The following is a 112203-nucleotide window of genomic DNA, read 5'->3' on the forward strand; positions in this document are numbered from 1 at the left end:
GAGTCGAGGGTTTTGATCAGGCGATAAGTTTTGCGAATGACACTTCATTCGGGCTGTCTGCCTATCTCTTTACGGCATCGCACCGCCGATTGATGGAGGCCCCGAGCCGATTGAAGTTCGGCGAATTGTACCTGAACCGCTCGAATGGCGAAGCCGTGCAGGGATTTCACACCGGTTGGGGGCTGTCCGGTGTTGGGGGTGAAGACGGCGCTTATGGCTTCGATGGCTATCTGAGGAAACAGACGACTTACATGAATTGGGCATGACCTGAAAACTTGCGGTCAAAACGGAGGCGACCGCACCAATGGAGGAGGAATAACCATGAAACGCAGAACTCTTTTGATCTCGACTGTTGTCGCGGGTGCGCTCTTGGGCACTACGGCGATGGCACAGGATCTACCACCGCTTGAGCAGAAGGATCGCTACAAGGTCGGCTTTGCGCAGATGGAGTCGAACAACCCGTGGCGCATTGCTGAGACGAAATCGTTCCATGACACGGCCGAGGCCTGTGGCTGGGATCTGATCGCGACGGATGCGGCTGGATCTGCTGCCAAGCAGGTTGCGGATGTGGACAGCATGATCGCGCAAGGTATCGACGTTCTGTTCCTGCCCCCGCGGGAAGAAAAGCCGCTGATCCCTGCCGTTATGAAGGCCCGTGCTGCGGGAATCCCAACCTTTCTGGTGGACCGCTCGGTTGATCCGGCCGTTGCCAAGCCGGGCGAGCATTTCGTGGCATTCCTTGGGTCCGACTTCATTGATCAGGGCAGCCGGGCCGCACAATGGCTGATGGAGAATTTCGACGGCGACAAAGGCATCATTGTACAGTTGGAAGGCACGACAGGGTCTTCACCTGCAAATGACCGCAAAAAAGGTTTCGACGACGCGATTGCAGCGGATGACCGTTTTGAGATCGTGGCCTCTCAGACCGGTGATTTTGCACGCGACCTGGGTCGACAAGTGATGGAAACCCTGCTTCAGGCGCATCCAGACGTGAACGTGGTTTACGCCCATAATGACGAGATGGCGATCGGCGCGATTCAGGCTTTGGAACTGGCTGGCCGCAAGCCCGGCGAGGACGTGACCATCGTTTCGATCGACGGGACACGCGACGCGCTTCAGGCCATTATCGATGGCAAGATGGGGGTAACGGTGGAAAGCTCTCCCTTCTTTGGCCCATTGGCCTGTGAAGTCATGAAGAAATACGCGGCTGGTGAGACGATCCCGGAATGGGTGAAGGTCGAAGATCGCATCTTTACCAAGGACAATGCGGCCGATCACATCGACGAAGCCTATTGATTCTCCCTGGTGGGTGGTGCTGGCCTGTGGTCGGCGCCGCCTGCAAGCAATCGGAGGAAGACATCTCATGAATGCGCTCGTCTCGATGTCGGGAATTGAAAAGTCCTTTGCCGGTGTACCGGCACTCAGCCAGGCCAGCCTTGAGATCGCACCCGGCGAGGTTCATGCGCTGATCGGCCAGAACGGTGCCGGCAAGTCGACGATGATCAAGGTCCTGACCGGAGTTTACGACCGGGATGCCGGAGACGTCCATCTGGCGGGTGTGCCAAGTCGCATTTCCACCCCGCGCGAAGCACAGGAATCCGGAATTGCCACGATCTATCAAGAGCTCAACCTTGTGCCTCTGCGGTCGGTGACCGAGAACATCATCATGGGGTACGAGCCAAAACGTCTCGGCTTTCTGGTCGACTGGCGCGAGGGCAACAGGCGCGCACGCGAGGTTCTTGCGCGCTTTAGCATAAATATCGACGTGACCGAGCCGCTGGGAAGTTTCTCGACAGCGATCCAGCAGTTGGTTGCGATTGCACGGGCCGTTTCGCTGGACGCGAAACTGGTCATCATGGACGAACCAACGTCTTCACTGGATGCCAGCGAAGTCGAAGTTCTGTTCGGTGTGGTACGCGAGTTAAAGAAACAGGGCGTTTCCGTCCTGTATGTCTCGCATTTCCTCGATGAGCTGTTCCAGATCTGCGATCGGGTCACAACGATGCGAGACGGGCGTACCGTCAGCACGCGCAACGTCCGGGACACGACCAAACTGGAAATGATCGCGGACATGCTGGGCCGCAACAAAGACGAGATCGCGGCAGACGGTCTGACGGATTTCGCGGGCGCAAAGGCCAAGAAAGGCGAAATCGTCTTGCGGGCCGACTCTGTTTCGACAGGCCCGCGGCTGACGCATTTTGACCTCACGCTCCACCGCGGAGAAATCGTTGGGCTGGGCGGGCTTCTGGGCTCGGGTCGGACCGAGGCGGCGCGCGCTTTGTTCGGTGTAGACGGGGCACGCAGCGGCGTAATCGAGCTGCACGGTGCGGTCGGGCAACCGTCCGGTCCGGGTGACGCAATCGCAAACGGGGTTGGCTTTCTGACCGAAGATCGCAAGGCCGAAGGGATCATTCCAGACATGTCCGTGCGCGAGAACATGACGCTGGCCCTGCTGCCGAAACTGGCCAGCCGTGGTCAGATCGACTTTGCCCGCGAGCGCGAGATCGTTCAGGCGTTCATCGACAATCTGGGCATCAAGGCAGCGCATATGGACCAGCCCATTCGCGAGTTGTCCGGCGGCAACCAGCAAAAGGTGCTGCTTGCCCGCTGGCTGGCGACGCAGCCCGACATCCTGATACTGGACGAGCCGACCCGAGGCGTGGATGTCGGCGCCAAGCGAGAGATCCAGTCGTTCATTCGGTCTTATGTCGAAAAGGGCTTCGGCGTTGTCCTCATCAGTTCGGAGTTCGAAGAACTGGTGGAAGGCGCCGACCGCATCGTTGTCATGCACGAGGGGCGTTCGGTCAAGGAACTGACCAACCCCGGGATTACCGAGAACATACTGGTGCGCGCGCTTGCGCATCATGAAGAAGGAACTGGTTCATGGACCGCGCAATGAAGTTGCCGCAACGGGTCGCATCGATGCCCTTCCGCTTTCACGGCGGCATCGCCGCGTTGGTCGCCCTGCTGGTGTTCAACGCGTTTTTCACCCCCAATTTCCTGCAACTGCAAACTTTGTTCGTAAATATCAGCCAGGTTGCCACGATCGCCATCGTGGCCATGGGTATGACGCTGGTCATCGCCACGGGTGGGATTGATCTGTCGGTTGGCGCGGTCATGGCTCTGGCGGGGGCGCTGGCCCCGCTGATATTTCTGTCGGATCTGGGAGCCGCTAATCCAATGCTCGGCGTCACTTTGGCCATTTTCCTGCCGCTGTTCATCGCAGGGTTATGCGGGGTGTTCAACGGAGTGATGGTTGCCATATTGAACGTTCAGCCCATTGTAGCAACGCTCATTCTCTTCATCTCTGGTCGCGGTATTGCCCAGGTTTTGACGAACGGGAACCTACAGACATTTTCAAACCCTTCATTCAGTTATCTTGGAACCGGAAAAGTGCTTGGCTTGCCGTTTCAAGGCTGGTTGGCGCTGGCCATTGCCTGTGTGCTGTTCTGGGTGATCACCAGAACCACATGGGGCCGTTACCTGCTGGCGATAGGCGGCAATGAACGCGCGGCATATCTGTCGGGCGGTCCCGTCCGGCGCGTCAAGATCGGGGCCTATGTCATCTGCGCGGTGCTTGCGGGCCTGGCCGGTCTGATCGTGGTTGCGATCAACTCGGCCTCGGACGCTGCGCGCAACGGCAATCTGATGGAGCTTGATGCCATCGCGGCCGCGGTTGTGGGCGGGGCGCTTTTACAAGGCGGGCGGGCGCCGATCTTTGGCGCCATTCTGGGAGCCGTGATCATCCAGTTGGTCAAATATACGTTGCTGGCCAACGGGGTAGAGGACGAAGTTGCACTGATCGCCAAGGCTGTCATCATTATCCTGGCCGTTTGGGTCCAGCAGTTTCGGAGGGCTTGATCGATGTTGGATGAAACGGCTTTTGACCTGCGAAAGTACCTTCGGCGCAATTCTGCTTCGGTGACAGTGTGGATCGCACTGCTGGCTTTGATCCTGTTTGGGGTGATGCGCTATGACAACTTTGGCAGCGCCTACAATTTCTCGTCTTTCCTGAATTACAACGCGATGTTCATCGCGATTGCGCTGGGCATGTGTTTTGTGATCATGACCGGCGGAATTGATCTGTCGGTTGGATCCGTGGCGGCCTTTACCTCGGTTGTTGCGGCCTATCTCAGCCCATACGGGATTCAGGTTGCGCTGCCGGGGGCCGTGCTTGCCGGGGTGGGCTTCGGAGCGATCAACGCCTTTTGTATTATCATCCTTCGCATCCCGCCCTTCATTGCCACTTTGGCGACGATGCTTGCCGCAAAAGGCGGCGCATTGGTGATTTCGGGCGCCCAGACAATTTCGGTTGATTGGGGGTCGAATTTCACCAAGCTTGGCATGGGGCAGGCGTTCGGCTTGTTTCCATGGGCAATCGTCATCGTGGCCGGACTGGCGCTGGCACTTTGGCTGGTGCTGGAAAGAACAACCATCGGGCGGACCGTCTTGGCGATCGGTGGCAGCGAAGATGCCTCGAACCTCATGGGGCTGAAGGTGAATCGCGCCAAGGCTTTCGTCTACCTGCTTTCGGGCGGCTGCGCAGGGCTGGCTGGCGTCTTTCTGGCCTCGGGCTTTGGAGCCGGACAACCCCTTGAGGGTATTGGCTGGGAATTGTCGGCCATCGCGTCCGTCGTTGTGGGCGGCACCTTGTTGACAGGTGGGATGGGGTCGATCCCTGCGACCGTGGCCGGAGCGCTTTTGCTGGGTCTGGTGTTCAACGTTCTGAACTTTGAAAACGGTCAGGGGACCATCAGTTTCAGCGCCTATTGGCAGATGGTCATACGTGGAGGCTTTCTTTTTGCGGTCATCCTTTTACAGTCTCGGGTTATTGCCAGGCAGCAGAAGGTCTTGGGTTCGTGAATCGCATAGAAAGTGTTTCAGCGCGGCTGTTCAACGTCCCGCTCGCCGAAGTCCTGGTCGATGCCAAACATGGGGATCACACGTTCTTTCAATTGATCACCGTCACCATTCAAACGTCGGATGGGGTCGAGGGGGTTGGGTATACCTATACGGGCGGCAAGGGCGGTCATGCCATCTTGGCGATGATCCAGCATGACCTAGCGCCGTTCCTGGTTGGACAAGACGCCGAACAGATCGAAAGCCTGTACGATGCCATGCAGTGGCATGTGCACTACGTTGCACGGGGCGGGATCGCCTCGTTTGCTATTTCGGCCGTGGATATTGCCCTTTGGGACATTCGCGGCAGAACGCAGAATGCACCGCTGTGGCAAATGGCCGGCGGAGCGTCCAAACAGTGCAAGGCCTATGCTGGCGGGATCGACCTGAATTTCTCGTTGGAGAAACTGCTGCGCCAGACCGAAGGCTACCTTGCGCGTGGGTTCAACGCGGTCAAGATCAAGGTCGGTCAACCGGATCTGGCCGATGATCTGGCGCGCGCCCGGGCGGTGCGCGAGATGCTGGGACCGGACCGGTTCTTCATGGTCGATGCGAATTACTCCATGAGCGTCGAACAGGCCATCGAGGCCGCCCGAGGGTTCGCCGACTGCGATATCCTGTGGTTCGAGGAACCGACTATTCCAGATGATTACAAAGGCTATGGCCGAATTGCCGAAGCCACGGGCGTTCCCCTTGCCATGGGTGAAAACCTGCACACGATTCACGAATTCGAGTACGCCTTTGATGATGCGAAGCTGAGTTTCATCCAGCCCGATGCCTCAAATTGCGGCGGGATCACCGGCTGGTTGCGCGTGGCCGCGCTGAGCGCTCAGCATGGCATTCCGGTTTGCAGCCATGGCATGCAGGAATTGCACGTCAGCCTCGTTTCGGCGCAACCCAACGCGGGGTGGCTGGAAGTACACTCATTCCCGATAGACCAGTACACGACCCGTCCGCTGGTTGTGGAAAACTGCCTGGCCGTGGCCCCGGATACGCCGGGAACCGGAGTGGAATTCGACTGGGACAAACTGAATGAGGAACACAAGGAGATGCATACATGACGACCCAGACGATCTCTGCGGCGTATTATCGGGGCAATAAGAGCTTTGCCGTAGAACAGGCCGCGGCGACAGTTCCGGGCCCCGGCGAGGTCTCCATTCGCGTTGCCTATTGCGGGATTTGCGGGACGGATATGCACGTCTACCACGGCAACATGGATGCCCGCGTCGGCCTGAACCGGGTGATTGGGCATGAGATGTCAGGTGTCGTCGAAGCGGTGGGCGAGGGCGTCGATACGATAACGCCCGGCCAGAAGGTCGTTGTCCGACCGCTTGATCACTGCGGAGAATGCCCAGCTTGCAAGCGGGGGCATCAGCATATCTGTCAGAATCTCAAGTTTCTCGGCCTCGACACCGATGGCGCGATGCAAGAGATCTGGACTGTTCCGGCCCACACGTTGCACGTTCTGCCGGATGACTTGCGCATGGATCACGCGGCGCTGATCGAGCCGGTCGCCGTTGCCTGCCACGATGTGCGGCTGTCTGGCCTGCAACTTGGCGAGGACGTTGTCGTCATCGGCGGCGGCCCGATCGGTATACTGGTTGCCATGGTCGCGCGGGACGCGGGTGGCAATGTCGTGATCTCCGAAGTGAATCCGAACCGTCTGGCGATTGCCGAAAAGCTTGGTTTTGACACGATCAACCCAATCGAAACCGATCTGGTGACGACGATCAACGCGCGCACGGGCGACAAAGGGGCGGATGTGGTTTTCGAGGTATCGGGAACGCAGCCCGGTGTTGATGCGATGACCGCCGTTGCCGCGACGCGGGCCCGGATCGTGATGGTCGCGATCCATGCCCAAAAGCCCCAGATCGACCTGTTCCAATTCTTCTGGCGAGAACTGCAACTGATCGGTGCTCGGGTCTATGAGCCGGAGGATTACGAGAAAGCCATCGCAGTTGTTGCCTCGGGCGGAGTGGACGCGGATGTTGTGATTACCGACGTAAGCCCTCTGGCAGACATTCAGGCAGCGTTCGAAGCACTGGATCGCAGCCCAACCGCAATGAAAAGCCTGATCGAAGTAGGACCGCGTTCATGAGTGTTTTGCAAAGTTTCGACCTGACGGGAAAAACGGCCCTTGTGACCGGGTGCAAGCGCGGCATCGGGCGCGGCATGGCCGAGGCATTGGCATCGGCCGGAGCTGATATCATCGGAGTGTCGGCCTCGCTCGAGCTGTCCGGGTCTGATGTCGAAAAAGCCGTTACGGCGATGGGACGCAATTTCCGGGCTTACCAATGCGACTTCTCGGATCGCGCTGCGCTGCATGCGTTTATTGATCAGTTGAGGGCAGACGGACAAACTATTGATATCCTTGTCAACAATGCCGGCACAATCAAACGCAAACCCGTCGCCGAACACCCGGACGACTGGTGGGACGAAGTGATCGAGGTGAACCTGTCCTCGCAGTTCGTTCTGTCTCGCGAGATCGGCAAGGACATGCTGGCACGCGGCTCGGGGAAGATTATCTTCACTGCATCGCTGCTGACATTTCAGGGGGGAATCACTGTGCCGGGCTACGCGGCCTCGAAAGGCGGGATTGGACAGCTTACCAAAGCTTTGGCCAACGAATGGGCCGGGCAGGGCGTGAACGTGAATGCGATCGCCCCTGGTTACATCGCGACCGACAATACCCAAGCCCTGCAGGACGATCCGGTCCGGTCGAAGTCGATCCTGGAACGAACACCTCAGGGCCGCTGGGGTACGCCTGGTGATTTTGCCGGACCGGTGGTCTTTCTGGCTTCTGCCGCGTCGGACTACGTCAACGGTGAAATCCTTGTCGTCGACGGGGGCTGGATGGGGCGGTAGCACCGTCAACCCTCCATGGGACCCAAGGCATCAATCCCCGATATAGTGCACCTTCAGCCGGCGGGTTTTAGGTGCCTCGCGATGTTCGAACAGGTACAGGCTTTGCACGCGGCCCAGCGGAAGCTGCCCCTGTTCGACCGGGATCGATACCTGAGTTTGCGTCAACAGCGCCCGCAGATGCGACGGGGCGTTGTCGTCTTCGGTCGGGCGGTGGCGATACTTGCCTGGTGACTTGGGTACGAGTTTCTCGAAGAACGTCTCGATATCCTTGACCACTTCGGGATCGGCATTGGCCTGTACCAACAGCGCGGCACCTGTGTGGACGCACCAAAGGGTCAGCAGACCCGAGCCAAATCTATGTTCGGACACCGCACGCTGAACAATCCCGCTGATGTCGGTGAGGGATTTGCCGGGCGTTTCAATGGACAGCTCAAAAAACTCTTGCTTCATCCATCAGACCCTTTCCTTGATCTTGCGCGAATGCGCCCAGCTTTCCGCACCCCATACGGCATTCAACTTTGAGGCTTAAGTATCTGATTAATAACACTCTATAGCTTTCTTTCATGCAAACAGGCTTTTGAACCTGTCTATGCACAGACGAAACCCATCTTCGAATTTTCCGTTGCCGGGATGATAAACGCTTTCGAATGAAATCACGCCATCATAGCCGTCGGATCGGAGAGCGTCGGCGATGGGTTGGAACAGAGGCGCAAGCTGACCTTCCCCCATGCGGCGCACTTCCAGTGTTGCCCGTGGCGTGTCGACCTTCACGTCCTTGATGTGAATGTGCCCCAGATAGCCGCCGCGCAGTTCTTCGTAACCGTCCGGGTATGCCAGTTCATGGCACCAGCAGTTGTTTCCGGGGTCCCAAAGAACTTTCAACGCATCCTTCGCATCCAACTCGTCAATCAGCTTGCGGGCTGTATAGTTGGAGTTGACCAGGGTGCCGTTTCCGGTTTCTACGACTAACGTCACGCCCTCGGCCCTTGCCAGCTCAACCGCTGGCGCGATTAACGGAGGCATCGAGTCCCATACCCCATGTGCTACGTTCCACTTTTCGGCGCCGTTTTTTCCCCAGAGTATCTGCTCTTTTCGTTGGGTCATGATCCGAACCAGCGGAGACCCAACAACATGCGCCATGTCGATTACGCGTTTCAAGGCGTCCATGTGCCCGGTGTGCAGGTCGTCACCGGGCCTGTTTGCAGCTGTCATCCCGGCAAAGATATGGCGCGACAGACAGGACACAGGCTTGCCCCGGTCACGCAAGAGCGCGTCGATCTCGGCAATTTGCTGCGGGGAATGGTCCCCAACCTCCGTATCACCAACGAACTGAAGCTCTGCATAGTCCAGACCGAATTCGTCCATCACGTCAACGGCATGCCGCAAATCGCGGGAAATGCCGTCGCAAATCACACCTAGTTTCATGTTCAGCCCCCTCAGCGATGCAATTCTGCGCCAACGATCTCTTCGATGACGCGGGTACACACCCAATTGTCGCCGTTCGGGTATTTGGTTTTTCCGGCGTGAAAGATCTGCATTGCGGACGAGGCTGTATGCATCGGAACGCCCAACGTACCGGCCAGTGCCAGAGAGATCGTCAGGTCCTTGTGCATGGTTGCGATGTGGCTGCCGGTAGCTTCGAACTTGCGATCAATGATGTTTTCAAGGGCGGTATTCACCACACCGCACCCCGCGCTAGAGGATGAGAACACGTCAAGCAATGCCTGACCGCTGACACCGGCTTTGGCCGCCAGGGCCGCAGCCTCGAATGTGGCGGAAAAGATCGATCCGATAAGGGATTGCAGGCAGGCTTTCACGGTTTGGCCGTCGCCGGCGTTTTCTCCGACCCGATGAATGGTTGCTGACACTGCCTGCATGACTTCGGCGTTTCGGTCCAGCACATCCGCTGCGGCGGCAGCCATCATCGTCAATGTGCCGTTTTGCGCGCCGGGAAACCCACCCGAGACCGGCGTGTCGATCAGATGAATGCCCGAGCCCTCCATGTCTTGCCCGATAGCGTGGGCTTCGGCGGGGGTAATGGTCGCCGACAGGATGACCGTTCCGCCTTTGGCCATATTCGCAACCAGCCCGTCTTCACCCAGAATGACATCGCGGGCCTGATCTCCGTTCATCACCATGACAAATACGCTGTCGGCGTGACGACCAACCTGTCCAACGCTGTTCTTGGGCAGGCCGCCCATGTCGGCAAATGCCGTCATGCGTGTCTCGCTCAGGTCGAAACCTGATGTTTCAAAGCCATTCTTGATCAGGTTCTTGGCAAGGCCGCTGCCCATGTCGCCAAGACCGATTACGCCTGCAGTTTTCATTTGGACTCCTCCCGTTTTTCCGCCATTTCCGTATGGCAGACGTTTCGAAAAATGATGCCCAATCGCATCGGTTTTCGCGGGAGTTTCACGCGTCTTGAACAGACGCCGGGCGAGTCCGGAAGACACCCCGCTGCCCGTTTACGTGCCGTAAGTAAACGAAGAATGCGGCGTTCAGGCAAGCAAAGAAGTGTTCCGGGCGGGAAGAAACCGCCTGACCGGACGCGTCATGAGAACGCCGCCATTATGCCGCGCAGTTCCGCCAGCCCGCGCATGCGCCCGATCAGCGGATAGCCCGGAGTGCTGTGTCCGCCCAGATCGCTCAGCAGTTCTTGTCCGTGGTCAGGCCGCATCGGAATTTGCCAGTCGCTGCGTCCTTGGGATTTGCGGCGGCGCTGTTCGTTCATCAACTCGCGAATGGTTCCGACCATGTCGGTGTCGCCCTCCAGATGCGGGGCCTCGTAGAAATCCGGCTTCTGTCTGTCCGACCCTGCGATGCGTCGGGTATTTCGCAAGTGAACAAAGTGAATCCGGCCGCCATGCCGGCGCACGAAATCCGGCCCATCGAATTCAGGGGAAACACCCAGGGATCCGGTACACAACGTTGCACCATTCGACGGTATATCAACGGCATCCAAAACGGCGCCGTAGTCATCGGACCTGGACATGATCCGCGGCAGGCCAAGCAACGAGAATGGCGGGTCATCAGGATGGCAGCACAAGCGCAGCCCCAGTTCTTGGGCCACTGGAGCGACCTCGGACAGGAAATCGACAAGGTTTGCGCGCAGCCGGTCACGGTCGATATGCGCATATGTCTGCAACAAAGCGCGCACGTCCTGCACGCTCCACTGATCGTTGGCGCCGGGCAATCCCGCAGTGACATTGTGCTGTAACTGGGCTTTGGATTCATCCAACATGTGCAAGAAGCGATTCTTGGCCGTTTGCTGGACGGCGCTGGAATAGTCTTCGGGCGCGCCCGGACGTTCGAGAATATGTATGTCAAATACAGCAAAGTCGGTCAGGTCGAACAGCATGGCCGTTCCGCCATGCGGCTGCGGGGCGCGAAGGGCGGTGCGCGTCCAATCCAGGATCGGCATGAAGTTGTAGCAAACGACTTTGACGCCACGGGCGGACAGGGCCCGGAGGCTGGATTTGTACGCCTTCAGATGCTCGGCCATGTCCGCCGACTGCGTCTTGATCGCCTCGGAGACGGGCAGGCTTTCGACAACGTCCCAACTGTACCCGGCCGCGGCCAGAACGGCCTGCCGGTCGGCGATGCTCTGTTCATCCCAGGGCTGTCCCGGAGGGATGTGATGCAGCGCGGTGACGATGCCCTGAACCCCGACCTGATGGAGATCGGCCAGGGCGATCGGATCCTCGGGTCCGAACCAACGCCAACATTGTTTCATGGCAGCCATCCTTCATACAGCGGGTGATCGGGCCTGACAGGAAGAGCAACGCGCTGCCCGGTACGCGCCGCGTGATAAATCGCCGTCACAAGGCCGATGGACGCAGCGCCATCCTTCAACGTAACGGCCGAATTTGCCTCGGACCGCAGCGCCTTGCCGATTTCAGTAAAGAACCCTTCGAACCCCGTTGGTTCGGCAGCGGCAGCGGCAAGAGCCGCGTCGATAGCGGCTTGATCCGCCGGATCCCGTGCGACGAATGACCAGGGCGTTTGACCCGGAGCGTAAGGTTCGGTGCCAGAAGTGGCAGTCACCTTTTCAAAGACGAACCGCAGGCGGGTTTCGTCCTTGGCTGCGCCCAAGGTGATATTGCTTGTGCACAAGGCTCCGGAAGTCATGCCGAAGCAGATCGCGGCGCAGTCTTCGGTCTCGATCGGGTTGACCCGCGTTGTGGTCATCGCAGACACCCAGGCGATATCACCCGCAATATGAGTCAGCAGATCATGGTTGTGGATGGCATGGCCCAGAACCGCGCCGCCGCGTTCACCCGCCCATGTTCCGCGCCACGGCACCGCGTAATAGTCTGCCCCTCGGGACCAATGGGTTTCAAGCGCGGCAGTTTGGACCGCTCCGGTCAGGCCTGCGCGTTGTAGGTGGCGCAGTTGGGCCAGTGACGGGCCCCACCGGTATTGAAAGACCGGGAACACCTGCTTGCCCGCGCTGCGTGCGGCTGCCGTGATCCGATCCACATCCTGCATCGAGGTCGCAAGAGGCTTTTCGCAGACAACGTGTTTTCCAGCAGCCAGTGCCGCAAGCGTGATTGGTACATGCAGATGGGGCGGCAGGCAGATGTCGATGACATCAATCGCGGGATCATCCAGAGCATCCTGAATGTTGGTCAATGCTTGAAAACCCGAGTTCTGCCGTATCTGTTCGATCCGGTCCGTGTTCTGGTCGACCACGGCGGCTACGCAAAAGGTGCGGTCAAGCCGTTCCAGAGCGTCCAGATGTTGCGCACCGATACCTGCGCCGAGGATCGCAACGTTGATCATCTGCGTTCCGCCATTTCCTGCGCGCGCAGTGCCAGTTCCATGACCGTAAAGCAGTGGGTCTGCGACATCGCGGTTTCGGTCCGGTTGCGGATGTCATCGGCCAATCGCGCGAAGTAGGGAAGGCCGGCGTCGGAGGCGTCAATCTTTTGGCAGGTTTCACCATTGACGAGGATCAGATGATCTGTCCCTACGGCTCCGCCCACATCGACGTATTTCCGCAACTCGATATATCCTTCGGTGCCCAGGATCGTCAGACGACCATCCCCCCAGTTCGGCAAGGCCTCCGGCGTGAACCAGTCAACCCGGATGTATCCGGTGCCATTCTCGCTGCGCAGATTGACCTCGCCGAAATCCTGCAGTCCGGGATCTTGAGGGTTTGCATAGTTCGCCACATAGGCGTTCGTGATTTCTGCGGTTTTCGAACCCGTGTAGTGCAGGAACTGATCAATCTGATGAGAGGCGATGTCGGTCAGAATGCCGCCATATCGGTCACGCTGAAAAAACCATTCTGGCCGGGTCGCCCGGTTCAATCGGTGTGGGCCAAGTCCGACCGTCTGGACCACGCGCCCGATGGCACCGGCCTCGACCAGCTCGGTGGCCCGGGTGCTGACGGGCGTTTCGAACCGCTCCGAGAAGTTCACCGACCAGATCCGACCGGTGTCCGCGACCGTTTGCTTGATTTGCTCGAGTTGTTCGAACGTCGTGCAGCCCGGCTTGTCGCTCATGACATCCATGCCATTCTGCATGGCGCGGATCGTCAACGCGGCCCTATCTGCCGGTATTGCCGAAATCAGCGCCAGATCCGCGCCGCAGGTCAGGGCGTCTTCCAGTCGGGCCAGCCGCGGAATATCGGGAAACCTTTTGACGTAGCCCGCCAGCGTTTCCGGATCGCCTTGTGTCCAATAGCCAACGCAGTCCACGCCGATTTTGCGCATGTTTTCTGTCATGCCATAGATATGGCGGTGGTCCAGGCCAAGGGCGACGCAGGTCAGGCTCATGAGATGACCCGTGTTTTCTGGCCGGTTTGATTGGCGATCTGCATCGCGTCTATGACGGCGTGTGTCAAAAGGGCACTGTGTCCGGTGGCCATGGGCAGCGTTCCACTGGAAACGGCCTTGGCAAAATCCTCGATGACCGCCTGGTGCCAGGCATGTGTGAACGCCATGGGATCGGCCCCTCCGCCTGTGGCGGCGGTCTCGCCGACCGTGGATTCCCGGCCGTCGAAAGTGGTCACGGTCAGGGCACCTGACTCCAGATGCGCTTTGGCTAGGGTGCCCTGGATCGTGATGGACTCAGCAGACCCGGGAAATTCGGCGGTGGTTGCCATCAACGTGCCCACCGCGCCGCTGTCCATTTCAAAGACTGCACCTGCCCAATCCTCGGCCTCGAGATCGTGTAGTGGAGTTTTCCTCATCACGGCCTGAATGTTCGAGATCGGCCCCAGCATCCACATCGCTAAGTCAAGCGTGTGGATTGCCTGCGAGATCATGACGCCGCCACCGTCGCGTGCATAAGTGCCGCGACCCGGTTCGTCATAGTAGCTTTGATCGCGCCACCAGGGGACACGGATCTCGACCGTGGCGATCGCGCCCAACTCGTCCTGTTCGATGGCTGATTTCAGCGCCTGCGAGGCGGCGCGGGCGCGGTGCTGAAAGACGATGCCCAGCGGCACGCCAGACATCTGGCACTGCTCGACAATGGCTGTCGCGGCGTCCAGCGTTCTTTCGATGGGTTTTTCCATAAGGATCGGTTTCGAAGCGGTCGAAAGAACCCGCACCAACTCTGTGCGCTGATCGGGCGGGGTTGCGATAATCGCAAAGTCAACGTTTGGGTCGTTTGCAATTTCCTCAACCGAGCCGAATGCGCGGGTATCGTTTCGCCGCGCGAACTCAGCTGTTTTTTCAGGATTGCGCCCGAGGACGCCGGCAAGACTGAGGCCTTGTTCCGATGCCCGAATGGCGGCGACATGCGTGCCAGAAACCATCCCCAAACCAATCAACGCTATATTCATTCAATCCCCCGGATCACCCGGTCAGTCTGCGGGTTCGAACGGGAAAGATGCAACCATTAAAAACTGTGTTAACAATTGCGGGCGGCAGTATCGGAGGCAGAATTGACTGGCAATTTGAATGGGATGGCAGAAGACCTGTATCTGTGCATCAAGGACCTGCCGATCGTGTCTCCGCATGGTCACTGCGATCCGGGGTGGTTTGCAACCGATGCGCCGTTTCCCAACCCGGCAGAGCTGTTGGTGGTTCCCGACCACTACGTGTTCCGTATGCTCTATTCGCAGGGCGTTCCCTTGTCAGAACTCGGCGTTGGGGAAGAGGGGCGAAAGAAGGATCCTCGCGCCGTTTTTCGCACCTTTTCCGAACACTGGCATCTGTTTCTGGGAACGCCATCCCGGATCTGGATGAACTACGTTCTGCATGAAACGCTGGGCGTGTCTGACGAGTTGTCTTCGCGCACGGCAGACCTGATCTATGAAAAGATCTCAGAAAAGCTCGCGCAACCCGAATTTCGCCCGAGGGCTTTGTTCGACAGGTTCGGGATCGAGGTTCTGGCCACCACGGATTCCGCTCTCGACGGCCTCGTGGAGCATCAGGAGATCCGTGCAAGCGGTTGGGGCGGGCGGGTTGTTCCGACGTTCCGCCCAGACGGGGTTTTGGATGGGGCGGATCCGGAGTTCGTACAGAACCTGAACAAGTTGGCTGAACTGACAGGTTGCGATCTGGGCAGCTATGATGGCTATCTCGATGCGCTGCGGATGCGGCGGGCTTATTTCATCCAGCTGGGCTGTACAGCCACCGACCACGGTATCGAACGCGTGCAGACCGAGTGGCTGGAAGATCCGGATGCGATGTACCAGCGGCTGAGACGGAGGGAAGGGACCGAACAGGATGCTCGCCGGTTCTATGGGCATATGCTGATCGAAATGGCACAGATGTCTGTCGATGATGGTCTTACCATGCAGATACATGCTGGGAGCAAGCGCAACACGAACCCCGCTGTAATGCGGGACTTCGGACGGGATAAGGGGGCCGACATTCCAATAGCGATGGACTGGGTCACGGGCCTTGAGGCACTGTTGAACCGGGTCGGAAACACGGCGGAACTGCGCATCATTCTGTTTACACTGGACGAAAGCTCCTATGCCCGTGAACTGGCCCCGATGGCGGGACATTGGCCATGCCTTCGGATAGGGCCGCCTTGGTGGTTCCATGACAGCCCAGCCGGGATTGCGCGGTATTTCGATCAGGTTGTTGAAACGGCCGGATATTTCAATTTGGCCGGATTCAATGACGACACGCGAGCCTTTCTGTCCATTCCTGCACGACACGACCTTTGGCGGCGGGGAGTGGCGATTCATCTGGCCGAGCAGGTTGCGCGCGGTTACTTCGGTCGGGACAGTGCCGAGCATCTTGCGCGGTTGCTGGCGGTTGATCTGGCGAAACAGGTTTACGGGTTGCAAAGCTAAATGGGTACAATTCTTCATTTCGGCCTTGGAAACTTTGCCCGGGCGCATTTGCTGGACTACACCGATCAAGCGGGCGGATGGGACGTTGTCGGCGTCAGCCTGCGTTCATCCTCGGTTCGGGATGGATTGGCCCGTCAGGGTTTCGAGTACGACCTGTGCGTACAGGGGCAGGGCGTCCGGCGCATCAAGGCTCTGCGGGACGTTCTGGTCGCGCCCGAGGATCGTGCAGCGGTTTTAGACGCGATGGCGGATGCCGAGATTATCTCGGCGACCGTGACCGAGAAAGGTTATCATTTGGATGCCGCGGGCAAGCTGAACCTTCAGGACTCGGCGATTGCCGCCGATCTGGCGGGGCAAGGGCCTGCGACGCTGATCGGGTTTCTGGCTTTTGGCCTTGCGGAACGGCGAAAGCCAGTGACGGTGCTGAGTTGCGACAACCGCATGGAAAACGGAAAAACGCTCGAGATGGCCGTTTCCGATTTTGCGAATGCAGCCGGTCTGGACGTCAATTGGGATGCCGTTTGCTTTCCCAACGCGATGGTCGACCGGATTACCCCGGCCACTACGGACGCCGTTCGCGCAATCAGCGGCGACCCAATGGCCGTTCCGACCGAAGCGTTCTCGGAGTGGGTGGTCGAAGACAATTTTGCCGGTCCGCATCCGGATTGGCCTGGCGTGCAACTGGTCGATGATGTGGCCCCGCACGAGATGCGAAAGCTGCGCATGTTGAACGGTGCCCATTCCCTGTTGGCTTATGCAGGTTTGGAGCGGGGCCTGACCTACGTTCACGAAGCGGTTCGAGACCCGGTTTTGCGCCCGCTGGTTTCCGGGTTGATGAAGGATGCGGGCGCAACGCTGCCCGCTGCGCTGCAAGCGCAGGTCATGGACTATGCCGAGGCTCTCTTGCGCCGGTTTGAAAACCCCGAGCTGGCGCACCGTTTGGACCAAATAGCGATGGATGGCAGCCAAAAGCTGTCCTATCGGTTTATTCCCACACTCCGTGAAACCGGGTCTCAGGCGGTGATCGCGGGGGTGCGGGCCTGGATTTCCTATTGCACGTCCGAGACCGCCAAGGGCAGGGCGCTGAATGATCCTTGCGCGTCGGAGATTGACGCAGCGGTAAAGCAGCAAAATCCGCTAGTGCCGCTTTTGCGTCTTGTCGGCGCCGAAGACCTCGCGCCACTTATCCGGGAATGATGGCGCCGCGGAACTGAACAACGGTGGATGCCAGATTGTGTCCAGCCATCAGGGCCTCGGCCTGTGATTTCCCGGTCAGCAAGGCCGCGAGGTACCCACCGTTGAAACTGTCGCCCGCTGCTGTGGTATCCAGTACGCTCTTGGCAGGTTCATAGGTTTGTTCAATGTTCTGACCGATGGACAGAGGGCCATTCTCTCCGCGTTTCAACGCACCGATGCCGTGATGGACGGCAAAGCGTGCTGCCACCTGATCCGCGCTTTCCCCGAACAGTGCCATCTCGTCGTCGATGGATGGCAGGGCAATGTCAGCACGCCGCCAAAGCCGCTGGTTGATCTGCCGGGCGTGTTCAACGCTGTCCCAAAGACGCGGACGAAAGTTGCTGTCATAGACCAACCGGACGGAAGAACCTTCGAGCCAGTCCAGAAGTGCAAGCCGAACCGCATGCGGAAGAATGGCCACGGAAATACCTGACAAGTAGAGCACGTCGTAACCATTTAGCGGGCTGAAATTGTGATCGGCAAAAAGCTGGCGGGCGGCCGCCTCACTGCGCCAATAGGTAAAGCTGCGTTCACCGTCCGCGGATGTCGTGATTGCGTATAATCCAGGAGAGGCGTTCGGAATGATACGGATGCCGGATGTCCCGATGCGATGGCTGTCGATGAAGTCCGCGATGCGCCCCGAAAACGGGTCGTCACCCAAACATGTCACATACTCCACCTGCAGGTCAGGCGCTGCGCGGCGCATGTAGATGGCTGTGTTCAGCGTATCCCCCGCGACGCCGACCTTTGCGCCGGTTTCCAGCATGGACAATTCAATCATTGCTTCGCCGATGCAGGCAATTCGCGTCATTTCTTTTCTCTTTTCCAGATGATGAGACCGGCAGCCATGATAAGCGCAGCCCCTGCCAACGTGAATGCGTCGGGTACCGTGTCAAAGAACAGATAACCCCAGATCGCAACATAGACTAGGAACGAATAGGTAAATGGCATCAACTGGTTGGCCGTTCCGAACCGATGCGCGTTCGTCAGCAGTTGATGCCCGCCCCAGCCAAAGACGCCAAGGCCGATCAGGACAATCAGGCTCCAGGTGTTTTCCGGCTGGACCCAGAACCAGAGGGCGAAGGGCAACAGAACCACAGTCCCGGTAAGCCCGAGGTAGAATTGCATGGTGTCCACGGCAACAACTCCGGACAGCCTGCGCGTCATGATCGAGTACAGGGCCAACGCCGTGGCGTTGTAGACGATCAGCAACATGGTTGGATGAAAGGCCGAACCAAACGGCCGCACGACAACCAACACCCCCAGAAATCCCAGGATGATGGCCGCCCAACGCCATGGGCCCACGCTTTCTTTCAACACGAAGACGGACAGGAAGCACACGATGACCGGGCTGGAAAACATGATTGCCGATACGACGGTCAGAGGCAAAAACCGCAGGGCATAGAAATTGAAAACGGTCGCCGAGATCAGCAACAAGGCCCGGCTTATGACTTGCCATGGATGGTCCGTTTTGAACCGGCCGGCCTCAATCCCACCTTTGGCGATCACAACCACCGAGATCACGAAGTGCCCCGCATAGCGCATGAACGCCAACTGAAATGCCGGCACGCCGGCCAACGCCAACCACTTGGCCCCAAGGTCCACCAGCGAAAAGATCAGCCACGCCATCAGCATCAGCACGATGCCAAGGCGCGGCAGGTCCGCAGTGGGGTTGGCGGTGACGCCCATCGATCAGGTGTTGAAACGCTTGACGTAGTAGTCAACCATCTGGCTGACCATGTCATCCGCCTGACCGTGGTCGCGCGCGTCCTTCAGCGCCGAAAGCGCCCCCTGCGACATCACGCTTGAAACGCCTGCCTCGCGCGCCATTCGATCATAGTACCCAAGGTCTTTTGCAGCGTTCTTGATGGCAAAGGCCAGCTGGTTTGGATCATTCTCGACACCGTAGGCCTTCACGAAATCCATCATTCCGGAATGCAGCGGCCCTGCGGCCATCACGTCGTACAGCTGCTTGCGGTCAACGCCGGTGATGTCGGCCATGGCAAAGGCCTCGGCCATCGCGTTCGCAACGGTCATTCCGAAGAAGTTGTTGATCAGTTTGATGGTGTGTCCCGATCCGACCGGGCCAAGGTAAAAGACGTTCTCGCCCAGGTCCTTTAGTGTCGGCTCGGCCTTGTCAAAGGCCGCCTTGTCGCCGGAAGTCATGATGTTGAGCTTGCCTTCCAGCGCGTGCGAGGGCGTCCGGCCAAGCGGCGCATCAAGATAGCTTCCGCCGGCTGCGGCAACCTCCTTGGCCAGGGCGCGCGTGCTGCCCGGAAGTGAGGTGCCAAAGTCGATGACGATCGCCCCGGGTTTCAATCCCGCGATCACTCCATCAGCGCCGCGCATACGGCCCTCGACCTGTTCAGAGGTTCCCATGCACAGCATCACGAAGTCGCTGGCCTGAGCCAGTTCCCGGGCGTTTTGCGCCTCGCGAGCGCCCCGGTCAATGGCGGCGTCCAGATGTGTGCGGTCTCGGTTTCCCAACACGGTGACCGAGTATCCCTGGTCCAACAGCCGGCTCACCATGGCTCCGCCCATGAGACCCAGGCCGATAAACCCGATTGATGGTTTGCTCATTGGTTTCCCTTTCCGTGAATGTGTGTGGTTTTCATTCTTGTGTCTGGCGTGTGCGGTTTCGCGGTTTGGATGCTAATTCGCCCGGAGGACAATCGCTGGTTCTTGAGTGGCAGGTATATTGCCGGACCGCATGTACATCAGGCCGGCGCCCGCACTCGAGCTGATCGCGCCTTAAGCCCCATTTCGATCCTTGATGTGACTTCGAGCGTCCGGGCCGCATCCTCGACGTCGATCAGTGGAGACGCGCCGTCGATCACGTCAAGAAAGTGATCCAGTTGCGCCTCCAGCGGTGCGCGTTGCTGTTCCGGTCGTGTAAGTTGGTTTTTTTGGGCCGGAGTGCTCCAATCATTTCCGCGCCACAGGGTCATGGAGGGAAAACTGACAGCGCCGCTGGTTCCCGTGATCCACATCATGTCCTGGTGGGTCGTGCCGATGTTCGGATTTTCGCCGGTTCCGGCTTCAAACCCCCAAGGACTGGGCGCGGTGTCAGCAAAGCTGATGGCGCCCGTCGCGCCGTTTTCGAACGCAATCGCGACCGCGCCGCTTTCTATCCGATCCGATCCGCGGATCGACGCACCGGGCAGGGCGACGACATCCGAGATTTCTCCGATCACAAAGCGCAGGACATCGATATCATGCACCAGGTTGATCATGACCGGGCTGCCATCCGAAGTCCGCCAGTTCTGTTCAAAATAGCTTTCGGGCTTGCGCATGGCCCACAACAACGAGACGTTGATGACTTGTCCGATCGTACCTTTCTCGATCACTTTTTTCAGGTGCTGCAAGGTGCTGTGATACCGCCGGTGGTGCCCCACCAGACTGCGGACTTCGGCTTGACGAACGGCCCTCTTCAGGCGCAGGGCATCATCGACCGACGCGGCAACCGGCTTTTCGATCAGCATGTGCCAACCGCGGGATGCGGCCAGAATGCCATGTTCGGCATGCAGGCGGGTCGGCGTTGCAATGATGACGCCATCCACCGGGTCCCACACCTCGTCCATACTGGCAAAACGCGGCGCGTCGATCTGGATCGAGCCGTCTGGATCGGCCAACCCGACCAACGTGCAGCCGGGATGCTCAATCACGGCGCGCACGTGGCGGATACCTATCAACCCGCCGCCGGCTACAAGGATCCGTTTCACATCACCGCTCCGATCTGCCAGGGAACGAATTCGTAATCACCCAAGCCCTGCGCCTCGGACTTGGTTCGCGCGCCCGAGGCGACTTGGAGCAGTCGTCGGTATATTTCCTGTCCTTTTTCTTCGACGCTGACGCCTTTGGTCAGGATGTCGCCCGCATCAACGTCCATGTCTTCAGGCATGCGCGCTGCCAATTCCGAATTGGTGGCGATTTTGAGCGTGGGCGCCGGTTTCGATCCAAATGCAGAGCCGCGCCCCGTGGTGAAGCACACAAGGTTGCATCCGGCCGCGATCTGCCCTGTCACCGAGGCTGGGTCATATCCGGGGCTGTCCATAAAGGTGAAGCCCTTGGCGGTGATGGGTTCGGCGTATTTGAACACACCGGTCAAAGGGCTGGTTCCGCCCTTCGCCGCCGCCCCCAGCGATTTCTCAAGGATGGTCGTCAGACCCCCTTGTTTGTTGCCGGGGCTTGGGTTGTTGTCCATCGAACCGTGATTGCGGGCGGTGTAGTCCTGCCACCAATCGATCAGTCCGATCAGCCTTTCCCCGGTTGCGCGATCAAGGGCACGGCGGGTCAAAAGGTGTTCGGCTCCGTAAATCTCCGGCGTCTCCGCCAAGACACCCGTGCCGCCTTGGGCGACCAACAGATCGCAGGCGCGTCCAAGCGCCGGGTTCGCGGTCACTCCGGACCAGGCGTCCGATCCACCGCATTGTAGCGCAACCATCAATTCGGACGCAGGGGCTTCGCTGCGCCGCGCCTCATTGGCAATGGGAAGCATCTGATTAATCTTGGTGATGCCCATTTCCACGGTCCGGCGCAGTCCGGCGATGTTCTGGATGTTCATCGTCTGGAAAGTGGGGTTCTGCTTCAGCCCATACGCGTCCAGCAGCCAGTCGATCTGGTTCATCTCGCAGCCCAGACCGACCATCAGAACGGCAGCGTGATTGGGATGTTTGGCAAACCCCCACATGACCCGTTGAAGAGCTTCGAAACCGTCGCCTGAATCGGCCATTCCGCAGCCTGTTCCGTGGACAAAAGCCACCACGCCGTCGACATTTGGATACTCGGCCAGCTTGTCCGGCGTGAAGTGATTGGCGATCATGCGAGCCGCCGTCGCCGAACAGTTCACGGTGGTCAGAACCGCGATGTAATTGCGCGTACCGACCCGACCGTTGTCCCGGTGGTAGCCCATGAACGTATCAACCGAAGCGGCGGGTCTCATAGGCCTGTGATCCGTCGCAAACTCATAGTCCACGCTGGTGTTGCGGAACTCGACATTGTGGGTATGCACATGATCGCCGGGGTGGATCATTTGGGTCGCGTAACCGATGATCTGGGCATATTTTCTTACCGGATCGCCCGGTACAATCATCTGCGTGGCGACCTTGTGGCCCGAGGGGATGCGCGCATTGGTCGTGACATCCTCGACCAAACTGCCGGCCTCCAGAGGCCGAGTTGCAACCACCACGCTATCCGTTCGATCTAAACGTACAAAAGTCATAATCAGCTTTCCTGGTAGCCGGATCTAAGCGCAAAAGGGCGAGTCCGATGTCCACCGGTGAATATCTATGTGCGGTTGCCCGGACAGCCTTGCCCGCGCCGCCTCCCAATTTGACTTGCAGACACGCCAATCCCGCAGCTCGGTTTCGGGGCGCGATCTGGACCTCGCGATGAAGCTTGGGAAATGGTCTCGACCGGTGGGTTGGTCTGCTGCACTGAAGCGGATGTCGAACGACCAGCGGAACCGATCCGTTTCATTGACCAGTGACGCATGTGGTGTCAGAGGGTGAAACAGGATGATCCCGCCCGCCTTGACAGGCAGGGGCAGGGCGCGGTCTTCGTCAATGAACCCGTCGGCAATGCCTGTCTGCGTCCGCGCACAATGCGGCAGGATGGATTGGTCCTGTGCCTTTGGCAGCACTTGCAGGCAGCCGTTTTCGACCGTTGCATCGTTGACGGCGATCCAAACCGTGACCATGTCGGTCTGGTCCGCATCCTCCAACGCAACTGCCCGGTCCTGATGCCAGTCCGTTGCGGTGATATGCGCCCGCACCTCGTCCTTGGACAGCTTGAGGGCAGGGGGCTTCAGCCGAACATGCTGGATCGGATTGCTGACCAACTCTGGCCCGATCAACTGCTCGACGATGTCCAGCATGGGTTGGGCCGTCAGCAAGTCGAACACGGCGGGCCCAATATGGAAAGGTGTGTCCGCCATGATCCGGTCGCCGGGCAATGAGATGTCCAGCGGCTGGAAATAGTCGCAACCGGCCTGATAGGCGGACAGGAGTTTGTCCCAGAAAGACATTCCGGACGGCTCGTCCTTGACCAGCCCTTTTTCGTACCAACCGTCATAGAGCCGGTTCAGGACATCCGAGTATTCGGACTGCACCCGATCCAGGACATCACCGGGAATTACATCCTTGACCACGAGGTATCCATCGGTCTGGAACTTGCCAATCTGTTTCTGTGTCAGCATGTGTGCAACCTCACAAAAGCAGCGCGATGATGCCCGGCCAGATCAGAAGAACGGAAAGTGCCAGCAACTGGATCCCGATGAATGGCAGGAAGCCGCGGAAGATATCCGTCAGGCTGATATGCGGCGGAGCCACAGATTTCAGATAGAACGCAGCCGGGCCGAACGGGGGCGACAGGAAGCTGACCTGCATGTTCATACAGAACACGACGCCAAACCAGATCGCGACATGACTCGGTTGCAACTCGCCAATGAGACCGATTTCCTCGATAGGAAGGCGCAGGACGATCGGCAGAAAGACCGGAATGATTAACAGCACGATGCCGACCCAATCCATGAACGCGCCCATGAACAGCAGGATCAGCATCATTACCAGAATGACCAGCATGGTCGGCAGGTCTTGCCCGACGATCAGGTCGGCCACGTATTGAGGTCCGCCGGCAATGGTGTAGGCACCCGCCAGCGCGGCGGCCCCGATGGTTACCCATATGATGGTGCCTGTGGATTTGAGCGTCCGCATCAAGCTGTCCCAAACCAGCTCGAATGATCCTTCGCCCCGCAGAATGGCGATGATCAGAACAGCGAAGGCACCCATGCCTGCAGCCTCGGTGATGCCCGTGATCCCGCCATAGATCGAGCCGAGCACGACGCCGATGACGACCAGCGGCGCGACGAGACCTTTGCCCATTTCCCAGCCGATTTTTGCGCGCTGTCTCCCAAAGACAAAGAAGATCAGCAGTAGGGCGACGATGGTGATGCTGGCAAACCAAGGCAGGTAGTCAGCCGTACCCAGCCGTGCGGGCTCGCCCTGGCTGGCAGCGTTCGAGCCGGAAAGCTCGAAGAACGCAGCCCGGATAAAAAGAACAGTAGAAAAGCCAGCGACGACGATGCTCATGAAGGCCGCAAACAGTTTGCGCTTTTCGGCCGGTTCGGGGTCGCTCGGGTCCGGTTTCGGCAGCGGCGCGTGGTGAGGATTCAGCCGCGTGCGAATGATGATGTACAGGATGATCATCGAGGCCAGCATGAAGCCGGGAATGAAAGATGCGGTGAACAGCGACTTGATCGAGGTTTCGGTGATCAGCCCATAGATGATCAGAACGATCGAAGGCGGGATCATTGTACCCAGCGACCCCGAGGCGCAGATGACGCCGATCGCGAGGTTCTGATCATAACCGAGGCGCAGCATCTGGGGCAGGGCGATCAGGCCCAGCAGGACAACCTCACCGCCGATGATGCCGGACATGGCCGCCATGATCACTGCCATGATCGAGGTCACGATCGCGATACCGCCACGCGTTCTGGACAGCCATACATTCAGCGACGAATACATGTCGCGCGCGATCCCGGACCGCTCTAGCAGCGACGCCATGAAGATGAACAAAGGCACGGAAATAAGCACGTAGTCCGTTAAGAGCCCGTATATCTTTTGCGCCAGGATATAGAGCGGCCCAGTGCCTGGCCGCCCGGTGAGAATCCCGTCGCCGAATGAAAACGGGTTCAAAAGAAGTGTCGGTTCGAACTTCAGGACAAGAACCAGAACCGCAAGCGAAGCCGAGGCCAGACCCAGGGGCATCCCGATCGCCAGGAGAATGATCAGGGCGACCATCAGGATGAGTGAGATTGTTCCAATATCCATCAGTCTTGTCCCACCGCCCTTTTGATCATTTCAATTTCGTCTTCGTCCGGTTCATCTGTGTGGATTTCCGGTTCTTTGTTCCAATCCGCGACCAAGTTCAAAATTGCCTGCATTGCGACGAGCGTAATCACGATCAGTACCATCGGCTGCAACGTCGCCGGGATCGGAGGATTGAAGGCGGAGCCGTAAAGCTCCCATTTATAGAGCTTGTTGACGAACACCTGTTTGTAACTGCCGTAGACCAGAAAGAAGGCAAACAGGACGATCAGTATTGTTGAAACCGTGTCAAAAACGCGCTGAAGCCAACGTGGAACTGCGTCGTAAAGCAGGAATATTCGTATGTGACTGCGTTGCTGCATGGCATAGTAGCCAGACATCAAAAACACAAAGCTGGCGAACCACAGTGTCATTTCGTTGGCCCACTCGGTCGGCTTCTCAAGGATATAGCGCATGAAGACTTCGTAGAGCATGACGACAGTCATGATTGCGATCATCATCATCGTAACTCGGCCGATGAACAGGGCGAAACGATCCATAACCGTCGAGCCTTCGAACTCCATCGTCGCCGGGCGCACGGTCTTTGTACCAATCACTGCAAGAAACGGCAGAAGGACGAGCGCAGCCACGTCGATGATGTCGACAAACCCCCCGAACACACCAGGCAATTCGGGCGTGACGTCGCTGCGTAGATATATTTCCGTTACCTGACTTTTGAGGGATTCAGAGGTGTAAGGCAGCCAATCCAACAGGAATGCTGGAAGATGCCAAACAAGCCAACTGGCAGTCGCGACGAAGGCCAACGGTATGAGCCATTCAATTGGTCCGCCTGAATTCTTGTGCATCGCGTAACCCTCGTCCCTATCCTTCGATCCTGTAATGATCGATAAAGTCTCGATCCGGCTCGACACCCAGTCCGGGGCCAGTCGGGATCATGACACGGCCATTATTGGCCTTGACCTGATTTTGAATTTCCAGCGGTACGGTCAGCAGATCGTCCCGAAACTTGTTGTCCGTTGTGTCGAACTCCAGCATCGGCTCCCAAGGATGCAAACCGCCTGGAATTGCTGGCATGGCCGCCAGTAGGTGCAGATTAGTTGCGACGGCGATGGCGCTGCCCCAGACGTGATTTACGACCGGAGTGAAATGTGCGTGGCATAGGGCCAGTACCCTGAGATACTCTGAAACACCGCCCAAAGCGCATACTTCTGGCTGCGCTATGTCTATACCTCGATTTTCAAGAAGACTGCGCCAGGCCCAGCGATTGAATACCGCCTCTCCGCCCGAGATGTTGACTTTAAGCGAAGCGCGCAATTCTCGGTATCCTTCCATGTCTTCTGGCGCGACGGGTTCTTCGAACCAATATGCGTCCAGTTCTTCCAGCGCCCGACCGACAAAAAACGCGTCCGAAGTCGTATAGGCATGGTTCGCATCGACCATAAAAGGAAAGTCGTCACCAACTCCGCGTCGAACTGCTTCGCACAGTTTCACATCAGGCTTCGGGCCAAAGCCCGTTTTCATTTTGGTGGCGGTAAATCCCATTGCCTTGATCTTAGCGGCTTCATCCTCAAAACGGCTGGCCAGATGAGAAATCGGTTCATCCCGGAGCATCATTCCGTAGCCGTAGCAAGGAACGCTTTTGCGATGCGCGCCCCCGACAAGTTTATGGAGGGGGAGGCCAGAGATTTTTCCGGTGATGTCCCAAAGTGCGATGTCCACCCCGGACAAAGCCTGTATTGGCATTCCGCCTTGGCCATGGTCTCGCAAAAGGTTGTACACCTTGTGCCAGATCACGTCTTTGTCCAAGGGGTCCAAGCCGAGGACCATTGGTTGGATTACCTTTTCGACGATGGACTTGTTGGCTATGGCTACGTTTCCGGGACCAAAGCTCTCGCCCCAACCGGTTACCCCTTCATCTGTCTGAATCTCGACCAGATGGGTTGTGCGCCTGTCATAATACTGTTGCGAGTAGCCCAGAACTTCCGGCATGTCGTACTGCAGTACATGACTTATAATTCTGGTAATTTTCATGAAGTTCTGAACCCTGGCGCAGATGCGGAGAGGCCGCTGATGCGGCCTTTCCGAGTGTCCTAATGCGGTCGAAGCCTGATTACTGCATTGCGCCCAGGTCACGCAGGAAGTTGATGTGGCTTTCCAAAAGCGCCTGTGCCTCAGGAGTCGTTGCGAACTCAGTCCAACCAACCTGAACGGCCGCGCGATACGCTGCCAGGTCTTCAGGCGACCATTCGTACAACTGAACACCTTTTGCCTTCAGGTCTTTTGCAGTCTGAGCGTTCTGCACTTCATTGATTGTCGCATTGTGCAATGCCAGGCTATCCATTGCGACTTCCATGATCTTCTTGTGGTGCGCAGGCATCGCTTCCCAGACGTCTTTGCGACAGGCTAGGTGATCTGCGGGCATCGAGTGGAAACCGGGATAGTTTGTATGACCTGCGATCTCGTACAGACCGAGGCCCACGTTGTTAGTCAGGTTCGCAGCATCCGCACCATCAATGATGCCGGTTTCCAAAGCCGTAAAGATTTCGTTGAAGTCCATCACGATCGGAGAAGCACCAAGTTCCGCGAACACTTTGGTTGCAAGGCCCGGAGGCGAGCGGAATTTCCAATCCTTGAAGTCTTCCACTTTTGCAATCGGCTTGGTCGAAGAAAGCGACTCCGGCCCGGGAATCCACCATCCGATGAACTCCATGTCGTAGCCGTTGTATAGATCGTTTACAGCTTCTCTTCCGCCGCCATGAAGAAGCCAAGCCATTTGCTGGTATGGGTTCTGATATCCGCCGAGCAGGTCACCCGCAAACTGGAAGGCCGGGTTTTTCCCGGTCTGATAGCCGCCGCCCGTCATGTCGCAATCCAGAATTCCCGTAGCTGCGGCATCGAAGGTTTCAACTGATTTGACCACCGAAGAGGAATAGAACATTTCAACTTCGATTTCGCCGTTCGACATTTCCTGAATGTCTTCAACGAATTTTGCAGCCATCTGGCCAGACAGAGTTTCGGGCGAAAAATGCGTTTGAATTCTAAGCTTCGTTGTTTCGGCCATCGCGAAACCGGCTGCCATTGTCGTGGCTACGGCCGCCACGGCCGCTGTCTTGACTATTTTCATATTGTCCTCCCAGACGTTGTGCGTTGCGCGGTGTGGAAGATCTTGCCGCCTCCTTTGCTGTCACGCAGGTAAACGTTAAGCCGACGAATCGAATGCAACAAGAAAAAATTGAAATTTCTAAAAATTTCGAGATTCTTGCGATAATTCGAAAATAAGGTTAGGACGCTACTTGGACAAAACTTTAAGGTGCATGCTGGGATGAACGAAGAAATAGATATTTATCAAGACCTTAAGATGCGCCTGATCTCTAATGGATTCGAGCATGGAGCCAAGGTGCGGGCCGAAGAACTACGTAAAGTGTATGGCTGTTCCGCAAGTGCGGTTCGTGAAGTCCTTTTTCGTTTGGCCGCTGTTGGTTTGGTGGACTTTCAGGAACAAAAAGGTTTCCGCGTACCAAAGCGTTCACCGCAGAAGCTTATCGAATTGACGCACGTCCGTGTTCTGTTGGAGGCCGAAGGCACCGCAATGTCGATCCGAAATGGCGGGGTGGATTGGGAAGCAAGATTGACGGCTGCACATCACAAACTCAGCCATATCGAAAAACGCATTCACGCCACGGACGACCCAAGCGACCTTGTCGAGATCTGGTTTGCCTCGGAGAAGGAGTTTCACCAGACGCTTATTTCTGCCTGTGGCTCGGAAACCTTAAAACAATTGCATAGCCGGATTTACGCGCAATTCAGACAGCAGTTGATGGTGGCAGACCGGAACTTTGAGTTCATTTCTCAGAACATAAGACATCATGCAGATATACTTGAAGCGGCATTATCAGGGGATGAGCAGTTAACACGGGAGAAAATCCACAATCATCTGAAACGCCATCTAACCGGAAAGACGATGGGCGATTAAGGCCGAAAATCGTCTTCTAAATACACCTGAATGATATCATCAAAACTTGATTCCGCCTCAAACCCCAGCTTCAGAGCGCGATCTGTTTGAAAGTCGCGCGGCCAATTCTTGACTATTCCTTCAATTGCCTTGTCCGGTTTTCGCCTGATTAGGCCAACAGCGTCTTGACCGGCGACATTGCGCAGAGCTTCGATTTGTTCGGCGACGGTGCAACTGACACCTGGCATGTTCAAGGCGCGTCGGTCATTCAAAAGCTGCGTGTCCAATGTTGCGGCGTGGGTCAAAAAAGTCGCAGCGGCGCGGGGGCTAGCGTGCCAGTGTCGAACAGTTTCGGCAACTGGCAAGACAGCCTCATCCCCATTCAATGGCTCGCGGATTATTCCTGAAAAGAAGGACGAAGCGGCAGCGTTCGCCTTGCCCGGGCGGACACACAATGTGGGTAAGCGCAAGGAAACACCGTCGATATATCCTTTCCTGCTGAAATCCGTGATCATCAGTTCAGACGCCGCTTTCTGCGCTCCGTAACTGGTCAAAGGTGCCGAAAGGAACTCATCGCTTATCTTTTCAGGGAACGGTGACCCGAACACCGCTATGGATGAGGCAAAAACCAGGCGAGGAGTGTACTCCCTTCCTGATGCCTCGTGTTCATCCTTAAGTGCGTTCAGCAGTGCCCACGTCGCCATAAGGTTTACATCCCAGCCCAACGCAAAGTCTGTCTCGGCTTGGCCAGAAACGATCGCTGCAAGATGGAAAATGACATCCGGTCGCTGCGCAGCAAAAGACTTAGCCATGCCTGACGCGGTCAAGTCCCCTACAATCTGATTACCTGCCGCACTATCGGGTGGGAACGAGAGATCGAACAGTGAAACTTGGGCATCCGCTCCAAAAGTTTCATGGGGCGAAAGGCGATGGGCCAGTTTCTGACCCAGCATTCCTCCACCGCCTATGACAAGGATCCGCGTCATAGCAATCCGTTCCGTTTTTTGAGTTCCAGATACAAAGCTGAATGATCCAGTTCGGCCCCATCCATTTCGTCTATCAGATATTCGAAACGGTCGCGCACAGATTGGGTGCTAGGTAGCTCAACGCCAAGGCTTCGCGCTTCCTCCAGCGTGTTGTCCAAATCCTTTAACTGAAACTTGGACAAACCTCCGGGTACAAAATTTCCGTCAGACATGCGTTCGCCATGTTGTTGCAAGATAATGCTATCAGCAAATCCCCCCTTCAGTGCGGCCCTCAACGCGGCAGGGTGTGCCCCGCCTCGCTGAGCCAGTAAAGTCGCTTCGGCGACAGCCGATATAGTCACAGCGACAATCGTCTGGTTGGCCAATTTGCATAATTGACCAGAACCACTTGGGCCTACATGCACAGGGCGGCCCATTGCTGACAGAACCGGTCGGACGCGCTCCATAACGTCCTGATCACCACCGACCATGATCGCAAGCGTGGCAGCTTCGGCACCTTTGGTGCCGCCGGAAACCGGGGCATCCAGATGCTGCAACCCCATCGAAGACAATTGCGCGGATTGTTCTCGGGCGTGTTCGGGTTTGGCGCTGGACATATCAATCCAGATCATTCCGGGTTTGAGTTGTTTGCGGAAAGCCTCGTCAGAAAGTAGCGCGCCGGTCGCGTATCCGTCCGACAGCATCGTTACAATTACGTCTGCACCCGAAACCGCCAGCGGGGCAGTTTCCGCCAATGTCGCGCCTTCCGCCGTCAACGGTTTTGCCTTATCCAAGCTGCGGTTCCATACAGTTAGCGGAATTTCGGCGCGCAAAATATTCCTCGCCATAGGAGCGCCCATCAAGCCGGTTCCCAATAGAGCTACTTTGAACTGCTTGCTCATAATCCTCTGTCCTTCCGAAGGTGCGCCACGCATGGTTATGGCCAAACCAAAATCTCTGTCATACGCTAACGGCTCTGGGCCCACATGCCAGAAGTCGTTGCAAATCCACCAAGGTTTCTTTGCTTCTCGGTTGATCTGTGGGACGAAGAAACACGTGTCCAGTCGCCACTTCTAGGGTCGGAAAATATATATGTCAGAGAGACTTAAGGGAAAAAACGTGCTGGTTACAGCCGCCGCACAAGGGATCGGACTTGCAAGCGCAATTGCGATGGCAAGAGAGGGTGCGAAAGTCTATGCGACGGATATTAACCCTGAAAAACTAAATTTGATTCGCGATCGGAATCTCGAAAATCTCGAAATTTTCGAGATGGATGTGACAAATAATGACAGTATTCATGATGGGGTCGCGCGAGCGAAGCCGGATGTTTTGTTCAACTGCGCCGGGTTCGTGCATCACGGAACTATTCTGGATGCAACCGACGAAGAATGGGACTTCGCCATGGACCTGAATGTGCGCTCAATGGTGCGCACGACAAAGGCTGTATTGCCGGGGATGCTAGAGCGCGGAGGAGGTTCGATTATCAACATGTCTTCTGCACTGGGTTCCATAATCGGTGCGCCAAATCGTTTTGTATATGGAACGACTAAGGCTGCCGTTGTTGGGCTGACGAAATCGGTAGCCGTGGACTTCATAACACGAGGAATTCGGTGCAATTGCATTTGTCCGGGAACAGTCGACAGTCCCAGTTGGCGTGACCGCGTAGATGCGTTGGGCGAGCAACTGGGCAGCAGAGAAGAAGCCCTTGCACAATTTGTGGCGCGTCAGCCCATGGGGCGTGTAGCGAAGGCAGAAGAGATTGCTGCATTGGTCGTCTATTTGGCGAGCGATGAAAGTGCATTCACCACGGGACACACGCACATAATTGATGGGGGATGGTCAGGCCAATGACTAAAATATCAAAAAATGATCTGCGATCTCGCAAGTGGTTCATGAATTCTGAGAACCTTGAGATGACGGCATTGTATCTTGAGAGATACCTGAATTACGGATTGACCCGCGCAGAACTGCAATCGGGCAAGCCGATCATTGGGATTGCTCAGACCGGGAGTGATTTGAGCCCCTGCAACCGGCATCATATCGAGTTGTCCAAACGCGTTCGCGACGGGATCATCGCCGCCGGGGGAACGTGCATCGAAATACCGGTCCACCCGATACAAGAGACCGGTAAACGGCCAACGGCCTCTCTCGACCGCAATCTGGCTTATCTGTCCCTGGTTGAGAGTCTATTCGGGTATCCGATTGATGGCGTTGTTCTGAACATTGGTTGCGACAAGACCACGCCCGCACTTCTTATGGCCGCTGCGACCGTCAACATCCCAGCGATTGCCCTGTCGGTCGGCCCAATGCTCAACGGCTGGTGGAAAGGTGAGCGCGCCGGATCAGGAACGGTTATTTGGAAAGCGCGCGAAGACCTTGCGGCTGATGAAATCGACACCGATGAGTTCATGGAGATCGCAGCCGCCGCGGCACCTTCGGTGGGTTATTGCAATACGATGGGCACAGCAACGACCATGAATTCGCTTGCTGAAGCCTTGGGTATGCAATTGCCAGGATCAGCAGCCATACCAGCCCCGTACAGAGAGCGCGGTCAAATCAGTTATGAAACGGGTAAACGCATTGTGGACATGGTCTGGGAGGATTTACGCCCCAGTGATGTGATGACACGTCAGGCTTTTGAGAATGCGATTGTCATAAACTCGGCGATCGGTGGATCGACGAACGCGCCGATACACCTGAATGCGATCGCCCGGCATCTTGGTGTTCCATTGAACAACGATGATTGGCAGAAGCTTGGCCACGACGTTCCTCTGTTGGTTAACATGCAGCCTGCGGGTAAATATCTGGGCGAAGATTACCAGCAGGCCGGGGGTGTTCCCGCCGTTGTCGGAGAGCTTCTTGATGCTGGATTGCTGCCGCATCCCGATGCGATAACGGTGAACGGTAAGACGATAGGCAAAAATTGCTCGACGCGCCGGTCTCAGAATAGCGACGTAATCAAGCCTGTCAGTAGCCCGGTTAAGCCACAGGCGGGGTTCATCAATCTCTCGGGCAACTTGTTCGAGAGTGCGATTATGAAGACATCTGTGATTTCGCAGGCATTTCGAGAGACCTACTTGTCGAACCCGGATGATCCTAATGCATTTGAGGGCAGGGCGGTTGTGTTTGATGGGCCCGAGGATTTTCACCATCGGATCGATGATCCCGCCGAAAAAATTGATGCAAACTGTATTCTGATTATGCGCGGAGCAGGACCAAAAGGGTACCCGGGTGCCGCAGAAGTCGTGAACATGCGTCCGCCTGCATATTTGTTGAAACAAGGCATCGAAGCCCTTCCTTGCATCGGTGATGGCCGGCAATCCGGCACATCAGGAAGCCCGTCTATCCTGAATGCTTCACCAGAAGCTGCAGAGGGCGGTGGGTTGGCCTTGGTGCGAACTGGCGACCGACTGCGCATCGATCTTGGCAAAGGCACAGCAGATATGCTGGTTTCGCTTGAAGAACTGCATGAACGCGCCCGCGATCTGGAGGCAAAGGGTGGGTATACAATGCCGCCCAATCAATCCCCATGGCAGGAAATATTCCGCGAAAAAGTAGATCGGTTGGATCGCGGTATGACGCTCAAGGGTGCCGAAAACTACCGCGATATCGCGCGAGACTTCATGCCACGCGACAATCACTAAAAGGAACAGAAATGAAACTTGTTCGTTACGGAGCCGAGGGCTCGGAAAAGCCTGCTTTGGTCGATTCCCAGGGTCAATTGCGGGATTTGTCCGCCCACATCAATGATGTTACGGGCGATGTTCTGGATGACGGAACGCTTGATAATCTGCGCTCATTGGATCCGAATAACCTGCCAATTGTCGAGGGGGATCCTCGTATCGCACCGTGTGTCGGTGGCATCGGAAAATTTCTTTGCATCGGTTTGAATTACTCGGACCATGCCGCAGAAACCGGCGCAGATATTCCAGAGCATCCGATACTTTTTTTCAAGGCAAACTCAGCCGTCATTGGTGCCTATGATGATGTTGTCATGCCGCGCGGATCTACTCACACCGACTGGGAATGCGAACTGGGCGTCGTCATCGGCAAAACGGCCAAATACGTGTCCAAGGCTGATGCGCTCGAATACGTTGCCGGTTATTGCATCGTGAACGATGTGTCTGAAAGGCACTTTCAAACTCAATTGACCGGTCAATGGACCAAAGGCAAGTCTTGCGACACATTTGGCCCCACAGGTCCTTGGCTAGTGACCCGGGATGAGGTGCCGGATCCTCAATGTCTTGGTATGTCACTGGATGTAAACGGTCAGCGCATGCAAACCGGGAATACTTCTACGATGATCTTTTCCGTTGCCGAGATCATTGAACATCTAAGCCAACTTTTCACACTGCACCCCGGCGACGTCATTTCAACTGGAACACCGCCCGGTGTTGGAATGGGGATTAAACCGGAACCAGTTTACCTGAAAAAAGGCGACGTCATGGAGCTTCGCATCGATGGGCTTGGTGTTCAGCGGCAAACGGTCGGCCAAGATGACTGACTTATTGCAAATCGGCGGGATCACTGAACGGATGCGAGAACGCCTGTCCGCAGCGTTCGACATTCATCAATTGGACGATTTCAACGCGGATAGTATTACGCATATCGTAACGAACGGGCACGATGGTGTTCCGCATAATCTGATGATATCACTCAGCAATCTGAAGATGATCAGTGTCTATGGGGTCGGTTACGACGCCGTCGACGCTAGTGCTGCGGCTGAGCGCGGAATTGTTGTGACACACACACCTGATGTTTTGAACAAAGAAGTCGCAACCACCGCCGTTCTGCTATTGCTGTCATGTTACCGAGAGCTTTTACGTGACGACAATTACGTTCGGTCCGGACGGTGGGAGGTTGAAGGCAATGCCCCTTTGACCCGATCAGCAGACAATCAAAAGATAGGCATTCTTGGTCTTGGTCGCATTGGTCAGGCGATCGTTGATAAGTTAGAGCCGTGGGCCCCCGAAATCTCTTATCACACCCGCAATCAAAAGGATGTCCCGTACCGCTATTTCGACAATTTGGTTGAAATGGCAGAACATGTTGACGTCCTCATATGCATCACGCCCGGCGGTCCGTCGACCAATAGGCTGGTCAACGCTGAGGTGCTTCGCGCGTTGGGGGCGGGCGGCACTCTGATAAACGTTAGTCGAGGTTCGGTCGTCGACGAAACTGCCCTTATCAACGCATTGCAAAACGGCGAGCTTGGGTGGGCGGGGCTTGATGTTTTCGAGGACGAACCGCGTGTTCCAAAAGCATTGCGCGAGATGTCCAATGTCGTTCTGCTCCCTCACGCTGGTAGCGCGACTATTGAGACGCGTGCAGCTATGGGTGACCTAACCGTCGACAATCTTCTGCAACACCTTAAGGACGGATCGGTGATCACAGCTGTGCCAGAATGCAGAGATCTGTAAAAGGCCAATCTGAAGAGTGTTTGAGTTTGCTGTCGCGGTTTTCTTTCTGCTGATTACGCCGGGCCCAGGCGTTCTAACAACTGCGGGTATTGGATCAGCATTTGGTTTTCGAGCTGGACTTGCCTTTGTGGCTGGTTTGATGCTGGGCGGGTTCATCAACATGATGTTGGTTGTCTCTGGAGTCGCTGCGGTAGCTTTGGCTATACCGGCGCTCAGAACTTTGCTGCTATGCGCCTCACTCGGGTATTTGGTATTTCTGGCCTGGCGAATTGCCAGCGCTGGCTCAAAGGTCGGGTTTTCTCCAGCGGTTTCGCCACTTGGTTTTGCGAACGGGCTGACACTTCAGTTCATTAATCCCAAGGCTTACGTGGTCAGCACAGCATTGTTTTCAGGGTTTGCCTTTTTGCCCGATGCGCCCATTTGGGAGGTCGTCATAAAAATACTTGTTTTCAATATGATATGGGTGCCAGTGCACATGATCTGGCTGGGTGCTGGCGCAAAACTGGGCAGCCTTGATATAAGCCAAAGATCGCATCGAAGGATCAACTTTGCGATGGCGGCTTCCTTGATTGTTGTTGTGGTGATTGCTTTGGCGTCGGCGCTGTAAACGGTATCTACTGTCAGTCGCATTTAACAGAGGATTGAAAGCCACAAATCAAAGTGACGCCGTTATTCCACCATCGACATAGAGAGTATGTCCATTGACGAAACTGGATGCAGGGGACGCAAGGAATATGGCGGCACCGACAAGTTCTTCTACATTGCCCCAGCGACCGGCTGGAGTACGTTTCTCGAGCCATGCACTAAACGCTGGGTCAGCAACCAATGCGGCGTTCAAAGGTGTATCGAAATATCCAGGCGCAATGGCATTGCAGTTCAGACCATACTTGGCCCAATCAGTTGCCATGCCTTTTGTAAGGTTGGTCACGGCACCTTTTGTTGCCGTATAAGGCGCAATGCCCGGTCTTGCCAATGCGGATTGAACCGACGCAATGTTAATGATCTTGCCAGACTTTCTTTCAATCATGTGTCGTGCCACTGCCTGTCCGACGTGAAAGACGGACGCGACATTTGTCTGTAGTAGGCGCTCGAAGGCATCAGCGGGGAAATCCTGTAACTCCGTCCTGTGTTGCATTCCGGCGTTGTTTATCAGGATGTCTATCGGGCCAACCTTTTCTTCAAAGTCGTCCACAGCAGATCGGACGCCTTCATGATCGGTCGCATCGAACGCAAGTTCCCGTACCGAGGCGCCTGTTTCACTTAGTTCGGAGGCTGCTGCCGCCAGTTTTGTGGTGTCGCGCCCGTTCAAAACGACCTGCGCACCGGCAGCGGCCAAACCTCGCGCCAGTGCAAATCCAATTCCCTGACTGGAGCCTGTTATCAGCGCCCGAGTTCCACTTAGGCTGAACATTTCAAGCGTCATGCAAAAATCCCTTGGTTGTCGGCACCGACTATCCGTATCTTTTGGCGATGTGTATAGGGAGTCTGCGCAATGTCTTCGGCCAGTGTTGCTGTTGTTATCCATGCTGCGAAAGATCTGAGGTTGGAAAACCGGGATGTACGCGACCTGGGACAAGACGAAGTTTTAATTGCATTGCGCGTGGGGGGGATTTGCGGCTCTGACCTGCATTACTACAACCACGGTGGCTTCGGCGCGATCAAGTTGCTTCAACCGATGGTGCTTGGACACGAAGTCGCCGGCGAAATCGTAGAATTCGGGTCAAGTGTGCAGGGGCTGAACCTAGGTCAATTGGTTGCAGTTTCTCCATCCCGCCCCTGCCAAGCCTGCTACTATTGTCTGAACGGGCAGCAAAACCACTGTCTTGATATGAAGTTCTATGGCAGCGCAATGCCGTTCCCGCATATCCAAGGCGCTTTTCGGAGCAAACTCGTGGCGAAAGCCAGTCAATGTGTTCCGGCAGACGGGTTGAGCCCTGCACAGGCCGCTATGGCAGAACCGCTGGCGGTTTGTTTGCACGCGGTTAAACAAGCTGGAAGCCTGGTTGGTAAAACGGTGCTTATCACCGGATGCGGCCCGATCGGCTGCCTTACGACCTTGGTGGCACGTCGTTCTGGGGCGGCCAGAATAGTCGCGACAGATATCTCGGACCAGACCCTAGCCATAGCGCGTGAATGCGGGGCAGACGATGTCATCAACACCTACACTGATCCGCAAATGTTGGAACGGTTTGAAAAGGACAAGGGCCAGATTGACGTCCAACTGGAATGTTCCGGGGCTCAATCGGCCCTGGCTTCTGGCGTCGCATGCTTGCGCCCGCGTGGAACTTTGGTTCAGCTTGGCCTGGGCGGAGACATGACAGTGCCGATGCAGGCGTTGACTGCAAAAGAGATTGCACTTCGCGGATCTTTCCGTTTCCATTCCGAGTTCGCGGTCGCTGTCGAAATGATGCGAAGCGGACTACTAAACGTCGACCATCTGGTGACGCATTCCTTCGAAGTTGGGGAGGCTGTCACTGCTTTCGAGGTTGCGTCTGATCGAAGCCGATCAATGAAGGTGCAGTTAACATTTCCGGATAATAACAATGGTTAAACGAATTCCTGATATAGCGAAGACTTATGAAAGAGATGGTTTCGTGGCTCCGCTGGATATTCTGACAGTATCCGAGGTTCAAACGCTGCGCGATGATTTTGAGAAAGCAGAGCGCATCCTCAGAGATGACCCAGAGAAACTCAAGCTTCTATACTCGTATCCGGACAGGCTGATACCATCATTCGATGCACTTCTCCGCCATCCGAAGCTGACTGAGGCTGCTTCAACGGTGTTGGGGCCGGACCTCATGGTTTGGAGCGGTGCACTTTTCGTAAAAGAGGCGCGATCATCGAAAATCGTCTCGTGGCACCAGGACTTGACCTATTGGGGATTGGATGATGCAGAAGAGGTTACTTGTTGGGTTGCGATTTCAGAAGCGTCTGAGCAAAGCGGGTGTATGAAGTTTGTTCCAGGCAGCCATAAAAACCGTATCGTGCCTCACGTAGACACCTTCAGCAAAAACAATCTGTTATCACGCGGGCAGGAAATCGCAGTCGATGTGAACGAACAAGATGCAGTGGCTGCGGAATTGCGTGCAGGGCAGGCATCCATGCATCACGGGCATCTCTTTCACGCATCGGGACCCAATAACACAGACGACAGACGCATTGGCGCGGCGTTGCGTTTCATAAAACCCTCAATGAAACAGAAAAACGGCGTGAAAACTCTGGTTGCGCTTGTCGCGGGGCAAGATGATTTTGGGCATTTCTTAGTTGCGCCTTCCCCTCGGGGCTTTTTGCATGAGAACGATTTCGATTTGTGTCAAAGGGATGCAGACCGCAAGAAACAAATACTTTTCGCTGGAGTGCAGTGATTTCCTTCGCAAGCTCTGAACCATTATTACACCAACCCTAAAGCAGACCTGAATTGCGAAAACAGGTGAACATATAAAACAGTCTTGTCAGAAGAACTCGGATTGAAACGGGCAGGGGCTTTCGAAGCCTCCACCTATGACCAACTCAAGCCCATTCAAGGAATTCAAGGCCAACCCCAGGATCATTCGTCGGGCCGTGATAATGTACCTTCGGTTTCCTGTGCCTTTTACAATGTCGAAGACCTGATGAATGAGCGTAGGATAAACGAACACGCACAGTCGCTCTCGCCGGGCCGCGCGAACTTGGTGCGGCAAAAAGGGCAACTGTACTGGCTTAGCAGAGACTGCTTCCAATTTGTCGTACAGCACCGCCATTTGTATCCGTTTCGCATCATTTCCATTCGACGATCTGGATTCATGCTGCAATTTTCGCGAGTTGCATTGCGTGATTCCGAGCACAGGTTGGTCTGATCACGTCCGATGAATGCCAAAAGAATTCCGGAGACGTTTAAGTGTCTGATCAATTGGGCCACTTATTCCTGCGGGCATTTTCCTTTTTGGCCAGCAAAGAGGGTGCCGCCATCCAGCACTTCTACGTAAACCCCCATATCCATATGGCCCAGATGGGTTCGAAGTAAGAACGGAATGTTCAAGTCTCGTAGGGCCGTCTCAGGATTCACCTCGGTAGCGGCGCATCTTTTCGTCCGCGAGAGTATCCGCAGCCTGACATCGCCGAACACAAAGGTGGAACCGACAGAGCTCAGCTCGGAAAACGGTGGCAATCCGTCAATTTCGATATTCGCCCGAAATCTGGCCGGGTGAATGTCTGTGCGCAACTTTCTGCTTAACGCATCAACAGAGCTTAAGTTGAGTACCGATACCGCATTCATCATCTTCGGTGAAACGACTGAAACATCCGTGAAACGATGCGGGTGCGAAGACACGAATTTAGGCGGTTCAGGATCCTGTAGTTCCAGCGTATCGTAGAGGAGTCTGGCGGCATCCGTTTTTCCTTGGGGCTCGCTCATGCGGAAGCAGTGGGTGCGGCCGTCCACATCAATTTCCAACTGCTGAGTTGTTGCGTCGAAACGTGTCCTGAGACCCGCAAGCCCAGCTTCTTTCAGTAAAACAACAAAGCGGTCTTTAGGAAGTGGCTTAGGGTCAGTCGGGTCAAAGCCGGAATTGTAGCGAGCAAAGCCGAAAAGGCGATCACCAGGTACACCCTCACCCGCGCTCAGGTTGACTGTGTTCAGCGGCTCCGGACTCAGACCCTTGATAGGGTAACGCTTCATTCTGACAATGTTGAGTTCGCTCATGCGCTGGTTTCCGATCCGTTGTGAACAGCCGAATTTGGCTCGTCTTGCGTCTTCTGGTCCATCGATTTCCGCGCGTTCGGGCGGGGGGCGGAAAGCCGAAAATCCAGCAATGCAAGGCCTTTGAGAACTGGCTATCCAAAGCTGCCAGCAGGTCAGTTTCAAAGAACTGTTTTGAGACTAGCGGTTTTTCCAGTGGATTGTTGCAAAGTATGCAGAAGGAGATGACGCGCCGTAAATTTCGTAAAAACAAAGGAATAGGGGATAAATTTAAAGTCACATGGGGCACTTTGAGGTACGAACCTCAAAATTATCTAGACTTGAGGTGCGTACCTCAAATAGCCTTGGAACTATGCCGCGATTCGCACATCCTCGATTGACGGCGTTAAAAAGGGAGGAATGGATGACTTACTCAAAACTGGCGTCTGCCAGCGCAATAGTCCTTGCCGCTACTACTCTTTCTACTAAGGCAAATGCTGAAGACCTGACACTGTGTTGGGCGGCATGGGACCCGGCCAACGCGCTGGTTGAGCTATCCAAGGAATTCGAGGCCGAGTCTGGCCACACAATGAACTTCGAGTTTGTGCCCTGGCCGAACTTTGCGGACCGCATGCTGAATGAGCTGAATTCCGGAGGGAAGCTTTGTGACCTGCTGATCGGGGACAGCCAATGGATTGGCGGCGGAGCCGAGAACGGTCACTATGTAAAGCTGAATGACTTCTTTGATGCTGAAGGCATCAGTATGGATGATTTCGCGCCGGCAACTGTGTACGCTTATTCGACTTGGCCAAAGGGCACGCCAAATTACTATGCGCTGCCTGCAATGGGTGATGCGAACGGTTGGTTCTATCGCAAGGACTGGTTCGAAGATCCCGATATCCAAGCCGCCTATAAAGAAGCTACCGGTCAAGATTTGCGTGAACCGGAATCCCAGAAAGAGCTGTTGCAGATTGCGCAATTTTTCCAAGGTCGCGAGATCGATGGAAAAACCGTGTACGGCGCTGCGATCTTTACCGAGCGCGGTTCGGAAGGGATAACAATGGGTGTGACGAGTGCGCTTTACCCATGGGGGTTCAAGTATGAAAATACGCCGGGCTCGTATGACATGGAAGGCGCCGTGAATTCACCCGAAGCCGTCGAAGCGCTGGAATTCTACAAAGAGTTCTACAAAACAGCGACACCTCCGGGGTACACAAACTCTTACATGGGTGAAAGCCTGGACGCCTTTAAGTCAGGTCAGGTCGCCATGGCCATGAATTGGTTTGCTTTCTTCCCGGGACTCTATGCCGATCCCAATACCGGTGGCGACAAGATCGACTTCTTCGTGAACCCGCCGCAAAATCAGGCAGGTTCAACGTTGGGCGGGCAAGGGATTTCTGTCGTCAGCTATTCTGACAAACAGGATGCCGCGCTTGAGTACATCAAGTGGTTCGCGCAACCCGAAGTTCAGGCCAAATGGTGGGAACTGGGCGGTTATTCAGCACATAACTCCGTGCTGGAAGACCCCGGCTTCGTGGACAGCCAACCCTTTGCCGGTGACTTTCTGGAAGCCATGTCAGGTGTGCAGGACTTCTGGCAGGAGCCTGCTTATGCGGAATTGCTGTTGGCCATGCAGAAACGTATCCATGACTACGTTGTCGCCGATCAAGGCACCGCCCAGGAAGCGCTTGATCTTTTGATCGAGGATTGGACCGAAGTCTTCGAAGACGAAGGCAAGCTTTAATCCGGAAGCAGGGCAGGAGCGGGTTCAAGCCCGCTCCACCATGACCCGTGTGTCCCAAACCGACAAGAACTGGCAAAGAAATGTCTGACCGGACCATAGATCGCGTTGCGCAGGCAACGCCCACGCGAGTTGCGCGCAAAATCAGAGGGTTATCCGATCGAGCAATTGCTTGGATATTCATTTCCCCGACGATCTTCCTGCTGCTTGCAATCAACATTTTTCCGTTGATTTGGACAATCCAGCTTAGCTTTACCAACTACAAAGCCAATCGGATAGGGCGCGAGGTCAAGGATGTCGGGTTCAGGAATTACGAGCGTATCCTGACGGATTCCGACACCTGGTTGAATATGCAGGCGACGGCGCATTTTCTCTTCTGGACGATCTTTTTTCAGGTTCTGATCGGGTTCACCTTGGCGTGGCTAATCAACAAGAAGTTTAAGGGAAATGACCTTTGGACCACGATTATTGTCTTGCCAATGATGCTGTCCCCTGCTGTCGTCGGGAACTTTTGGAAGTTTCTCTATCAGCCTCAGATCGGCCTGTTCAACTATATCGTTTCGTGGTTCACCGGCAAAGACCCGTCAAGTTTTGAGATGCTGGGTTCTGTGACGTTGGCGCCCTGGGCCATCGTCATCGTCGACACTTGGATGTGGACGCCGTTTGTGATGCTGATCTGCCTGGCCGGGCTGCGCAGTATTCCCGATTACATCTACGAGGCGGCCGAGATCGACAGGGCCAGCAAGCTGCGGCAGTTCTTTACGATTACGATCCCGATGGTGCTGCCATTCCTGATGCTGGCAGTGCTGTTTCGAGGGATCGAGAACTTCAAAATGTTTGATCTGGTGGTGCAGTTGACCGGCGGTGGGCCGGGGTCCGTTACGGAACTCACTTCGATCAATCTCAAGCGGGAGGCTTTTGAAAAGTGGCGTACGGGCTACGCGTCAGCCTATGCGATCATCCTTTTCGTCACCGTGTTCGGCCTTGCGTCGATCTACGTCAAAGCCCTGAACAAGGTGAAACAGAGATGAGTAGCTTTTCCGTCACTGAACCTTCGAACCGGTCCAAATGGATCGCAGGAATCCTGGTCATCACTTATGCGCTGATCACGATGATCCCGCTGGTGTGGATTTTGCTGACCGGGTTCAAATCCCCCGCCGACGCGATCAGCTACCCGCCCAAAGTGGTCTTTGACCCAACGCTCGAAGGTTACGTCAATCTTTTCACCACGCGCACCAGGCAGACGCAGGAGTTTCTGGAAGCCAACCCGCCGCAGAACTGGGCCGATGAGATCGTCCGCCAATATGACATGGTGATCGTTGGGCCCTCCAAGTTCGGCGAGCGTTTCATGAATTCGGTCATCATCGGATTTGGCTCCACGTTCTTGAGTATTTTCCTCGGCACGCTGGCCGCCTATGCGTTCAGCAGGTTCAAGGTACCGCTCAAAGACGACCTTCTGTTCTTCATTCTTAGTACAAGGATGATGCCTCCGGTCGCTGTCGCCATCCCGATCTTCCTGATGTTCAGAAACCTTGGGTTGAGCGACACGCATCTGGGAATGATCCTCCTGTATACGGGCGTGAATATCTCCCTAGCGGTTTGGTTGCTGAAGGGTTTCATCGACGAAATTCCAAGAGAGTACGAGGAAGCCGCCCTCATAGATGGCTACACGAGGTTTCAGGCCTTTTACAAAGTGGTGCTGCCGCAAGCCGCCACAGGCATTGCGTCAACTGCGATCTTCTGCCTGATCTTCGCATGGAATGAATATGCTTTCGCCGTGCTGCTGACTTCGGCCAACGCGCAGACAGCGCCCCCGTTTATCCCCACCATCATCGGTATCGGCGGTCTGGATTGGCCAGCGGTTGCGGCTGGTGCGACGATCTTCCTGATCCCCGTTATGATTTTCACCATCCTGATGCGCAAACACCTGCTGCGCGGGATCACATTCGGAGCCGTACGCAAATGAGCGAGTTTCTTACCGGATTGATGCGGCTCCGCCGCGGCCCGTGGGAGATGGTCGCCACCATCCTGATCGCACTGGGTGTCTTCATGCTGATGCAGCCCTTTGTCCTTTGGGCGTTCACCTATTCCTTCATCGTCACGCTGATCGGAACCGTCATGTTCATCATCGTCAGCCATTTTCCGGAGTAGAAATGGCCCAGATCATAGTCAAAAACGTAAAGAAGATGTTCGGCGATTTCACTGCTGTACGCGAAAGCTCTTTTACAATTGAGGACGGTGAGTTTTTCATGCTGCTTGGTCCGTCGGGATGTGGAAAGACGACAACGCTCAGGATGATTGCGGGGCTGGAACTTCCGACTTCCGGCGAAATCTATCTGGATGGTGAGGAAATCAGCCAAAAGCCGCCTTCAGAACGTGACATAGCGTTCGTTTTCCAGATGTTCGCGCTGTATCCGCACATGAATGTTCGCAAGAACATCAGCTATCCACTGATTTCACAAGGCATGTCACGTGCGGCCGTCAAAGCCAAAGTCGAAGAAGTTGCCGGAATTCTGGGGATAACTGACATTCTGGAAAGCCCGGTGGGGGGGCTTTCGGGTGGCGACAGGCAGCGCGTGGCACTTGGGCGGGCGATCGTTCGCGAGCCCAAAGCGTTCATGATGGACGAACCTCTCGGCGCTTTGGACGCCGAATTTCGCGAGCATATGGCTGAAGAGTTGCGCGCGCTTCACGATCGCATGGGAGCGACAACGGTTTACGTCACACACGATCAGCTAGAGGCCATGCAGATGGGCGACAAGATTGTTGTCATGAATAACGCAGTGATCGAACAATTCGGAACGCCGCAAGAAATCTACGACAAACCTGCGACCATGTTTGTGGCGGATTTCATAGGATCTCCGTCAATGAACTTCTTGCTGTTTCAGGGAAAAGTGGCACCCGGCTCTGAAAGGGTCAGGCTGAACGGCCATGACGAAGCGGTCCCGAAGCTGATGGAGGGGGCGGAAGGGGAACTGGTCTTCGGTGTCCGGCCGGAACATGTGTTTTTGTCCGACGACAGCGACTATAGGGCCCAAGTTCTGGCAGCTGAATACCTGGGGACAACCCAGATCGTGACATTGCAAAGCCCGAACGGTGAGTTGAAGGCCCGCATCGGCGCAGGTGAAAAGGTTGCGCCGGGTGAAACCGTGGGATTGGATTTCCGTTCGACAACGGTGACTCTTTTTGAGCGCTCCACGGGCCGGGCGCTGAAATCCGCCCTGAACGAAGAGGTGCTGAGCAATGGCTGAAGTCATTTTGCAGAGCATCTCGAAGTCATTCGGAACTGTTCAAGCCGTCGACGGTATCTCGATGACAATTCCCGATGGTGCCTTCGTCGTGCTTTTGGGTCCGACAGGTGCGGGAAAAACGACAACGCTTCGATTGATTTCCGGACTCGAGAAGATGGATTCGGGATCGGTACGCATCGCCGGCCGAGATGTTGGCCTGGAAACGCCTGCCCAACGCGATGTGGCGATGGTTTTTCAGCAATATTCGCTGTACCCGCATATGACGGTACGCGAGAATCTGTCGTTTCCACTGCGTTCGCCGATCCTGAAAACCCCTGAGGATCAGATCAAGAAAAAGGTGAACGAAGTCGCGGAAATCCTGCAAATCCCGAACAAGCTGGACAACAAGGCCACGGAATTGTCCGGCGGAGAGATGCAGCGTGTTTCGATTGGCCGCGCATTGGTGCGGGATCCCCAAATTTTCTTGATGGACGAGCCGCTTAGTTCACTGGATGCCAAGCTGAGAGCGGATCTGCGCGTCGAGCTCAAGAGAATTCAGGCCGACCTTGGGTCTACGCTTTTGTATGTGACTCATGATCAGGTTGAGGCCATGACAATGGCAACGCATATCGGAGTTCTGGAAGAGGGCAGGCTGGTTCAGTACGGCACGCCAAGGGACATCTATGAAAACCCGTGCAGTGTTTATGTTGCCAGTCGATTGGGTCTGCCGCGGATAAATATCCTTCCGTCGGAGTTGTTCGGAGGAGATCACAAGGGCCTGCAGATTGGTCTTCGCCCGGAAAACATCATTGAAGGCGAAGGCAGTGACGCGCGCGTGATACGTGCCGAACACCTGGGTGACCAAACCCGACTTCATCTGGACTTGAATGGCCACCCGGTCGTGACGCTGATCGATGTCCATCAAGATTACCCCGCAGGTAAGACTATCAAAATTAGCCCACGAAACCCGTTGTATTTTGACGCGTCCGGCGCGCGCGTGAATTAAGGAGCAAAAGCATGGCCCAGTTCCTCAACACAAAAGAAACCCTCGTGACCGAGGCGATAGATGGTCTTCTTGCATCCTCAGGTGGGGCACTGACCAGATTGGATGGGTACCCTCATATCAAAGTTGTCTACAGATCGGATTGGGACAAATCGAAAGTCGCCCTGGTTTCGGGCGGAGGTTCCGGCCACGAACCTGCCCATGCCGGGTTTGTGGGCGCGGGAATGTTAACTGCGGCCGTATGCGGAGAGGTTTTCGCTTCCCCATCGGTAGAAGCTGTCCTGGCGGGCATTCTGGCCGTGACCGGTGAGGCGGGGTGTTTGCTGATCGTCAAGAATTATACTGGCGACCGGCTGAATTTTGGACTGGCGGCCGAGCGCGCCCGCGCATTGGGGCGCAAGGTGGAAATGGTGGTGGTCGATGATGACATCGCCCTTCCTGACCTTCCGCAACCGCGTGGCGTGGCAGGGACCTTGTTCGTGCACAAGATTGCCGGAGCATTGGCAGAACGTGGGGCTGATCTGGAAACTGTAACCAAGGCCGCTAAGAACGTAGTCGAGAAAGTAGTCAGTATCGGGATGAGTTTGGACACCTGCACCGTTCCGGGTTCCCCGAAAGAAGACAGGATTGCCCCCGGCAAAGCAGAGCTCGGGTTGGGTATTCACGGCGAGCCAGGTGTTGAGCAGGTGGAGTTCGCAAATGCCGTGACCGCAATGTCCACCGTCGTGGAAAAGTTGCAGCAGCGAGTGGGGGCGGGTGACTGCGTGGCGCTGGTAAACAATTTGGGGTCTACAACACCGCTTGAGATGTCTGTTTTGACGCACGCCTTGTCCGAAACCGGTATCGCGGGACATATTATCGGTCCGGCACCGCTGATGACTTCGCTGGACATGCATGGATTTTCTGTTTCGATTCTGCCGGTTGATCCGAGTGACTTGTTGGCGCTGGAAGAACCGGTCGAGTTGGTGGCATGGCCAGGGGTCAAAACGATAAAGCCGGTTCGAATTGCTCCTTTGCCAGATGGTTTGACCCCGATTGACCCCATCCCGTCGAACAACCCGGCGACCAAGGAAACAATAAATCGCTTGGCCGAACTGCTGATCCAAGCCGAGAAAGACCTGAACGAATTGGACGCGAAATCCGGAGATGGAGATACGGGCAGTACCTTGGCGACAGCAGCCAGATCTTTGCAGGGAAGCCTGGATCGAATGCCTCTTGCGGACCTGACGCAATTGTTTCCCGCGCTGGGCAATGAGCTGAGCCAGACCATGGGGGGATCTTCCGGTGTGATCCTGGCGATCTTTTTCAATGCCGCCGGAGACGCCTGTGCCAGTGGCGCTTCCATATCAAAGTCTTTGGTCGAAGGTCTGAACCGGGTCAGCCAAGTAGGTGGGGCCAAAGTTGGCGACAGGACAATGATTGATGCTCTGGCACCTGCGCTTGAGGCGCTACCTTCAGGGCTGGTGCAAGCCGCGAAAGCCGCGCGCGAAGGTGCTGACAAAACCGCAAATATTCATCGTGCCAAAGCAGGCCGTGCAGCCTATGTTCCCGAAGAAAACCTGATCGGACATAACGACCCGGGTGCAGAAGCTGTTGCATTGTTGTTCGAAGGCTTGGCACGGGAGATTGAGGGCTGAAAGACACGTGGAAGACCAAAAGCAAAAACTAGAATTGGTGAAAAAGCCAACCGTAAACGACATCGCGCGCGTTGCGGGTGTCAGTCTGGCGACTGTTGACCGGGTCTTGAACAGGCGTCCCGGTGTGCGGGCGGTGACCGTGCAGAAAGTGCAAAAGGCGATTGATGAACTTGGGTATGTGCGCGACACCGCTGCTGCCAACCTCGCGCGGAACCGTGTCTACAATTTCGTCTTTATTCTGCCGGATGCCGGTAATGAATTTGTCGAGGCAATATGCGATCAGATAGCTGAACAATCGCGCGATCAGTTCATCGAAAGAACACGGGTCACGATAAAAAAGGTCGCTCCGTTCGAGCCTCAGGACATAGTCAACATTCTGGATGGGGTCGACCGCCTGAACGTCGACGGAGTGGCCGTATTCGGGCCGGAAACGCCTTCGGTCCGCGACGCTGTGAAGAGGGTCAGGGACAAAGGCATTCCAGTGGTTGCATTGGTGTCCGACTTGCCAAGCTCGGACAGAGATCATTTTGTCGGGATCGATAACGTTTCGGCCGGGCGAACCGCAGCTCAGTTGATGGGGCGCTTTGTGCATCGTCCGGGTAAGGTTTTGGTTCTGACGGGCTCACGTTTGGCACGTGATCATCTGGAGCGGCGCCAGGGATTTGATCTTGTTGTCGCTGAAGAATTCCCTCATCTGGAAGTCGTGGCGTCTGTCGAGGGCAGGGATGACCCGGATCTGATCTACAAGATGATGCCTGGGATATTTGAAACCTACCCTGACCTGGTCGGAATATACTCTTCCGCCGCGGGCAATGCGGGTTTGGTTCAATTTCTGTCAGAGAGCAGGATCAGCAAGGATCTGGTCATTATCGCGCATGAACTCACGCCGCTTAGTCGTGATGCGCTTCGCCGTGGCACCTTTGACGCGCTGATCTCGCAGGACTCCGGGCATCTGGTGCGGTCCGCCGTGCGTCTGTTGCGTGCAACATCGGACAAAGTCCCTTTCAACAAATCACAGGAACGCATCCGCATCGACATCTATCTGAAGGAAAACTTGCCGCCATAGAGGCATTGGTTTCGGGGAGGAAACTGAATGAAGACGATCAAAGGGCCTGCATTATTTCTTGCACAATTTGCCGGTGACGAAGCGCCGTTCAATTCATGGGACGCCATAACCAAATGGGCGGCGGATTGCGGATACAGGGGCGTTCAAGTGCCCAGTTGGGACGGGCGGTTGTTCGACCTTGAAACGGCCGCGACAAGCAAAGACTATTGCGATGACTTCAAGGGCAAAGCCCAAGAGAACGGCGTTGAAGTCACGGAATTATCGACGCACCTGCAAGGCCAACTTGTCGCTGTTCACCCGGCCTATGATACGGCGTTTGATGGTTTTGCGGCCGAAAGCGTCAGGGGAGACCCCAAAGCCCGGCAGGAATGGGCCGTTGATCAGGTCAAGAAAGCGCTTTCAGCTTCTCGGAATTTGGGAATCTCGGCTCATGCAACATTCTCTGGCGCGCTGGCCTGGCCTTACGTGTATCCTTGGCCCCAACGTCCTGCTGGTCTGATTGAAACCGCATTTGATGAGCTTGCCCGTCGTTGGGTGCCGATTTTGGACCACGCCGAAGACTGTGGCGTTGATGTTTGCTATGAAATCCACCCCGGCGAGGATCTTCATGACGGGGTGACATACGAAATGTTCCTTGAACGAACAGGCAACCATGCGCGGGCGTGCATGCTGTACGACCCGTCGCATTATGTCCTGCAATGCCTCGATTACCTTGACAATATCGACATCTATAAAGACCGCATCCGGATGTTTCACGTAAAGGATGCCGAGTTCAATCCGACCGGAAGGCAAGGTGTCTATTCCGGCTATCAAAGCTGGGTCGATCGGGCAGGGCGGTTTAGGTCACTTGGCGATGGACAGGTGGATTTCGGGGCTGTCTTTTCCAAGATGGCGGCAAACGACTTTGATGGCTGGGCCGTGGTCGAATGGGAATGCTGCCTGAAACATCCCGAGGACGGCGCGCGTGAAGGTGCGCAGTTCGTTTCTGATCATATTATTCGCGTGACCGAGAAGGCCTTTGACGACTTTGCCGACGGCGGCACCGACGAAGCGGCCAATCGGAAAATGCTGGGGATAGGCTGATGGTAACAGGACGCAACGAAGAAAGAGCGGGGCGCATTCGCCTTGGTATGGTCGGCGGTGGAAACGATGCTTTTATCGGCGGTGTCCACCGCATAGCTGCGCGACTGGATGACAAGTTCGAGCTGGTTGCAGGCGCGTTGTCCTCGACGCCCGAAAAATCTCGGGAAAGCGGCGAGGCGCTGGGCCTCGAGCGGGTTTACGATGACTTCAAGCAGATGGCGATGCGAGAAGCGCGTTTGAAATCCGGGATCGAAGCGGTTTCGATCGTCACGCCAAATCACGTTCACTATGCTGCCGCGCGTGAGTTTCTGAAACGCGGCATTCACGTGATTTGCGATAAGCCGCTTACGTCGACCCTTGGTGATGCGAAGAAACTGGTCAAAACCGCTGAAAACTCAAACGCGCTGTTCATCCTTACCCACAACTACACGGGCTATCCAATGGTTCGGCAAGCGCGTGAGATGGTTGCCAACGGGGATATCGGAAAAATCCGCGTGGTTCAGGTTGAGTATCCCCAAGACTGGCTGACCGAGCCGCAGGATTTCAAGCAGGCCGAGTGGAGGACTGATCCGGAACGCTCCGGTGCCGGAGGATCAACCGGTGATATTGGAACTCATGCGTATAATATTGCCTGCTTTGTAACTGGAATGAGGGCAGAAAGCCTTGCGGCGGATTTGCAGGCTTTTGTGCCGGGTCGTCAGGTCGACGATAACGCGCATGTGTTGCTGAGGTTCCAAGGCGGAGCCCGTGGCATGCTGTGGTCTTCGCAGGTTGCGCCCGGTAACGAAAACGCTCTGCGATTGCGTGTGTACGGCGAAAAGGGCGGCATCGAGTGGGCTCAGGAAGACCCGAACTATCTTTGGTTTACTCCTTACGGAGAGTCAAAGCGTCTGATCACCCGAAATGGGGCTGCGGCAGGGGATGCGGCCAATCGGCTCAGCAGAGTGCCCCCGGGACACCCCGAAGGTTACTTGGAAGGGTTCGCCAATATCTATGGCGAAGCAGCCGAAGCCATACTGGCGTTCAGAAACGGAAGTTCACCTGACGCATCCGTTGTCTATCCAACGGTCCGGGATGGGCTTGAAGGCGTCAGGTTTGTGGCCGCATGCGTGCAAAGCTCTGCCAGAAATTCGGCCTGGGTAAAGCTGGAGTGAGGCTTTCTGCTTTGCGGGTTGAATTGCCGGCCTCGTATGAAAAACCGGGTTGAGGCGGGCAGGCGCCTCAACAATCGACGCGGCCATTTTGTATAAGCTAACTTAGGCCGTGTCACAAACAACGTGCTGCTAGCACTTCCACGGCGTCATCAAAGGTTTGGGCGCTATTCTCGGCCCGCGCCGTCAGATGAGCGCCTTCCAGCAAGGCCAATGCCGCGCGTGCTTCTGCTTTCGGATCTTCAACGCCAGTGATCGAATGATCGGTTTTGCCAAGCGCAAAGACATTCTCGATCCACCGGGTCATCATGCGCCGGAACTCGCGGATTTTGTCGGTGACCTCATTCGACAAGCTTTCCCGGCTGATGATCAGCGACACACATAAGCACAGGGTTTTTCCGTCGTTCAAAGCCGCGCGATACAGCGCGATCAGCGCACGCATACGCCCGCCCGCCGTGTCACAAGTTTCCTCGATCTCGTCGCAGCGTCCCGTAGACTCGGTATGGTAGCGTGTCATTAAAGCGGCTGACAGCGCGGCTTTGGTCGGGAAGTGATAGTGGATCGATGCCTTGCGGATGCCCACATCATTGGCGAGGTCGGCATAGCTGAAGCCGTCGAAGCCTTTGCTGCGTACGGCAAATTCGGCAGAATTCAGCAAAGCGGTTTTTGTATCTAGTTCCATACCACGTTCATCCTATTTGCGCTCAACAATGCCGCGGTGTTTTCTGCTGCTTCCAATGCACCTTCCAGATATCCCCCAAATTGCGCGGCTGTTTCGGTGCCACTGAAAATGATCCGGTCTTCCCAGATCCGTGTCATGGCCTTCGGCATGCCGTACTGCGGATGGGCATATACGGGCTGAAGGTCCAGGTCGGTCGCTGTGAAGCGATCAAACGCCCAGTCTTTTAGCAAAAGCGCGCCGGGGCTGGTCGCCTTGCGCCCGAACAATCGCCCCAGCTGAGCCAGAACCTGCTGCCGCAAATCCCCTTCATCCCGGCGAGCTTGCGCGGGGATGCCGATGAAACCGAACAGCGCGAAGGGACCACCGCTGGCAGGCGACGCGTCGTGGATTTCCACCATGGGACCGTGCCGGCTCATAGCATCCCCTGACAGTCCGTCTTCGCGCCAGAACGGAGTGTCATAGACCGCAACCGCTTTGGCCTGCCCGGCCATCCAGGTCGCGATGTGCCGCATGGCTGACAACGTGCCATCGGGCAGGGCGGGCTCATAGATCAACTCGGCCGCGATGCGTGGGGGCACGGCAAGTACCACACGGTTTGCCAAAATATGCTGCCCAGATTGCGTGGTGACCCGAACCCCACCTTCGGTGCAGGCCAAGGCGGTGATCTGCGTGGACAGGTGAATTGCCCCATCCGGCAACCGTGCCGACAGCGCATCTGTCAAAGCAGCGAGCCCCCCGACCAGACGATATGACCCTTCCATGGATGAAAACCCGCGGCCCCGCTCAACACGGCCCTGTTCATCTTCGAAACTCAGCGCGCCGGAACTGAATTGGTCAAACCGGTGCAGGCCCAGCCGGTCTGTCAGCGCTGCGATACGTGGCTGCCCGGGCCAGAACCAAGCCGGACCCATGTCCAGATGGGCGTTCCCCTGAACCTCGGTCAGAATGCGTCCGCCCAGACGGCTGCGCGCCTCAACAACCAGAACTTCCTGACCCTGATCCACAAGCTGTGTCGCCAGGCTGAGCCCAGAAAGCCCGCCGCCGATGATGAGCGTATCGGTGCGCATGGATCAGAACCCCTCAGTTGAAGGACGCAGGTCCAGCTCGTGGGTCCAAGTCGACCTGGGTTGTTGCGCCAGTTGCCAATATACCTCGGCAATATCTTCGGGCTTCATCATTTTGGCTGGGTCCAGACTGTGCCGGTCGCGTGACCGGGCCGTGTCGATTATGCCGTCCAGAATGAAATGCGTGATATGCACGCCCGCCGGTTGAAACTCTCGTGCAAGCGATTGTGTCAGCCCGCGCAGGGCAAACTTGGCCGAAGCAAATGCTGAAAACTGTGCACCACCGCGCAGAGAGGCGGTTGCATCCGACACGATCAAGGTTCCGCCACCGCCACGGACCATCGGCTGCATCACCGATTGCGCCAGCACGATCAGCGTTTGCACCATCGACGTCCAGCTTCGCTGGTAATCGTTGAGCGTTGTTTTCAGGAAGGGTGAGATCACCAGTTCTGCGGTGTTGTGCACCACGATCTTGGGCGGCCCGTAAGTGGCAATCAAATCGGCTATGACCGGTGCCGTTTCGTCGGGGTCGGACAGATCGACCTGATGAAAGGAACCGATTGGGTTGTCGGGTTGGGTTCGGCCCAGACCCACGGTCACCATGCCTTCGGCCTGGAAACGCGACACCAACTCCTGGCCAAGCCCAGCCCCCGCTCCGGCGACGAGCGCCAAGGGTTTTTGTTCAGACATCGGTCACACCGCCGGCGGTTGGGCGTAAGGCAGGTGGCCTGTTTTCATCCAGATCTTGGCCCCGTTCGCCCCCGCAACGGCCGTCAGGCTGTGGCCTTCAGGCAGGCGCAGCCAATCGTTTTTGACCAGTTCGCCCCCGCCTTCGGTGACCGACCCGTCGATTATCAGAACCTCGATCCCGCCAGGGGCGTCCGAGCGCAGCGTCGCGCCCGCGTCCAGATCGGAGTAGGTCACTATCTCGCGCGCATCCTCATGCAGGACTGCGGTGGCGATGCCGTTCGCGGGCGCGCGCAGCTCATCCACCATGTTTTTGCGAAACTGGGTTCGGTCGTTCATGTCGAATTGCCAGAGCTTGACGAAGATCGTGCATCCCGGTTCCGACCCCGGTGTGTGTTGCGAGGTTGGCGGATTGCGCACATAGGTGCCCGCCGGATAGTCACCGTGTTCATCCTGAAATACACCGTCAAGGACAATGAATTCCTCGCCGCCGGTATGGGTGTGTGCAGAGAAATGACTCCCCGGCGCATAACGCACGATAGTGGTGGCCCGTGCGACCTCGCCTCCGATCCTGTCCAACATCCTGCGATCCACACCCTTCATGGGAGAGGCCTGCCATTCCAGCTGGTCAGAGTGAACGACAACGCGGTCAGAGAAGTCCGAATTGATTTCCATGGGGTCAGGTCTCTTCCTTGGTTACGACGCATGATATTATCTACTAGTAGGTAGGTAAGCGCCAGCTGCAAAACTAGAATACTCAACACGTTTCACAGAGTGTTGAACGGTTTCTTGTCAGGGGGGGCTTGGTCGTACGGTCAGGTGGCGGAACCGCCACGGAGAGGTTTCACGCCTCGTTTTGAGGGTGGGGCGTGCGCGACACGCTTTATCAGGTGCAGCAATATCTGCTTGATATCAATTGCTTCCTGCAAAAGGAAAGCATCAAAAGCCGTTTTGAAACTGGCTGTGCCTTCCGCACGAGGCAATTCAGTGCCCAAGAAATCAGCGGGAATTTTCGGTTTCAGAGGTTTCGGAAGTACCGCATTGAATTGCAAGAAGCCGAAACAAACTTATGATAATATCGCATTCATGAGGTAGAAAGACGTAACCCTTGATGGGCAACGCATCCGCATGCTTCACTTTCGGGGCTATGTCAGCATTTGATTTTGCTGGCCCCAAAAAACCGAAAGGCACTACCTTTCCACACCAAAAACCTGAGCGCACCGCCGCCCGAGAGGGTGAGAAAAACAAGCGCGGAAGCTACCCAACACGGAGATATCAGATGAAAAAAATTGCAACGCTACTTGGAAGCGCGTCTTTCGCGATTGCCGGGCCGGCCATGGCCGCGGATATCGTGATCGGTGTGCCCAACTGGGCCTCGGTGAACGCCACGGCACATATTCTTGAGGTCGTGATCGAAGAAAACCTCGGCCTGGACGTGGAATTGCAAAACGGCACCAACCCGATTGTCTTCGAGGCGATGGACAGCGGTTCGATGCATGTCCATCCGGAAGTGTGGATGCCCAATCAGCAGAACCTGCACGATACCTATGTCAAGGAAAACGGCACCGTCGTCATGAACCAAAACCCGGTTCAGGCCGAACAGGGCATGTGCGTGCCGACCTATATCGCGGAACAATATGACATCAAATCGATCGATGACCTGAGCGACCCCGACAAGGTTGCGATCTTTGATACTGATGGCAACGGAACACCCGAGGTATGGATCGGTGCGCCGGGTTGGGCGTCGACCGTTGTCGAGAAGATCCGGGCCAAGTCCTATGGCTATGACCAGATCTTCGAGCTGACGGAATACGAAGAAACCATTGCCTATGCCAATCTGGCAAATGCAACCAAAGCGGGCGACCCGTGGATCGGGTTTTGCTACAGCCCCCACTATATCTTCGTGACACAGGATCTGACGGTTCTGGAAGAACCGCCTCATGATCCGGCCACCTGGACAATCGTTCAGCCCACGGATGATCCGGATTGGTTGTCCAAGTCCGAGGCGTCCTCGGCCTGGAACGGAGCAACGCTTCACTTGCACTACGCCAAGGAACTGGAAGAGAGCTATCCCGAAGTGGCCGCCCTGTTCAGCAACTACCAGATGACAGGCGACGATCTTAGCGCGATGGGTAAGGCGCTGGCCGTCGACAACATCGAAGCTGCGGATTTCGCCAAGGAATGGGTGGCTGCGAATGAAGACACCGTCATCGGCTGGCTGACCAACTAAATCACCACTCTTTGGGCCGTCGCGCAAAACCGCGGCGGCCTTTTTCTGTCGGGCAGGGCATCGCCCTGTGGGGGATAAATGGACGAACCTGTCGTAAAATTAGAAAACGTTTGGAAGATCTTCGGCTCGCGTGCGGAAGAGGCAATGGAAGCGGTCAGAAACGAAGGCATAGGCAAGCCGGAGGTTCTGGAGCGGTTCAACTGTGTTGTCGGCGTTCAGGGCGCCACGTTCGAAGTGCCGAGGGGTGAGATTTTCTGTATCATGGGGCTGTCCGGCTCGGGCAAGTCCACATTGGTGCGACATGTGAATCGATTGATCGAACCCACGGCGGGTCGGATCGAGATTCTGGGTCACGATGTTTCGAAACTGTCGGATTCCGAGTTGCGCCGCATTCGTGCCCAGCAAATCGGGATGGTCTTTCAGCACATGGCGCTGATGCCGCATCGTTCCGTGCGCGATAATGTGGCCTATCCGTTGGAGATCCGAAAGGTGTCCAAGTCAAAGCGCTGGGCCGTCTCGGATCACGCGCTGAGCCTGGTGAATCTGACAGGTTACGAGGACCGCCTGCCCAAAGAGCTTTCGGGCGGGATGCAGCAACGCGTGGGGATCGCGCGGGCGCTGGCCTCGGACCCGGAAATCCTGTTGATGGATGAACCGTTCTCTGCCCTTGATCCGCTGATCCGCCTGCAGTTGCAGGACCAGTTCAAAGCACTTGTGGCGCAGCTCAAAAAAACCACTCTGTTCATCACCCACGATCTGGACGAAGCCATTCGGATCGGCCACCGGATTGCGATCATGAAGGATGGCGTCATCGTACAGATCGGAACCCCCGAAGACATCGTCATGAACCCGTCCGACGATTACGTGCGCGAATTCGTTCAGGGCATCTCAAAACTCAAACTGGTCAAGGCGCATTCCATCATGGAGCCGGTGGACAGTTACTCAGGGCCACTTGACGGTGCGCCCCGAGCCGACGAGGGCGCGGATCTGGATCAATTGATCGACCTGGCCGTGAATTCTGATCTGCCGGTCGTCATCACGGATGCGGGTATCGATGTGGGTGTCGTGACCAAGCCGCGCCTGTTGCGCGGTATCCAGGGGGGCAAAAATGACTGATGCTGCAACAGAGATGAAAGTAACCGCCGCCTCTGATATCGAGGTCGATCGCGAGGCCTTGGACCTTTCCATCAAAGAGTTCGCGGGTCCGAACGGTGACTACTATGTCAATGCGTTCCACAAGATTCATGATGCGACCAGCGCGATTCCAAACACGTTCAACAAGTGGGCCGCGGTGCTGGGGCCATTCTGGTCTGCGTCACGCGCCATTTGGGGCATGTTCTGGACCTTTCTGATCCTTGAGATCATCGCGTGGGTCCAGATCGGCAGGGGCGCGTGGGGCAATCCCGGCGCGGATTTCGCCGAGCGCGCTGCGCGTCAGCAGGAACGTGCGGCCGAACTGTTGGCGCGCGCAGCGGATGCCACGGAACAGGCCGACATCGACCGTTTCACCAAACTGGCCGAGAACATACAAAAAGCAGCGGCCACAAGTCTGGAAAGGGCTGCCGCTGCGCAGTCTGAGGCGGCAGGAATCCTGATTACCGGGTTGTTGATGTTGCTGGTGTTCAAGTTGGTTCAAGGGTTCTATGCCGACCGCGTCTACGAAAAACAGTATTCGAACTGGCGCATCGATCCCGACAGCACTGAAAGTGGGCGTTCGACCCGTAACATCGTCATGGGCGCGATCCTTGTTGCGGCAATCGGACCATTGATTGTGTACAAGTTCACCGTGAACGCATCCCTTCCATTGTTGGACGCGTTCCCGGAACAGCAAGTGTCTGCGATGTTTCTTGGCGAGGGCAACGGCACGCTGTTCTCGAGCCTGGCAAACTGGATGGAGGCCAGGATTGATGCGGCCGCTGCGGCGGGCGGCGACATCTTTGACGGGATCGTGGCGGGCGTGCGCTCGGTGCTTGATGCGCTGACGATTGCACTGATTGGGTCGCCCTGGCCGGTGGTCATGCTGGTCATTTGTGTGACGGCCTGGCGTGCGGCGGGACCAAGGGTTGCCATCTTCACCGCGTCTTCCCTGGCCTATATCGCGTTGCTGGGGTATTGGGACGTGGCGATGGAAACGGTTGCTCTGGTCGGTGCGGCGGTGTTGCTGTGCGTCGTCTTCGGCATTCCGCTGGGTATCTGGTTCGGCAAATCGCAGCGCGCTTATCGCGCGGCGGAACCGGTTCTGGACCTGATGCAGACGCTTCCCGCCTTCGTCTACCTGATCCCGATCATCGCCTTCTTCGGCACCGGCAACCCGCCGGGGATTCTGGCCACCATCATCTTTGGCATGCCGCCTGTGATCCGCCTGACGGCACTGGGCATGCGCGGGGTTCCGGAAAGCATCAAAGAAGCTGCCGTCGCTTTTGGCGCGTCGAAATGGCAACTGTTGAAGGATGTTGAAATCCCGCTGGCGCTGCCATCGATCATGACCGGTGTGAACCAGACGATCCTGATGTGCCTGTCCATGGTCGTGATCATCTCACTGATTGGCGGGGGCGGTTTGGGCAAGGAAATCCTCGAGGCGCTGCAATACGCTGCCAAGGGGCCGGGCCTGCTGGGGGGCTTTGCGATCCTGTTCCTTGCCATGGTCATGGACCGGATCGTGCAGGGCGCGTTCCGACGAGAAGACGAAAAACTCTGAACGCAAACGCCCCCGGTTCTGATCGGGGGCGCTTTTCTTTGATCCGAGGAAATCATGACCGACCCGTACGAACAATCGATGATGGACAACCTGTATTGGTGGGGCGTGCCCACACTGTTCCGGTGTCCCAATGTCGGGCCCGAAGGGCAGGATATCGCACTGGCGGGCGTGCCGCATTCGACGGGCAACGGCACGACCGAAAGGGACCAGCACCTGGGACCACGCGCGTTGCGGCATGTCTCGGCCGTACAACGTAGGGTGCATTCGGTCTTTGAAATTGATCCTTGGCAGAGTGCGCGGATCGCCGATGTTGGTGATGTGCCTTTTCCAAAGGCCAACGACAACGAAGACTGCATCGAACGCATCACTGAATTCTACAAGACCATAGACGCGGCCGGAGCGCGCCCCGTTTCCGTCGGAGGCGACCATTCCATCACCGGTGGCATTGTTCAGGCCCTGGGTGGCGGCAAGCTTGCAGGCGGGCAGCCGGTCAGCTTTCTGCATCTGGACGCGCATACGGATGTCTTCACCAAGGTTGATCACTTTCTTGGTGCCAAGAAATCAGCGGCTCACTGGGGGGCCTATCTGGCCGATCAGGGGCAGGTGGATCCAACCCGGTCGATGCAGATCGGTCTGCGGGGCCATCCACGCAGCCTGGACTGGCTGCAACCGTCTTATGACTACGGGTACAATATCGTCACAATGCGAGAGTTCCGACAGCGCGGGTTGGCCGATGTGGTCGCGCAGACCAAAGAGGTTTTGGGTGACCGCCCGGTTTACATCACCTTCGATCTGGACTGTCTGGACCCAACCGTCGCGCCGGCCGTGTCCAATCTGGAACCGGGTGAGAAGGGGTTTGACATAGATGAGGCGGTCGGCATCCTGCGCGCGGCGCGCGGATTGAACATCATCGGCGGCGATGTGGTCTGCATGATGCCCACCAAGGACAGCCCCAACAACATCACCGCGCTGACGGCGGCGGCCGTGATGTTCGAGATGATTTCGATGATCGCCGAGAACGTCGCGCGGGCCTAGCGCCGCGCGTCGATCGCCTGTGCCAGAACACACAGCAACTCGAACATCAGCGAGATGCCAAGCCACGCCGTCCCGCCTTGGGGGTCGAATGGCGGTGACACTTCGACAAGATCGGCGCCAACAAGGTTCAGACCGGACATCCTGCGAATGACCTGCTGGGCCTGAAAGCTGTTGGGCCCGCCGATTTCAGGTGTTCCTGTGCCGGGGGCGTAAGTTGGATCGACAAAGTCGATGTCATAGGTGCAATAGGTCGGCTGCATGCCAACGATATCGCGTACCTCGTTCATAACGTCGACCATGCCCCTGTCGAACAGTTCTTCGATACGGATGATGCGGATGCCCTGCGCCTCGCCCCATTCGATATCTTCAGTGTTGTAGGCGGTGCCGCGAATCCCGACTTGTACAAAACGCTTCGGGTCCACCAACCCTTCCTCGACCGCTCGACGGAACGGGGTGCCGTGGGTGAATTTGTGACCTCCGAAATAAGTGTCGAACAAGTCCGTGTGACTGTCGAACTGGATCAGGCCAACCGGACCCGAAGCGGCCAGGGCTCGCAGGACGGGCAGGGTGGTCAGGTGATCTCCTCCGGCGGTCAATGGTGTGATGTTGCGGCTTCGAAGATCCGTGTAGAAACGCGTGACCCGATCCAGCGTGTCTTCTATGTCGACGGGGTTGGGGGCGACGTCTCCTAGATCTGCGCAGTTCACCATTGAAAACGGTGCCACACCCGTAACCGGGTTCATCGCCCTGATCATGGTGGAATAATCTCTTAATTGCCGCGGACCATGCCGGGCGCCGGGGCGATTGGTGGTTCCGCCGTCCCAAGGGATACCGACGATGCCCAGTTCGACCTCCGAGATCCGTTCGTGCGCCAGATCCAGCATGGGCAGGCGCATGAATGCGGGAATGCCGGCAAATCGGGCCAGTTCCATGGCGGACACCGGTTGAAAAAATGAATCGGCCATGATGCCCCATCCTCTGCTAGTTTCCTCAGTGACCCTAACGGTTCAGGACCGGGCTGGAAATGCCCGCCGCTCTTCAAGACAGGATATGAAAACGCCGGCGGATTTCGGCGTCTTGTTCAGGGGTGAGGTATTTGGGGTAATGCGTGCTCAACACCTCTTGAGCGACGCGCCGTGCGGATGACCACGCATCCATCGCACCATCGGTTTGCCAGGTGCGGGGCTCCTGACGATCGGCGAGTTTCGGATAGAAATAGTCTCGTTCCATGGCTTCATAGGTTTGCTCGCTGCCCAGAAAATGCCCATCGCCCAGAACCGAATGGCATATGGCGTCAAAGCCAAGATTCGCTTCGGTGACCTCGATCCCGCGCAAGACACGATAGGTGTGCGAGTGCATTTCGTTGTCGAGAACGAAGGCCTCGAAGCTGACCCCGAGCAGAGATGCCGTCATGCCCGAGCTTTCATAGATCAGATTGCCTCCTGCCAGCGCTGCCGCCAGCGACGTGATGCCTTTTTCTGCCCCATGCTGGGCGTCGATGGCCTTGGCATCGGCCATCGAAGCGGCCACGCCAGACGGCAAACCCAGCCAGTTCGTGATTTGCGCCGACGCCGCATTCAGGATTGCGGTCTCGCCGCTGCCCCCTGCGAAAGAGCCGGTCCTGAGATCCACGATGAAAGGCCAGTTGGAAAAGACCATCGGAAAGCCGGGTTTGATCGCATTGACCATCACGAGACTGGCCAGCGTTTCGGCCAGTGATTGCGCCAGAAATCCGGCCAGAGTTGCCGGGGCGGTTGCGCCCGCCTGCGCGGCCGTGATGCAGGACATCGGTATGTTATGGGCGATGCATTCATAAACCACGTCCACGGCATCCTCGCCGTATCGCATTGGTGAAATGATCGGACTTATATGCGCTTTCAGGAAGGGGCGTTTGGCGAATTCCCCGACCCCGCCGGCGACGATATCCAGCATGTCGACGATCGGGCCGACATGTTCCGCCAACGTGAAAGACGTTGCCATTGGCTTGGTTGTATTGCGTACCAAAGCGTAAACGGTGTTGACGTCCAGATCGAACACATCCGGGACGTCGGTTGCCACGCAGCATCGGGTAAACCAACTGACGTTGGCCAGCGTGTCCTGTAGCCGGGTGAAATCATGCAGATCGGCCAGGGTGGAGGGGCGATAAAGCCCACTGTTGATATCAAGGGTCTGAACCGCAGCACCGCCGGTGCCAAAATACACGCGGTCGCCACCCACCTCGATGGATCGTTTTTCATCCCGGCCATGAAAGGTAAAGCTCTTCGCGGCCGAGGCGATGGCCTGTTTGACCATTGAACGGGGAAAAACCAACCGGTTCTGTGCCCGATCCTGGGCACCCGCCGCCCTGAGATCGATCGCCAGCCTGTCCGGCACGTCTCCCATCCCCAGCTCTTCCAGCAAACGCAGCGCCGTGTCATGGATTTTCTCGATTTCCGATAGGCTCAAGGGCTTGAATGCCCCGCCTTTCTGACCGGGCGGGCAAGGATCAATGACGGGCTTGGCCGCACGCTGCGCATGCCGTGCTTTGCGTCCGCTTCGTTTGAGGCTGTCGGATGGCATGTGTTTTCGTCACCTTGCGTTTTCCTGCACCGTAGGACCCAAGTTGTCCCGGTATCAAAGAAGAAGTGCCGTTTTCAGAATCCGAAATCGCGGTTTCGATTTTCCGGCACCCGCATCTGCCCTGTTGTCTGCCTATCCCGTTATTCAGCAAGACTGGTGCCGAAGTTGAAGGAGCAATGCCATGAAGTCGCGTACCAGAGCCGTTGTGATAGGGGGCGGGATCGCCGGATGTTCGACGCTCTACCACCTGACCCGGGAAGGGTGGACCGATGTGGTTTTGGTCGAACGGAATGAGCTGACCTCGGGCACGACATGGCATTCGGCGGCGCAGGTCACCAATTTCGGCATGAACCAGACGATGGTCGGCCTGAAATCTCATTCGATCCGTCTGTACAAGGAACTGGCCGACGATCCGGATTACCCGATCAACTATCACCACGCAGACGGAGGCATCCGTCTGGCCAACACCGAAGGGCAGATGCAGGGCTATCGTCACTTTGCGTCCATGGCGCGGGGAATGGACGTGCATTTCGAGGTGATAGACGCGGATGAATGTGCCCGGAGACACCCGTTGATTTCGACCGAAAATCTCATCGGTGGGCTTTGGGATCCTCTGGACGGCGACATCGATCCGGCGCAGTTGTGCCAGGCCCTTGCGCGCCGGGCACGCAAGGCGGGCGCCGAGGTGTATCGAAATACGCCGGTGACCGCGCTGACACAGCACAGCGATGACACCTGGACCGTGCATACCGAGCACGGGGATATCGACTGTGATGTCGTCGTCAACGCCTGTGGTTACAGGGTCAACGAAGTCGGCGCCATGATGGGTGTTCATCATCCCGTGTCGTCCATGGAACATCAGTATTTCCTGACCGAAGAAATCGAGGCTATCCGGGATGCCGGGCATCGGATGCCGCTGCTGCGCTGCCCGATCAGCGACTATTATTGCCGACAGGAAAAGAACGGGCTGCTACTCGGGTTCTACGAGCAGGGATGTAAGACCTGGGGTATGGACGGGATCGATCCGAACTTCGTGAACGCTTTGTGCCCGGATGATCTGGACCGTGTGACCGATGTGCTGGAAGGGGCCTTCGCGCGCATGCCTGCCTTGATGGAGGTTGGTATTCACACCGTGGTCAACGGGCCAATCACCTACACAATTGACGGGGCGCCTCTGGTCGGTCCGATCCCGGGAAAACGCAACGCGTTTTGTATCATTGGCCTGCGGGCCGGGCTGGGTGAAGGTGGCGGTCACGGATGGTTGCTGGCACAGCAGATCGTGCATGGCGAGGCATGCTATGACACGTGGTGCCTCGATCCCCGAAGGTTCGCCGGACATGCAAATGTGGAACTCACGGCACTAAAGGCGATTGAAGATTACCAGAACGAATTCAGGTTCCACTTTCCGCATGAACATCGCCCTGCGGGCCGACCCGCCAAGACGACCCCTCTGACGCCTGTTCTGGCATCCGAAGGGGCCGAGTTCACTGTGGTCAACGGATGGGAAAGGGTGGACTATTTCAAACCCGATCCCGATTTCACGCCGACGCTCAGTTTCGATTTTGACGAAACCTTCGATTTGGTGGCCGCCGAAGTCGAAAGCATTCGAACCGGCGTCGGGCTTGCAGAGGTAAACGGGTTCAACCGCATCGAGATCACAGGATCGGACAGGCACGCATTCCTGGATCGGTTGTTTTGCGGGCTTGTTCCTCGGCGTGAGGGGCGTGTCGGGTTGGGATACCTGTTGAATGACCATGGTACGATCAAGGCAGAAGCGACGATTGCCAATCTGCCCGCCTGCGACAGGGGGCCGGCCCGCGTTTGGTATGGTTCCGCCGCGGCAAGCGAGTTTCACGACATGGATTGGTTGCGCCTGCATCTGCGCAGCGATGAGGACGTTCAGTTGCGCAGCCTGACAAATGATCAGACCATTCTGGTTCTGGCTGGCCCGAAGTCGCGTTCTGTCTTGTCAGCCTGCGCCAGAGGAGATTGGTCGGCAGATGCGTTCCCGTGGCTCAGCGTGCGCGAGTGCTTTGTCGGTATTGCTCCGGCGACGGTCATGAACCTGAGTTACTCGGGCGAGCTGGCCTATGAAATCCATGTTCCAAATGCCTCGCTTTTTGCGGCCTATCTTGCCTTGCGCGAGGCCGGCGAAACGCATGGGCTGAAACTGTTCGGTGCCAGGGCCGTTGAATCCATGCGCATGGAGAAGAGCTTTTTGCACTGGAAAGCCGATCTGATCACCGAATTTGATCCTTTTGAAACCGGCTTGGATCGGTTCGTCCGACTGGAAAAGGGCGCCTTCGTGGGGCGTGATGCCTTGTTGAAACGGAAATCGGATGGACCACGACGCAAGCTGGTCCCCTTGCGCATCGATTCATCCCTTGGCCCCGCGCATCCCGGCGCATCACTGATGCAGGATGATACTGTCGTTGGCACCATCACGTCGGGCGAATGGGGGTATCGCACGGAGCTAAATCTGGCGCACGCTTTCATTCATCCGTCCCTGGCGCAGCTTGGCCGCGAAATGGAACTGGACAGCTGCGGGAAACGGATTGGTGCGACGGTTATCAGCCCAAGCCCGTACGACCCGGATTTTGTGCGGATGAAAGCCTAGAATCGACCGTTTCGATCAACTTCTTCATTGCCGCATGGGCAAAACTTTGCTTCGCTAGTTTCGAACAAATCGAAACAATGGTCGGTTGCCGTGTCCAAATCTCTGAGTCTTCGATGGCTGGAAGTGTTTCAGTTGATCGCCAAATCCGGATCGATTCAGCAAGTCGCATCAGAAACAGACTTGTCGATCAGCACGGTTTCGAACCACCTGCGCAGCCTCGAACGCGCGTTGGGAATTGAATTGGTCGACCATGGGCGCCGCCCGATGGGCCTGACGCCGGCGGGCGAGGTGTTTGCCCGCTATGTGCGTGAGGGTCTGACTGTGTTGAAACGCGGTGAGGCCGAGATACGAACGGGAAACTGGCAGCATGCGACGGATCTGCGGCTGGCATTGATCGATGATTTCGACAACCAGATCGCGCCCGACCTTGTTCGTTTTCTGGCGCAGGCTCTGCCGCGGTGCAATTTCCGCCATTTCACGCGCCCAAGCCACGAAATTCTTGCCAAACTTCAGGAACACAAGCTTGACGTGGGCGTCGCCACACGACCGCTGGGTCGTACCGAGGGGCTGATCGAATATCCGTTGATGAGAGACCCCTTCATCGTCGTGGTTCCCAACAAGTTCGAAGGGTCCCCGGAAGAGCTGTTCAATCCGGATGCCGACCTGCCATTGTTGAGGTATTCGCGTGACTATGTGATCGGCAAGCAGATTGAAACTCAACTGGCCCGAAGCAAGTTTAGCCTGCCCAACCGGTTTGAACTGGAGTGCAACCAATCCATCATCGGCCTGGTCGCGCAGGGCAGTGGCTGGGCAATCACGACGGCGGCGTGCTTTCACCGAACGCAGAGGTTTCACAACAGCGTAAAGGCCATGCCTTTTCCCGGCAGCAACTTCGTTCGCACAGTATCGCTGTTTACAACCGAAGTATACCCGGCAACAACGTCGGTGCTGATCCAGAAGGCCATGAGCAAATTGATACGTCAGCATTTCACAAGACCGATGTGTGCCCGACACAACTGGCTGAAGAATGAGTTCCGCACCATGGAGATAGAGGGCGTCTAGCCCAATCTGACCGGGGTGCCGAACGGCTGATGGTTTAGGGCGGATGCTCGCAGGGCTTAAACTGGACTTGCCGTGTTGGTGTTTCGGGAAACCGGGCCGATGTTCGAATTGCGGTCTGTGCTGGTCCGGGTTCTTTCTGACGGTGTGTCGAATTCGTCTCGCCTCGGGCTCAAAGCGCTTCTAGTCTCTGAAGGACAGGCAATCACGTCAACAGGAAGCCAAATGAGCTGGATCAGAACCATCCCATTCGAGCAGGCCACAGGCAGGCTGAAGAAACTCTATGACCGCGTCACGGGCCCGGGCAACAATGTGGACAATATCATGATGGCGCATTCGTTGCGTCCGCATTCGATGGAAGGGCACATGGCGATCTACAAGGCGGTGCTGCATCACTCGGGCAACAAGATACCGAAATGGTTTCTCGAGGTGCTGGGCGTGTGGGTCAGCTCTCTGAACCGATGCGGGTATTGCGTCGAACACCATTTCGCAGGGTTGCAGCGGTTGCTGGGCAACGAAGAACGGGGAAACGCGATCCGGGCGGCGATCGAAGCCCGTGATCCGGCCGCCGCGCCATTGGATGCAGCGCAGGTGGCGGCCATGACCTATGCGCGCAAACTGACCGAGGATCCGGGCCATCTGGTCGAAGCGGATGTGACGGCGCTGCGCACGGCAGGGTGGGATGATGGAGAAATCCTCGAGATCAATCAGGTCTGTTCCTACTTCTCTTATGCGAACCGCACGGTTCTGGGGCTGGGATGTTCGACGGAAGGCGACGAATTGGGTCTGTCGCCCAACAACTCTGACAACCCTGACGATTGGGGGCATAGATGAAGCCTGAAACAAGGGGATCAGCGACCCGGTGCGCCAAACGGGCGCCAGCCTCGGCCATGTTGGCCGAGGTCGATTAGACGATCCTATTAAGGATTCAGGCAAGGGCCGCTCGAGCACGGCTTGAAAAACGGCGTTTGTATCGGAACCTTGTATCCAGTGCGGAATATATGGGTTTTTGAGGCATCAATTTGACCCCAATCAAAGCGCATCCTTGGCCTTTCTGCTAGCTCCTTTCCGGGACAACAGAAAAGGAAAGATTTCATGGAAGCCATTGCTCGGGTCGAAACAAATTCAACTCAGGTCAAGACCAGGCCGACGCCGGTTGCAGAGGTCGCAGAGCCCAGCCCTGAAAAGATCCGGCAGGCGTTTGAAAGCGGCAAGTACCCCTATGGCCGCAAGATGGCGCGGTCGGTGTACGAAGAACAGAAGGCCAAGCTTCAGGCAGAGTTGCTGAAGGTTCAGTTGTGGGCGCAGGAAACCGGGCAGCGTTTCGTTCTGCTGTTCGAAGGGCGCGATGCTGCCGGCAAGGGCGGTACGATAAAGCGCTTCATGGAGCACCTCAATCCGCGTCAGGCCCGAGTCGTGGCCTTGAATAAACCCACTTGGGAAGAAAAGGGGCAGTGGTATTACCAGCGCTATATTCAGGAACTGCCAACAGTTGGCGAAATGGTGTTCTACGACCGGTCCTGGTACAACCGCGCCGGTGTCGAGCGGGTGATGGGCTTCTGCTCTCCCAATGAATATCTGGAATTCATGCGGCAGACGCCAGAGTTGGAGCGGATGCTGGTACGTTCGGGCATCCAGCTTTACAAATACTGGTTCTCAGTCACGCAGGAAGAACAGCAGCGTCGTTTCAAAAGTCGCGAGACGGATCCTCTGAAACAGTGGAAATTGTCACCGATTGACAAGGCCAGCCTCAGCAAGTGGGACGATTATACCGAAGCAAAAGAGGCCATGTTCTTTTACACCGATACCGCGGACGCGCCGTGGACGATCATCAAGTCGAATGACAAGAAACGCGCGCGGCTGAATTGTATGCGCCATTTCCTGTCGACGCTGGACTATCCGGGCAAGGATCACGACACTGTGGGTGAGCCCGATCCGTTGATCGTGGGGCAGGCGCATCACGTGATTCACCGCTCCGAGCATATTCTGGGTACAGCACTGCATCCGGACGCTCGTTAATCACGCCGGTGCCCGCCTGGACTGCGCAAGCGGGCACCGAAGTATCATGTTGACATTTTAGCGATCATCTCTTGTCTCGCGCCAAGCCCGCGCATATGGCTGGTGCGATGACAAAAGTGATGACATATCCGGCCCACTTTCGGGCAATTGCCGTGCTTGGCCTGCCGTTGATCGGTGGCCACCTGGCGCAGTTTGCCATCGGCCTGACCGATACCGTCATGCTGGGCTGGTACGGGGTCGAGGCGCTGGCGGCGGTTACCCTGGCCAGCAGCTATTATTTCGTTCTGTTTTTGTTTGGTGCCGGGTTTGGCTGGGCCGTCATGCCGATGGTTGCCACCGCAGCGGCAGAAGGGGACGAAACCAGCATTCGCCGCTCGACCCGCATGGGGCTGTGGTTGTCGCTGCTATACGCTGCGGTGGTCATGCCGTTGTTGTGGTGGTCCTATCCGATCCTGATCGCCATGAAGCAAGAGCCGCATATCGCTGAAACCGCGTCGGAATATTTGCGCGTTGCAGGTTGGGGGTTGTTTCCGGCGCTCATCGTGATGGTGTTGAAGTCCTACCTTGCGGCTCTGGAGCGAACTCAGATCGTGCTGTGGATCACGGTTACGGCGGCGGTTGTGAACGGGTTTACCAACTATGCGCTGATCTTTGGCAATTGGGGCGCGCCGGAACTGGGCGTGATGGGCGCTGCGATCGCTTCGATCGCGACGCAGGTCGTTTCACTGGTCGCGGTTGTCGTCTATGTGGTCCGGACCTTGCCGGAACACAGCCTGTTCCAGCGCTTCTGGCGTCCGGATTGGGAAATGTTCATCAGCGTGTGGAAACTGGGCGTGCCCATTGGCCTGACCACCCTGGCCGAGGTGTCGCTGTTTGCAACATCCGCCGTGATGATGGGCTGGCTGGGTCAGGTCCCGCTGGCCGCGCACGGGATCGCCCTGAATCTGGCGTCGGCCACATTCATGGTGCACCTGGGGCTGTCAAATGCGGCTACCATCCGGGCCGGCAACGCGTTGGGCCGCCGGGACAAGGCGCATCTGGAGAAAGGTGCGATTGCCGTGACGGGCATGTCGCTGGTCATGTCCGTCGTGACCGTCATCCTGTTCCTGACATATGCCGAGCCGCTGATTTCCCTGTTCATGGAGGCCGATGATCCGCAGCGCGGACAAATTCTGGCAATCGGGACAGGGTTGCTGGCCATGGCTGCCCTGTTCCAACTGGTCGACGGGGCGCAGGTGATTGCGCTGGGACTGCTGCGTGGTTTGCAGGATGCCAAGATACCGATGGTTATGGCGGCGCTCAGCTATTGGGTGGTGGGAATTCCGGCGTCCTACTATTTCGGCTTCGTCCGTCAGATGGACGGCATCGGTGTCTGGCTGGGGCTGGTGCTTGGCCTGGCTTTCGCGGCGGTGCTGCTGATGGCCCGGTTCTGGATGCATTCGGTGCGGCAGATGCAGGCGCCGGCGGAACCTGCCTAGTCTTTGCTCAACCGGTCGGCCTTTTTCCGAACCAGAACCGTGCGCAGATCGTGCATCGCCATCAGCAACCTGTCGGTTACATCCTCAAGCTGTTCGTCGCTTGCCTTGGACTGCGCCCATTGCGTTGTCAGATTCAGATAGTCGACAGCGCGGTGAATGTCGTCGATGTCGCGCTGGGCCAGTACGGCCCGGCGCTCGTCCATCCATTGGGCGATCTCTGCCTGATCCCGTTCGGACAAAACCCGTTGGCCGTGCGGCTTGACCTCACCGTTGCGGATGTTGATGACGGCGATCTGGTCCATCTCGATCCGGCGCTGGCGGTTTTCCGTATCGATCCGAAACACCGCGGCCCCGTTTTCACGGATGCGAAAATAATATTCGGGCAGGTCGGCAGACATGTTTACCTCAGAGATGCACAAAAGCGCTGAATACGAGCGCAAGCTTCGGTCAGGGCTGCATCGGACGTCGCATAGCTGACCCGGAAGTTGGGTGACAGGCCGAAGGCCGCGCCAAACACGACGGCGACATCCGCCTCTTCCAGCAGGGCCGTGGCAAAGGCTTCATCGTTTTCGATGACGGTTCCCGCGGGTGTCGTTTTGCCAATCAGCCCGGCGATCGAGGGGTAGACATAAAACGCGCCCTCGGGTGTCGGGCAGGTTATGCCGTCAATCTCGTCCAACATGCGCACCACCAGATCACGGCGGCGTTTGAACGTTTCATTGTTCGGGGCCAGAAAATCCTGTGTTCCGTTCAGCGCTTCCACCGCCGCCCACTGGCTGATCGAGCAGGGGTTCGAGGTGGATTGCGACTGGATCTTGCGCATCGCCGAGATGAGTTCGACCGGACCGGCCGCATAACCGATGCGCCAGCCGGTCATGGCGTAGGCTTTCGAAACACCGTTGCAGGTGAGCGTCCTGTCATACAGGCCGGGCTCCACCTCGGCAGGCGTGCAGAATTCAAACCCGTCATAGGCCAGGTGTTCATACATGTCGTCCGACATGATCCAGACATGCGGATGGCGCATCAGAACATCGGTGAGGGCCTTGAGCTCATCCCGGCTGTACCCTGCGCCTGTCGGGTTCGAGGGCGAGTTGAAGATGAACCACTTTGTCCTTGGGGTGATGGCGGCTTCCAGTTGTTCTGCCGTCAGCTTGAAGCTGTTCGCCAGCGTCGTTTCAACAACAACCGGCGTTCCACCTGCCAGCAAAACCATGTCGGGGTAGCTTACCCAAAATGGCGCAGGGATGATCACCTCGTCACCGTCATTCATTGTTGCCATCAAGGCGTTGTACAGCGTCTGCTTGCCGCCCGTTCCAACCGAGATCTGCGCGGGCGTGTAGTCAAGCCCGTGATCGCGCTTCATCTTGGCGCAAACCGCCTGCTTCAGTTCCGGAATGCCGTCCGGTGCGGTGTACTTGGTTTTTCCGGCGGCAATCGCTGCAACAGCGGCGTCCTTGATGTTTTGCGGGGTGTCGAAATCCGGCTCACCCGCGCTCAGGCCGATCACGTCGCGCCCGGCGGCTTTCAACTCGGCGGCCTTGGCTGTCATGGCGATCGTGGGCGATGGTTTGACGCGTGACAGTGTCGCAGACAGGAAACTCATGGATGGCCTCGGTTTGTATGTTCAACCCGACTGTCATAGGGTGCGCCGGAATGACGATCAAGCCGTATGGACAATGTGAATTGGAGACCCCGATGAATGATGAAAAAGACTGGTATGGACCTGAGTCTGCGACATTCGGGGACCGTTTGGCAGGCGCGCGCGAAGCGGCCGGAATGACCCAGGCAGAGCTGGCGCGCCGCCTTGGCGTCAAGAAGACGACGATTGTCGATTGGGAAAACGATCTGTCCGAGCCGCGTGCGAACCGGTTGTCGATGATGGCGGGGCTGGTCAATGTCTCGATCATGTGGCTGCTGACCGGTGAGGGCGATGGCATGGATGCCCCGGTGGAAGAGGGCGAAGGTGGAATGGAACTGTCGACCGCGGTGGCCGAACTGCGCGCCATCCGAGGAGAGATGCGGGTTTGCGCTGAACGTGCGGCGCGACTGGAAAAGAAAATGCGTCTGATGCTGGAGCAGAAGAATTGAGTGAACCCCGGGACGTACGCATCAAGCGAATGAAAATGCGATCCATGCGGCGCGGGATCAAAGAGATGGACATCATTCTGTCCGCTTATGCCGATCGCAACCTGGCCGATATGGATGCCGCCGGGCTGGATGTCTTTGACGCGCTGCTGCACGAAAACGATCAGGACCTTTATCAATGGGTCACAGGTCAGGTGCAGCCGCCGGCGCAGTTTGCCAGTCTGATTTCAAACATCGCGCAGACCTTTCAAAAATAAGAAAAAACCGGCTTAACCGATTTTTCGGACTTTCAGGTCATCGTGTCTCAAACAGCACGATTGAATCGGAGGGTCGGATGAGTATCGAAATGCAGGTCTCCGGGCTGGGAGCCAAGGGGTTCATGACCAGCTATCTTGAGGCGCTGGCCCTAGTGGAGCGGCTGCACCGGTTGCTGCTGGATGTCATCAAGGATGAATTCGAGCGCGTCGGCGTGCTGGAAATCAACGCGGTTCAGGCGTTGCTGCTGTTCAATATCGGCGATCACGAAGTGACGGCAGGTGAGCTGAAAAGCCGCGGCTACTATCAGGGCAGCAATGTCAGCTACAACCTCAAGAAGCTGGTTGAGATGGGGTATATGCACCACCAGAGATGCGAGATTGACCGCCGCTCTGTCCGCGTACGTCTGACACCACGAGGCAGGGAAATCCGCAATATCGTGTCCGACCTGTTTGCGCGTCACGCCGAAGGATTGCAAAGCAGGGGCGTGTTGGAGTTGGAAGGTATCGAAGACATCACCACGTCACTGCGCCGGGTGGAGCGATATTGGACCGACCAGATCCGATACATCTACTGACCGGGGTTGTGTGTCGCGCAGAACCAAAACCGTCCTGCACTGATGCACAGGCCTGGCGGCCTTGTTCAAATGCCGGTCCAGAGAACAGGCCCGCAAAAGCAGCACTCAGGCGCGGATTTATTGCGGGTCTTCATCAAGCGCACCAATCTGCAAACCGCTCAATTCCCGTTTCAGCTTTTTCCGCATGGCCCGTTCGAAATCTTCGAACCCCTGAGCAACCTCCAAAAAGGCACCGGGACCATGCAGGACGTTGTTTTCAAAAAACGGGATCAGAAAAAGTTCGCCTTCAAAATCCGCCGCGTTGATCACGAGGCCATTGACCACCACATTCTGGAACGCGAAGTGACGATAGGCTATTTGCGGCCCATAGCCATCGTTGTTTGAACCATCTCCGGACAGGTCAATCGTTTGAAACAAGCAGTCGGGTGCCTGGTTCATCAAGGTAGACCCGTAAGCCAGGGCATAGCCCATGGCGGTCGCTGATCCGGAATCTGATCTCACAGAGGCACTTATCTGACCGGAGGCGAAAAGCAGGTCGGCAACATCTTCTATCAGCAACCAATTCAAAATGACGTGCTGCGTGGAGCGACCGCTCCATTCGTAAACAGCCAAAGCAACCGGCATAGGAGAGGAGAAAAAGGCCTCCTGCACTTCGGGTGCGATCAGCGCAGCCGCCAAACCCTGCCGTTGCAGCAAGTCCTCGGCCTCATCGACCGACACTGAAATGTCCATGGCCAATGCAAGGGCCAGACGACACGTCTCGGCCTTGATCGGGCTGGCCAGCACGGCCAACCCAAGCGTTATGACCCACCGGATCACCAGTGGCCAACGCTTTCCATGCTGGCCCAGGGTTCCTTCGGCTCCAGAGCATCGCCGTTTTGCAAAAGCTCGATCGAGATATTGTCGGGTGAGCGTACAAAGGCCATGCGACCGTCACGCGGAGGGCGATTGATCGTGACACCATTGTCCTGAAGGTGCTGGCAAACCTCGTAGATGTTGTCGACGCCGTATGCAAGGTGACCGAAATGGCGGCTGTCGCTGGGAAGGCCGTCATCACCGTCCCAGTTGTAGGTCAGCTCGATCGGCGCATCCTCCTGCCCCGGAGGGGCCATGAAAATCAGTGAAAATCGCCCGGCTTCGCTGTCATAGCGGCGTGTTTCCTTCAGGCCCAGAAGCTTGTAAAACGCCATGGATTTTTCCAAATCCTTCACGCGGACCATGGTGTGAAGATATGTCAGCGCCATTTTGCTCATCCTTTTCGACTCAGTTTGCAAAGAGCTTAGCGCGCCGACCTAGTGTGTCGAGACCGCTGGGTCTGGCGAACTGAATTTTGCGTGGGTTGCGGCATATATCGCGGTTTCGATGTTGCGGTTGGCGAGATATAGTAGGGGGCGACTCATTGCCAGAAAGGAAAACTTGATGCCGCTGTCCGCTGACCAACAGGCCGAGATCGAAGCGCAACGTGCCCAATCGCATCCCACTCGTCGCGTCGTTTCAGCGGGAATGGAAGATCACCTGTACACCGCGCATCAGGTTCTGGATCACGGCTTTGTCCGCGTGATTGATTATATGGGCGATGATGCGGCCATCTGTCAGGCCGCGCGTGTGTCTTATGGCAAGGGAACCAAATCGGTTCAGAATGACGAAGGTCTGATCCGGTACCTGATGCGGCACTGGCATTCGACCCCTTTCGAAATGTGCGAGGTCAAACTGCATGTGAAGCTGCCGGTCTTCGTGGCGCGGCAATGGATTCGGCACCGTACGGCCAATGTAAATGAATACTCGGCACGGTATTCGATTCTGGATCGTGAGTTCTATATTCCCGCACCCGAACATGTGGCCGCCCAATCAGAGGTGAACAATCAAGGCCGTGGATCCGCCCTGGAAGGCGAAGAGGCCGCGCGTGTTCTTGACATCCTCAAGGCCGACAGCGCCCGGTGCTATGACAATTACGAGTCGATGATCAGCCAGGACGGGCAGCAGGGGCTGGCACGTGAACTGGCCCGGATGAACCTGCCCGCAAACATCTATACGCAGTGGTATTGGAAGGTCGACCTGCACAACCTGTTCCATTTTCTGCGGCTGCGCGCTGACCCTCATGCTCAATATGAAATCCGCGTTTACGCTGATACGATGTGCAAGATTGTCGCCGACTGGGTGCCCTTTGCCTATAAAGCGTTCGAGGATTACCGTCTTGGGGCCGTCAACCTGTCGGCTCAGATGGTTGAAAGCCTGCGCCGTATGCTGGCGGGTGAGGACGTCACGCAGGAAAGCTCGGGCATGACGGCTCGGGAGTGGCGCGAATTCGAAGAGATCATTCGCAAATAGTATTCGAATTGCCGGGCGCTAATTTCTTTGGATTGTCGTGCCAAGCGGCCCATCGCCTAAGCAGTGTGTGGGCTTTTGCGACGCATGCACGATGACCTGAAACCGGAACGAAGGGCGTCGCAACGTGCCAGCGTCGCCCCGAGCACACAATGAAGCCTGGGAAATCCGGTTTGCGGGCGGGGCGGTGATCTGGTCGCAGGAACCCGGGGTATCCGACACCACTGCAACGGATATACACCATCGACGCCGCGTAAATGAACAATCCGCGCGCGGGTAATGGAACAGGCCCGGTAGGGGGTGGTTGACGGCCGGAAATTGGCCGCCATCCTTAATGGATCCATCCCGCGATCAGCGGGGATGTCGTTACAACGGCTTCAATTCCGCAGCCATTTGTCGGCCGTCGCGTCCGTCCTGCAACTCGTACGAGACTTTCTGATTGTCTGCGAGTCCGGTGAGGCCGGACCGTTCTACGGCCGAGATATGTACAAACACATCTTTGCCCCCTTCATCAGGGGCAATAAAACCATAACCTTTAGTGGTATTGAACCATTTCACGGTGCCGGTTGGCATGTCCCGTGTCTCCTTCTACTTGCGCATTGTCCCACAAATTGGTGGGGGCTGTGGTCAGCGTCACCACAAAAAAAGACTGTTTGGCACTTTCTGAACAGTCCGTTTCGTGTGTTTCGCCTTTTTCAACATTGCACGGTGAAGTAAAAAATCAAGAATAACCGCCTGAAACTGGCAAGTTTGCCAAAAATGCAATCAAATGCAGGAGCAGTAAAAACATGCGCCTTTATGGATTGAAAACCTGTGACACCTGTCGCAAAGCATTGAAAACATTGCCAGACGCAGAGTTCGTGGATGTCCGCAGCGACGGCATGCCGGATGCTGTGCTGTCGCAGGCTCTTGCTGACTTCGGCGACGCTTTGCTCAACACCAGGTCAACGACATGGCGCGGATTGGACGACAACCAGCGCGCGAAAGCACCTTTGGAGCTTTTGAAACAGCATCCCACCCTGATGAAGCGCCCGTTGTTCGAGAAAGGCGGAGAGCTGTTTCTTGGCTGGACTGCGGAAACACGCGCGCAGCTTGGTATTTCTTAAGGAATGCTTATGTGCCTGCAAGCAACAGTGAGGACGTTAAATGCGTAATGCCGCCATGATCTTGGGCGTTATTGCCGGGCTGATCGGGATGATCGTCGGGTTTTTCGGGTATGCGAAGGTGGTTGTCATCGATCACGTCGGCGAGATAGACGGCGTTCTGAGGCAGGTGGACAACCCTGACGTGATTCAGGCTGTTTCAATCATTGCGCCTTTGTTGGCCATTGCCGGGGGCGCGATGGCGCCCGCGCTCGCCCTTGTTGCAGGGATCCTGCTGCTGATTTCAGCGGCGGCGATGTATTACGCATTCGGATTTGGTGTGTTCACCATGTTCCCGATCGCGTTTGCCGGGGTTGCCGGGGTGCTTGGGCTGGCAGCAGGTAAGCCGGACCAGCCCAAAGCGCATTTCTAGGTCATTTCAGACGCAGGATCCGATCAAGTGAGATGGGGCCTGCACCGTTGATTACGATCACCAGCATCAAGAACGTCCACATCGTGCGCTGATCCATAATGGATGGCGCCGCGTCGAACAGGCTGCCCAGTTTCACGCCATGGCCGGTGACATCGACCAGGGTCTGCACCCAGATGAAACCGATCATACCCAAGGCCGCCAGGCGGGTGAACAGACCGACCAGCAGCAGCGCGGGAAGGACGAATTCTGCGATCGTGCCAAAGAAAATGACGACCCGTTGAAAGAACGTCATTTGGGATACGTCGTAAAGGACGGCTTCGGCGGCTTTGGGGAAAATCTGACCGAAGGCACCGGCCGAAGGTGAAAAGATCGAGCCGTCGATCTTCAGCATCGCCGAGTTCCAGTAATAGACCAGAAGAACCGCGACAAAGACCAGTCGCGCCAGCGTGGGTGTAAGCCAGTTGGACGCCAGGTCCACCTTTCCCAGAACATTGTTGTGAAGTGAGATCAGGGCAGTCATGTCTCCAGCCTTTCGATAGTCACAGAAGTTATTGCACCGCCCTGCAAAAGCAGTGCCAGAGTGGTTCCAAGGTCAAATTCCGGCTGCGCCGCAGCGGTTTTTTCAAATGCTTCGCCGATCATGTCGCCGCCTTGCATATGGGTGATCCAATCGGCGCCGCCGGCGGGCAGCAACTGGGCAACCGGGTCGAATTCCGGGCGTGTGATCAAAACATCCTCGGCGCGCGCATCGGGTTTCGGCGCGTCGGTTTCGGTGTTGAAACGCCAGATCGCGTGAATGGGCCAGTCCGAGCGTACCACCCGCATGGCCGGGGCCAAACGCAGCCGGGCTCGCATGACCTGTTCGGGGTCTACGGCCAGCGCGTCTGCCGGGGCGGGTTGGCTGTCGGCGGCGTGGTACGACTTGCGCAACGCAAGTTCCAGCCGCGCCACATCCGGCAGGTAACCAAGATGGGAAAGCTGCTGCATTTCGGCCAGAAATTCGGGAAAGGCTTCACCGTAGAACATCATCAGCGGTGATGATGGCGGGTGCTGGCGCAGAAATATCCCGGCCAGCCCGTCCATGTTCTGTGGCCCTAGCAACTTGGTGATGACTGGAAACGCCTGATGCATCGCCTCGGTCAAGGACACGGCGACATTGTTGCGATAGACGCTGAAACGACGACCGGCTGGCTGCGCCTGGGCGTCCAGCAAACCTTCGGGGACAGGGGCTGACGCATCCATCATGGCCGCGCGAAATTCGGATTGCGAAACGCTCATGCCGGGGTCCGTTCAAGGGCGGTCTGCGCGCGAACGGCCTCTTCTCGCAAAATGGACCAGTCCGGTACGTCGGTGTCCCACTCGATCAGGACGGGTTTCGGCCCCGTACGTTCCAGCACGTAATCCAACAGCGCCCAGACCGGATCGACGACTTCACGCCCGTGGCTGTCGATCAGCAGCGGGTGGCCGTGATCGTCTTCATCCTCGTCATGACCTCCAAGGTGGATTTCCCCCACTTTTTCCAGTGGATAGGCATCGATGTAACCCTGAGGAGAAAAGTCCAGATTGGTGGCAGAGACAAAGACGTTATTGACATCCAGCAACAAGCCACATCCGGTGCGACGTGCAATTTCGCGCAGAAAGTCCGGCTCGGAGCAGGTGCTTTCTTCAAAAGCCAAATAGCTTGAGGGGTTTTCCAACAGCATCTGCCGTCCGACGGTGTCCTGAACCTGATCGATATGATCGCAAACGCGCGTCAGTGTTGTGTCGGTATAGGGCAGGGGCAGCAGGTCGTTGTAGAAATGGGTGTCATGAGTGGACCAGGCCAGGTGTTCGGAAAAGCTGGCGGGATTCAGCCAGCCTACCAGATGTTTCAGCCGGGCCAGGTGATCATAGTCCAGCGCGCCTTCGCCGCCGATGGACAGGCCAACGCCATGGACCGAGATCGGGAATTGTTCGGAAAGGTGGCGCAGCTGCGCCAGAGGCCGCCCGCCGTCGCCCATGTAGTTCTCGGCATGGATTTCCAACCATGCGACGGGCTGTGCGTGTTCAAGAATCTGAGCGAAGTGTTGCGGCTTGTAACCAACGCCCGGAGCTGCGGGCAGGCGGTTCGACCTGTGGGCATCATCCAACATGGGCCAGTTCCTTGATCACGAAAGGGAAGGGGCGGGCGATGGTGCCCGCCCCCTGAATTCGTCAGGCCGTTCTTATGCCGGCAGGTCGCGATCCTGAGCTTCCAGTGAGCCTTTGCGCGGGGTGCCGTCTGCCTGTGCGGGCAGTTCGATATCCGCGCAGGTGCCTGCATCAACCAGGGTCCATGCGTTGCCCTGATAATCAACGGTCGAGGTGCCCGCGCAGGTGGTGCCGGGGCCCGCGGCGCAGTCGTTCTGACCGGCCAGCGATACGCCATAGCATTTTTCCTTTGCCTGAGCGGATGCAGTGGTTGCGGCGCCCGATACGGCGGCTGCGACTGCGGTTGCGATAACCAGGGACTTGGCTGTGTTCGACATCTCGGTAATCCTCTTGATGACTGGGTATGTCTGCTTGTGACAATGACAAAGGTAGTAGCTTGATAGACAGAGTTGAATTCACGAGCCCGTGTCTCACAAGCACGTCAAAGGGCGGCTTGCCCTCTTGCAGCGTAATGCATTGTTTTTGATGAAGAAAGAGCGAAGTGTTTCAGTCTGGCCCCAATTCGGGGGCCAGATTCCCAGCAATATGCTGCCGATTGTTACAGCAAATCCGGCGGGGTGGCTGCCTGCGACAGCTCGTTTGTTACAACGTCAAGCGGTTGGACCTGCGTCTGTTTTTCGCCCAGACGCCGGACACTGACGGTGCGGTCTTCAACTTCGCGATGGCCGACGGCCAGAATGACCGGAACTTTGCCGACCGAGTGTTCACGAACCTTGTAGTTGATCTTTTCGTTGCGAATGTCGGCTTCGGCCCGCACACCGGCGGCGCGCAGCGTTTCGACCACTTCGGCGACATAGGCATCCGCATCGGAGGTAATGGACGCAACCACGACCTGACGCGGCGCAAGCCAGAAGGGCAGCTTGCCGGCGTGTTCTTCGATCAGGATACCGATGAAACGCTCGAACGAGCCCAGCGTCGCTCGATGCAGCATGACGGGGCGGTGCTTGCCGCCGTCAGCGCCGATATAGGTGGCATCAAGGCGTTCGGGCAGCACGAAGTCAACCTGGTGCGTGCCGCATTGCCAATCGCGACCGATCGCATCCGTCAAAACAAATTCCAGCTTGGGACCATAAAAGGCGCCTTCACCGGGGTTGAGCTCCGGCTCGATCCCGGCAGCACGTGTCGCGCTGAGCAACGCGGCTTCGGCCTTGTCCCAGACTTCATCCGACCCCGACCGTTTCTCGGGGCGATCCGAGAATTTGACCGAGAAGTTCTCGAATCCCAGATCCTTGTAGATCCGGGACAGGAACCGGATGAACTCTGCGGTTTCTGACTCGATCTGGTCTTCGGTGCAGAAGATGTGCCCATCGTCCTGGGTAAAGCCGCGCACACGCATGATACCGTGCAGCGCACCTGACGGCTCATAGCGGTTGCAAGACCCGAACTCGGCCATGCGCAGCGGCAGGTCGCGATAGGATTTCAGGCCCTGATTGAAAATCTGCACATGGCAGGGGCAGTTCATCGGCTTGAGCGCGTTGATCGCCTTTTCGCGGGCATGTTCCTCGTCCACTTCGACGATGAACATGTTTTCCTGATACTTGTCCCAATGGCCGGATGCTTCCCACAGTTTGCGGTCCACAACCTGCGGCGTGTTGACCTCGACATAGCCGCCGTTGCGCTGCTGACGGCGCATGTAGTCCTGCAACTGGGTGTAGATCGTCCAGCCGTTGGGGTGCCAGAAAATCTGGCCGGGGGCCTCTTCCTGCATGTGGAACAGGTCCATCTCGCGGCCCAGCTTGCGGTGGTCGCGCTTGGCGGCCTCTTCCAGCATATGCAGGTGCGCTTTCAGCTTCTCCTTTCCGGTGAAGGCCACACCATAGATACGCTGCAACATCGCACGGTCGCTGTCGCCACGCCAATAGGCGCCGGCGATGGACATCAGCTTGAACGCATCCCCCGGAACCTGCCCGGTATGTTGCAGGTGCGGACCTCGGCACAGATCCTGCCAGTGCCCGTGCCAGTACATGCGCAGCGGCTCGTTGCCGGGAATAGCCTCGATCAGCTCGACCTTGTAGGGCTCGTTGTTGGCCTTGTAGAACTCGATCGCCCGCTCGCGGTCCCAGACCTCGGTGGTGACGGGATCACGCTTGTTGATGATCTCTTTCATCTTTTTCTCGATGAGGCCGAGATCTTCCGGCGTGAACGGCTCTTCGCGGTCGAAGTCATAATACCAGCCGTTTTCGATGACAGGGCCGATGGTGACCTTGGTGGCGGGCCAGATCTCCTGAACCGCGCGCGCCATGATATGGGCCAGATCGTGGCGGATCAGCTCATTGGCCTGGGCCTCATCCTTCATGGTGTGGATGGCGATCTGCGCGTCGGATTCGATGGGCCATTGCAGGTCCCAGTGCTGGCCGTCAACGGTGGCCGAGATGGCCTTTTTGGCCAGCGAGGTTGAGATGTCGGCAGCCACCTGCGCGGGCGTGACGCCTGCGGCGTAGGTGCGTGCATTGCCATCGGGAAAGGTGAGAGAGACGGATTGAGAATCCAGGGCCATATCGGCTCTCCTCGTCGGTTTGGCGCCCACTGAACGCCCGGTTGCGGGTTATGTGTGTTCGGCCCATGTGGCAGGTGCAACAATTACTGTCAAGTGTCGCAAGGTGCGTAGCTGACGCAACGGGAAATCGAATTCCGGAATTGCGACCATCGTGCTGCCGTGCATGATGTTGCCTAACGAGAAAGAGGATTTCATGGCAGCGACGGATTTTCTGGAGACGCCGCAGGGGCGGCGACTGGCTTATCACAAGACCGAAGGGGCAGGACCGACCATCGTTTTTCTGGGCGGGCTCAAATCGGACATGGAAGGCACCAAGGCCGTGCATCTGGAAGCCTGGGCACAGGCGCGGGGGCAATCGTTCTTGCGGTTCGATTATTCCGGCCACGGCGAAAGCTCGGGCGCGTTCACCGAGGGCTGTATCGGTGACTGGCATCAGGACACATTGGCTGCGGTAAAGGCATTGACGGACGGACCTTTGATCGTGGTTGGCTCATCAATGGGGGGATGGCAGGCATTGCTGCTGGCCAAAGTCATGCCCGAGCGAATTGCAGGCATGGTGACAATCGCCGCCGCGCCGGATTTCACCGATGACGGGTATTGGGCTTCGTTCAGCGACGAACAAAAAGCTGCGCTGGACACTGTCGGCCATGTCGAGCTGCCGTCCGACTATATGGAACCCTATATCATCACCAAGCGCATGATCGAAGACGGACGCCAGAATTTGGTTCTGCGGGGCGCACTGGATCTGCCGTTCCCGGTTCGTTTCCTGCAAGGCACCGCAGACACGGCAGTTTCGACCGAAACAGCCGTGCGGCTGCTGGAACATGCTGCGGGCCCTGACATGCGGCTGCTGTTGGTCAAGGGGGCCGATCATCGCTTCTCGGACGAGAAGTGCCTGCGTCTGATCAAGACCGCGGTTCTTGACGTGTTGGGAGAAGCCTGATGCGGCGCTTTGGTTGGTTTCTGGGGCGCGCTCTTCTGGCGCTGGTTGTTCTTGGCGGCCTGGTCTTCTGGTTCGGCCCGCGCGAGGAAGTGAACCTGCACCCGACCTTTGACTCTCGAAAATTTGGTGAAGGTGTTCAGGTTTATTTTGAAAGCACCGAGTCCGCCTATGATGACATCGTTCCGGGTGTCGAAAAGCGCGTGATCTGGCAGGACGGATACAAGGAACAGCGCACGCCGTATTCTGTTCTGTACATCCACGGTTTTTCAGCAAGTTCCGAGGAAATCCGCCCCGTTCCTGATCTGGTGGCTGACGCTTTGGGCGCCAATCTGGTCTACACCCGGCTGCAAGGTCACGGTCGGGATGGGCCGGCAATGGCCGAGGGTACGGCCTCGGGCTGGATGCAGGATACCGCCGAAGGGCTGGCAGCAGCGCGTGCGGTCGGGGAAAAGGTGATCGTCATCTCCACATCGACCGGAGGAACGCTGGCGGCGGCCGCTGCGTTGGATGCAGACCTCAGCCAGGATGTGGTCGGCATGGTTTTTGTCTCGCCGAACTTTGGTGTGAATACCGTCGCGGCGTGGGTGCCTTCGTTGCCTTGGGCAAGAAGTTGGCTGCCCGTTCTCATGGGGCAAGAACGCGATGTGTCAGGGCCGGACCCAGAGAAGAACAGGTACTGGACGTCGGTCTACCCGTGGGAAGCCGTCGTGCCGATGTCCGTGCTGGTTGATACGGTCTATGCGCTGGATTTCTCTGACGCCCGGATACCCGCCTTGTTCTGGTTTTCGGATGATGATCAGGTTGTGCGGCCGGACCGGACGCACAAGGTTGCCGAGGCCTGGGGCGCTCCGGCAACGGTCAGGCTGGTGACGATGGGGCCGGGTGACGATCCGTCTTCACATGTTATCGCGGGGCGGTTGATGTCGCCGGGTCAAACCGATGCCGCCGTTGCTGGCATTCTGGAGTGGCTGAAGGGCTTGGGGGTGGAATAAACCCTGATTGATTGGATAAAAAGGATGCAAGATGCGTAAGCCGGGTAGCATGTGGAGCCTTGAGACCCTGGGTCGTGTCCGCTTGTCCCGGCACTTCTTCATGCGCGATTTTCTGTATTCGGAAATCGGCAACTTCCACCAAAAGCAGAATATTCCGGACAACCCGGATCTGGCGATCGAAACAGGCCGCGCGTTTTGCGAAACCCTTCTTGATCCATTGGAAGAGACATTTGGCCGGGTCGCGGTCAGGTCGGGTTATCGTTCATCGTCCTTGAACCGGTTTGGCAATGAGAACAAGCTGAACTGCGCCCGAAACGATCACCCGCTGGAATGCCATATCTGGGATCGCGGGGAAGGGGATGCGCGGATCGCCGGGGCTTCCATCGTTATCCCGTGGTTCGCGGATCAATATGCGCAGGGCCGGGATTGGCGGGATATGGCGTGGTGGATGCACGATCATCTGGAGTATTCCGAAATCTGGTTCTTCCCCAAGCTCTGCGCGTTCAACCTTGTGTGGCGGCCCAGGCCGCATCGCCGGATCGACAGCTATATTGCTCCGCGTGGGTGTCTGTTGAGGCCCGGCGCTGAACCCGGTGAAGACCTTGCGGCCCGGCAATCCCGTTACGCCGATTTCCCGGCATTTCGCGCCATCGCCTACCCGTGAAGTTTTCCTTGCCCGGCTGTGGCAAAACTCTCATCCTGACAACAACTGGACGGACTCGGAAAACCGAGCAGATGGAGCCCCCGCGTGAACGAACCACTGGTGTTGTTGCCTGGGTTGATGTGTGATGCCCGGCTGTTTCGACCTCAGATCGAGGTGTTGTGACGGTCACGGCCTATCACTGTTGCACCCGTTTCCGGAGGCGAGCGCATTGAAGAGATCGCCTCGGGGCTGTTGGATCAGCTGCCACATCGGTTTGCATTGGCGGGCCTGAGCATGGGCGGTGTTGTGGGGCTGGAACTGATCCGGCGGGCACCGGAACGGGTGACGCGCCTGTGCCTGATGTCGACGGATGCACAGGCGGACACACCTCAGATCGCGGCCAGTCGCGAGGATCTGATCATCGGGGCCCTGGGTGGGCGGCTGGAAGAGGTCATGCGCCAACTGGTCGGGACGGATACTTTGGCGCCGGGGCCCAGGCGAATCCCGATTCTGAATGATCTTTTGGCAATGGCGAATGATCTGGGCGCCGAAGCTTTTGTGCGCCAAATGCGTGCCTTGCAGCGCCGACCCGACCAACAGGGATCGTTGCGCCGCATCAAAGTCCCCACTTTGATCATGTGCGGTGCCCATGACACGCTTATCCCGGTCAGACGGCATTCTTTCATGTCTGACCTGATACCGGAGGCCGCGTTGGAGATCGTTGAAAATGCCGGACATCTTCTGCCGCTTGAAGCGCCCGATGCCGTGAACAAAGCCTTGGAAACCTGGCTGAATATCCCGCAAAGGTTTGTCTAGGGGCAAAGCGCCGCGCGTTCGTCTTTCGAAATGACATTCGGTACGACCGCAGGATCGCCGGTCTCGGGGTCGAAAAACGGCGTTTTCTTCCACCGTCCTGACAGGCGCGATAGCAGGGCGCGGCGCAAAAGGCCAAAAGCCGCAAACCTGACCTTTTCGTGTTTTTGTTTTCCATCGGGTCGAGGGACAAACCCACGGGTCGTGACCGGCCCCAATGCGGAAACATCACCGGTCATCCTGCCGACGATAAACCCTGCAAAGGGCAAACGTGCAGTCTGTGGCGTCGTCGCCAGCGGGGCGTTGCAGCAGCTGGCATACCATCGCAGCATACCATTTGGGCTGAGCTTCATGGCGGAAAGGAATTGGCCTCCGGCGGTGATTTCGATTTCATCCGGTGCCATCTGGAAGATGTCGACCGGGCCTGGGGCCGGGTCGGGCTGCCCGAAATACAGCTGCGCCGCGCGGCAGTCATGACAAAAACACTCGACATGGGTTCCAAGCCGAACGCCCCGGTCCGAGATTTGACCCTTCAACTGGCCGCAACTGCACGAAAAGGCGAGGCCACCATGTGCCGGCCCGCCCATGTTCATCAGGCGACCTTGTTGGTGTTCGCTGCGCGGCGAGGTTTCTTGCGGCTGTTTTCATTCATGAAATCAATCACAAGCGGGCGAATGTTGTCGCGCCAGCTGCGGCCCGCGAAAATGCCATAGTGGCCCGCTCCGGGTTCTACGTGGCTGGCCTTTTTGCTGTCTGGCAAGCCGGTGCACAGGTCCAGGGCAGCAATACATTGACCGGGCGCCGAGATATCATCATTCGCACCTTCGACCGATTTCACGGCAACATCGGTGATCTTGCCGATATCCACCTTGTGGCCGGCGACAACAAATTCGTTGCGTGCGATCTCGCGGTTTTTGAACACGCGTTCGACCGTCGACAGATAGAACTCGGCCGTCATGTCCATCACCGCAAGATATTCGTCATAGAAACGGTTATGGGCATCCAGGTCCGAGGCTTCGTTGCGGATAACACGCTGAATCTGATCGGAAAACGCCTTGGAGTGGCGATCGGCGTTCATCGACATGAACGAGGCCAGTTGCAGCAGGCCGGGATAGACCATACGCCCGACACCTTTGTACTTGAATCCGACGCGTTGAATCATGGTTTCTTCCAGCTGACCCATCGTCACACGGCGTCCAAAGTCGGTGACGTCGGTCGGGGTCGCGTCCGGGTCCACCGGCCCGCCAATCAGTGTCAGAGTGCTGGGTTGAGCCTTGGGTTCGACCTCGGCCAGATAGGCGGTGGCCGCCAGTGTCAGCGGGGCGGGCTGACAAACCGCGACGACATGCGTGTCCGGCCCCAGTTCCTTCATGAAATCTACAAGGTAGAGCGTGTAGTCTTCGACATCGAACTTGCCGGCAGACACAGGAATATCGCGCGCATTATGCCAATCGGTGATGTAAACTTCGCAATTGACCAGCAGGCTTTTGACGGTCGAGCGCAGCAGCGTGGCGTAGTGGCCGGACATGGGCGCAACCAGCAGGACCTTGCGCGGTTGTTCTTCCCGGCCGTTGACACGGAAGTGAACCAGATCGCCAAAGGGGCGTTCCAGAACTGTCGTGATCTCGACCAGATGGTCCTTTCCATCCTCGCAGGTGAAAGTTCGAATGCCCCAGTCAGGTTTGACGATCATTCGCTGGAAGGTTCGTTCGGTGACTTCGCCCCAGGCAGCCATCCAGCTGAACGCCGGGTTGGGTGTCATGGAAAACAGCGGGTAGGACGCCATCGCGCTTGCGGTTGCACCAAGCCACTGGTTGGTGTTACGCATGGACTCCATAAGGTCGTAGGTCATCATATAGCGCATAAATGGGGCCTCCTGAGTGTCATCCTGAGAGTTCGGACCATTCGTCGCTTTGCCCCCCAGCACCCACGACGTTATTCTGCATGGCAGCGAGGTTAGGGTGGAATTGTTAAAATGACAACAAGTGAAGACCAAATGCCGGACGTGTCCGAAGAACATATTGAACGCATTAAAGAAAATATGGAAAAGGTCGAGCAGCTCTCGAAGCGCCTGATTGAAATTATGGCGTCAAAAAAGTCGCACACCCCAGCGCTGGACGGCCCGAATCAAGAGCTTTTCGCACGAGCAGCAACGGCGTATTGGGCCGATGCATGGCAAAATCCCGCCAAACTGTTGGAGCAACAGATAGAATTCTGGGGCAAGTCGGTTCTCAACTTTGCCGAAGCGCAGAAAGCGCTGACAACGGGTGAGGTGGAAACCGAGGAAACCAAGCCCGGTGACAAGCGGTTCTCCAATCCCCTTTGGGAGACAAACCCTTATTTCCGACTGATCCGGCAGCAATACCTGACGAACGCGGAAGCGATCGCGCAGGCTGTCTCGTCGGTCGATGATTTGGATGCCAAGGACAAACGACGCCTACAGTATTTCTCGCAGCAGATCATCGACATGATGGCGCCCACGAATTTTCTGGCGACCAACCCGGATGCCCTGCAAAAAGCGGTCGAGACCGAAGGTCAGTCGCTGATAAAAGGGTTGGAGAACCTTGTTTCAGACCTCGAAGCCAATGATGGCGAGTTGGTCGTTAAACTGGCGGATGAAAGCGCGTTCGAGGTTGGTGGAAACCTGGCGACGACGCCGGGCGAGGTCATATATCGTAACCGCATGATGGAGCTGATCCAGTACAAGTCGGTGACTGAAACGGTTTATGAGACGCCCATCGTTCTGTTCCCGCCCTGGATCAACAAGTTCTATATTCTGGATCTGAAAGCCCAGAACAGCATGATCAAATGGATCACCGAACAGGGCTATACCCTGTTTGTCGTAAGCTGGGTGAACCCGGATGAAAGCTATGCCGAAACCGGCATGGAAGACTATATTCAGGACGGTTTCCTGACCGCAATCGAAACGGCCAAGAAGATCTGCAAGGTCAAAGAGGTCAACGCAGTGGGTTATTGCATCGCGGGCACGACGCTGAGCCTGACCTTGTCCTTGCTGAAACAGCGTGGCGACAAATCGGTCAAATCCGCAACGCTGTTCACGGCACTGACGGATTTTTCCGATCAGGGTGAGTTTACGCCATTCCTGCAAAACGACTTCATCGATGGAATCGAAGAGGAAGTAAAAAAGGAGGGCGTTCTGCGGTCGTGGATCATGGCGCGCACCATGTCGTTCCTGCGATCACGCGACCTGATTTATGGTCCGGCCATTCGCAGCTACATGATGGGGGAAGTGCCTCCGGCCTTTGATCTGCTCTACTGGAACGGCGATGGTGCAAACCTGCCAGCAAAAATGGCCGTGGAATATCTGCGAGGCCTCTGCCAGCGCAACGAGTTCGCAACCGACGGTTTCGAGTTGATGGGGCACAAGCTGAAACTCGAAGACGTGGATGTGCCGCTGATGGCCATAACCTGCGAAACCGACCACATCGCGGCATGGAAAGACTGTTACCGCGGCGTGCAGAAAATGGGCTCGCGGTCCAAAACCTTCGTGGTTTCAGAATCGGGTCATATTGCGGGCATCGTGAACCCGCCCAGCAAGAAGAAATATGGCCACTACACCAACCCGGATATGAAGTCGGACGCCAGCACCTGGCTGAAAGAAGCTGATTTTCACGAGGGGTCCTGGTGGCCCATGTGGGACGCGTGGTTGAAGAAGCGGTCCGGCAAGCAGGTTCCGGCCCGTGAGCCGGGTGATTCGAAGCACCCGAGCCTTGCATCCGCACCCGGGACTTATGTTGTGGCGAAACCAAACGCCTGATTTCATTTTGAAACTTAAAAATTCTGCGTCGCAGCAAGAAAAAACTTGCAATGCTGCGGTGCAGCAATCATATTGTCCTCAAGCTGATGAAACCCGGGGTGGGCCCGGACAGGCTAAAAGGATTAGGACAATGGCAAAGACCCAAGACTTTACCGCGATCATGAAAGACATGATGGGTGCATTTCCGGTGGACACCACCGCAATGGAAGGCGCATTCAAATCGACCGCTTCGCTGAACGAGAAGCTGTCGGGCGTTGCCCTGGACGCTGCTGAGAAATCGGCCGAGATCTCGAACAAATGGACCAAGGACACCCTGGCCAAGCTGAGCGAGATGTCGAAAGCCAAGGCAGAGCCTGCTGACTACGCAAAAGCCGCAACTGACTTCGCAAGCGCGTCGGCTGAAGTTGCAGCTGAAAACCTGGCGGCTTTCGCTGAAATCGCGAAAAAAGTTCAGACCGAAACCGTCGAGCTGCTGATGGCTGCCGGCAAAGACGCCGCGGAAGAAGCAACCGCTGCCGTCAAAAAAGCGACCAACGAGGTCACCACCGCAGCCAAGAAAGCTGCAGCTGCAAAGTAAGAAACGTCCGCGAAGCGCACCCAACCCTCCCATTAGGTGCAATCGCGTTGGGCAGGTCCATTGACCTGCCCTTTCTTTTTGTGCTGCACTCGCATAACCTGTGCTGCAACGCATCATCCTTGGGGAGGGAACCCGGTGTCGGACCAAGAAAAACCGCTGCTTATCAAGCGCTATGCCAGCCGTCGGCTGTATAATACCGAGACCAGCGATTACGTGACGCTCGAAGATATCGCGGGGTTCATCCGTGACGGGCGCGAAGTACAGATCATTGATCTGAAAACCGGCGATGACCTGACGCGCCAGTATCTTCTGCAAATCATTGCCGAACATGAAAGCCGGGGTGAAAACGTGCTGCCGGTGAATGTACTGAATGATCTGGTGCGTAGTTACATGCTGCCGGGCGGGGGGATGATGCCCCAGTTTCTGCAAAGCTCGTTCGAGATGCTGCGCGAAAGCCAAAACAAGATGATGGAAAACATGAGCGCGATGAATCCGATGTCTCAGATGCCGGGTTTTGACGCATTGCAGGCGCAGCAACAGGCTTTCCTGAAGGCGATGACCAGTGGGCTGTCCAGCGGATGGTCCAGCCCGGAAAAGGAAGAGGACAAGTCCGAACCGAAAGAGGATCTGGACGACATCAAGAAACAGCTGGCCGAGTTGCAGCAAAAACTGTCCAAGTTGAACTGATCCGTTCCGAACAAAGAAACAGGCCCGCATTGTGCGGGCCTTTCTTGTTCAAAGCGCCGTTGCTTTAAGTGCCATAAACCGGCATGGGGCCGGTCACTTCGCCAACCGATGCCAGCAGGATGTCTGCAATCACGTCCAGCTCTTCGCGGGTCAGGCGGACGGGCAGGCGCACGTCACAGGCCTTCATCAGCATGTCGCGCGTCTTGGGTAGGTCGAAACTTTCTGGCAGGAATTGCCAGTTCCAGAAGGCGCGGGCGTTGTCTTCGCTCAGACCAAAAACCTGAACCTTGATGCCGCGTGCCTCGGACGCTGCGGCAAAGGCGCGGATCTCATGTTCCTGCATTCCGACAAGATTGAACTGGATCGAATCCGGCGCACGCTGCTCGGGAGGCAGGGGGGCGGGAACCTCGATATGAGACGAGGTGTTCAGGCGACCAGCCACGTAATCATGGTTCGCCAGGCCATCGCGGACGCGGCGCGCCAGTTCCGGAAGTTGCGGACGGATCACCGCCGCGCTGAGGTTGCTCAGGCGAAGATTGTACAGCGGCAGCTTGTTCTGCCAGCGGGCAAAGGCCTCTTCCAGTTCGGGTGAATTGTCACCCTGAGGACCTTTGTGCTTCTTCCAATTGTGCTCATACGCGCCCGACATGATGACGGCCCGCGCTACAAGATCTGCATCATTCGTGATCAGGATGCCACCTTCGCCGGCATTGATCATCTTGTAGGATTGGAACGAGAAACATCCGACCTTTCCGATCGTACCGATATTGCGGCCATGCCATGTGGTGCCCAGCGAATGCGCGGCATCCTCGATCACCGGAATGTTTCGTGCGTCGCACAAGGCCATGATCGCATCCATGTCGGATGTATGCCCGCGCATGTGGCTGATGATGACTGCCTGAACGTTGTCCAGCTTGGCCTCGAAATCGGCCATGTCGATGCGATAGTTTTCACCCACTTCGCACAGAACCGGAATGCAGTCGGCATGGACAACCGAAGACGGCACGGCCGCGAAGGTGAAGCCGGGGATCAGAACACGCGCATCGCGAGGCAGGCCCAGTGCTTTGAGCGACAGAAACAGCGCGGCCGAACAGGACGACACCGCCAAGGCGTATTTCGTGCCCAACAGTTCCGCGAACTCGGCTTCCAGCAGGGCCACCAGGGCATCCTGCGGTGCGGTATAGCGGAACAGGTCACCTGACTGCATCAGGGCCTCGATCGCGTCCTTGGCGGCGGCAGGGATGGGTTCGGCGTCGTGAACGTTGGGGGGCAGCGTCATATTTGGAATTCCCGAATTCTATCTTTGGGAAAGATAAAGATAATCGGAAGGCAATCCAAGCCCTCAATCGCCGGGCAGGCGAAAATTCACCAATCTGTCGCAATTTACGTGGATCAGACCCCAAGCCGGTCGCGCAGTGCGAACCATGTCATGGCCAGCACCAGAAGCGGGCTGCGCAGGGCAGGGCCGCCGGGGAAAGACAGCGCGGGCACGCGTGCCATCGTGTCAAACCCTTCGGCCTGACCCTGAATCGCCATCGCCATGAGTTGTCCGGCATGGGTCGCAGTGCCGACACCGTGACCGGAATATCCCGAAGCCGAAAGAATATTGGGTGCGACACGGGCCAGATACGGCATCCGCCGCATGGTGATGGCCAGCGTTCCGCCCCAGGCATAGTCGATCTTCACATCCCGCAAATTCGGGAAAATCTCGGTCATGGGTTTGCGGACCTTGGCGGCGACATCTGATGGAAAGCGATAGCCATAGCTTTCGCCGCCTCCGAACAAGAGGCGGCCATCGGCGCTGAGGCGAAAATAGTTCACCACGAATTTCGTATCCGCAACCGCCACATCCCGGGTCAAAACCCGGGCGGTGTCCTCTCCAAGGGGTTCGGTGGCCGCAATGAAATTGTTGATGGGCATGACCCTGGCGGCGACGGAACGATTGAGGTCGCCCAGATACCCGTTGCAGGCCAGAATGACGTGCTCGGCCCGAACGTTGCCGTGAGCAGTTCGGATCACAGCCGTCTGGCCCTCGTCAATACCGGTCACTTCGGTGCTTTCATGGATGCGAACGCCCGCTTTGGCCGCGGCTTGCGCCAATCCCAACGCAAAGTTCAAAGGGTGCAGATGTGCCGCACCCATGTCCAGATACCCGCCCTTGTAAGCGGGTGATGGGCAAAGCGCGTGACCTGCGTTTTCGTCCAACAATTCGATCTGGTCATATCCGTACCGCTCAGAAAGATGGCCAGCGTGGTCATGCAGTTCTTTCTGCTCAGATCTGCTCAGGCCCAGGACGGCGATGCCGGGTTTCAGGTCACACGCGATCTGGTGTCTGGCGATCAGGGATTTGACCAGATCCTTGGCGTCTTCGGCCAAATCCCACAGCTTGGCGGCGTCAGCATCGCCAACAAGACGTTCGAGGTCTTCCTGATCCATCCGCTGCGCGCTGCCCAACTGGCCGCCGTTTCGGCCCGACGCGCCAAAGCCCGCGCGGTGCGCTTCAAGCAGCACGACGTCGAACCCGGCTTCGGCCAGATGAAGAGCCGCGGACAGCCCCGTATAACCGCCACCGACTACACATACATCCGCTTTGGTGTCTTCTGACAACGCAGGAAAGCGATCCATCGGATTTGCCGTCGCAGCATACCAGCTGTCTGGGTACTCACCTTTGCGGTCATTGGAATAGAGCAGGTTCACGGAAGGTCTCAGACGTTGATCAGCAGGTGTTCACGTTCCCAAGGAGAGATGACCTGCAGGAACTCTTCGTACTCGGCCCGTTTGACGATGCCGTAAACGCGGGCGAATTCAGGGCCCAGAACCTCGTGCAGGGCAGTGGCCTCGTCGAACAGGTCCAGCGCTTCGCCCATGACCTGCGGGATATCGCCCTCGCCTTCATAAGCGTCGCCATAGAACTGACGACGTGGGCGTTCCTGCTCGACCAGGCCAAGATAGCCGCAGGCCAGCGACAGCGCGATGCCCAGATACGGGTTGCAGTCCATCCCGGCGATGCGGTTCTCGACGCGTCGCGATTCCGGGCCGGACAGGGGCACGCGAATACCGGTGGTGCGGTTGTCACGGGCCCATTCCAGGTTGATCGGTGCCGCGTGATCTTTCACATAGCGCCGGTAGGAATTCACATAGGGCGCCATGACTGCCAGACCGGCGGGCAGGTGGTTCTGCAAACCGGCGATGAAGTGATAAAACGCGTCCGTCTCACCCCCTTGAGGACCAGAGAAGATGTTCTGACCGGTTTCCATGTCGATGATCGAGTGATGGATATGCATAGCCGAGCCCGGCTCTTCCTCGATCGGTTTGGCCATGAAGGTGGCAAAACAATTGTGGCGCAGCGCGGCCTCGCGGATCAGACGTTTGAAATAGAAGACTTCATCGGCCAGTTTCACCGGATTGCCGTGACGCAGGTTGATTTCCAACTGCCCGGCGCCGCCTTCCTGCGTGATGCCATCGATCTCGAACCCCTGATGCTCGGCGAAATCATAGATGTCGTCGATCACCGGGCCAAACTCGTCCACGGCCGTCATGGAATAGGCCTGCCGCGCCGCGGCCGGACGGCCGGAACGCCCCATCATGGGTTTGATGCCCTGCGCCGGGTCCACGTTGGGGGCAACCAGAAAGAACTCCATCTCTGGCGCAACAACCGGCTTCCATCCCTTGTCATGATAAAGCTGCACAACACGCTTGAGCACGTTGCGCGGGCTGTAGGGGATCGGATTGTCATCCCGGTCGTAGGCGTCGTGGATCACCTGCAATGTCCAATCCCCCGTCCACGGCGCAGCGGAAGTGGTCGAGAAATCGGGCTTCAGGATCATATCCTTCTCGATGAACCCGTCATCGCCGGCCGCTTCGCCCCAGCCCCCTGTGATGGTCTGGTAAAAGATGCTGTCGGGCAGGTGGAAATAGGATTGCTTTGCGAATTTTGATGCAGGCACCGCCTTGCCGCGCGCAATCCCCGGCAGGTCCGAAATGATGCATTCAACTTCGTCCAGTCGTTGCCCATGGAAATATGCCTTTGCGGCTTCCGGAAGTTTGTCGGTCCAATCAGCCATCAGGCTCTCTCTTTCTTTAGAAACTCGGCCATGTGGCGCGCGATTTTGGCGTTGTCGTCCGGGGCCGTCTCGCGATTTGCGGCTTCGCGCATCAGGTCTTCGGGCACCACGCCCTTGCCCCGTGTCCGCATCAGGCCTGCCACGAATCCGTTGGTGAATTCCGGGTGGGCCTGAACTGTCCAGATTGTGTCCCCATAAGCCAGCATCGCGTTTTCGCAGAAGGTATTCCGGCCCAGAACCCGCGCTTCCTTCGGCAATTCGACAACCTGATCCTGATGCCAGGCATTCAGCCATAATCTGCTGCCGTCATATTCGTATTCCGTACGACCTACGGCCCATCCTTTCGAGAATTTCTCGACCTTGCCACCCAGTGCCTGAGCAATGATCTGGTGGCCAAAGCAAACGCCGATCAGGGGTTTTCCACTTTCCCGGATCTCGCGCACCAACGCTTCCAGCGGGGCGATCCAGGGAAGGTCCTCGTAAACCCCGTGGCGCGATCCGGTAATGATCCATCCATCCGCATCATCCGCACCATCGGGGAAAGTGCCGTCCACGACGGCGAAGGTCACGAACTCGAACCCGTTGTCACGCAGCAACGCGGGGAAAAGTTCGTCATAATCCCCGAATTCTTCCTGTAGCACTTCGGGGGTGTGGCCGGTTTGTAGAATACCGATTTTCATATGTCACCAAATTTGATCAAATTAACCCTAACCGAGACTGGTTGACGCGGCAAGGGGTTCAAACCGTCTCGAGATAGCACAGCCAGTGATCCTCGGGCGGGATGTTCGCAAATCGGGTGATCTCTTGTCGCTTGGTCATGGTCAGATAGCGGATCAGGTCAGCGGGGAACAGCCGGGCCACCAGGGGATCCGTGGCGAACCTGTCAATCGCGCTCGACCAATCCGGCATCAGTTGACGCAGGTCCGCGATGTCATAGGCGTTCCCCATGATCGGGGCAGGTGGGGTCAAGCCGTCCTCGATGCCGACAAGTGCCGCGCCCAGAACTGCGGTCAGCATCAGATACGGGTTTATGTCCCCGCCGGCGACGCGGTGTTCGATGCGCCGTGCGGCGGGCGCCCCGCCCGGGATACGAATGGCAGCGGTTCGGTTTTCATAGGCCCAGCAGGCGCCCGTGGGCGCATGTGCACCCGGTACGAGCCGTGTGTAGGAGTTGCCGTGGGGTGCAAATATCAGCGTACTGCCCGGCATGGCCGCGACACAGCCCGCTACGGCAGACCGCAATATCTCGGTGCCTTCCGGCCCGTTGTTGTCGAACACATTGTGCCCATTCTGGTCCAACACCGAGAAATGCACATGCATTCCGTTGCCCGCGTCATCGGCATAAGGCTTGGACATGAAGGTGGCCGCAAATCCGTGCCTGCGCGCCAATCCACGCGTCAATGCCTTGAAAAGCCACGTATCATCAGCGCAGCGCATGGCGTCCTGATGGTTCAGGTTGATTTCGAACTGACCGATGCCGCTTTCGGAAATGGCCGTCTGCGCGGGGATGCCCATTGCGGCGCAGCCATCGTACAGGTCGGTAAAGAACGCCTCGAACGCGTCCATTTCGGCAACCGACAGAACGGCCTCATCCGCAAGGCGCCGCCCTGTGATCGGATTCACCGGCGGTTGCGGCTGCGCGCCAGAAGCGTCAACGAGCGTGAACTCCAACTCTGTCGCGGCAACAACGGACCAGCCGCGTTGCGCATAGCGGTCGAGTGTGGCGGACAGGGCATGCCGCGGGTCGCCCGGAAAGGGTACGCCGTCATCATCATACAGACACATCGGCACCAGCGCTGTTTCCGTATCCAGCCAGGGCACGGGGACCGGGCCGCGTTCGGTCGGGCGCAGCACCCCATCAGCGTCGCCGGTTTCAAAGACCAGCGGGCTTCCTTCGATATCAGCGCCCCACAGGTCTACGTTCAGTGCCGAAAACGGCATTCGCACGGCGCCTTTTCCCAGTTTGTCGGCATAGCCGGGGGGCACGCGTTTGCCCCGCATCTGACCGTTCAGGTCACATGCGGCAACGCGAAAATTGTGCAGGGCTCTCAGATCCATTGGGGGCTCCGTCGGTGAAACTCCCCAGTGATTTACTTCAATGGATGTGCTTTGTCACCAAATTTGATCAAATTCTGACTTGGGGCTTCATGGGACGCCCCGCGCCGGTATTGACCGGCGCGGAGAGCTGTTTTCAGGCAAAGCTTACGCCATGTTCTTCCATGGGCAATTGCGCCACATGCAAACCTGACAGGGCCTTGATCGCATTGGCCAAAGCCGGTGCCGACGGTGGCGTGCCGGGTTCTCCGACGCCGGTCGGCGCTTCGGCCGATGGCATGATGTGCACGTCGATTGCGGCAATATCCCCGATACGCAGCGGTTCGTAATCCGGGAAGTTGTATTGATCCACAGCCCCGCTTGTCAGGGTGATCTGGTCACGCATCACATGGCCAATGCCATAGCCGATGCCGCCTTCCATCTGGGCCCGCACGATATCGGGGTTCACGGCGATACCGCAATCCACGGCACAGGTGACCTTTTCAATCCTGATGCCACTTTCCGGATCGCCCGAGATTTCGACCACTTCAGCCGCGTAAGACCCAAAGGACTTGTGAACGGCAATCCCCTGCGACCGGCCTTCTGGCGCATTGCCCCAGTTTGCCTTTTCGGCCGCCAGCTTCAAAACAGCTGCCTTGCGTTGCTGGTCCGGGTTGCCGCTGTCGGACAGATGGGCCAGACGGAACTCCACCGGATCACGACCGGCGGCCTCGGCCACCAGATCCATCATGGTTTCCATCGTATAGGCGGTGTGGGTGTGCCCGACCGAGCGCCACCACAGAACCGTCGTCGCCTTTGGCGTGTCGGTCAGACCCACCGCCATGCCGGGGATGCTGTAGGGGCTGTCCGAAACGCCTTCGACCGAGCTGTGGTCGATGCCGTCATGAACCAGAACAGCCTCGAACGGGGTGCCCTTGATCACGGATTGGCCGGCAATCTGGTGCTGCCACCCGACGATGTTGCCTTCGGCGTCCAGACCCACGCGGACCTTGTGGCCAAAGGCCGGTCGGTAATATCCGCTGCGAATGTCGTCTTCGCGCGTCCAGACCAGTTTCACCGGGCGCGAGCGGTCAGTGACGAAAAAGGCCAGGGCGGCCTCGACCTGATAATCCGCATCCGGGGTGGCGCGGCGCCCGAACGACCCGCCTGCTAGCATGGTTTTGATGTGGATCTTCTCGGCCGGCAGGCCAAAGATCTGCTGGTAGGCCATATGAGGACCCGTCGGCATTTGTGCCCCGTCATGCAGAACGATGTCTCCGTCTGCGGTCTGCTCGATGGTGCAGTTCAACGGTTCCATCGGGGCATGGGCCAGCAGTGGGAAGTAGAACGTTTTTTCAACGACCTTGTCCGCGCCGTCGATGGCGGCTGCCACAGCGGTAAAATCCGCCTTGTTGACGTTATACGTGGGCTCAGCCTCCAGCGCGGCCATGATCTCGGCCTTGATCTGGTCCGAGTTGCGGGTTTCCGCGCCGGACATGTCCCATTCGACCTCAAGCGCATCGCGTGCCTGAATCGCGGCCCAGGTGTTCTCGGCATACACCGCGACGCCTGCCTGATTGGGCAGAACCGCGGCGCTGATATAGCCTTTGACCTCTTTCGATGCGCTGTCATCAAAGCCCAGCGCGATGCCGCCCTTTGCTTCGGGGCGTTTGATCATGGCGATCATCTGGTTGGGCAGGTGGACGTCCATGGCAAACATCGCCTGGCCGTTGCTTTTTATTGCCGTATCCTTGCGGCGCACCGTTTCATTTCCGATCAGACGGAATTCGGATGGGTCCTTCAGGCGTGGCTCTGCCGGAGCGTCCAGTTGCGACGCAGCGGACACGAATTCAGCGATCGGAGCCGACTTGTCGCCTGCCTTCACGATGCCGTCTTCGATGGTGATGCCGGATGCATCCACGCCCCAGCTTTGCGCGGCGGCGTTGATCAGCATTTCGCGCGCGGCAGCACCGGCCTGACGGTATTGCAGCCACGAATTCGCCATCGCGGTCGAACCGCCGGTGCCCTGGAATGGGCCGAACAGCAGGTTGTTGTAGACATTCGGATCCGAGGGGGCGAACTCGTATTCGATCTGGTCCATGGTCAGGCCGATTTCTTCGGCAATCAGCGTCGGCAGTCCGGTCGCCGGGCCCTGACCTTTTTCAAAGTGTTTGACGATGGCGGTCACGGTGCCATCGGCATCGATCTTCACAAATGGATTGAACTGCGCGGTCTCGGACGAGGCCGCGGCCAGCGCACCGTCCGGACGGGTGCCGACCAGAAGGACGGCACCGGCAGCGGCGGCGTTTTTCAGAAACCCACGGCGAGAAGTGTTGATGGTCATGGATCAGGCCTCCAGAATTTCAGACGCGCGCTGGATGCCGGCGCGAATGCGTTGATAGGTGGCGCAGCGGCAGGCATTGCCGGACATGTACTCGTCAATCTCCTGGACTGACGGTTTCGGGTTCTCGGACAACAGCCCGACAGCCGACATCACCTGACCCGACTGGCAATAGCCGCACTGGACGACATCCAGTTCGACCCAGGCCTGTTGTACGGCGGCGCCGATCTTGTCGTCACCGACAGCTTCGATGGTCGTGACTTCGGCGTCTTCGACGTCTTCAATGAATGTCTGACAGGAACGGACGGGCTCACCATTTACGTGCACGGTGCAGGCCCCGCAGGATGCCACGCCGCAGCCGAATTTTGTGCCGGTCAGTTTCAGTTCGTCTCGGATCACCCAGAGAAGAGGCGTTCCGGGTTCGGCATCAACCTCGTGGGTCGTGCCGTTCAGGTTCAATTTAAGAGCCATGATGAGGGGGTCTCCTGTTGGTGCTGGTTTCCGCAATTGGTAAACTCGCGGGTTTACTCATGGCATATAATTTTGCCTCTGTAAACTTCTGCGTTTACCTAGTGTTTGACCAAGGCGCGTCAACAGGTCTATAGCTCTGACATGAACGAATGCAGCGCACATAATGCGTCCAAGCGCGCACAGATCATCGAAGCTGCCGTGGCAGAGTTCCAGGAAAAGGGCTTTGCGGCGGCCAGTATGGACCGCATTTCAGCACGGGCCGAAGTGTCCAAGCGTACGTTGTACAAGTACTTTGAAAGTAAAGAAAACCTGTTCCGCTCTATCGTGGTCGAATTGTCCAGCCGCTTTGCTGAAGTGCTGGAGATTCGGTATGAAAAAGGTCGTGACATTCGTACGCAACTGACTGAACTGGCCTGGGCCGAAGGGCGCATTCTGATGCGGCCCGATGTTATTGCGATGGCCCGGATGGTGATCAGCGAAACCTTGCGCAACCCGACGCTTGCGGCGGAAGCGCAGGGCAAGCTGGACAAGACGGCGACATTCATTGCCATGCTCAAGGATGCGGCAGAGGATGGGCAGCTTCGGATCGATGACCCGGAACGGGCCGGGCGCGAATTCATTGGCCTGATCAAGGCGCGCGCCTTCTGGCCGCTGCTGTTTACGGGTGGGGCGCTTGGCGAAGCCGAGATGACGGAAACGATCGAAAGCAGTGTCCAGATGGTGATGAGTCGATATGGTGTCTGATCGGAAACAGCTGAATCCCGACGGTCGCCGTCGGGACGCCGTCAGAGGGATGTGTTAGGGCTTTTTGACTTGATTCGGGTGGGCAAGACCACTGACAGGCCATCGGATTTCGAAACATAGCAGGACGGAGGCGTTGCTGTGACAGGCAAGGCAACACAGGCTGCGCGTTTAAGCGTGGCACCCATGATGGATTGGACAGACCGCCACTGTCGCTATTTTCATCGGCTGCTCAGCGCGGAAACGTTGCTGTACACCGAGATGGTGACGGCGCCGGCGCTCGTGCGGGGCGGGGCGGTGCATCTGTTGGACCATTCTCCTGAAGAACACCCGGTTGCTTTGCAACTCGGCGGCTCTGACCCGGAAGAACTGGCGCAGGCCGCGCGTTTGGGGGCTGAGGCCGGGTATGATGAGATCAATCTGAACTGCGGCTGCCCGTCGGATCGGGTGCAATCCGGCACTTTCGGCGCGGTTTTGATGAAAGACCCGGCCCGCGTTGCCGACTGCGTGACTGCCATGCGCGAAGCGGTGAACGTGGATGTCACCGTTAAATGCCGCATCGGGGTCGATGACCAAGAGCCCCAAGATGTATTGCCCACATTTCTTGGGCACATCAGCGCGGCAGGGTGCCAAAGGGTGACGATCCATGCCCGCAAGGCGTGGTTGCAAGGGCTGAGCCCCAAGGAAAACCGGGATATTCCGCCTTTGGACTATGACCTTGTGCATCGGATGAAGGATGAGTTTTCGGATCTTCACATATCGATCAATGGCGGCATCAACACGCTGGACGAGGCAGCCGCTCATCTGGAAGCCGGTCTTGATGGCGTGATGATCGGTCGGGCCGCGTACCATCAGCCGGGCGATGTCCTGTCGGATGCTGACCGACGCATCTTTGGTACCGGAAAAACGCGTGATCCGTTCGCGATCGTTCAACATATGGTGCCTTATGTGGAGCGGCATCTTGCCAATGGCGGGCGTTTGCACCAGATCACGCGTCATATGTTGGGCCTTTTCGCGGGTCGTCCCGGAGCCCGCGCATGGCGGCGCGCCTTGTCGGAAGGGGCCGTGCAGGATGGGGCCGGACCCGAGGTGATGCTGCGGGCGCTGGATCAAGTGGCGCCCATGGCAGAAGTTTAAGCGGCAGGGGGAACGATGCCCGAGACGATGTTGCTGGCCCAGATGCTGGGCCTTTTGCTTGTGATCGGAGCGCTGGCCGGCGTGCTTGCCGGATTGCTGGGGGTCGGCGGTGGAATCGTCTTGGTGCCCGCCTTTTTCTATGCGTTTCAAACTCTTGGCTACGGCGGTCCGCAGTTGATGCAACTGTGTCTGGCCACGTCGCTGGCCACGATCATCGTGACGTCGGTCCGATCCGTTCTTGCGCACAACAAGAAGGGTGCGGTGGATTGGGATATCCTGCGCGGTTGGGGGCCGGGGATCGTCGTCGGTGCGATCATCGGGGTTCTGGTTGCCTCGGCCCTGCGGACCGAAGCCTTGCAGGCGCTGTTCGGCATATTGGGAATGGTGATCGGGGCCTATCTGGGGCTGGGTCGTTCGGAATGGCGGCTGGGTGATGTTATGCCCGGTGGGGTAAAGCGGGCCATCCTGTCCCCCGCGGTCGGGTTTCTTTCGGTTCTGATGGGAATCGGCGGCGGCAGTTTTGGTGTACCGCTGATGAGCCTCTACAACACGCAGATCCACCGCGCCGTCGCAACCGCCGCCGGGTTTGGTGTGATCATCGCCGTGCCCTCGGTCATCGGGTTTTTGTTTCTGGATATCGCACCGGAACACCGGCCTCCGCTGACCATTGGGGCGGTCAATCTGGTGGCCTTCTGTATCGTCGTGGCAATGACGATGATCACCGCGCCCTGGGGGGTGAGGCTGGCCCATGCGATGGATCCGAAACCTTTGAAGCGCGTTTTCGCCGTTTTCCTTACGCTGGTGGCGCTCAATATGCTGCGCAAAGCGGTGGGTTTGTGAAGGATTTTGGCGCCAGGGGTTGGGTGAAATTCCCGTATGATCCAGTGCTTGCGGCCTGGGTAGGCCATGCGCTGCCTGCCGCACGGGCCGCGGTAACGGACCCGGCCCATGCTGACTGGCTGGATTGTGACGGGACGTGGTTCATCGGTGTTGACGCGTTGCCCAATGACGCTCAGGGCAGGGTCGGCCAATCGGGGCCTTTGGCCGGAACCGCCATGTCATTCATTGCAGGGCGTTACGGGCAGTTGCCGCTTCACAAAGGCCAAGTCTCGGTCATGCATCCGGGATATCCACGCCCGCGCCGGGGGGAAAACGAAGCCGCCGCGCGGTATCGCAGAAATCGGGACGCGGCTCATGTGGACGGTTTGCGCCCGATGGGGCCGGATCGTCGCCGCCGGGTGGATGAACCGCACGCCTGGATTTTGGGCATACCGCTGACCGAGGCCAGCCCGGATGCGTCGCCCATGGTGTTGTGGGAAGGCAGCCATCATATCCTGGGCGCGGCGTTCAGGCGCGCCCTTGCGGGGACGCCACAAGAGCGTCTGCATGAAGTCGATATTACGGATATCTACCAATCCGCCCGTCGCGAGGTTTTCGAAACCTGCCCGCGAACCGAACTGCCGGCCAAGCCGGGCGAAGCTTACGTGCTGCACCGCCTCTGCCTGCACGGGGTTGCCCCCTGGGCGGAAACGGCAAGCGCAGGGCCGGATGGACGGATGATCGCCTATTTCCGCCCGGAATGTGCCGGGGGTGTGGCGGAATGGATCGAATCCACTTAACCTCCTGTCATTGTTTGGCTTTGGAGGTTTTGACCGATGATTACGGTCCATACGAATTCTGATGGTGCGTTGATAGAAGTAGAGTTGTCGGGGCAAGTCACCAGCGCCGACTATGCCGATGTCCTGGTTCCTGCAATCGAAGCAGCGCTGACAGAACACGATTCCGTTCGGCTTTTGACCATCGTGCAGCCAGAGTTCAAGGGGTATGATTTGGGCGCGGCCTGGTCCGACACCAAGCTGGGGCTCAGCCACTGGCGGGGGTTTGACCGGATCGCGGTTGTTGCCGATCAGGGCTGGGTGCAAACCAGCATCCGATTGGCCGCCCCGATTCTGCCATGCCCCGTTCAGGTCTTTGAACTGGCCGAGCTTGAAGCCGCCCGGCGCTGGATGCGCGAGTCGCTGGGATCCATTCACGTGACCGATCTTGAGGGCCCATGTGTGCAGATCAGCCTTTTGGGAAAACTGGACCCCGAGGAGTACAAGCAGGCCGAACGCGACCTGGACGCTTTGTTGCATGACCGCTCCGGGTTTCGGTTGCTGATCGACCTGCGGGAATTTGACGGCTGGCAGGGGTTGTCCGCTCTTGCAGCGCATTTTCGTCTGGCCAGCCGCCACATCGGACAACTGGATCGCGCGGCCATCGTCGGGGACAAAAGCTGGCAGCACATGGCACAACGTGTCGCCAGTCATGTATTGGGCACACGGACTCAGTTCTTTCCGTCCGAGGAAATCGAAAACGCCAAAACCTGGCTGGCTGCTGGGTAAGGCCCTGCTCTGCGCGCCAACCTGCATCTTGTGATCTTGCTGCCAACAGGCGGCTTGCGTGCTTTGTTCTCTGGGCAGAACAAAGCACCTTTGAGCGCGAATTGACCAAATCTGATTGGCTTATTTCGCGGAACGACACGCACCACATGTCTTGAAACCGGTCTTGATGCCGTACCGGTCCAGAATTGTGACGTAAGGGAACTGGTGGGTTTTTCCGTGGAATTTCTTACCTTAAGGTCAACACGGACCAAAAAACCTGTGTTTTCCCCCTAAATTTGACCGGAAATGTCCTTACCTACGCCGTGTCGCTGCGGGCCTCCACTCACGTTGAACAGATGCGTTCATGAGCTGGCCCCTTTAAGGAGCTCGAACTCGGCCCGCGGCGGCACAGTTATTGGAAGCGGGAAGTTTGCGATGACACTTAGGTTATTGATGGAAAGATTTGCGGCACGCAAGACGCCAGTTTTCAAGGCGGACAAGACCAGCACGAAGCATGTCCAACGTGCAGCGAAAAAATACGGGACTGCAAAAACAAGCAGATCCGAAATCGCGGCACTGTTCGAGTCAGAGCTGCGCGGACAAGACACAAACGGGTCGGTCCGCGACGAATCCAATGACCACAGGGATACGTCCCCAAAGCAGGCTGGCTGACTTCAGGAACCGTTTATGCGCGCTGCACGCCCGCCACGACGTTTGCTGAGGCGCGGCTTTCTGGTTGGTAGATCTTCCATGATTTCGGCGCGTTCGCTGCTGTCCATCTTGGACCAACGGGTGATTTCGTCAATCGTGCGATAGCAGCCGGTACAGATGCGTTCAGTCGGGTGAACGACACAGATCTGGACACAAGGGCTTTCGACCTCATTCCTTTTCCAAACCATATTCGTCATCACTGGTCTCCGACCCGTTACAAAAAGCGCAGCCTGTCCAACGCCCCTTGCAAGATATAACTGGCCGCAACGTGATCAATAACCTGTCCGCGACGTTTTCGTGTCGTATCCGCCTCAAGTAGTGCTTTTTCTGCCGCAACCGTGCTGAGCCGCTCGTCCCAAAATCCGATGGGCAATTCGGTCAGGCGGGACAAATTGCGCGCAAATGCCCGCGTTGACTGGCATCTTGGCCCTTCGCTGCCATCCATGTTCTTGGGCAGGCCCAGCAAGATGCCCCCGATCTCGCGATCGGTGACAATTTCGATCAGGCGCGCGGAATCGAGCGTGAATTTCTTGCGCCGTACCGTTTCCAGCGGGCTGGCGACACCGCGCATGCGGTCGGACACGGCGACGCCGATTGTCTTTTCCCCAAGGTCCAGCCCCATCAGGGCACTCATCGGTTGCAGCGCGGCTGCAAATTCTTCGAAAGCGTCATGGATCATTGAGCGATCCCGGCTTGAAGGGCCGCCGCATCGATGATCTGCAACGCCTCTGAATTGCCGGCAAAGACTTCCGTGGCCTCATCGCGGATGTCGATGGCGCGCTGGCCCTGGCCAAGAACGCCCAAGGCCGCGATCAGGCGGGCCCATTCCTCGGGGGATCCGCCTTCTGTCGCCAGCCGATCAGACAGCTGGTCCACCATACCCTGAATCATCTGCTGCCGTTCTTCGGGGCTCAGCTCTGCGGCGGCGGCCATGTCTTCCTGGCTGGGGCCGGGTGCTGTGCTCAGATCCGGTGCATTGAAAACGCCGGCCCGAAAGGCCAGTTCGTCGATCTGAGCCCGAATTGCTTCGGCCCAAGGCGCACCCGCGGGGGAATCCTGCAACGTTTCGACCCACATGCGATAGGCAAGGTCCGGCCGCCCGATCTGGGCCAGCATCTGCCCCCAATAATAGCGCGCCGGGCCGTGACGGGGGTCACGGTTCAGCGCTTCGATCAGCGCCTGTTCCGCTTCGGGTGAGACATACCCCCCTGCGGCCAGAATCATCATTTCAGCCAGGTCCGCATAGGTATCAGCCGTGGCGCTGTCGCCGGACAGCTCGATCACCTTTTGCTGCGCGGTGTACCCATCCTTGAAGTTGCCCGCATTCGTCTCGTGCTGCGCCAGCAACATCTGACCCTGCAAATCATCCGGCCGGCTCGCAACGGTTTCCCGCAACTGCTTCAGCAGCGAGGCATAGCTTTCTTCCAGCTGCGCAGGTCGAGGTGGGGTCGCCAGTTCTTCCGCAGCGCTTTGGGATGGCCGATTGGCGCGCACTTCCTTGGCCAGTTCAAGCCGTGCGGTCAGCGGCATGTCAGGCAAACCCACGGCCCCGGTGCGATGATACATCGCCAATGCTCCGCCGATCAGAAGCAACGAAATTGCCAGGATCGACAACACCGAGACCGCACGAGATGGCCCGGCGCCGGCACCCTCTTTTTTCATTTGATCATCTGCGGCCAGAATGCGACGGGAAATTTCCGTGCGCACCCGTTCAGCGTCGGCCTCGCCAATGACCCCGCGCGCCAGATCCCGGTCCACACCGGCCAACTGTTCGCGATAAACCCGCAGGTCGTATGCCGCCGCGGGTTCATCCCCACGGCGTTTGCGCAGCAGGGTAAAGCAGAGAAAAGCTGCGATCAGCAGCGCGACAAGAAAAATCAGAACCCAGAACGTCATGGTCCCTCCGAGGATGCTGCCCTGACTTAGACCTGTGAGGCGTCCGACAAAAGGGACAAATGGCCGCGAATGAGCGACATGTCGCAATAGTGCGATATTGCGGCGTTGCACGGCAGGGTTAAAATGCCGTCACACGGCATATCTGCGCCCAATCACCGAACCGGATGGATTCGCACATGAAACACTATTCAGCCTTTGCTGTGGCGCGGGAAGCTCTGCGCTATCACACCGGATGGGAGCGCGCCTGGCGCTCACCCGAACCCAAGAAGCGCTATGACGTCATCATCGTTGGTGCTGGCGGTCATGGTCTGGCGACCGCGTATTACCTTGGCAAGAACTATGGCATCCAGAATGTCGCGGTTATCGAAAAAGGCTGGCTGGGCGGAGGCAATACCGGTCGCAACACGACGATCATCCGTTCGAACTATCTGCAAGACCCGTCGGCGGCGATCTACGAGAAAGCGCGCAGCCTTTACGAGGACCTGAGCCAGGAACTGAACTACAACATCATGTTCAGCCCGCGCGGCGTCATCATGCTGGCGCAGACCCAGCACGAGATCCGCGGCTACCAGCGCACGGCCCATGCCAACGCGCTGCAAGGTGTCAAGACGGAATGGATCGGCCCCGAGCGCGTCAAGCAACTGGTGCCAATCATCAATCTGGACGGCCCCCGGTATCCGGTTCTGGGCGGCCTTTGGCAGGAACGCGGGGGCACTGCGCGCCATGATGCAGTGGCGTGGGGCTATGCGCGAGCCTGTTCGGCGATGGGTATGGATATCATCCAGCAATGCGAAGTCACCGGTGTGCGCTCGGACAAAGGTCGCGTTGTCGGGGTCGATACCACCAAGGGTGCCATCGATTGTGACAAGCTGGGCATCGTCGTCGCGGGCCATTCGGGTCAGTTGGCCGAGATGGCGGGCTTCCGCCTGCCGCTGGAAGCCGTCGCGTTGCAGGCACTGGTGTCCGAGCCCATCAAACCCTGCATGGATGTGGTCGTGATGGCCAACACCGTGCACGGCTACATGTCGCAATCCGACAAGGGCGAAATGGTGATCGGCGGGGGAACCGACGGGTTCAACAACTTCACGCAGCGCGGGTCGTTCCACCATATCGAGGAAACGGTGCGGGCGCTGGTCGAAACCTTCCCGATGATTTCGCGCCTGAAGATGCTGCGCCAGTGGGGCGGGATCGTGGACATGACCGGTGACCGTTCGCCCATCCTGTCGAAAACACCGTTGCAGGGCTGCTTTATCAATGGCGGCTGGGGCACCGGTGGTTTCAAGGCGATTCCGGGTTCCGGCTGGGGGATGGCACAGTTGATGGCGACAGGCCATTCACCGCTGACCGAAGCCTTCTCGATGGACCGCTTCAAGGAAGGCCGCTTCATCGACGAAAGCGTCGCCGCCGGGGTGGCGCACTAGGGGGATTCCCGAAGGTGCCAGAAAACAGAATTCAGGTCGGCCCCCGCGCCGACTGACCGCCAAAAGGATGACAACATGCTAATCCTGAATTGCCCCTATTGCGGCGTAGACGCCGAAGAAACCGAATTGGCCGCCGGCGGCGAAGCGCATCTGAAGCGTTTCGGTCCGGGCTCGTCCGATGACGAATTCCACGACTATCTGTTCATGCGTGAAAACCCGAAAGGTGTTCATTTCGAGCGCTGGCGGCACGCCAATGGCTGCGGCAAGTGGTTCCACGCCGCGCGCTGCACGCAGACACTCGAAGTGTTCGGCACCTATTCCGCGCAGGTCACCGAGCCGCCGCAAGACATCAAGGATGCCATCACTGCCAAACGGCCCGGCTGGACGTGGAGAGAGTTCTCCTGATGCTTCATCTTTTCAAAAATACTCCCGCCGGAGGCTTTGACGCCTCCACATGCGAAAGGCCCGCACAATGAGCACCCGTCTCGCAAAACAAGGCCGGCTGATTGACCGGTCGAAAAAGGTCACATTCACATTCAACGGAACCTCGATGCAGGCATATGAGGGGGATACGCTTGCCTCGGCCCTGTTGGCCAATGACCAGATGATGGTTGGCCGGTCGTTCAAATACCACCGTCCCCGCGGCGTTGTCGCCAGCGGCGCGGAAGAGCCAAACGCGCTTGTCGGCCTGGGGCAGGGCAACCGGTTCGAGCCGAACCAGCGTGCCACGACGACCGAGGTGTTCAACGGCTTGACCGCGATTTCACAGAACCATTGGCCAAGTCTTGAATATGACATCGGTGCGGTGAACACGGCCTTTGCCCGGTTTCTGCCGGCCGGCTTCTACTACAAGACGTTCATCCACCCCAAACCTTTCTGGAAACACGTCTACGAACCGTTCATCCGGCAGTCGGCGGGGTTGGGCAAGGCGCCTGACAAAGACAACCGGGATGCCGACACCTATGAACATTTCTACGCCTTTACCGATGTTCTGGTGATCGGCGGCGGTGTGGCTGGTTTGCAGGCGGCCAAGGCGGCGGCACAATCCGGTGCCAAGGTCCTGCTGATCGAGCAGACCGCGCATTGGGGCGGTCGCGCTCCGGTTGACGGCGGCACCGTGGATGGTGAGCCTGTGGATAAGTTCGTGGAACAATTGGTTTCCGAACTCGAAACAATGGACAACGTCATCATGCGCACGCGCTGCATGGGAGCGGGTGTTCACGACCATGGTTATGTGTTGGGATACGAGCGCCTGACGGATCACACGCCGGGCGTGCAGGGCCCGCGCCACCGCTTGTGGCGTATTCGCGCCAAGCAAATTGTAACGGCAACGGGTGCAATTGAAAGACCATTGTCCTTTGCTGGCAACGATGTTCCAGGTGTGATGCTGGCATCGGCCATGCGCGACTATGTCGTGAACTGGGGGGTTACTCCGGGCGATCGGGTCATCGTCGCCACCAACAATGATGACGCTTACCGCACCGCGATTATCCTGAAACAGGCAGGTGTGGATGTTTTGCGCATTGTTGACGCACGCGCAACGGCCGGACCTTCGGCGGAAGAAGCTCGCCAGTTGGGTATCCGCGTTGATCCGGGCAAGGCCATTGCCAAGGTCAAGGGCGGCAAGCGCGTCAAGAAAGTCGCCATCTGCAATCAGGAAGGCGTTGGTGGCGCGCGTGAAGAGGTTGAGGCGGATGCAGTCGCCATGTCCGGCGGCTGGTCTCCGGTCGTGCACATGTGGTCCCATTGCGGGGGCAAGCTGATCTGGGATGAGGCGAACGCGCATTTCCGGCCGGATCCTCAGCGTCCGCCGCTGGGGGCCGACGGCAAAGGGTTCGTTGTTGCTGCTGGCGCGTCCAACGGTCCTCTGGCGTTGCAAGATGTTCTGACAGACGCCCATGCGGCCGGTAAGGCGGCCGCCAAGGCGGCTGGCTTCAAGCCCAAGAACACCAAGGCGCCCGCAGGGGAAACAACCGCCGAAGCGCCGATGGAAGCAGTCTGGCTGATGCCGGCAAATGCAGAAGTCCAATTGCGCATGAAATCCTGGCTGGATTTCCAGAACGACGTCAAGGTTTCTGACGTCCAACTGGCCGCGCGCGAAGGGTATGAAAGCGTCGAACACACCAAGCGCTATACCACGCTGGGCATGGCGACCGATCAGGGTAAGTTGAGCAACATCAACGGATTGGCGATCCTTGCTGATGCGCTGGAATCCGAGATTCCCAAAGTTGGCACAACCACCTTCCGCCCGCCCTATACGCCTATCTCGATGGGTGCGATCGGCGGTGAGGCCCGGGGTGAGGTCTTTCAGCCGATCCGTCGGACACCGATGCACAACTGGCACGACAGGAACGGCGCCGACTGGGAGCCGGTGGGTCACTGGCGCCGGGCCTATGCCTATGTCCGCCCCGGTGAATCCGTGCATGACGCGGTCAATCGAGAGGTCAAGAACACCCGCGAGAACCTTGGCCTGCTGGATGCCTCGACGCTGGGCAAACTGATCGTCAAAGGCCCGGATGCCGGCAAGTTCCTGGACATGATGTACACCAACATGATGTCCACGCTGAAGGTCAGCAAATGCCGCTATGGCCTGATGTGTTCGGAAAACGGCTTCCTGATCGACGACGGCGTTGTCGCCCGCATCGACGAGGACACATGGCTGTGCCACACCACCACCGGCGGGGCCGAGCGTATCCATGGTCACATGGAAGAATGGCTTCAGACCGAATGGTGGGACTGGAAAGTCTATGTCGCCAACGTGACCGAGCAATACGCGCAGGTCGCCGTGGTCGGCCCCAATGCCCGCAAGGTGCTTGAAAAGTTGGGCGGCATGGATGTCAGCAAAGAGGCGCTGCCGTTCATGGAATGGCGCGATGGCAAGATCGGAGGCTTCGATTGCCGGGCCTACCGCATTTCGTTCTCGGGCGAGCTGTCTTATGAAATCGCTGTTCCCGCCAGCCAGGGTCAGGCGTTCTGGGATGCCTTGATGGAGGCAGGCAAAGAGTTCGGCGTGATGCCGTATGGAACCGAATGTCTGCACATCCTGCGGGCCGAGAAGGGCTTTATCATGATCGGGGACGAGACCGACGGCACCGTGATCCCGCAGGATCTGGGGCTGCACTGGGCGCTGTCCAAGAAGAAAGAGGATTATCTGGGCAAACGCGCTCATTCCCGCAGCCACATGGCGGATCCCGAGCGCTGGAAGCTGGTCGGTCTCGAGACTGTGGACGGATCGGTTCTGCCGGATGGTGCTTACGCGGTGGGCGAAGGCGTCAACGCCAACGGTCAGCGCAACATGATCGGCCGTGTGACGTCGACATATTACTCGGCCAATCTGGGCAAAGGCATCGCCATGGGGCTGATCAAGCACGGCCCCGACCGCATGGGCGAGATCGTCGAGTTCCCGGGGACGGACGGCAAAACCTACAAAGCCAAGATCGTGGACCCGATCTTTTATGACAAGGACGGGGAGAAGCAGAATGTCTGAACCCATCAGCGCATTGAACCACGCCAGCTATGACGGCATCGCCAAGGTCCAGGAATGCGGCCTGCAAGGCATGATAACCCTGCGCGGCGACCTGTCCGACAAGGTGCTGGCCAAGGCCGTCAAGGATGCAACCGGTCAGAAAGTGCCGGGTCAGCGCCAGGTGCTTGTGACTGGCGATACCGGCGTGGCTTGGATGTCGACAGACGAGTTGCTGGTTCTGGTGCCTTATGCCGAGGTCGAAGCCAAACTGGCCGACATGGTCGGTGCCCTGAGTGGGACCCATGCTTTGGCGGTCAATGTCTCGGATGCCCGCGCCGTCTTCAGCGTCTCTGGTGCCAGCGCAAGAGAGGTACTGGGCAAGGTCGCACCTGTCGATCTGTCGGCGGATGCATTCCTGCCCGGCCAGATCCGCCGCACGCGTCTGGCGCAGGTGGCCGGTGCTTTCTGGATGGATGATGAACAGACCTTCCGCGTGGTCTGCTTCCGTTCCGCTGCGGATTACGTGTTCAAACTGCTCAAGGTGGCAGCACAGCCCGGCAGTGAAGTCGGGGTCTACTGAACAAAAAAGCCCCGGTTCATCCGGGGCTTTTTCTTACTTGACTGTCGAACAGGTCCCGACTCCGAAAGGTTTGTTCGCGAAATTTCCCTGAACGAATGCCATGCGGACGGCGACCGTATTGTCGGTTGTTTTCAGGTTCGCCTGATATCGAACGCGGACATTGCCGCCGGCAACCATTTTTTGATCGAGGTTCCAGATAATACGGTATCCCTTGGCGCCGCGGTCTTTGAATTTTGCCTTGGCCCAATCCTGGTACGAAGTGGCGGCCATCGCCGAAGATGCGGCGGGGTCGATCCGGAACGCATACTCTGGCGCAATCCAGCCATGGGCGTCCTGTTTGGTCATCTTGCAATGATAGGTAACCGTTTCTGCCGCAGCGGTTTGTGCAAGAAATGCGGCGACTGCAATCGGTAAAAGTCTTTTCATTTTATCCACTTGGGTATGATTCTTGGTGTGTGCACTCAAACTGATACACATCAATGCCGCAAGCGGGACCTCGCGTGAACGAAGAAAAAAACGCCAGACGTTCTACCCATGCAAGAGAACGGTGTGAAAACGGTTCAGGCCGTCTTCGGTCAGCAAGTCCGAAGTCTTTACAGGCTGCGCCTTGTCATCCGACAGCTTTGCGTAATAACCCAGTTCATCCATCAACGCGGTGACACGTTCGTGCCTCTGGTCTTCCGGAAGCAGAGGCGCATGAAGAGACAGAAGAAGGGCGGGGCGGCGTTTCTTCAGCCATGCGGACAAAGTGGGGGCAACAATGAATTCCGCGCCCTCGATGTCCATTTTGACCAGCGAAACCCGAGACAGGTCGTTTGTTTTTTCGAATTGGTCCCAGGCGATCGTCAGCGCGTCAGACCCATGCGCCCCGTCGTGCAGAAGCGAACTGGTAGAATCCCCGGGTTCACCGCGCACAGAGGCCATGCGTGCCACACCAAATCGATCTGACAGGGCGACCCCGAATGCCGAAACGTTCTGAACGTCGTTCAGATCAAGATTCCATGCCAGATGCCGAAACGCGGTCGGGTCAGGCTCAAAACACCAGACATGCCGCGCCCTTCGCGCACCATACAGCACCGTAGGGCCAATCCACGCGCCGATGTCCAGATAGTCGCTCTGAGGGGACAGGAACCGGTCAAGAACTGCAAATGTTTCAGGTTCCCAAGCGCCCGCAGTGGCTTTGCGCCAGAATTTCGAATGGTACGGGTCCAGACGAAACGGCTCGCCGTTCAGATTGCCCGCATAATATCCGCGGGCGCGATAGAACATCTTGCGCGCCTGTGTCAGCATCGCCTGCCTCCGGGTTTTCTTGCCACGCCCCTTGACCTGCGGCGGTTGCCAAAGCATTTAACCTTGGGAACCGCAACTTACATTTAAACAGGGGGCCGACATGGCTTTTGAACTTCCTGATCTTCCTTATGCACATGACGCGCTGGCAGCCAAGGGTATGTCCGCGGAAACGTTGGAATATCACCACGACCTGCACCACAAGGCCTATGTCGACAACGGCAACAAGCTGATCGCCGGCACCGAATGGGACGGCAAGTCGCTGGAAGAGATCATCGTTGGTACTTACGACGCAAACGCCGTGGCACAAAACGGTATCTTCAACAACATCAGCCAGTTGTGGAACCACAACCAGTTCTGGGAAATGATGGGGCCGGGCGACAGCGCCATGCCGGGCGAGCTGGAAAAGGCGCTGACCGAAAGCTTCGGTTCGGTAGATGAATTCAAGTCGCAATTCAGTGCCGCAGGTGCGGGTCAGTTCGGTTCGGGCTGGGCCTGGCTGGTCAAGAACGCCGATGGCTCGCTGGCCGTCACAAAGACTGAGAATGGCGTGAACCCACTGTGCTTTGGTCAAACCGCGCTGCTGGGTTGCGACGTTTGGGAGCACTCCTACTACATCGATTTCCGCAACAAGCGTCCAGCCTACCTGTCGAACTTCCTCGACAATCTGGTGAACTGGGAAAACGTCGCATCGC

General features: G+C 57.4%; 112 protein-coding genes and 1 pseudogene (2 of these 113 running past the window's edge). 62 read left to right on the forward strand and 51 right to left on the reverse strand.

Going from position 1 to position 112203, the window contains the following annotated elements:
- The 8 genes from GOW04_RS01400 to GOW04_RS01435 all read left to right on the forward strand — a co-directional run.
- Positions 1-266 carry the 3' portion of an aldehyde dehydrogenase family protein gene (locus GOW04_RS01400; protein ID WP_217356883.1) on the forward strand. Its footprint begins 1201 nt before the window's first position, so the window shows 266 of its 1467 coding nt (coding positions 1202-1467); the start codon falls outside the window, past its left edge; the stop codon is at positions 264-266.
- A 55-nt stretch (positions 267-321) separates the two neighbouring features.
- Positions 322-1296: an ABC transporter substrate-binding protein gene (locus tag GOW04_RS01405; RefSeq protein ID WP_152458551.1), complete on the forward strand. Its 975-nt coding sequence runs from the start codon at positions 322-324 to the stop codon at positions 1294-1296.
- Positions 1297-1363: 67 nt separating this feature from the next.
- Positions 1364-2899: a sugar ABC transporter ATP-binding protein gene (locus GOW04_RS01410; protein WP_254430045.1), complete on the forward strand. Its 1536-nt coding sequence runs from the start codon at positions 1364-1366 to the stop codon at positions 2897-2899.
- Positions 2884-3861: an ABC transporter permease gene (locus GOW04_RS01415; RefSeq protein ID WP_171231325.1), complete on the forward strand. Its 978-nt coding sequence runs from the start codon at positions 2884-2886 to the stop codon at positions 3859-3861. The genes GOW04_RS01410 and GOW04_RS01415 overlap by 16 nt, the downstream gene beginning before the upstream one ends.
- Positions 3862-3864: 3 nt before the next feature.
- Positions 3865-4863 carry an ABC transporter permease gene (locus GOW04_RS01420; protein WP_171231326.1) on the forward strand — a complete coding sequence of 333 codons (999 nt, stop codon included), beginning with the start codon at positions 3865-3867 and terminating at the stop codon, positions 4861-4863.
- Positions 4860-5960, forward strand: coding sequence for a mandelate racemase/muconate lactonizing enzyme family protein (locus GOW04_RS01425; protein WP_171231327.1), 1101 nt, complete (start codon positions 4860-4862; stop codon positions 5958-5960). The genes GOW04_RS01420 and GOW04_RS01425 overlap by 4 nt, the downstream gene beginning before the upstream one ends.
- Entirely contained in the window at positions 5957-6997 is a 1041-nt protein-coding gene (locus tag GOW04_RS01430) for a zinc-binding dehydrogenase (RefSeq protein ID WP_171231328.1), read from the forward strand. The genes GOW04_RS01425 and GOW04_RS01430 overlap by 4 nt, the downstream gene beginning before the upstream one ends.
- Entirely contained in the window at positions 6994-7764 is a 771-nt protein-coding gene (locus GOW04_RS01435) for an SDR family oxidoreductase (protein WP_171227984.1), read from the forward strand. Before GOW04_RS01430 ends, GOW04_RS01435 begins: the two co-directional genes overlap by 4 nt.
- A 30-nt stretch (positions 7765-7794) precedes the next feature.
- Here GOW04_RS01435 and GOW04_RS01440 read toward each other — a convergent pair whose 3' ends face one another.
- The 7 genes from GOW04_RS01440 to GOW04_RS01470 form a co-directional block, all read right to left on the reverse strand.
- Positions 7795-8214, reverse strand: coding sequence for a secondary thiamine-phosphate synthase enzyme YjbQ (locus GOW04_RS01440; RefSeq protein ID WP_171231329.1), 420 nt, complete (start codon positions 8212-8214; stop codon positions 7795-7797).
- 111 nt (positions 8215-8325) lie between these two features.
- The gene (locus tag GOW04_RS01445) at positions 8326-9189 is read right to left on the reverse strand and encodes a sugar phosphate isomerase/epimerase (protein WP_171231330.1); all 864 of its coding nucleotides are present in this window, start codon (positions 9187-9189) and stop codon (positions 8326-8328) included.
- Between the two features lie 11 nt (positions 9190-9200).
- Entirely contained in the window at positions 9201-10091 is an 891-nt protein-coding gene (locus tag GOW04_RS01450; RefSeq protein ID WP_152458543.1) for an NAD(P)-dependent oxidoreductase, read from the reverse strand.
- Positions 10092-10315: 224 nt separating this feature from the next.
- Positions 10316-11497 carry a mannonate dehydratase gene (gene uxuA, locus GOW04_RS01455; RefSeq protein ID WP_171231331.1) on the reverse strand — a complete coding sequence of 394 codons (1182 nt, stop codon included), beginning with the start codon at positions 11495-11497 and terminating at the stop codon, positions 10316-10318.
- On the reverse strand, positions 11494-12546 hold the full coding sequence (locus GOW04_RS01460) for a Gfo/Idh/MocA family protein (RefSeq protein WP_171231332.1): 1053 nt from the start codon (positions 12544-12546) through the stop codon (positions 11494-11496). Before GOW04_RS01460 ends, uxuA begins: the two co-directional genes overlap by 4 nt.
- Entirely contained in the window at positions 12543-13544 is a 1002-nt protein-coding gene (locus GOW04_RS01465; protein WP_171231333.1) for a Gfo/Idh/MocA family protein, read from the reverse strand. The genes GOW04_RS01460 and GOW04_RS01465 overlap by 4 nt, the downstream gene beginning before the upstream one ends.
- Complete coding sequence (locus GOW04_RS01470; RefSeq protein ID WP_171231334.1) at positions 13541-14557, reverse strand: Gfo/Idh/MocA family protein; 1017 nt, start codon at positions 14555-14557, stop codon at positions 13541-13543. The genes GOW04_RS01465 and GOW04_RS01470 overlap by 4 nt, the downstream gene beginning before the upstream one ends.
- A gap of 123 nt (positions 14558-14680) precedes the next feature.
- Between GOW04_RS01470 and uxaC the strand changes: the two genes are divergently transcribed.
- Both uxaC and GOW04_RS01480 read left to right on the forward strand, forming a co-directional pair.
- Positions 14681-16024, forward strand: coding sequence for a glucuronate isomerase (gene uxaC, locus GOW04_RS01475; protein WP_171232013.1), 1344 nt, complete (start codon positions 14681-14683; stop codon positions 16022-16024).
- Positions 16025-17221, forward strand: coding sequence for a mannitol dehydrogenase family protein (locus GOW04_RS01480; RefSeq protein ID WP_171231335.1), 1197 nt, complete (start codon positions 16025-16027; stop codon positions 17219-17221).
- Here the strand turns inward: GOW04_RS01480 and GOW04_RS01485 are convergent.
- The 10 genes and pseudogenes from GOW04_RS01485 to GOW04_RS01530 all read right to left on the reverse strand — a co-directional run bounded on the left by GOW04_RS01485 (position 17208) and on the right by GOW04_RS01530 (position 28210).
- A complete protein-coding gene (locus GOW04_RS01485; RefSeq protein WP_171227992.1) occupies positions 17208-18071 on the reverse strand; it encodes a sugar kinase in 864 nt (287 codons plus the stop codon). The genes GOW04_RS01480 and GOW04_RS01485 overlap by 14 nt on opposite strands.
- A complete protein-coding gene (locus tag GOW04_RS01490; RefSeq protein WP_171231336.1) occupies positions 18068-18949 on the reverse strand; it encodes a DMT family transporter in 882 nt (293 codons plus the stop codon). The genes GOW04_RS01485 and GOW04_RS01490 overlap by 4 nt, the downstream gene beginning before the upstream one ends.
- Positions 18950-18952: 3 nt before the next feature.
- Positions 18953-19879: pseudogene (locus GOW04_RS01495) on the reverse strand (NAD(P)-dependent oxidoreductase); the annotation flags it as partial.
- Between the two features lie 98 nt (positions 19880-19977).
- The gene (locus GOW04_RS01500) at positions 19978-20982 is read right to left on the reverse strand and encodes a Gfo/Idh/MocA family protein (protein WP_171231338.1); all 1005 of its coding nucleotides are present in this window, start codon (positions 20980-20982) and stop codon (positions 19978-19980) included.
- A complete protein-coding gene (locus GOW04_RS01505) occupies positions 20979-22481 on the reverse strand; it encodes a UxaA family hydrolase (protein ID WP_171231339.1) in 1503 nt (500 codons plus the stop codon). Before GOW04_RS01505 ends, GOW04_RS01500 begins: the two co-directional genes overlap by 4 nt.
- A gap of 24 nt (positions 22482-22505) precedes the next feature.
- Entirely contained in the window at positions 22506-23456 is a 951-nt protein-coding gene (locus GOW04_RS01510) for a phytanoyl-CoA dioxygenase family protein (protein WP_171231340.1), read from the reverse strand.
- A 10-nt stretch (positions 23457-23466) separates the two neighbouring features.
- On the reverse strand, positions 23467-25089 hold the full coding sequence (locus GOW04_RS01515; RefSeq protein WP_171231341.1) for a TRAP transporter large permease subunit: 1623 nt from the start codon (positions 25087-25089) through the stop codon (positions 23467-23469).
- Positions 25089-25997 (reverse strand): TRAP transporter small permease subunit, encoded by a 909-nt coding sequence (locus GOW04_RS01520; protein ID WP_371808007.1) that lies wholly within the window; start codon positions 25995-25997, stop codon positions 25089-25091. The genes GOW04_RS01515 and GOW04_RS01520 overlap by 1 nt, the downstream gene beginning before the upstream one ends.
- A complete protein-coding gene (locus tag GOW04_RS01525) occupies positions 25948-27117 on the reverse strand; it encodes a mandelate racemase/muconate lactonizing enzyme family protein (protein ID WP_171232014.1) in 1170 nt (389 codons plus the stop codon). The genes GOW04_RS01520 and GOW04_RS01525 overlap by 50 nt, the downstream gene beginning before the upstream one ends.
- A 79-nt stretch (positions 27118-27196) precedes the next feature.
- A complete protein-coding gene (locus tag GOW04_RS01530; RefSeq protein ID WP_152458529.1) occupies positions 27197-28210 on the reverse strand; it encodes a TRAP transporter substrate-binding protein in 1014 nt (337 codons plus the stop codon).
- A 198-nt stretch (positions 28211-28408) separates the two neighbouring features.
- Here GOW04_RS01530 and GOW04_RS01535 point away from each other — a divergent pair, with 198 nt between their 5' ends.
- Positions 28409-29059 (forward strand): GntR family transcriptional regulator, encoded by a 651-nt coding sequence (locus GOW04_RS01535; RefSeq protein ID WP_171231342.1) that lies wholly within the window; start codon positions 28409-28411, stop codon positions 29057-29059.
- Here the strand turns inward: GOW04_RS01535 and denD are convergent.
- Together denD and GOW04_RS01545 are read right to left on the reverse strand one after the other, a co-directional pair.
- Positions 29056-30024, reverse strand: a complete 969-nt coding sequence (gene denD, locus GOW04_RS01540; RefSeq protein WP_171231343.1) for a D-erythronate dehydrogenase — start codon at positions 30022-30024, stop codon at positions 29056-29058. The genes GOW04_RS01535 and denD overlap by 4 nt on opposite strands.
- A complete protein-coding gene (locus GOW04_RS01545; RefSeq protein ID WP_371814337.1) occupies positions 30021-30938 on the reverse strand; it encodes an NAD(P)-dependent oxidoreductase in 918 nt (305 codons plus the stop codon). Before GOW04_RS01545 ends, denD begins: the two co-directional genes overlap by 4 nt.
- A gap of 157 nt (positions 30939-31095) precedes the next feature.
- On the opposite strand from GOW04_RS01545, the gene GOW04_RS01550 reads away from it, so the two are divergent.
- The 5 genes from GOW04_RS01550 to GOW04_RS01570 are packed head-to-tail and all read left to right on the forward strand — an operon-like array spanning position 31096 to position 36030.
- Positions 31096-31854: an SDR family oxidoreductase gene (locus GOW04_RS01550; protein WP_171231344.1), complete on the forward strand. Its 759-nt coding sequence runs from the start codon at positions 31096-31098 to the stop codon at positions 31852-31854.
- Complete coding sequence (locus tag GOW04_RS01555; RefSeq protein WP_171231345.1) at positions 31851-33647, forward strand: IlvD/Edd family dehydratase; 1797 nt, start codon at positions 31851-31853, stop codon at positions 33645-33647. The genes GOW04_RS01550 and GOW04_RS01555 overlap by 4 nt, the downstream gene beginning before the upstream one ends.
- Before the next feature lie 11 nt (positions 33648-33658).
- Positions 33659-34507: a fumarylacetoacetate hydrolase family protein gene (locus tag GOW04_RS01560; protein WP_152458523.1), complete on the forward strand. Its 849-nt coding sequence runs from the start codon at positions 33659-33661 to the stop codon at positions 34505-34507.
- Positions 34464-35423, forward strand: a complete 960-nt coding sequence (locus GOW04_RS01565) for a 2-hydroxyacid dehydrogenase (RefSeq protein ID WP_254430047.1) — start codon at positions 34464-34466, stop codon at positions 35421-35423. The genes GOW04_RS01560 and GOW04_RS01565 overlap by 44 nt, the downstream gene beginning before the upstream one ends.
- Positions 35424-35439: 16 nt before the next feature.
- A complete protein-coding gene (locus tag GOW04_RS01570) occupies positions 35440-36030 on the forward strand; it encodes a LysE family translocator (protein ID WP_171231346.1) in 591 nt (196 codons plus the stop codon).
- 48 nt (positions 36031-36078) lie between these two features.
- Here the strand turns inward: GOW04_RS01570 and GOW04_RS01575 are convergent, their stop codons facing one another.
- Positions 36079-36846, reverse strand: coding sequence for an SDR family oxidoreductase (locus tag GOW04_RS01575; RefSeq protein WP_171231347.1), 768 nt, complete (start codon positions 36844-36846; stop codon positions 36079-36081).
- A gap of 69 nt (positions 36847-36915) precedes the next feature.
- On the opposite strand from GOW04_RS01575, the gene GOW04_RS01580 reads away from it, so the two are divergent.
- The 3 genes from GOW04_RS01580 (at position 36916) to GOW04_RS01590 (ending at position 39259) form a co-directional block, all read left to right on the forward strand.
- The gene (locus tag GOW04_RS01580) at positions 36916-37974 is read left to right on the forward strand and encodes an L-idonate 5-dehydrogenase (RefSeq protein WP_171231348.1); all 1059 of its coding nucleotides are present in this window, start codon (positions 36916-36918) and stop codon (positions 37972-37974) included.
- Complete coding sequence (locus tag GOW04_RS01585) at positions 37967-38788, forward strand: phytanoyl-CoA dioxygenase family protein (RefSeq protein ID WP_171231349.1); 822 nt, start codon at positions 37967-37969, stop codon at positions 38786-38788. Before GOW04_RS01580 ends, GOW04_RS01585 begins: the two co-directional genes overlap by 8 nt.
- 84 nt (positions 38789-38872) lie before the next feature.
- Complete coding sequence (locus GOW04_RS01590) at positions 38873-39259, forward strand: hypothetical protein (RefSeq protein ID WP_171231350.1); 387 nt, start codon at positions 38873-38875, stop codon at positions 39257-39259.
- Positions 39260-39321: 62 nt separating this feature from the next.
- On the opposite strand, the gene GOW04_RS01595 is transcribed toward GOW04_RS01590, so the two are convergent.
- Complete coding sequence (locus tag GOW04_RS01595; RefSeq protein WP_171231351.1) at positions 39322-40104, reverse strand: MOSC domain-containing protein; 783 nt, start codon at positions 40102-40104, stop codon at positions 39322-39324.
- 400 nt (positions 40105-40504) lie between these two features.
- Between GOW04_RS01595 and GOW04_RS01600 the strand changes: the two genes are divergently transcribed.
- The 10 genes from GOW04_RS01600 (at position 40505) to GOW04_RS01645 (ending at position 50994) form a co-directional block, all read left to right on the forward strand.
- On the forward strand, positions 40505-41824 hold the full coding sequence (locus GOW04_RS01600) for an ABC transporter substrate-binding protein (protein ID WP_171232017.1): 1320 nt from the start codon (positions 40505-40507) through the stop codon (positions 41822-41824).
- An 80-nt stretch (positions 41825-41904) separates the two neighbouring features.
- Positions 41905-42852 carry a carbohydrate ABC transporter permease gene (locus GOW04_RS01605; RefSeq protein WP_171115163.1) on the forward strand — a complete coding sequence of 316 codons (948 nt, stop codon included), beginning with the start codon at positions 41905-41907 and terminating at the stop codon, positions 42850-42852.
- Positions 42849-43787, forward strand: coding sequence for a carbohydrate ABC transporter permease (locus GOW04_RS01610; RefSeq protein ID WP_152458516.1), 939 nt, complete (start codon positions 42849-42851; stop codon positions 43785-43787). Before GOW04_RS01605 ends, GOW04_RS01610 begins: the two co-directional genes overlap by 4 nt.
- On the forward strand, positions 43784-43972 hold the full coding sequence (locus GOW04_RS01615) for a hypothetical protein (protein ID WP_058274732.1): 189 nt from the start codon (positions 43784-43786) through the stop codon (positions 43970-43972). Before GOW04_RS01610 ends, GOW04_RS01615 begins: the two co-directional genes overlap by 4 nt.
- A 2-nt stretch (positions 43973-43974) precedes the next feature.
- Entirely contained in the window at positions 43975-45072 is a 1098-nt protein-coding gene (locus GOW04_RS01620) for an ABC transporter ATP-binding protein (RefSeq protein WP_171231352.1), read from the forward strand.
- Entirely contained in the window at positions 45065-46057 is a 993-nt protein-coding gene (locus GOW04_RS01625; RefSeq protein WP_171231353.1) for an ABC transporter ATP-binding protein, read from the forward strand. The genes GOW04_RS01620 and GOW04_RS01625 overlap by 8 nt, the downstream gene beginning before the upstream one ends.
- Before the next feature lie 11 nt (positions 46058-46068).
- Complete coding sequence (locus GOW04_RS01630) at positions 46069-47691, forward strand: dihydroxyacetone kinase subunit DhaK (RefSeq protein WP_152458513.1); 1623 nt, start codon at positions 46069-46071, stop codon at positions 47689-47691.
- A gap of 37 nt (positions 47692-47728) precedes the next feature.
- Entirely contained in the window at positions 47729-48757 is a 1029-nt protein-coding gene (locus GOW04_RS01635) for a LacI family DNA-binding transcriptional regulator (RefSeq protein ID WP_371808009.1), read from the forward strand.
- Between the two features lie 27 nt (positions 48758-48784).
- Positions 48785-49840: a sugar phosphate isomerase/epimerase gene (locus tag GOW04_RS01640; protein ID WP_171167441.1), complete on the forward strand. Its 1056-nt coding sequence runs from the start codon at positions 48785-48787 to the stop codon at positions 49838-49840.
- A complete protein-coding gene (locus tag GOW04_RS01645) occupies positions 49840-50994 on the forward strand; it encodes a Gfo/Idh/MocA family protein (protein WP_171231354.1) in 1155 nt (384 codons plus the stop codon). Before GOW04_RS01640 ends, GOW04_RS01645 begins: the two co-directional genes overlap by 1 nt.
- A gap of 112 nt (positions 50995-51106) precedes the next feature.
- Here GOW04_RS01645 and GOW04_RS01650 read toward each other — a convergent pair whose 3' ends face one another.
- Genes GOW04_RS01650 through GOW04_RS01665 form a run of 4 tightly spaced genes read right to left on the reverse strand, consistent with a single transcriptional unit; the run spans position 51107 to position 54099 of the window.
- Positions 51107-51673 (reverse strand): TetR/AcrR family transcriptional regulator, encoded by a 567-nt coding sequence (locus GOW04_RS01650; RefSeq protein ID WP_171231355.1) that lies wholly within the window; start codon positions 51671-51673, stop codon positions 51107-51109.
- Positions 51664-52740, reverse strand: a complete 1077-nt coding sequence (locus tag GOW04_RS01655; RefSeq protein WP_171231356.1) for an NAD(P)/FAD-dependent oxidoreductase — start codon at positions 52738-52740, stop codon at positions 51664-51666. The genes GOW04_RS01650 and GOW04_RS01655 overlap by 10 nt, the downstream gene beginning before the upstream one ends.
- Before the next feature lie 3 nt (positions 52741-52743).
- Positions 52744-53427 carry an SDR family NAD(P)-dependent oxidoreductase gene (locus tag GOW04_RS01660; protein ID WP_171231357.1) on the reverse strand — a complete coding sequence of 228 codons (684 nt, stop codon included), beginning with the start codon at positions 53425-53427 and terminating at the stop codon, positions 52744-52746.
- Positions 53428-53430: 3 nt separating this feature from the next.
- Positions 53431-54099: a cupin domain-containing protein gene (locus GOW04_RS01665; protein ID WP_171231358.1), complete on the reverse strand. Its 669-nt coding sequence runs from the start codon at positions 54097-54099 to the stop codon at positions 53431-53433.
- Between the two features lie 194 nt (positions 54100-54293).
- Between GOW04_RS01665 and GOW04_RS01670 the strand changes: the two genes are divergently transcribed.
- From GOW04_RS01670 to GOW04_RS01690, 5 genes are all read left to right on the forward strand, one after another.
- A complete protein-coding gene (locus GOW04_RS01670) occupies positions 54294-54497 on the forward strand; it encodes a hypothetical protein (RefSeq protein WP_171231359.1) in 204 nt (67 codons plus the stop codon).
- Between the two features lie 206 nt (positions 54498-54703).
- Positions 54704-55654, forward strand: coding sequence for a glycine betaine ABC transporter substrate-binding protein (locus GOW04_RS01675; RefSeq protein ID WP_152458505.1), 951 nt, complete (start codon positions 54704-54706; stop codon positions 55652-55654).
- Between the two features lie 78 nt (positions 55655-55732).
- A complete protein-coding gene (locus tag GOW04_RS01680; protein WP_171231360.1) occupies positions 55733-56770 on the forward strand; it encodes a glycine betaine/L-proline ABC transporter ATP-binding protein in 1038 nt (345 codons plus the stop codon).
- Complete coding sequence (locus GOW04_RS01685) at positions 56763-58352, forward strand: proline/glycine betaine ABC transporter permease (protein WP_152458503.1); 1590 nt, start codon at positions 56763-56765, stop codon at positions 58350-58352. The genes GOW04_RS01680 and GOW04_RS01685 overlap by 8 nt, the downstream gene beginning before the upstream one ends.
- Positions 58353-58406: 54 nt before the next feature.
- On the forward strand, positions 58407-59387 hold the full coding sequence (locus GOW04_RS01690; protein WP_152458502.1) for an arginase family protein: 981 nt from the start codon (positions 58407-58409) through the stop codon (positions 59385-59387).
- On the opposite strand, the gene GOW04_RS01695 is transcribed toward GOW04_RS01690, so the two are convergent.
- Together GOW04_RS01695 and GOW04_RS01700 are read right to left on the reverse strand one after the other, a co-directional pair.
- Complete coding sequence (locus GOW04_RS01695; protein WP_171231361.1) at positions 59384-60352, reverse strand: agmatinase; 969 nt, start codon at positions 60350-60352, stop codon at positions 59384-59386. The two genes, GOW04_RS01690 and GOW04_RS01695, sit on opposite strands and share 4 nt — an antisense overlap.
- 73 nt (positions 60353-60425) lie before the next feature.
- A complete protein-coding gene (locus GOW04_RS01700; RefSeq protein WP_171231362.1) occupies positions 60426-61946 on the reverse strand; it encodes a trimethylamine methyltransferase family protein in 1521 nt (506 codons plus the stop codon).
- A gap of 181 nt (positions 61947-62127) precedes the next feature.
- On the opposite strand from GOW04_RS01700, the gene GOW04_RS01705 reads away from it, so the two are divergent.
- The 5 genes from GOW04_RS01705 to GOW04_RS01725 all read left to right on the forward strand — a co-directional run bounded on the left by GOW04_RS01705 (position 62128) and on the right by GOW04_RS01725 (position 69119).
- Positions 62128-64563 carry an FAD-dependent oxidoreductase gene (locus tag GOW04_RS01705; protein WP_171231363.1) on the forward strand — a complete coding sequence of 812 codons (2436 nt, stop codon included), beginning with the start codon at positions 62128-62130 and terminating at the stop codon, positions 64561-64563.
- A gap of 90 nt (positions 64564-64653) precedes the next feature.
- A complete protein-coding gene (locus GOW04_RS01710) occupies positions 64654-65625 on the forward strand; it encodes a LysR family transcriptional regulator (RefSeq protein ID WP_171231364.1) in 972 nt (323 codons plus the stop codon).
- 222 nt (positions 65626-65847) lie between these two features.
- Complete coding sequence (locus GOW04_RS01715) at positions 65848-66456, forward strand: carboxymuconolactone decarboxylase family protein (RefSeq protein WP_171231365.1); 609 nt, start codon at positions 65848-65850, stop codon at positions 66454-66456.
- Positions 66457-66717: 261 nt separating this feature from the next.
- Positions 66718-67641 (forward strand): polyphosphate kinase 2, encoded by a 924-nt coding sequence (ppk2, locus tag GOW04_RS01720; protein WP_171231366.1) that lies wholly within the window; start codon positions 66718-66720, stop codon positions 67639-67641.
- Between the two features lie 119 nt (positions 67642-67760).
- Positions 67761-69119, forward strand: coding sequence for an MATE family efflux transporter (locus tag GOW04_RS01725; RefSeq protein ID WP_371807885.1), 1359 nt, complete (start codon positions 67761-67763; stop codon positions 69117-69119).
- Here the strand turns inward: GOW04_RS01725 and GOW04_RS01730 are convergent.
- A complete protein-coding gene (locus tag GOW04_RS01730; RefSeq protein ID WP_170343830.1) occupies positions 69116-69517 on the reverse strand; it encodes a hypothetical protein in 402 nt (133 codons plus the stop codon). The two genes, GOW04_RS01725 and GOW04_RS01730, sit on opposite strands and share 4 nt — an antisense overlap.
- A gap of 2 nt (positions 69518-69519) precedes the next feature.
- Entirely contained in the window at positions 69520-70722 is a 1203-nt protein-coding gene (locus tag GOW04_RS01735; protein WP_171231367.1) for a pyridoxal phosphate-dependent aminotransferase, read from the reverse strand.
- A 92-nt stretch (positions 70723-70814) separates the two neighbouring features.
- On the opposite strand from GOW04_RS01735, the gene GOW04_RS01740 reads away from it, so the two are divergent.
- From GOW04_RS01740 to GOW04_RS01750, 3 genes are all read left to right on the forward strand, one after another.
- A complete protein-coding gene (locus GOW04_RS01740) occupies positions 70815-71207 on the forward strand; it encodes a helix-turn-helix domain-containing protein (protein ID WP_171115209.1) in 393 nt (130 codons plus the stop codon).
- A 29-nt stretch (positions 71208-71236) separates the two neighbouring features.
- Entirely contained in the window at positions 71237-71461 is a 225-nt protein-coding gene (locus GOW04_RS01745) for a succinate dehydrogenase assembly factor 2 (protein WP_170344713.1), read from the forward strand.
- 77 nt (positions 71462-71538) lie between these two features.
- Complete coding sequence (locus GOW04_RS01750; protein WP_171231368.1) at positions 71539-72036, forward strand: MarR family winged helix-turn-helix transcriptional regulator; 498 nt, start codon at positions 71539-71541, stop codon at positions 72034-72036.
- Between the two features lie 117 nt (positions 72037-72153).
- On the opposite strand, the gene GOW04_RS01755 is transcribed toward GOW04_RS01750, so the two are convergent.
- Entirely contained in the window at positions 72154-72855 is a 702-nt protein-coding gene (locus tag GOW04_RS01755) for a DUF1194 domain-containing protein (protein ID WP_171231369.1), read from the reverse strand.
- On the reverse strand, positions 72852-73280 hold the full coding sequence (locus GOW04_RS01760; RefSeq protein WP_170343834.1) for a VOC family protein: 429 nt from the start codon (positions 73278-73280) through the stop codon (positions 72852-72854). Before GOW04_RS01760 ends, GOW04_RS01755 begins: the two co-directional genes overlap by 4 nt.
- A gap of 175 nt (positions 73281-73455) precedes the next feature.
- On the opposite strand from GOW04_RS01760, the gene thyX reads away from it, so the two are divergent.
- The gene (gene thyX, locus GOW04_RS01765) at positions 73456-74364 is read left to right on the forward strand and encodes an FAD-dependent thymidylate synthase (RefSeq protein ID WP_152458489.1); all 909 of its coding nucleotides are present in this window, start codon (positions 73456-73458) and stop codon (positions 74362-74364) included.
- Between the two features lie 363 nt (positions 74365-74727).
- On the opposite strand, the gene GOW04_RS01770 is transcribed toward thyX, so the two are convergent.
- Positions 74728-74934, reverse strand: coding sequence for a cold-shock protein (locus GOW04_RS01770; protein ID WP_152458488.1), 207 nt, complete (start codon positions 74932-74934; stop codon positions 74728-74730).
- Between the two features lie 215 nt (positions 74935-75149).
- Here GOW04_RS01770 and GOW04_RS01775 point away from each other — a divergent pair, with 215 nt between their 5' ends.
- The gene (locus tag GOW04_RS01775; protein WP_171231370.1) at positions 75150-75467 is read left to right on the forward strand and encodes an ArsC/Spx/MgsR family protein; all 318 of its coding nucleotides are present in this window, start codon (positions 75150-75152) and stop codon (positions 75465-75467) included.
- A 40-nt stretch (positions 75468-75507) separates the two neighbouring features.
- Positions 75508-75876 carry a hypothetical protein gene (locus GOW04_RS01780; RefSeq protein WP_171231371.1) on the forward strand — a complete coding sequence of 123 codons (369 nt, stop codon included), beginning with the start codon at positions 75508-75510 and terminating at the stop codon, positions 75874-75876.
- Between the two features lies 1 nt (position 75877).
- Here GOW04_RS01780 and GOW04_RS01785 read toward each other — a convergent pair whose 3' ends face one another.
- From GOW04_RS01785 to thrS, 5 genes are all read right to left on the reverse strand, one after another.
- Entirely contained in the window at positions 75878-76396 is a 519-nt protein-coding gene (locus GOW04_RS01785; RefSeq protein ID WP_171231372.1) for a DoxX family protein, read from the reverse strand.
- Positions 76393-77154, reverse strand: a complete 762-nt coding sequence (locus tag GOW04_RS01790) for a DNA-binding domain-containing protein (RefSeq protein ID WP_171231373.1) — start codon at positions 77152-77154, stop codon at positions 76393-76395. The genes GOW04_RS01785 and GOW04_RS01790 overlap by 4 nt, the downstream gene beginning before the upstream one ends.
- Positions 77151-78008: a DUF692 family multinuclear iron-containing protein gene (locus GOW04_RS01795; RefSeq protein ID WP_171231374.1), complete on the reverse strand. Its 858-nt coding sequence runs from the start codon at positions 78006-78008 to the stop codon at positions 77151-77153. Before GOW04_RS01795 ends, GOW04_RS01790 begins: the two co-directional genes overlap by 4 nt.
- 72 nt (positions 78009-78080) lie before the next feature.
- Positions 78081-78383 (reverse strand): DUF2282 domain-containing protein, encoded by a 303-nt coding sequence (locus tag GOW04_RS01800; RefSeq protein WP_170343841.1) that lies wholly within the window; start codon positions 78381-78383, stop codon positions 78081-78083.
- 221 nt (positions 78384-78604) lie between these two features.
- Complete coding sequence (gene thrS, locus GOW04_RS01805; RefSeq protein ID WP_171231375.1) at positions 78605-80563, reverse strand: threonine--tRNA ligase; 1959 nt, start codon at positions 80561-80563, stop codon at positions 78605-78607.
- Between the two features lie 193 nt (positions 80564-80756).
- Between thrS and GOW04_RS01810 the strand changes: the two genes are divergently transcribed.
- The 4 genes from GOW04_RS01810 to GOW04_RS01825 all read left to right on the forward strand — a co-directional run bounded on the left by GOW04_RS01810 (position 80757) and on the right by GOW04_RS01825 (position 83957).
- Positions 80757-81506 (forward strand): alpha/beta fold hydrolase, encoded by a 750-nt coding sequence (locus tag GOW04_RS01810; protein ID WP_171232018.1) that lies wholly within the window; start codon positions 80757-80759, stop codon positions 81504-81506.
- On the forward strand, positions 81506-82498 hold the full coding sequence (locus GOW04_RS01815; RefSeq protein ID WP_171231376.1) for a carboxylesterase: 993 nt from the start codon (positions 81506-81508) through the stop codon (positions 82496-82498). Before GOW04_RS01810 ends, GOW04_RS01815 begins: the two co-directional genes overlap by 1 nt.
- A gap of 49 nt (positions 82499-82547) precedes the next feature.
- Positions 82548-83162: a hypothetical protein gene (locus GOW04_RS01820; RefSeq protein WP_171232019.1), complete on the forward strand. Its 615-nt coding sequence runs from the start codon at positions 82548-82550 to the stop codon at positions 83160-83162.
- A gap of 216 nt (positions 83163-83378) precedes the next feature.
- Positions 83379-83957, forward strand: coding sequence for an alpha/beta fold hydrolase (locus GOW04_RS01825; protein WP_371814364.1), 579 nt, complete (start codon positions 83379-83381; stop codon positions 83955-83957).
- On the opposite strand, the gene GOW04_RS01830 is transcribed toward GOW04_RS01825, so the two are convergent.
- Positions 83954-84547: a DUF6151 family protein gene (locus tag GOW04_RS01830; protein ID WP_254430048.1), complete on the reverse strand. Its 594-nt coding sequence runs from the start codon at positions 84545-84547 to the stop codon at positions 83954-83956. The two genes, GOW04_RS01825 and GOW04_RS01830, sit on opposite strands and share 4 nt — an antisense overlap.
- The gene (gene phaZ / locus GOW04_RS01835) at positions 84547-85818 is read right to left on the reverse strand and encodes a polyhydroxyalkanoate depolymerase (protein ID WP_152458477.1); all 1272 of its coding nucleotides are present in this window, start codon (positions 85816-85818) and stop codon (positions 84547-84549) included. Before phaZ ends, GOW04_RS01830 begins: the two co-directional genes overlap by 1 nt.
- 111 nt (positions 85819-85929) lie before the next feature.
- On the opposite strand from phaZ, the gene GOW04_RS01840 reads away from it, so the two are divergent.
- The 3 genes from GOW04_RS01840 to phaR all read left to right on the forward strand — a co-directional run bounded on the left by GOW04_RS01840 (position 85930) and on the right by phaR (position 88996).
- The gene (locus tag GOW04_RS01840; RefSeq protein WP_171231377.1) at positions 85930-87732 is read left to right on the forward strand and encodes an alpha/beta hydrolase; all 1803 of its coding nucleotides are present in this window, start codon (positions 85930-85932) and stop codon (positions 87730-87732) included.
- Between the two features lie 130 nt (positions 87733-87862).
- Positions 87863-88309 (forward strand): phasin family protein, encoded by a 447-nt coding sequence (locus tag GOW04_RS01845; protein WP_152458475.1) that lies wholly within the window; start codon positions 87863-87865, stop codon positions 88307-88309.
- 135 nt (positions 88310-88444) lie between these two features.
- Positions 88445-88996, forward strand: coding sequence for a polyhydroxyalkanoate synthesis repressor PhaR (gene phaR, locus GOW04_RS01850; protein WP_152458474.1), 552 nt, complete (start codon positions 88445-88447; stop codon positions 88994-88996).
- A gap of 64 nt (positions 88997-89060) precedes the next feature.
- Here phaR and GOW04_RS01855 read toward each other — a convergent pair whose 3' ends face one another.
- The 7 genes from GOW04_RS01855 to GOW04_RS01885 form a co-directional block, all read right to left on the reverse strand.
- On the reverse strand, positions 89061-90275 hold the full coding sequence (locus GOW04_RS01855; RefSeq protein WP_171231378.1) for a DegT/DnrJ/EryC1/StrS aminotransferase family protein: 1215 nt from the start codon (positions 90273-90275) through the stop codon (positions 89061-89063).
- Between the two features lie 113 nt (positions 90276-90388).
- Complete coding sequence (locus GOW04_RS01860; RefSeq protein ID WP_171115233.1) at positions 90389-91693, reverse strand: FAD-binding oxidoreductase; 1305 nt, start codon at positions 91691-91693, stop codon at positions 90389-90391.
- A gap of 8 nt (positions 91694-91701) precedes the next feature.
- The gene (locus GOW04_RS01865; protein WP_152458471.1) at positions 91702-93060 is read right to left on the reverse strand and encodes a glutamine synthetase family protein; all 1359 of its coding nucleotides are present in this window, start codon (positions 93058-93060) and stop codon (positions 91702-91704) included.
- Positions 93060-93740, reverse strand: a complete 681-nt coding sequence (locus GOW04_RS01870) for a type 1 glutamine amidotransferase (RefSeq protein WP_171115235.1) — start codon at positions 93738-93740, stop codon at positions 93060-93062. Before GOW04_RS01870 ends, GOW04_RS01865 begins: the two co-directional genes overlap by 1 nt.
- A 58-nt stretch (positions 93741-93798) precedes the next feature.
- A complete protein-coding gene (locus GOW04_RS01875) occupies positions 93799-95118 on the reverse strand; it encodes a glutamine synthetase family protein (RefSeq protein WP_171167501.1) in 1320 nt (439 codons plus the stop codon).
- A 133-nt stretch (positions 95119-95251) separates the two neighbouring features.
- Entirely contained in the window at positions 95252-97438 is a 2187-nt protein-coding gene (locus GOW04_RS01880) for a xanthine dehydrogenase family protein molybdopterin-binding subunit (RefSeq protein WP_171231379.1), read from the reverse strand.
- Positions 97439-97441: 3 nt separating this feature from the next.
- Complete coding sequence (locus GOW04_RS01885) at positions 97442-97906, reverse strand: (2Fe-2S)-binding protein (protein WP_152458467.1); 465 nt, start codon at positions 97904-97906, stop codon at positions 97442-97444.
- Positions 97907-98047: 141 nt separating this feature from the next.
- On the opposite strand from GOW04_RS01885, the gene GOW04_RS01890 reads away from it, so the two are divergent.
- The 5 genes from GOW04_RS01890 (at position 98048) to GOW04_RS01910 (ending at position 102168) form a co-directional block, all read left to right on the forward strand.
- On the forward strand, positions 98048-98650 hold the full coding sequence (locus tag GOW04_RS01890; protein WP_171231380.1) for a TetR/AcrR family transcriptional regulator: 603 nt from the start codon (positions 98048-98050) through the stop codon (positions 98648-98650).
- A gap of 138 nt (positions 98651-98788) precedes the next feature.
- Positions 98789-99784 carry a tRNA dihydrouridine(20/20a) synthase DusA gene (dusA, locus tag GOW04_RS01895; protein ID WP_371814338.1) on the forward strand — a complete coding sequence of 332 codons (996 nt, stop codon included), beginning with the start codon at positions 98789-98791 and terminating at the stop codon, positions 99782-99784.
- Between the two features lie 15 nt (positions 99785-99799).
- Positions 99800-100624: a sulfite exporter TauE/SafE family protein gene (locus GOW04_RS01900; RefSeq protein ID WP_171231382.1), complete on the forward strand. Its 825-nt coding sequence runs from the start codon at positions 99800-99802 to the stop codon at positions 100622-100624.
- A 23-nt stretch (positions 100625-100647) separates the two neighbouring features.
- Positions 100648-101403 carry a hypothetical protein gene (locus GOW04_RS01905; protein ID WP_371814339.1) on the forward strand — a complete coding sequence of 252 codons (756 nt, stop codon included), beginning with the start codon at positions 100648-100650 and terminating at the stop codon, positions 101401-101403.
- Between the two features lie 36 nt (positions 101404-101439).
- Positions 101440-102168 (forward strand): STAS/SEC14 domain-containing protein, encoded by a 729-nt coding sequence (locus tag GOW04_RS01910; protein WP_171228047.1) that lies wholly within the window; start codon positions 101440-101442, stop codon positions 102166-102168.
- A gap of 653 nt (positions 102169-102821) precedes the next feature.
- Here GOW04_RS01910 and GOW04_RS01915 read toward each other — a convergent pair.
- Genes GOW04_RS01915 through ccmI form a run of 3 tightly spaced genes read right to left on the reverse strand, consistent with a single transcriptional unit; the run spans position 102822 to position 104754 of the window.
- A complete protein-coding gene (locus GOW04_RS01915; RefSeq protein ID WP_152458393.1) occupies positions 102822-103055 on the reverse strand; it encodes a DUF1289 domain-containing protein in 234 nt (77 codons plus the stop codon).
- A 17-nt stretch (positions 103056-103072) separates the two neighbouring features.
- A complete protein-coding gene (gene ruvX / locus GOW04_RS01920; protein WP_152458392.1) occupies positions 103073-103537 on the reverse strand; it encodes a Holliday junction resolvase RuvX in 465 nt (154 codons plus the stop codon).
- On the reverse strand, positions 103534-104754 hold the full coding sequence (ccmI, locus tag GOW04_RS01925; protein ID WP_171231384.1) for a c-type cytochrome biogenesis protein CcmI: 1221 nt from the start codon (positions 104752-104754) through the stop codon (positions 103534-103536). Before ccmI ends, ruvX begins: the two co-directional genes overlap by 4 nt.
- Positions 104755-104930: 176 nt before the next feature.
- Between ccmI and GOW04_RS01930 the strand changes: the two genes are divergently transcribed.
- The 4 genes from GOW04_RS01930 to GOW04_RS01945 all read left to right on the forward strand — a co-directional run bounded on the left by GOW04_RS01930 (position 104931) and on the right by GOW04_RS01945 (position 110221).
- Complete coding sequence (locus GOW04_RS01930) at positions 104931-106175, forward strand: sarcosine oxidase subunit beta family protein (RefSeq protein WP_171231385.1); 1245 nt, start codon at positions 104931-104933, stop codon at positions 106173-106175.
- A 75-nt stretch (positions 106176-106250) separates the two neighbouring features.
- Complete coding sequence (locus tag GOW04_RS01935) at positions 106251-106580, forward strand: sarcosine oxidase subunit delta (protein ID WP_152458389.1); 330 nt, start codon at positions 106251-106253, stop codon at positions 106578-106580.
- Positions 106581-106647: 67 nt separating this feature from the next.
- Positions 106648-109662, forward strand: a complete 3015-nt coding sequence (locus GOW04_RS01940; protein WP_171231386.1) for a sarcosine oxidase subunit alpha family protein — start codon at positions 106648-106650, stop codon at positions 109660-109662.
- Positions 109655-110221 carry a sarcosine oxidase subunit gamma gene (locus GOW04_RS01945; RefSeq protein WP_171167529.1) on the forward strand — a complete coding sequence of 189 codons (567 nt, stop codon included), beginning with the start codon at positions 109655-109657 and terminating at the stop codon, positions 110219-110221. Before GOW04_RS01940 ends, GOW04_RS01945 begins: the two co-directional genes overlap by 8 nt.
- A gap of 33 nt (positions 110222-110254) precedes the next feature.
- On the opposite strand, the gene GOW04_RS01950 is transcribed toward GOW04_RS01945, so the two are convergent.
- Together GOW04_RS01950 and GOW04_RS01955 are read right to left on the reverse strand one after the other, a co-directional pair.
- Positions 110255-110686: a hypothetical protein gene (locus tag GOW04_RS01950; RefSeq protein ID WP_217356885.1), complete on the reverse strand. Its 432-nt coding sequence runs from the start codon at positions 110684-110686 to the stop codon at positions 110255-110257.
- Between the two features lie 63 nt (positions 110687-110749).
- Positions 110750-111568 (reverse strand): FkbM family methyltransferase, encoded by an 819-nt coding sequence (locus GOW04_RS01955; RefSeq protein ID WP_254430049.1) that lies wholly within the window; start codon positions 111566-111568, stop codon positions 110750-110752.
- A 43-nt stretch (positions 111569-111611) separates the two neighbouring features.
- On the opposite strand from GOW04_RS01955, the gene GOW04_RS01960 reads away from it, so the two are divergent.
- On the forward strand, positions 111612-112203 hold the 5' portion of the coding sequence (locus tag GOW04_RS01960) for a superoxide dismutase (RefSeq protein WP_170343869.1). Its footprint extends 8 nt past the window's final position; only the first 592 of its 600 coding nucleotides appear in the window; it begins with the start codon at positions 111612-111614; the stop codon falls past the right edge of the window.

It is taken from the genome of Ruegeria sp. HKCCA4812, from assembly GCF_013034245.1.
Classification (GTDB): domain Bacteria; phylum Pseudomonadota; class Alphaproteobacteria; order Rhodobacterales; family Rhodobacteraceae; genus Ruegeria.

Excerpts from the sequence above, each read along its gene's own strand:
- denD (WP_171231343.1), bottom strand. The coding sequence starts at position 30,024 with ATGACGCGGATCCTTGTCATAGGCGGTGGAGGAATGCTGGGTCAGAAA.
- GOW04_RS01460 (WP_171231332.1), bottom strand. The coding sequence starts at position 12,546 with ATGATCAACGTTGCGATCCTCGGCGCAGGTATCGGTGCGCAACATCTG.
- GOW04_RS01770 (WP_152458488.1), bottom strand. The coding sequence starts at position 74,934 with ATGCCAACCGGCACCGTGAAATGGTTCAATACCACTAAAGGTTATGGT.
- GOW04_RS01910 (WP_171228047.1), top strand. The coding sequence starts at position 101,440 with ATGATTACGGTCCATACGAATTCTGATGGTGCGTTGATAGAAGTAGAG.
- GOW04_RS01445 (WP_171231330.1), bottom strand. The coding sequence starts at position 9,189 with ATGAAACTAGGTGTGATTTGCGACGGCATTTCCCGCGATTTGCGGCAT.
- GOW04_RS01915 (WP_152458393.1), bottom strand. The coding sequence starts at position 103,055 with ATGACGAATATGGTTTGGAAAAGGAATGAGGTCGAAAGCCCTTGTGTC.
- GOW04_RS01585 (WP_171231349.1), top strand. The coding sequence starts at position 37,967 with ATGGTTAAACGAATTCCTGATATAGCGAAGACTTATGAAAGAGATGGT.
- GOW04_RS01580 (WP_171231348.1), top strand. The coding sequence starts at position 36,916 with ATGTCTTCGGCCAGTGTTGCTGTTGTTATCCATGCTGCGAAAGATCTG.
- GOW04_RS01625 (WP_171231353.1), top strand. The coding sequence starts at position 45,065 with ATGGCTGAAGTCATTTTGCAGAGCATCTCGAAGTCATTCGGAACTGTT.
- GOW04_RS01435 (WP_171227984.1), top strand. The coding sequence starts at position 6,994 with ATGAGTGTTTTGCAAAGTTTCGACCTGACGGGAAAAACGGCCCTTGTG.
- GOW04_RS01855 (WP_171231378.1), bottom strand. The coding sequence starts at position 90,275 with ATGACGCTGCCCCCCAACGTTCACGACGCCGAACCCATCCCTGCCGCC.
- GOW04_RS01645 (WP_171231354.1), top strand. The coding sequence starts at position 49,840 with ATGGTAACAGGACGCAACGAAGAAAGAGCGGGGCGCATTCGCCTTGGT.
- GOW04_RS01740 (WP_171115209.1), top strand. The coding sequence starts at position 70,815 with ATGAATGATGAAAAAGACTGGTATGGACCTGAGTCTGCGACATTCGGG.
- GOW04_RS01545 (WP_371814337.1), bottom strand. The coding sequence starts at position 30,938 with ATGCGTGGCGCACCTTCGGAAGGACAGAGGATTATGAGCAAGCAGTTC.
- GOW04_RS01745 (WP_170344713.1), top strand. The coding sequence starts at position 71,237 with ATGAAAATGCGATCCATGCGGCGCGGGATCAAAGAGATGGACATCATT.
- GOW04_RS01440 (WP_171231329.1), bottom strand. The coding sequence starts at position 8,214 with ATGAAGCAAGAGTTTTTTGAGCTGTCCATTGAAACGCCCGGCAAATCC.
- GOW04_RS01630 (WP_152458513.1), top strand. The coding sequence starts at position 46,069 with ATGGCCCAGTTCCTCAACACAAAAGAAACCCTCGTGACCGAGGCGATA.
- GOW04_RS01750 (WP_171231368.1), top strand. The coding sequence starts at position 71,539 with ATGAGTATCGAAATGCAGGTCTCCGGGCTGGGAGCCAAGGGGTTCATG.
- GOW04_RS01465 (WP_171231333.1), bottom strand. The coding sequence starts at position 13,544 with ATGAGCCTGACCTGCGTCGCCCTTGGCCTGGACCACCGCCATATCTAT.
- GOW04_RS01640 (WP_171167441.1), top strand. The coding sequence starts at position 48,785 with ATGAAGACGATCAAAGGGCCTGCATTATTTCTTGCACAATTTGCCGGT.
- GOW04_RS01565 (WP_254430047.1), top strand. The coding sequence starts at position 34,464 with ATGGGCTTGGTGTTCAGCGGCAAACGGTCGGCCAAGATGACTGACTTA.
- GOW04_RS01730 (WP_170343830.1), bottom strand. The coding sequence starts at position 69,517 with ATGTCTGCCGACCTGCCCGAATATTATTTTCGCATCCGTGAAAACGGG.
- GOW04_RS01690 (WP_152458502.1), top strand. The coding sequence starts at position 58,407 with ATGACCGACCCGTACGAACAATCGATGATGGACAACCTGTATTGGTGG.
- GOW04_RS01725 (WP_371807885.1), top strand. The coding sequence starts at position 67,761 with ATGACATATCCGGCCCACTTTCGGGCAATTGCCGTGCTTGGCCTGCCG.
- GOW04_RS01490 (WP_171231336.1), bottom strand. The coding sequence starts at position 18,949 with ATGGGCGTCACCGCCAACCCCACTGCGGACCTGCCGCGCCTTGGCATC.
- GOW04_RS01715 (WP_171231365.1), top strand. The coding sequence starts at position 65,848 with ATGAGCTGGATCAGAACCATCCCATTCGAGCAGGCCACAGGCAGGCTG.
- GOW04_RS01800 (WP_170343841.1), bottom strand. The coding sequence starts at position 78,383 with ATGTCGAACACAGCCAAGTCCCTGGTTATCGCAACCGCAGTCGCAGCC.
- GOW04_RS01550 (WP_171231344.1), top strand. The coding sequence starts at position 31,096 with ATGTCAGAGAGACTTAAGGGAAAAAACGTGCTGGTTACAGCCGCCGCA.
- thrS (WP_171231375.1), bottom strand. The coding sequence starts at position 80,563 with ATGGCCCTGGATTCTCAATCCGTCTCTCTCACCTTTCCCGATGGCAAT.
- GOW04_RS01865 (WP_152458471.1), bottom strand. The coding sequence starts at position 93,060 with ATGGCTGATTGGACCGACAAACTTCCGGAAGCCGCAAAGGCATATTTC.
- GOW04_RS01955 (WP_254430049.1), bottom strand. The coding sequence starts at position 111,568 with ATGCTTTGGCAACCGCCGCAGGTCAAGGGGCGTGGCAAGAAAACCCGG.
- GOW04_RS01505 (WP_171231339.1), bottom strand. The coding sequence starts at position 22,481 with ATGACTTTTGTACGTTTAGATCGAACGGATAGCGTGGTGGTTGCAACT.
- GOW04_RS01485 (WP_171227992.1), bottom strand. The coding sequence starts at position 18,071 with ATGACGCGAATTGCCTGCATCGGCGAAGCAATGATTGAATTGTCCATG.
- ppk2 (WP_171231366.1), top strand. The coding sequence starts at position 66,718 with ATGGAAGCCATTGCTCGGGTCGAAACAAATTCAACTCAGGTCAAGACC.
- GOW04_RS01890 (WP_171231380.1), top strand. The coding sequence starts at position 98,048 with ATGAACGAATGCAGCGCACATAATGCGTCCAAGCGCGCACAGATCATC.
- GOW04_RS01420 (WP_171231326.1), top strand. The coding sequence starts at position 3,865 with ATGTTGGATGAAACGGCTTTTGACCTGCGAAAGTACCTTCGGCGCAAT.
- GOW04_RS01610 (WP_152458516.1), top strand. The coding sequence starts at position 42,849 with ATGAGTAGCTTTTCCGTCACTGAACCTTCGAACCGGTCCAAATGGATC.
- GOW04_RS01555 (WP_171231345.1), top strand. The coding sequence starts at position 31,851 with ATGACTAAAATATCAAAAAATGATCTGCGATCTCGCAAGTGGTTCATG.
- GOW04_RS01760 (WP_170343834.1), bottom strand. The coding sequence starts at position 73,280 with ATGGCGCTGACATATCTTCACACCATGGTCCGCGTGAAGGATTTGGAA.
- uxuA (WP_171231331.1), bottom strand. The coding sequence starts at position 11,497 with ATGAAACAATGTTGGCGTTGGTTCGGACCCGAGGATCCGATCGCCCTG.
- GOW04_RS01700 (WP_171231362.1), bottom strand. The coding sequence starts at position 61,946 with ATGCCATCCGACAGCCTCAAACGAAGCGGACGCAAAGCACGGCATGCG.
- GOW04_RS01480 (WP_171231335.1), top strand. The coding sequence starts at position 16,025 with ATGGGTACAATTCTTCATTTCGGCCTTGGAAACTTTGCCCGGGCGCAT.
- GOW04_RS01900 (WP_171231382.1), top strand. The coding sequence starts at position 99,800 with ATGCCCGAGACGATGTTGCTGGCCCAGATGCTGGGCCTTTTGCTTGTG.
- GOW04_RS01685 (WP_152458503.1), top strand. The coding sequence starts at position 56,763 with ATGACTGATGCTGCAACAGAGATGAAAGTAACCGCCGCCTCTGATATC.
- GOW04_RS01575 (WP_171231347.1), bottom strand. The coding sequence starts at position 36,846 with ATGACGCTTGAAATGTTCAGCCTAAGTGGAACTCGGGCGCTGATAACA.
- GOW04_RS01680 (WP_171231360.1), top strand. The coding sequence starts at position 55,733 with ATGGACGAACCTGTCGTAAAATTAGAAAACGTTTGGAAGATCTTCGGC.
- GOW04_RS01535 (WP_171231342.1), top strand. The coding sequence starts at position 28,409 with ATGAACGAAGAAATAGATATTTATCAAGACCTTAAGATGCGCCTGATC.
- GOW04_RS01870 (WP_171115235.1), bottom strand. The coding sequence starts at position 93,740 with ATGAAAATCGGTATTCTACAAACCGGCCACACCCCCGAAGTGCTACAG.
- GOW04_RS01510 (WP_171231340.1), bottom strand. The coding sequence starts at position 23,456 with ATGCTGACACAGAAACAGATTGGCAAGTTCCAGACCGATGGATACCTC.
- GOW04_RS01945 (WP_171167529.1), top strand. The coding sequence starts at position 109,655 with ATGTCTGAACCCATCAGCGCATTGAACCACGCCAGCTATGACGGCATC.
- GOW04_RS01470 (WP_171231334.1), bottom strand. The coding sequence starts at position 14,557 with ATGAATATAGCGTTGATTGGTTTGGGGATGGTTTCTGGCACGCATGTC.
- ruvX (WP_152458392.1), bottom strand. The coding sequence starts at position 103,537 with ATGATCCATGACGCTTTCGAAGAATTTGCAGCCGCGCTGCAACCGATG.
- ccmI (WP_171231384.1), bottom strand. The coding sequence starts at position 104,754 with ATGACGTTCTGGGTTCTGATTTTTCTTGTCGCGCTGCTGATCGCAGCT.
- GOW04_RS01790 (WP_171231373.1), bottom strand. The coding sequence starts at position 77,154 with ATGAGCGTTTCGCAATCCGAATTTCGCGCGGCCATGATGGATGCGTCA.
- GOW04_RS01430 (WP_171231328.1), top strand. The coding sequence starts at position 5,957 with ATGACGACCCAGACGATCTCTGCGGCGTATTATCGGGGCAATAAGAGC.
- GOW04_RS01615 (WP_058274732.1), top strand. The coding sequence starts at position 43,784 with ATGAGCGAGTTTCTTACCGGATTGATGCGGCTCCGCCGCGGCCCGTGG.
- GOW04_RS01810 (WP_171232018.1), top strand. The coding sequence starts at position 80,757 with ATGGCAGCGACGGATTTTCTGGAGACGCCGCAGGGGCGGCGACTGGCT.
- GOW04_RS01515 (WP_171231341.1), bottom strand. The coding sequence starts at position 25,089 with ATGGATATTGGAACAATCTCACTCATCCTGATGGTCGCCCTGATCATT.
- GOW04_RS01695 (WP_171231361.1), bottom strand. The coding sequence starts at position 60,352 with ATGGCCGATTCATTTTTTCAACCGGTGTCCGCCATGGAACTGGCCCGA.
- GOW04_RS01845 (WP_152458475.1), top strand. The coding sequence starts at position 87,863 with ATGGCAAAGACCCAAGACTTTACCGCGATCATGAAAGACATGATGGGT.
- GOW04_RS01560 (WP_152458523.1), top strand. The coding sequence starts at position 33,659 with ATGAAACTTGTTCGTTACGGAGCCGAGGGCTCGGAAAAGCCTGCTTTG.
- GOW04_RS01840 (WP_171231377.1), top strand. The coding sequence starts at position 85,930 with ATGACAACAAGTGAAGACCAAATGCCGGACGTGTCCGAAGAACATATT.
- GOW04_RS01405 (WP_152458551.1), top strand. The coding sequence starts at position 322 with ATGAAACGCAGAACTCTTTTGATCTCGACTGTTGTCGCGGGTGCGCTC.
- GOW04_RS01815 (WP_171231376.1), top strand. The coding sequence starts at position 81,506 with ATGCGGCGCTTTGGTTGGTTTCTGGGGCGCGCTCTTCTGGCGCTGGTT.
- GOW04_RS01705 (WP_171231363.1), top strand. The coding sequence starts at position 62,128 with ATGAAGTCGCGTACCAGAGCCGTTGTGATAGGGGGCGGGATCGCCGGA.
- GOW04_RS01450 (WP_152458543.1), bottom strand. The coding sequence starts at position 10,091 with ATGAAAACTGCAGGCGTAATCGGTCTTGGCGACATGGGCAGCGGCCTT.
- phaZ (WP_152458477.1), bottom strand. The coding sequence starts at position 85,818 with ATGCGCTATATGATGACCTACGACCTTATGGAGTCCATGCGTAACACC.
- GOW04_RS01655 (WP_171231356.1), bottom strand. The coding sequence starts at position 52,740 with ATGCGCACCGATACGCTCATCATCGGCGGCGGGCTTTCTGGGCTCAGC.
- GOW04_RS01605 (WP_171115163.1), top strand. The coding sequence starts at position 41,905 with ATGTCTGACCGGACCATAGATCGCGTTGCGCAGGCAACGCCCACGCGA.
- GOW04_RS01780 (WP_171231371.1), top strand. The coding sequence starts at position 75,508 with ATGCGTAATGCCGCCATGATCTTGGGCGTTATTGCCGGGCTGATCGGG.
- GOW04_RS01665 (WP_171231358.1), bottom strand. The coding sequence starts at position 54,099 with ATGGAAATCAATTCGGACTTCTCTGACCGCGTTGTCGTTCACTCTGAC.
- GOW04_RS01525 (WP_171232014.1), bottom strand. The coding sequence starts at position 27,117 with ATGAAAATTACCAGAATTATAAGTCATGTACTGCAGTACGACATGCCG.
- GOW04_RS01410 (WP_254430045.1), top strand. The coding sequence starts at position 1,364 with ATGAATGCGCTCGTCTCGATGTCGGGAATTGAAAAGTCCTTTGCCGGT.
- GOW04_RS01830 (WP_254430048.1), bottom strand. The coding sequence starts at position 84,547 with ATGAACATGGGCGGGCCGGCACATGGTGGCCTCGCCTTTTCGTGCAGT.
- GOW04_RS01530 (WP_152458529.1), bottom strand. The coding sequence starts at position 28,210 with ATGAAAATAGTCAAGACAGCGGCCGTGGCGGCCGTAGCCACGACAATG.
- GOW04_RS01930 (WP_171231385.1), top strand. The coding sequence starts at position 104,931 with ATGAAACACTATTCAGCCTTTGCTGTGGCGCGGGAAGCTCTGCGCTAT.
- GOW04_RS01885 (WP_152458467.1), bottom strand. The coding sequence starts at position 97,906 with ATGGCTCTTAAATTGAACCTGAACGGCACGACCCACGAGGTTGATGCC.
- GOW04_RS01660 (WP_171231357.1), bottom strand. The coding sequence starts at position 53,427 with ATGTCTGAACAAAAACCCTTGGCGCTCGTCGCCGGAGCGGGGGCTGGG.
- GOW04_RS01880 (WP_171231379.1), bottom strand. The coding sequence starts at position 97,438 with ATGACCATCAACACTTCTCGCCGTGGGTTTCTGAAAAACGCCGCCGCT.
- GOW04_RS01820 (WP_171232019.1), top strand. The coding sequence starts at position 82,548 with ATGTGGAGCCTTGAGACCCTGGGTCGTGTCCGCTTGTCCCGGCACTTC.
- GOW04_RS01875 (WP_171167501.1), bottom strand. The coding sequence starts at position 95,118 with ATGGATCTGAGAGCCCTGCACAATTTTCGCGTTGCCGCATGTGACCTG.
- thyX (WP_152458489.1), top strand. The coding sequence starts at position 73,456 with ATGCCGCTGTCCGCTGACCAACAGGCCGAGATCGAAGCGCAACGTGCC.
- GOW04_RS01735 (WP_171231367.1), bottom strand. The coding sequence starts at position 70,722 with ATGAGTTTCCTGTCTGCGACACTGTCACGCGTCAAACCATCGCCCACG.
- GOW04_RS01775 (WP_171231370.1), top strand. The coding sequence starts at position 75,150 with ATGCGCCTTTATGGATTGAAAACCTGTGACACCTGTCGCAAAGCATTG.
- GOW04_RS01600 (WP_171232017.1), top strand. The coding sequence starts at position 40,505 with ATGACTTACTCAAAACTGGCGTCTGCCAGCGCAATAGTCCTTGCCGCT.
- GOW04_RS01675 (WP_152458505.1), top strand. The coding sequence starts at position 54,704 with ATGAAAAAAATTGCAACGCTACTTGGAAGCGCGTCTTTCGCGATTGCC.
- uxaC (WP_171232013.1), top strand. The coding sequence starts at position 14,681 with ATGGCAGAAGACCTGTATCTGTGCATCAAGGACCTGCCGATCGTGTCT.
- GOW04_RS01595 (WP_171231351.1), bottom strand. The coding sequence starts at position 40,104 with ATGAGCGAACTCAACATTGTCAGAATGAAGCGTTACCCTATCAAGGGT.
- GOW04_RS01795 (WP_171231374.1), bottom strand. The coding sequence starts at position 78,008 with ATGTTGGATGATGCCCACAGGTCGAACCGCCTGCCCGCAGCTCCGGGC.
- GOW04_RS01935 (WP_152458389.1), top strand. The coding sequence starts at position 106,251 with ATGCTAATCCTGAATTGCCCCTATTGCGGCGTAGACGCCGAAGAAACC.
- GOW04_RS01415 (WP_171231325.1), top strand. The coding sequence starts at position 2,884 with ATGGACCGCGCAATGAAGTTGCCGCAACGGGTCGCATCGATGCCCTTC.
- GOW04_RS01620 (WP_171231352.1), top strand. The coding sequence starts at position 43,975 with ATGGCCCAGATCATAGTCAAAAACGTAAAGAAGATGTTCGGCGATTTC.
- GOW04_RS01650 (WP_171231355.1), bottom strand. The coding sequence starts at position 51,673 with ATGGAACTAGATACAAAAACCGCTTTGCTGAATTCTGCCGAATTTGCC.
- GOW04_RS01940 (WP_171231386.1), top strand. The coding sequence starts at position 106,648 with ATGAGCACCCGTCTCGCAAAACAAGGCCGGCTGATTGACCGGTCGAAA.
- GOW04_RS01785 (WP_171231372.1), bottom strand. The coding sequence starts at position 76,396 with ATGACTGCCCTGATCTCACTTCACAACAATGTTCTGGGAAAGGTGGAC.